91 protein-coding genes (1 of these 91 running past the window's edge) are annotated in these 115,343 nt (G+C 61.1%); 41 read left to right on the forward strand and 50 right to left on the reverse strand.

Annotated elements, in window-relative coordinates:
* The 10 genes from AO692_RS24450 to AO692_RS24495 all read right to left on the reverse strand — a co-directional run.
* Positions 1-815, reverse strand: an 815-nt coding sequence (locus tag AO692_RS24450) for a fumarylacetoacetate hydrolase family protein (protein WP_054312675.1), incomplete at its 3' end; no start/stop codon positions are given.
* Between the two features lie 25 nt (positions 816-840).
* Entirely contained in the window at positions 841-1,575 is a 735-nt protein-coding gene (locus AO692_RS24455) for an SDR family oxidoreductase (RefSeq protein ID WP_054312676.1), read from the reverse strand.
* 19 nt (positions 1,576-1,594) lie between these two features.
* Positions 1,595-2,050 (reverse strand): MaoC/PaaZ C-terminal domain-containing protein, encoded by a 456-nt coding sequence (locus AO692_RS24460; RefSeq protein ID WP_054312677.1) that lies wholly within the window; start codon positions 2,048-2,050, stop codon positions 1,595-1,597.
* Entirely contained in the window at positions 2,047-3,120 is a 1,074-nt protein-coding gene (locus AO692_RS24465; RefSeq protein WP_054312678.1) for a Gfo/Idh/MocA family oxidoreductase, read from the reverse strand. Before AO692_RS24465 ends, AO692_RS24460 begins: the two co-directional genes overlap by 4 nt.
* On the reverse strand, positions 3,113-3,442 hold the full coding sequence (locus AO692_RS24470) for an L-rhamnose mutarotase (RefSeq protein ID WP_054312679.1): 330 nt from the start codon (positions 3,440-3,442) through the stop codon (positions 3,113-3,115). Before AO692_RS24470 ends, AO692_RS24465 begins: the two co-directional genes overlap by 8 nt.
* Before the next feature lies 1 nt (position 3,443).
* A complete protein-coding gene (locus tag AO692_RS24475) occupies positions 3,444-4,565 on the reverse strand; it encodes a mandelate racemase/muconate lactonizing enzyme family protein (RefSeq protein WP_054312680.1) in 1,122 nt (373 codons plus the stop codon).
* Between the two features lie 2 nt (positions 4,566-4,567).
* The gene (gene ugpC / locus AO692_RS24480; RefSeq protein WP_054312681.1) at positions 4,568-5,665 is read right to left on the reverse strand and encodes a sn-glycerol-3-phosphate ABC transporter ATP-binding protein UgpC; all 1,098 of its coding nucleotides are present in this window, start codon (positions 5,663-5,665) and stop codon (positions 4,568-4,570) included.
* 4 nt (positions 5,666-5,669) lie between these two features.
* Entirely contained in the window at positions 5,670-6,536 is an 867-nt protein-coding gene (locus AO692_RS24485) for a carbohydrate ABC transporter permease (protein WP_054312682.1), read from the reverse strand.
* A 2-nt stretch (positions 6,537-6,538) separates the two neighbouring features.
* Complete coding sequence (locus AO692_RS24490; protein ID WP_054312683.1) at positions 6,539-7,435, reverse strand: sugar ABC transporter permease; 897 nt, start codon at positions 7,433-7,435, stop codon at positions 6,539-6,541.
* A gap of 125 nt (positions 7,436-7,560) precedes the next feature.
* Positions 7,561-8,880, reverse strand: a complete 1,320-nt coding sequence (locus AO692_RS24495; RefSeq protein ID WP_054312684.1) for a sugar ABC transporter substrate-binding protein — start codon at positions 8,878-8,880, stop codon at positions 7,561-7,563.
* A 178-nt stretch (positions 8,881-9,058) separates the two neighbouring features.
* Here AO692_RS24495 and AO692_RS24500 point away from each other — a divergent pair, with 178 nt between their 5' ends.
* Both AO692_RS24500 and AO692_RS24505 read left to right on the forward strand, forming a co-directional pair.
* Positions 9,059-9,844 carry an IclR family transcriptional regulator gene (locus AO692_RS24500; protein ID WP_054312685.1) on the forward strand — a complete coding sequence of 262 codons (786 nt, stop codon included), beginning with the start codon at positions 9,059-9,061 and terminating at the stop codon, positions 9,842-9,844.
* A 60-nt stretch (positions 9,845-9,904) separates the two neighbouring features.
* Positions 9,905-10,741 (forward strand): amidohydrolase, encoded by an 837-nt coding sequence (locus AO692_RS24505; RefSeq protein WP_054312686.1) that lies wholly within the window; start codon positions 9,905-9,907, stop codon positions 10,739-10,741.
* Positions 10,742-10,770: 29 nt separating this feature from the next.
* Here the strand turns inward: AO692_RS24505 and AO692_RS24510 are convergent, their stop codons facing one another.
* The 4 genes from AO692_RS24510 to AO692_RS24525 form a co-directional block, all read right to left on the reverse strand.
* Positions 10,771-11,907, reverse strand: a complete 1,137-nt coding sequence (locus tag AO692_RS24510) for an extracellular solute-binding protein (RefSeq protein ID WP_244483477.1) — start codon at positions 11,905-11,907, stop codon at positions 10,771-10,773.
* Positions 11,904-13,064 carry a CaiB/BaiF CoA-transferase family protein gene (locus AO692_RS24515; RefSeq protein ID WP_152979955.1) on the reverse strand — a complete coding sequence of 387 codons (1,161 nt, stop codon included), beginning with the start codon at positions 13,062-13,064 and terminating at the stop codon, positions 11,904-11,906. Before AO692_RS24515 ends, AO692_RS24510 begins: the two co-directional genes overlap by 4 nt.
* Positions 13,061-13,612, reverse strand: a complete 552-nt coding sequence (locus tag AO692_RS24520) for a MaoC family dehydratase (protein WP_054312688.1) — start codon at positions 13,610-13,612, stop codon at positions 13,061-13,063. The genes AO692_RS24515 and AO692_RS24520 overlap by 4 nt, the downstream gene beginning before the upstream one ends.
* Before the next feature lie 328 nt (positions 13,613-13,940).
* Positions 13,941-14,939 carry a helix-turn-helix domain-containing protein gene (locus tag AO692_RS24525; RefSeq protein WP_348271478.1) on the reverse strand — a complete coding sequence of 333 codons (999 nt, stop codon included), beginning with the start codon at positions 14,937-14,939 and terminating at the stop codon, positions 13,941-13,943.
* A 60-nt stretch (positions 14,940-14,999) separates the two neighbouring features.
* On the opposite strand from AO692_RS24525, the gene AO692_RS24530 reads away from it, so the two are divergent.
* The 4 genes from AO692_RS24530 to AO692_RS24545 all read left to right on the forward strand — a co-directional run bounded on the left by AO692_RS24530 (position 15,000) and on the right by AO692_RS24545 (position 25,214).
* Positions 15,000-16,151 (forward strand): DJ-1/PfpI family protein, encoded by a 1,152-nt coding sequence (locus AO692_RS24530; RefSeq protein ID WP_054312690.1) that lies wholly within the window; start codon positions 15,000-15,002, stop codon positions 16,149-16,151.
* Complete coding sequence (locus tag AO692_RS24535) at positions 16,120-17,511, forward strand: serine hydrolase domain-containing protein (RefSeq protein WP_161808125.1); 1,392 nt, start codon at positions 16,120-16,122, stop codon at positions 17,509-17,511. The genes AO692_RS24530 and AO692_RS24535 overlap by 32 nt, the downstream gene beginning before the upstream one ends.
* Before the next feature lie 31 nt (positions 17,512-17,542).
* Positions 17,543-18,463 (forward strand): AraC family transcriptional regulator, encoded by a 921-nt coding sequence (locus AO692_RS24540; protein WP_082407533.1) that lies wholly within the window; start codon positions 17,543-17,545, stop codon positions 18,461-18,463.
* A gap of 178 nt (positions 18,464-18,641) precedes the next feature.
* Positions 18,642-25,214: a LysM peptidoglycan-binding domain-containing protein gene (locus tag AO692_RS24545; protein WP_054312693.1), complete on the forward strand. Its 6,573-nt coding sequence runs from the start codon at positions 18,642-18,644 to the stop codon at positions 25,212-25,214.
* Positions 25,215-25,324: 110 nt separating this feature from the next.
* Here AO692_RS24545 and AO692_RS24550 read toward each other — a convergent pair whose 3' ends face one another.
* On the reverse strand, positions 25,325-25,984 hold the full coding sequence (locus AO692_RS24550; protein WP_152979957.1) for a hypothetical protein: 660 nt from the start codon (positions 25,982-25,984) through the stop codon (positions 25,325-25,327).
* A gap of 102 nt (positions 25,985-26,086) precedes the next feature.
* On the opposite strand from AO692_RS24550, the gene AO692_RS24555 reads away from it, so the two are divergent.
* The 17 genes from AO692_RS24555 to AO692_RS24635 all read left to right on the forward strand — a co-directional run bounded on the left by AO692_RS24555 (position 26,087) and on the right by AO692_RS24635 (position 47,057).
* Positions 26,087-26,560: a carboxymuconolactone decarboxylase family protein gene (locus AO692_RS24555; protein WP_054312695.1), complete on the forward strand. Its 474-nt coding sequence runs from the start codon at positions 26,087-26,089 to the stop codon at positions 26,558-26,560.
* A complete protein-coding gene (locus tag AO692_RS24560) occupies positions 26,557-27,411 on the forward strand; it encodes a sigma-70 family RNA polymerase sigma factor (RefSeq protein WP_280138664.1) in 855 nt (284 codons plus the stop codon). The genes AO692_RS24555 and AO692_RS24560 overlap by 4 nt, the downstream gene beginning before the upstream one ends.
* A 209-nt stretch (positions 27,412-27,620) precedes the next feature.
* Positions 27,621-28,010 (forward strand): VOC family protein, encoded by a 390-nt coding sequence (locus AO692_RS24565; RefSeq protein WP_054312697.1) that lies wholly within the window; start codon positions 27,621-27,623, stop codon positions 28,008-28,010.
* Between the two features lie 292 nt (positions 28,011-28,302).
* Positions 28,303-29,382 carry an AbrB family transcriptional regulator gene (locus tag AO692_RS24570; protein ID WP_054312698.1) on the forward strand — a complete coding sequence of 360 codons (1,080 nt, stop codon included), beginning with the start codon at positions 28,303-28,305 and terminating at the stop codon, positions 29,380-29,382.
* 690 nt (positions 29,383-30,072) lie between these two features.
* Positions 30,073-31,218, forward strand: coding sequence for an LLM class flavin-dependent oxidoreductase (locus AO692_RS24575; RefSeq protein ID WP_054312699.1), 1,146 nt, complete (start codon positions 30,073-30,075; stop codon positions 31,216-31,218).
* Between the two features lie 71 nt (positions 31,219-31,289).
* Positions 31,290-32,507, forward strand: a complete 1,218-nt coding sequence (locus AO692_RS24580) for a GNAT family N-acetyltransferase (protein ID WP_054312700.1) — start codon at positions 31,290-31,292, stop codon at positions 32,505-32,507.
* Positions 32,508-32,630: 123 nt separating this feature from the next.
* Entirely contained in the window at positions 32,631-34,388 is a 1,758-nt protein-coding gene (locus AO692_RS24585; protein ID WP_082407535.1) for an ABC transporter substrate-binding protein, read from the forward strand.
* Between the two features lie 27 nt (positions 34,389-34,415).
* Positions 34,416-36,062, forward strand: coding sequence for an ABC transporter ATP-binding protein (locus tag AO692_RS24590; RefSeq protein WP_054312701.1), 1,647 nt, complete (start codon positions 34,416-34,418; stop codon positions 36,060-36,062).
* Positions 36,055-37,020, forward strand: coding sequence for an ABC transporter permease (locus AO692_RS24595; protein WP_082407536.1), 966 nt, complete (start codon positions 36,055-36,057; stop codon positions 37,018-37,020). Before AO692_RS24590 ends, AO692_RS24595 begins: the two co-directional genes overlap by 8 nt.
* A 4-nt stretch (positions 37,021-37,024) precedes the next feature.
* Positions 37,025-38,017 (forward strand): ABC transporter permease, encoded by a 993-nt coding sequence (locus AO692_RS24600; RefSeq protein WP_054312703.1) that lies wholly within the window; start codon positions 37,025-37,027, stop codon positions 38,015-38,017.
* Positions 38,018-38,328: 311 nt separating this feature from the next.
* A complete protein-coding gene (locus tag AO692_RS24605; RefSeq protein WP_054312704.1) occupies positions 38,329-39,903 on the forward strand; it encodes an ABC transporter substrate-binding protein in 1,575 nt (524 codons plus the stop codon).
* 13 nt (positions 39,904-39,916) lie between these two features.
* Entirely contained in the window at positions 39,917-40,894 is a 978-nt protein-coding gene (locus AO692_RS24610) for an ABC transporter permease (RefSeq protein WP_054312705.1), read from the forward strand.
* A 4-nt stretch (positions 40,895-40,898) separates the two neighbouring features.
* The gene (locus tag AO692_RS24615) at positions 40,899-41,741 is read left to right on the forward strand and encodes an ABC transporter permease (RefSeq protein WP_054312706.1); all 843 of its coding nucleotides are present in this window, start codon (positions 40,899-40,901) and stop codon (positions 41,739-41,741) included.
* The gene (locus AO692_RS24620; protein WP_054312707.1) at positions 41,738-43,375 is read left to right on the forward strand and encodes an ABC transporter ATP-binding protein; all 1,638 of its coding nucleotides are present in this window, start codon (positions 41,738-41,740) and stop codon (positions 43,373-43,375) included. Before AO692_RS24615 ends, AO692_RS24620 begins: the two co-directional genes overlap by 4 nt.
* A 90-nt stretch (positions 43,376-43,465) precedes the next feature.
* Positions 43,466-44,716, forward strand: a complete 1,251-nt coding sequence (locus tag AO692_RS24625; RefSeq protein ID WP_054312777.1) for an acyl-CoA dehydrogenase family protein — start codon at positions 43,466-43,468, stop codon at positions 44,714-44,716.
* Between the two features lie 11 nt (positions 44,717-44,727).
* A complete protein-coding gene (locus AO692_RS24630) occupies positions 44,728-45,645 on the forward strand; it encodes an LLM class flavin-dependent oxidoreductase (RefSeq protein WP_054312708.1) in 918 nt (305 codons plus the stop codon).
* Between the two features lie 122 nt (positions 45,646-45,767).
* The gene (locus tag AO692_RS24635; protein ID WP_054312709.1) at positions 45,768-47,057 is read left to right on the forward strand and encodes an NtaA/DmoA family FMN-dependent monooxygenase; all 1,290 of its coding nucleotides are present in this window, start codon (positions 45,768-45,770) and stop codon (positions 47,055-47,057) included.
* 148 nt (positions 47,058-47,205) lie between these two features.
* Here AO692_RS24635 and AO692_RS24640 read toward each other — a convergent pair whose 3' ends face one another.
* On the reverse strand, positions 47,206-48,099 hold the full coding sequence (locus AO692_RS24640; protein WP_054312710.1) for a helix-turn-helix domain-containing protein: 894 nt from the start codon (positions 48,097-48,099) through the stop codon (positions 47,206-47,208).
* A gap of 109 nt (positions 48,100-48,208) precedes the next feature.
* Here AO692_RS24640 and AO692_RS24645 point away from each other — a divergent pair, with 109 nt between their 5' ends.
* From AO692_RS24645 to AO692_RS24700, 11 genes are all read left to right on the forward strand, one after another.
* Positions 48,209-49,525, forward strand: coding sequence for an alpha-glucosidase/alpha-galactosidase (locus AO692_RS24645; protein WP_054312711.1), 1,317 nt, complete (start codon positions 48,209-48,211; stop codon positions 49,523-49,525).
* Between the two features lie 173 nt (positions 49,526-49,698).
* Positions 49,699-50,493: a DeoR/GlpR family DNA-binding transcription regulator gene (locus AO692_RS24650; protein ID WP_054312712.1), complete on the forward strand. Its 795-nt coding sequence runs from the start codon at positions 49,699-49,701 to the stop codon at positions 50,491-50,493.
* A complete protein-coding gene (locus AO692_RS24655) occupies positions 50,490-51,452 on the forward strand; it encodes a BadF/BadG/BcrA/BcrD ATPase family protein (RefSeq protein ID WP_054312713.1) in 963 nt (320 codons plus the stop codon). Before AO692_RS24650 ends, AO692_RS24655 begins: the two co-directional genes overlap by 4 nt.
* A gap of 26 nt (positions 51,453-51,478) precedes the next feature.
* Positions 51,479-52,735: a sugar ABC transporter substrate-binding protein gene (locus AO692_RS24660; protein WP_054312714.1), complete on the forward strand. Its 1,257-nt coding sequence runs from the start codon at positions 51,479-51,481 to the stop codon at positions 52,733-52,735.
* Entirely contained in the window at positions 52,732-53,646 is a 915-nt protein-coding gene (locus AO692_RS24665) for a sugar ABC transporter permease (protein ID WP_054312715.1), read from the forward strand. Before AO692_RS24660 ends, AO692_RS24665 begins: the two co-directional genes overlap by 4 nt.
* On the forward strand, positions 53,646-54,503 hold the full coding sequence (locus tag AO692_RS24670) for a carbohydrate ABC transporter permease (RefSeq protein WP_054312716.1): 858 nt from the start codon (positions 53,646-53,648) through the stop codon (positions 54,501-54,503). The genes AO692_RS24665 and AO692_RS24670 overlap by 1 nt, the downstream gene beginning before the upstream one ends.
* Positions 54,504-54,515: 12 nt before the next feature.
* Positions 54,516-55,469: an SIS domain-containing protein gene (locus tag AO692_RS24675; protein ID WP_054312717.1), complete on the forward strand. Its 954-nt coding sequence runs from the start codon at positions 54,516-54,518 to the stop codon at positions 55,467-55,469.
* Complete coding sequence (locus AO692_RS24680) at positions 55,466-56,764, forward strand: D-tagatose-bisphosphate aldolase, class II, non-catalytic subunit (RefSeq protein ID WP_054312718.1); 1,299 nt, start codon at positions 55,466-55,468, stop codon at positions 56,762-56,764. Before AO692_RS24675 ends, AO692_RS24680 begins: the two co-directional genes overlap by 4 nt.
* A 79-nt stretch (positions 56,765-56,843) precedes the next feature.
* Positions 56,844-57,905, forward strand: coding sequence for a sn-glycerol-3-phosphate ABC transporter ATP-binding protein UgpC (gene ugpC / locus AO692_RS24685; protein ID WP_054312778.1), 1,062 nt, complete (start codon positions 56,844-56,846; stop codon positions 57,903-57,905).
* Between the two features lie 909 nt (positions 57,906-58,814).
* A complete protein-coding gene (locus tag AO692_RS24695) occupies positions 58,815-60,257 on the forward strand; it encodes an OmpA family protein (protein WP_244483478.1) in 1,443 nt (480 codons plus the stop codon).
* Positions 60,258-60,264: 7 nt separating this feature from the next.
* Positions 60,265-61,503, forward strand: coding sequence for a caspase domain-containing protein (locus AO692_RS24700; RefSeq protein ID WP_244483479.1), 1,239 nt, complete (start codon positions 60,265-60,267; stop codon positions 61,501-61,503).
* A gap of 8 nt (positions 61,504-61,511) precedes the next feature.
* Here AO692_RS24700 and AO692_RS24705 read toward each other — a convergent pair whose 3' ends face one another.
* The gene (locus tag AO692_RS24705) at positions 61,512-62,102 is read right to left on the reverse strand and encodes a hypothetical protein (RefSeq protein ID WP_244483480.1); all 591 of its coding nucleotides are present in this window, start codon (positions 62,100-62,102) and stop codon (positions 61,512-61,514) included.
* 177 nt (positions 62,103-62,279) lie between these two features.
* Here AO692_RS24705 and AO692_RS24710 point away from each other — a divergent pair, with 177 nt between their 5' ends.
* Positions 62,280-62,816: an OmpA family protein gene (locus AO692_RS24710; RefSeq protein ID WP_200911778.1), complete on the forward strand. Its 537-nt coding sequence runs from the start codon at positions 62,280-62,282 to the stop codon at positions 62,814-62,816.
* A gap of 78 nt (positions 62,817-62,894) precedes the next feature.
* On the opposite strand, the gene AO692_RS24715 is transcribed toward AO692_RS24710, so the two are convergent.
* The 8 genes from AO692_RS24715 to tagH (AO692_RS24750) all read right to left on the reverse strand — a co-directional run bounded on the left by AO692_RS24715 (position 62,895) and on the right by tagH (AO692_RS24750) (position 77,193).
* On the reverse strand, positions 62,895-64,508 hold the full coding sequence (locus AO692_RS24715; protein ID WP_054312721.1) for a caspase family protein: 1,614 nt from the start codon (positions 64,506-64,508) through the stop codon (positions 62,895-62,897).
* A gap of 231 nt (positions 64,509-64,739) precedes the next feature.
* Positions 64,740-67,154, reverse strand: a complete 2,415-nt coding sequence (locus tag AO692_RS24720) for a M23 family metallopeptidase (protein ID WP_054312722.1) — start codon at positions 67,152-67,154, stop codon at positions 64,740-64,742.
* Entirely contained in the window at positions 67,151-67,654 is a 504-nt protein-coding gene (locus tag AO692_RS24725) for a DUF1036 domain-containing protein (protein ID WP_244483481.1), read from the reverse strand. Before AO692_RS24725 ends, AO692_RS24720 begins: the two co-directional genes overlap by 4 nt.
* A gap of 6 nt (positions 67,655-67,660) precedes the next feature.
* Positions 67,661-69,886 (reverse strand): serine/threonine-protein kinase, encoded by a 2,226-nt coding sequence (locus AO692_RS24730; protein ID WP_054312723.1) that lies wholly within the window; start codon positions 69,884-69,886, stop codon positions 67,661-67,663.
* Positions 69,883-70,662, reverse strand: coding sequence for a protein phosphatase 2C domain-containing protein (locus AO692_RS24735; protein ID WP_054312783.1), 780 nt, complete (start codon positions 70,660-70,662; stop codon positions 69,883-69,885). Before AO692_RS24735 ends, AO692_RS24730 begins: the two co-directional genes overlap by 4 nt.
* A gap of 135 nt (positions 70,663-70,797) precedes the next feature.
* Positions 70,798-74,328 carry a type VI secretion system membrane subunit TssM gene (gene tssM, locus AO692_RS24740; protein WP_200911779.1) on the reverse strand — a complete coding sequence of 1,177 codons (3,531 nt, stop codon included), beginning with the start codon at positions 74,326-74,328 and terminating at the stop codon, positions 70,798-70,800.
* Positions 74,329-74,353: 25 nt separating this feature from the next.
* Positions 74,354-75,706, reverse strand: a complete 1,353-nt coding sequence (tssL, locus tag AO692_RS24745) for a type VI secretion system protein TssL, long form (protein ID WP_348271479.1) — start codon at positions 75,704-75,706, stop codon at positions 74,354-74,356.
* A gap of 422 nt (positions 75,707-76,128) precedes the next feature.
* Positions 76,129-77,193 (reverse strand): type VI secretion system-associated FHA domain protein TagH, encoded by a 1,065-nt coding sequence (gene tagH, locus AO692_RS24750; protein WP_054312725.1) that lies wholly within the window; start codon positions 77,191-77,193, stop codon positions 76,129-76,131.
* A gap of 249 nt (positions 77,194-77,442) precedes the next feature.
* Here tagH (AO692_RS24750) and tssI point away from each other — a divergent pair, with 249 nt between their 5' ends.
* Genes tssI through AO692_RS24765 form a run of 3 tightly spaced genes read left to right on the forward strand, consistent with a single transcriptional unit; the run spans position 77,443 to position 81,317 of the window.
* Entirely contained in the window at positions 77,443-79,770 is a 2,328-nt protein-coding gene (gene tssI, locus AO692_RS24755) for a type VI secretion system tip protein TssI/VgrG (RefSeq protein WP_054312726.1), read from the forward strand.
* Positions 79,771-79,779: 9 nt separating this feature from the next.
* Positions 79,780-80,208, forward strand: coding sequence for a DUF6484 domain-containing protein (locus AO692_RS24760; RefSeq protein WP_054312727.1), 429 nt, complete (start codon positions 79,780-79,782; stop codon positions 80,206-80,208).
* Entirely contained in the window at positions 80,208-81,317 is a 1,110-nt protein-coding gene (locus AO692_RS24765; RefSeq protein ID WP_054312728.1) for a HEAT repeat domain-containing protein, read from the forward strand. The genes AO692_RS24760 and AO692_RS24765 overlap by 1 nt, the downstream gene beginning before the upstream one ends.
* Here the strand turns inward: AO692_RS24765 and AO692_RS24770 are convergent.
* The 18 genes from AO692_RS24770 to tssA all read right to left on the reverse strand — a co-directional run bounded on the left by AO692_RS24770 (position 81,295) and on the right by tssA (position 102,062).
* A complete protein-coding gene (locus AO692_RS24770) occupies positions 81,295-82,257 on the reverse strand; it encodes a type VI immunity family protein (RefSeq protein WP_054312729.1) in 963 nt (320 codons plus the stop codon). The two genes, AO692_RS24765 and AO692_RS24770, sit on opposite strands and share 23 nt — an antisense overlap.
* A 21-nt stretch (positions 82,258-82,278) precedes the next feature.
* Complete coding sequence (locus AO692_RS24775) at positions 82,279-82,836, reverse strand: SMI1/KNR4 family protein (protein ID WP_210168306.1); 558 nt, start codon at positions 82,834-82,836, stop codon at positions 82,279-82,281.
* Positions 82,829-83,773, reverse strand: coding sequence for a DUF4150 domain-containing protein (locus AO692_RS33755; RefSeq protein WP_082407540.1), 945 nt, complete (start codon positions 83,771-83,773; stop codon positions 82,829-82,831). Before AO692_RS33755 ends, AO692_RS24775 begins: the two co-directional genes overlap by 8 nt.
* Entirely contained in the window at positions 83,773-84,831 is a 1,059-nt protein-coding gene (locus tag AO692_RS24785; RefSeq protein ID WP_054312731.1) for a beta-ketoacyl synthase N-terminal-like domain-containing protein, read from the reverse strand. Before AO692_RS24785 ends, AO692_RS33755 begins: the two co-directional genes overlap by 1 nt.
* Complete coding sequence (locus AO692_RS24790) at positions 84,828-85,997, reverse strand: DUF2169 domain-containing protein (RefSeq protein ID WP_244483482.1); 1,170 nt, start codon at positions 85,995-85,997, stop codon at positions 84,828-84,830. Before AO692_RS24790 ends, AO692_RS24785 begins: the two co-directional genes overlap by 4 nt.
* Positions 85,969-86,523 carry a type VI secretion system-associated protein TagF gene (gene tagF, locus AO692_RS24795; RefSeq protein WP_054312733.1) on the reverse strand — a complete coding sequence of 185 codons (555 nt, stop codon included), beginning with the start codon at positions 86,521-86,523 and terminating at the stop codon, positions 85,969-85,971. Before tagF ends, AO692_RS24790 begins: the two co-directional genes overlap by 29 nt.
* Positions 86,505-90,047 (reverse strand): type VI secretion system membrane subunit TssM, encoded by a 3,543-nt coding sequence (tssM, locus tag AO692_RS24800; RefSeq protein ID WP_054312734.1) that lies wholly within the window; start codon positions 90,045-90,047, stop codon positions 86,505-86,507. Before tssM (AO692_RS24800) ends, tagF begins: the two co-directional genes overlap by 19 nt.
* Positions 90,047-91,369 (reverse strand): type VI secretion system protein TssL, long form, encoded by a 1,323-nt coding sequence (gene tssL / locus AO692_RS24805; RefSeq protein WP_054312735.1) that lies wholly within the window; start codon positions 91,367-91,369, stop codon positions 90,047-90,049. Before tssL (AO692_RS24805) ends, tssM (AO692_RS24800) begins: the two co-directional genes overlap by 1 nt.
* Positions 91,370-91,373: 4 nt before the next feature.
* Positions 91,374-92,708, reverse strand: coding sequence for a type VI secretion system baseplate subunit TssK (tssK, locus tag AO692_RS24810; RefSeq protein ID WP_054312736.1), 1,335 nt, complete (start codon positions 92,706-92,708; stop codon positions 91,374-91,376).
* Between the two features lie 41 nt (positions 92,709-92,749).
* Positions 92,750-93,202: a type VI secretion system lipoprotein TssJ gene (tssJ, locus tag AO692_RS24815; protein ID WP_054312737.1), complete on the reverse strand. Its 453-nt coding sequence runs from the start codon at positions 93,200-93,202 to the stop codon at positions 92,750-92,752.
* 3 nt (positions 93,203-93,205) lie between these two features.
* The gene (gene tagH / locus AO692_RS24820; RefSeq protein ID WP_054312738.1) at positions 93,206-94,660 is read right to left on the reverse strand and encodes a type VI secretion system-associated FHA domain protein TagH; all 1,455 of its coding nucleotides are present in this window, start codon (positions 94,658-94,660) and stop codon (positions 93,206-93,208) included.
* On the reverse strand, positions 94,657-95,724 hold the full coding sequence (tssG, locus tag AO692_RS24825) for a type VI secretion system baseplate subunit TssG (protein WP_054312739.1): 1,068 nt from the start codon (positions 95,722-95,724) through the stop codon (positions 94,657-94,659). Before tssG ends, tagH (AO692_RS24820) begins: the two co-directional genes overlap by 4 nt.
* Complete coding sequence (tssF, locus tag AO692_RS24830) at positions 95,688-97,562, reverse strand: type VI secretion system baseplate subunit TssF (RefSeq protein ID WP_054312740.1); 1,875 nt, start codon at positions 97,560-97,562, stop codon at positions 95,688-95,690. The genes tssG and tssF overlap by 37 nt, the downstream gene beginning before the upstream one ends.
* A 1-nt stretch (position 97,563) precedes the next feature.
* A complete protein-coding gene (gene tssE, locus AO692_RS24835; RefSeq protein ID WP_054312741.1) occupies positions 97,564-98,316 on the reverse strand; it encodes a type VI secretion system baseplate subunit TssE in 753 nt (250 codons plus the stop codon).
* On the reverse strand, positions 98,303-98,752 hold the full coding sequence (locus AO692_RS24840) for an Hcp family type VI secretion system effector (protein ID WP_161808127.1): 450 nt from the start codon (positions 98,750-98,752) through the stop codon (positions 98,303-98,305). The genes tssE and AO692_RS24840 overlap by 14 nt, the downstream gene beginning before the upstream one ends.
* Before the next feature lie 83 nt (positions 98,753-98,835).
* Positions 98,836-100,341, reverse strand: a complete 1,506-nt coding sequence (gene tssC, locus AO692_RS24845; protein WP_054312743.1) for a type VI secretion system contractile sheath large subunit — start codon at positions 100,339-100,341, stop codon at positions 98,836-98,838.
* A gap of 3 nt (positions 100,342-100,344) precedes the next feature.
* Positions 100,345-100,884 carry a type VI secretion system contractile sheath small subunit gene (tssB, locus tag AO692_RS24850; protein ID WP_054312744.1) on the reverse strand — a complete coding sequence of 180 codons (540 nt, stop codon included), beginning with the start codon at positions 100,882-100,884 and terminating at the stop codon, positions 100,345-100,347.
* Between the two features lie 5 nt (positions 100,885-100,889).
* Positions 100,890-102,062, reverse strand: coding sequence for a type VI secretion system protein TssA (gene tssA / locus AO692_RS24855; RefSeq protein ID WP_054312745.1), 1,173 nt, complete (start codon positions 102,060-102,062; stop codon positions 100,890-100,892).
* 324 nt (positions 102,063-102,386) lie between these two features.
* On the opposite strand from tssA, the gene tssH reads away from it, so the two are divergent.
* Entirely contained in the window at positions 102,387-105,203 is a 2,817-nt protein-coding gene (gene tssH, locus AO692_RS24860) for a type VI secretion system ATPase TssH (protein ID WP_054312746.1), read from the forward strand.
* A gap of 453 nt (positions 105,204-105,656) precedes the next feature.
* Here tssH and AO692_RS24865 read toward each other — a convergent pair whose 3' ends face one another.
* The 7 genes from AO692_RS24865 to cofG form a co-directional block, all read right to left on the reverse strand.
* The gene (locus AO692_RS24865; protein ID WP_054312747.1) at positions 105,657-106,772 is read right to left on the reverse strand and encodes a porin; all 1,116 of its coding nucleotides are present in this window, start codon (positions 106,770-106,772) and stop codon (positions 105,657-105,659) included.
* A gap of 152 nt (positions 106,773-106,924) precedes the next feature.
* Positions 106,925-107,566, reverse strand: coding sequence for an NADPH-dependent F420 reductase (npdG, locus tag AO692_RS24870; protein ID WP_054312748.1), 642 nt, complete (start codon positions 107,564-107,566; stop codon positions 106,925-106,927).
* Between the two features lie 41 nt (positions 107,567-107,607).
* Positions 107,608-108,564, reverse strand: coding sequence for an LLM class flavin-dependent oxidoreductase (locus AO692_RS24875; protein WP_054312749.1), 957 nt, complete (start codon positions 108,562-108,564; stop codon positions 107,608-107,610).
* 73 nt (positions 108,565-108,637) lie between these two features.
* A complete protein-coding gene (gene cofE, locus AO692_RS32435; protein ID WP_082407543.1) occupies positions 108,638-110,005 on the reverse strand; it encodes a coenzyme F420-0:L-glutamate ligase in 1,368 nt (455 codons plus the stop codon).
* A complete protein-coding gene (gene cofD, locus AO692_RS24885; RefSeq protein ID WP_054312750.1) occupies positions 110,002-110,976 on the reverse strand; it encodes a 2-phospho-L-lactate transferase in 975 nt (324 codons plus the stop codon). Before cofD ends, cofE begins: the two co-directional genes overlap by 4 nt.
* Positions 110,977-112,242 (reverse strand): 5-amino-6-(D-ribitylamino)uracil--L-tyrosine 4-hydroxyphenyl transferase CofH, encoded by a 1,266-nt coding sequence (gene cofH, locus AO692_RS24890; RefSeq protein WP_082407547.1) that lies wholly within the window; start codon positions 112,240-112,242, stop codon positions 110,977-110,979. It lies immediately after the preceding gene.
* A 5-nt stretch (positions 112,243-112,247) separates the two neighbouring features.
* Positions 112,248-113,357: a 7,8-didemethyl-8-hydroxy-5-deazariboflavin synthase CofG gene (gene cofG, locus AO692_RS24895; RefSeq protein ID WP_054312751.1), complete on the reverse strand. Its 1,110-nt coding sequence runs from the start codon at positions 113,355-113,357 to the stop codon at positions 112,248-112,250.
* A gap of 252 nt (positions 113,358-113,609) precedes the next feature.
* Here cofG and AO692_RS24900 point away from each other — a divergent pair, with 252 nt between their 5' ends.
* Together AO692_RS24900 and AO692_RS24905 are read left to right on the forward strand one after the other, a co-directional pair.
* On the forward strand, positions 113,610-114,377 hold the full coding sequence (locus AO692_RS24900; RefSeq protein WP_054312752.1) for an alpha/beta fold hydrolase: 768 nt from the start codon (positions 113,610-113,612) through the stop codon (positions 114,375-114,377).
* Positions 114,378-114,572: 195 nt separating this feature from the next.
* Positions 114,573-115,343, forward strand: the 5' portion of a protein-coding gene (locus tag AO692_RS24905) for an enoyl-CoA hydratase-related protein (RefSeq protein ID WP_244483483.1). It continues 6 nt past the right edge of the window; only the first 771 of its 777 coding nucleotides appear in the window; its start codon is at positions 114,573-114,575; the stop codon falls past the right edge of the window.

The following is a 115,343-nucleotide window of genomic DNA, read 5'->3' on the forward strand; positions in this document are numbered from 1 at the left end:
CTGCCGAGCCCTTCGATGCCGAGTTCGACGACATCGCCTGATTTGAGATAGCGCGGCGGCTTCATGCCCATGCCGACGCCGGGCGGCGTGCCGGTGGAGATGATGTCGCCCGGCTGCAGGCTCATGAACTGCGACAGATACGAAACCAGGAAGGCGACGCCGTAGACCATCGTCCTGGTCGAACCGTTCTGCATCGTCTCGCCGTTCACGGTAAGCCACATCTTGAGATCCTGCGGATCCTTGACCTCGTCCTTGGTCACCAGCCACGGGCCGATGGGCCCGAAGGTGTCGCAGCTCTTGCCCTTGGTCCATTGGCCGGAGCGCTCGGTCTGGAACGCACGCTCCGAGACATCGTGGGCGACGCAGTAGCCGGCCACATAATCCAGCGCTTCGGCTTCCGAGACATATTTCGCGGTCTTGCCGATGACGACGCCGAGTTCGACCTCCCAGTCGGTCTTCTGCGAGCCGCGCGGGATCAGGACATCGTCATCCGGGCCGACGATGGCGGATGTCGCCTTCATGAAGACCACCGGTTCCGGCGGCACCTGCAGGCCGGATTCGGCGGCGTGATCGGCATAGTTGAGGCCGATGCAGATGAATTTGCCGGTACCGGCCACGCAGGCACCGAAGCGCGGCTTGCCGGAAACTGCCGGCAGCGACTTCGGATCGATCTTGGCAAGGGTCGCTAGCGACACCGGGTCCAGTGCCTTGCCGCCGATGTCGGCGACATGGCCGGAAAGATCGCGGATCACACCATCCGCATCGAGAAGTCCAGGTTTCTCCGTTCCTGGTTCGCCATAGCGCAGCAGTTTCACTTGAATCCTCCTTTCAGCCGGCTTTTCAAATCGACCAGCCGCCATCGATGTTGTAGGCCTGCCCCGTCGTGTAGGTCGCGGCCGCCAGATAGACAGCGAGGTCGGCGATCTCTTCCGGCGTGCCCAACCGGCCCATCGGCTGGCGGGCGATGAAGGCCGCGCGTGCCGCTTCGTAATCGCCTTGCGCACGCATCCGGCCTTCCAGAGAAGGGCTCTCGACCGTACCGGGACAAATGGCATTGCAGCGGATGCCCTGGGTCACATAATCGGCCGCGACAGCCTTGGTGAGCCCGATCACGGCGGCTTTGGAAAGTCCGTAGGCGAAGCGGTTTGGTACGCCCTTCTGGGAGCTTGCCAGCGACGACATGTTGATGATCGCACCGTCACCGCGTTCCAGCATTCCGGGCAGGACGGCGCGGATGGTGCGCACCATGGCACGCACGTTCAAGTCCAGTGCGAAATCGAGGTCCTTGTCCTGCATCTCCAGGATCGTGCCGCCATGCACGAAGCCGGCGCAATTAAACAGAATGTCGACCGTGCCGATTTCCGCCATGGCAGCTCTTACGGCTCCATCGTCAAGCACGTCGAGCCTGCGCGTGACGATGCCTTCCGTGCCCTCCAGCCCGGCCAGTGCTGCCGTGTCGATATCCGTGGCGATCACCTTGGCGCCGGCGGCTGCAAAGGCCAACGCGCTGGCGCGACCGATGCCTGCTGCCGCCGCCGTGACGAGCGCCGTCTTGCCTTCCAGTTTCTGCGTCATACCTTGTCTCCCGTTTCCCTCAAGCAGGCTTCATGCGCCGCTCGACGATATAGATGTGATCCGCTGCCAGCACGACTTCGCTGCGCTGGTTGACGACCTCTACGCGCTCGATCACGCGCCCGGCACCGGCCCTTTTCGGGTCATCCTCCTTGGCGGCGATCGTCGTGCGGGTATGAATGGTGTCACCGATGAAGACCGGCCGTATGAAACGCAGCCGGTCGTAGCCATAGGAGAAGGCGACCGGATTGATAACGCTGGCGGTCAATCCCACGCCGATCGAGAACACCAGCGTGCCGTGGGCGATGCGCTGGCCGAACGATGTTTCCTTCATGAACTCGGCGTCCATGTGATGTGGAAAGAAATCCCCGGTATGGCCGGCATGAACGACGAAATCGGTCTCGGTGATGGTGCGCCCGCTCGTCTTGCGCGACGTGCCGATCTCGTAGTCCTCGAAATAGATGGTCTGTTCCATCAGGGTTTCCTTGCCAGCGGCATTGCCGGGGCACTGTTCGACCGATAGGCCGCCTCGACCAGTGCCATGGTGGTCCAGGCGTCCTCGACGGAGCTGATCAGTTCAACGTCTTCGCCCGCGGCGAAGCGCTGGACGTTGGCCATGCGGCCGATGAAGGCATCGGGGAACCAGGCGCCGGCGAGCGGTACCGCAACCCAGCCGTCGCCACCCTTTGGATAGATTTCGAGGATGTCCGGCTCGCCGCGCGGATAGTCAAGGTTGACGCCAAGCTGCACGTAAGCCGCGCCCTCGGTGCCGCAGATGCGGAATTCGCAAGCCTGATGACGGCGACCGAACTTGTGGTCATGGTTGATCGACAGCGAGCAGCGCACTGTATCGCCGTAGTCCAGGATGGCGCTGGTGCGCGTCTGCGCGACCGTGTGGTTCGGATGGCCAAGCGTCTTGGCATGGACGCCTGCCGGGTCGCCGAGAAGCTGTCGGATCAAGTCGAGATAGTGGATCGAATGCAAGGCAATTTCGACGCGCGGTGATTTGAGCACGAACTCCCAAAGCCGCCAAGGCGTGTCGAGTGCCAACCAGGCGTCGAAATCCACAACCTCGCCGAGCCAGCCTTTGCGGACTGCATCGTTCAAGGCGAGTATCGTCGGCGCAAAACGAAGCTGGAAATTGACTGCCGCCTTCAACTTCTTCTGCCGGCAGATGGCGAGGATTTCCGTTGCTTCGGCGAGGTCGTTGCCCATCGGCTTTTGGATCAGCACCACGGCGCCGTCTGGCAAGGTCTTCAGCACCTCGCCATGGCGGGCGGGCGGCGTGGCAAGGTCGAAGATCACGTCGGGCATGGCGGCGGCTTCAGACGCCGATACAAAAGCTCTGACGCCCCATTCCGCCGCCAGCTTTTCCGCTTTGGTCCGGTCAGGGTCGTAGAGCCCGGCAATCGGAAAGCCGGCCTTCCGATATGCGGGAAAATGCGCGTCGCCGACGATGGAGCCCGCACCGAAAGTGACAATCGGGAGCGGCTTCGACGGCATCGGCGATGCCTGCGCGAGGCTGGTGGGATCGAAACGGCTAGTCATGATGGAACACTTCGTCCATCGATGCCCACCATTCGCCTTCGCCGCGCGTCTCGAAAGGCTGTTGGCAAGGCATGCACAGCGCCCACCATTGCTGCGTCTTCGGGTCTGCAGCCATCTTGGACATGTCGGCGGCGAAATCCGCGCCGTGATACTCGAAATAGGAAAACAGCAAGTTTTCCGGGCGCTTGAGGTAGATCGAATAGTTTCGGATGTTGCAGGCCGAGATCATGGCAAGAACGTCGGGCCAGACGGCCGCATGAAGGCGCACATATTCCTCGACCTTTTCTGGTTTGAGGCCCAACACCATACCCATGCGTTGCATCTCAAAGGCCCTTTTCGGTGACGGTAACGTTGAACTCGCCGATGCTTCTGGCTTTCAGGGCATCAAAATCCCAGTCGATGCCGATACCTGGCTCGCTCGGCGCCAGCGCGCGGCCGTTCTCAATGCGCATCTTCTTTCCGGTCAGGTCGTCCAATTGCGGAATGTACTCGACATATTTGCCGTTCGGCACCGCGCAGGTCAGGCTGACATGCAGTTCCATGAGGAAATGCGGACAGACGGGCATGTCGAAGGCTTCAGCCATATGCGCCACCTTGAGCCATGGCGTAATGCCGCCGATGCGGCCGACATCGACTTGCACGACGGAGCAGGCGCCCCTTTGCATGTATTCGCGAAAGTGGCGGATCGAATAGAGCGATTCACCCACGGCTACAGGCGTCGCTGTCGAGCGGTTGAGCCGGATATGACCATCGATGTCGTCGGCCGGCAATGGCTCTTCGATCCAGGCAAGGTCAAGGTCGCGCAGGCGTTCGGCGCGGCGGATCGCCTCGTCGACGGCAAAGCCCTGGTTGCAGTCGGTCATGATCTCGTAGTCGTCGCCGACTGCTTTGCGTACCGCCGACAGCCGGGAAAAATCTTCCGCCCCGTGCGGCTTGCCGATCTTCACCTTGGAACCAGCAAAACCCTTTGCCTTGGCCGCCAGCGCGTCCTCGACCAGTGCTTCGGCCTCGATATGCAACCAGCCGCCCTCGGTGGTGTATAGCGGACAGCTTTCTCTGGCGCCGCCGGCAAGCTTCCACAGGGGCAGGCCTTGTTTCTTTGCCCGGAGATCCCACAGCGCCGTATCGATGGCGGCCAGAGCGATCGCTGTGATCGCGCCGATGGTCGTGGCGTGGGAGGCGAATTCCAGTTCGTGCCAAATTGCTTCGATCCGGTCGGCGTCGCGGCCGATCAGGCGTGGCACCAGATGGTCGATCAGCAGCCGCATCACCGAAGAGCCGCCGGTACCTATGGTGTAGCTGTAGCCGATGCCGACCGCACCGTCGGCATCGGTGATGGTGACGATGGGTGTCTCTTGACTGACGAAGCTCTGGATGGCGTCGGTGCGCTTCACTTTCGGCACCAGATCGACCATGCCAAGTTCGACTTTTTCGATCTTCGCCATGATCAGACCCTCAGGGATTTGCCGGTTTCGGCGGAAAACAGGTGCGCCTGGGAAAGATCGAAGCTCATGGCGACGCGATCGCCGGCTTTCAGTGGCCTTGGGTTGAGCATGCGCGACACCCAGTCCTGGCTGTCGAACTCGGTAAACACCAGCGTTTCGTTGCCGAGCGGCTCGGTCACCGCCACCGGCAGTTCGATCACGTGCAGGTCGGCGGCGTCGCCCGACTGGAGACCATGGCCGACCGGATAGAGGTCGTCCGGACGCAGGCCGAACACCACCTTGTCGCCAGCATTGATTGCGGCCTTGAAGGTGCGGGGCAGCGGCAGGCTCTGGCCACCGGAAAAGACGAGCTTGCCGTCGGCCACCGTCGCCTCGTGAAGGTTCATCGGCGGCGAGCCGATGAAGCCGGCGACGAAGCGCGTCGCCGGTCGCCGGAACACTTCGTCGGGCGTACCGACCTGCTCGATATGACCATCGCGCATGATGACGATGCGGTCGGCCAGTGTCATCGCCTCGACCTGGTCGTGAGTGACGTAGATGACTGTGGAACGCACCTTGGCGTGCAGCCTCTTGATCTCGGTACGCATCTGCGTGCGCAGCTTGGCGTCAAGATTGGAAAGCGGCTCGTCGAACAGGAACACGTCCGGGTCGCGCACGATGGCCCGCCCCATGGCGACGCGCTGGCGCTGGCCGCCGGAAAGCTGTGAGGGACGACGCTCCAAGAGGGCGTCGAGTCCGAGGATTGTTGAAGCCTCGGCCACCCGGCGCGCCTTTTCGTCCTCGGCGACGCCAGCGATCTTGAGTGAAAAGCCAAGGTTTTCGCGCACCGTCATGTGCGGATAGAGCGCATAGGACTGGAACACCATGGAGATGTTGCGCGCGCGCGGCGCAAGGTCGTTGACGATGCGCCCCCCGATCTCGATCGTGCCGCCGGAAATCTCCTCCAGTCCTGCGATCATGCGCAACGTCGTGGACTTGCCGCAGCCGGATGGCCCGACCAGCGCGATGAATTCGCGGTCGGCGACGTCGAGATCGATGCCGTGAACGATCTCCATCGTGCCGTAGCGCTTGGTAAGTTTCTTCAGTGATACGGTCGCCATGAGATTAGCCTTTCACCGCGCCGGAGGTCAGGCCGCCGACAAGGTGTTTCTGGACGATGAAAGTGAGGACGAGAGCTGGAACGATCATCACAACCGCAAGCGCGCACATGCCACGCCAATCGATGGTGAATTCAGCCGTGTAATCGAGCAGCCCAACGGGCAAGGTCTTCGAGTTGATCGAGCGCGTCAATTGCGAGGCAAGCGCAAATTCGTTCCACGAGGTGAGGAAAGCGAAGATGCCGGCAGATGCGATACCGGGCCCAGCAAGGGGGAATTCCACCTGCCAGAAAGCCTGCCAGCGCGTGCAGCCGTCAATCTGCGCGGCTTCAGCCAGATCGCGCGGTACTTGCCGGAAGAAGCCGTCGATCAGCCAGATGGTGAACGGCACGTTGAGCGCGACATAAGCCAGGATCAGTCCAAAATGGGTATCGATGATATCGAGCCGCGCGTAGACGAAGAACAGCGGCAGCGACAATGCGATGCCAGGCACGGTGCGCGTCAGCATCAGGCCGAGGAACATCGCCGACTTGCCGCGAAAGCGGTAGCGGGCGAAAGCGTAGCCACCGGCCATGCCGATGGCGATGGCGATGGCCGTCGAGGTCACAGAGATGATCAGCGAGTTGCGGAAATATTCGAAGACCGGAATGCCGCCTTTGCCGACGCCGGAAAACATGGCGACATAGGCGTCGAATGAGATCTCCTGCGGAATCCAGACGGGCGGTTTGGCCAGAATCTCGACAGTTGGACGCAACGAGGACAAGACGATCCACAGGCCGGGCAGACAGATTATCAGCATGGCCAGGAACAGGCCGACGCCGTGGGCGGCAGCCCCCAGCCGGCGCTTCAGGCGGGCGGATGTGTTGGCGTCCATCATCACCACTCCGCACCGATCTGCGTGCGGGCCGCAGCGAGTTTACGGAAGAAATAGACGGTGAAGACGATCGACAGCAGGATGGAGAAATAGGCCATCGCGTTGGCCGGTCCCATGCGCGCGTCGCTGTAGGCGGTGCGCGCGATCAGCGTCCACAACAGTTCCGTGCGTCCGGCGGGGCCGCCGTCTGTCATGATCTTCACGATATCGTATGCTCGCGCGACATCGAGCGAGCGGATGGTCATGGCGATGAAGGCGAACGGCATGACGAAGGGCCAGGTTACATAGCGGAACGTTTGCCAAGGCGTGCAGCCATCGACGCGAGCCGCTTCCACCGGTTCCTTGGGCATGGCGAGCAGGCCTGCAAGGATGAGAATGGCGAAGATCGATGTCGACGACCAGATTTCGGCGATCGAAATGGCAGCGAAGGCGAGCTTGCCGTCGATCAGCCACGGGATCGCACGATCGGTCAGACCAAGCGACTGCAGCGCATTGTTCACCAGACCGATGTTGTCGTTGAACATGAACTTGAACTGAAAGCCGACCAGGATCGGCGAAAACATCATCGGGAACATCATGATGGTGCGTAGCAGGCGCTGACCGCGCGTTGCCTTTTCAACCAGCAGCGCAAGGCCGAGCCCGAGCAGCATTTCGAGGTTGAGCGCCACGGTCAAAAGCACAACCGTACGCAGGAAAGCAGCCCAGAAATTCCAGTCGGTCAGGATGCGCGCATAGTTGCGCAAGCCGATGAAGGTGAAGAAGGTTTCCGGTTTGGTCAGTCGGAACGGCGTGAAGCTCGAATAGAGCGACAGCGCCAAGGGCAGGATCACCACCGCCGCCAGCACGATGACCGCGGGCAGTAGCAGGAGCACGGGTGGTGAGATGCGCGTGGCTTTCATTCGTCTCATTCGATGTCAGGCATCATGTGGATTGCGAAGGTTCGCGTGTTCGCCCGCTCCGGTTGCCTTGCGCAAACCGGAGCAGGCAGTCACGCCAGACCCCGCAGGAGAGGGGCCTTCCTCACTCAGAGCTTGCCAGCGTCCTCGAGGATCTGCGTCGCTTTGGCAGCCGCCTCGTCCAGCGCCTGCTTTGAGGTTTTGTCGCCGAGGATGGCGGCCTGCAGCTGCGGATAGACGGCGTTGGAAATCTCGATCCATTCAGCCGTCTGTGGCACCGGGAAGGCGTTCTTGGCAGCTTCCTGGAAAGCCTGCAGCACCTCCGTCTTGTAGGCATCGCCCTTGGCCTGCTCGATGTCCCATTCCCACACGGCCGTGCGGGTCGGCAGCGGGCCGGCAGCGGCTTCCAGCTTCTGGCTGTCTTCGTTCGTCAACCACCAGACCAACGAGGCGGCGGCTTCCTTGTCGGCGCAGTTTTCGGTCACCGAGAAGCCGTGTGCGCCTGACCAGCCGGAACGTTTGCCCGAAGGGCCCTTGGGCTGCACCTTGACGCCGACATTGCCGGCGATCTTGGACGACTTCGGATCGTTGAAGAAGCTGGCCCATCCCGGCCAGTCGAGGTTGAGCGCCACGGTTCCGGAGGCAAAGCCCTGGCCGAGATCGTCCCACAGATAGTTGGTGGTGCCTGCCGGCACGGCCTTGGCTTTGTAGAGATTGACGAACCAATCCAACGCCTTGACACCGGCTTCCGAATTGAAGGCGGGCTTGCCGTCCTTGTCGAGATATTCGCCGCCATTGGCCACCAGCATCTCGTAGAAGCGGCCGTTGATCGCCTCTTCCTTGCCGGCGAACTGAGAGCCGTAGAAATCCGGTGGATTTGCGAAGAACGCGGCCTGCTGCGCCATTTCGTCGAACGTGTCCGGCGGAGCCAATTCCTCGCCGTACTTCTCCTTGTACGCCTTCTTCTTGGCTTCGTCCTGGTAAAGGCTTTTCTGGTAGTAGAGCGCCGAAACGTCGAATTGTGCACGCGGCAGCATGACCAGTTTGCCGTCCAGCGTCGCCGCCTGGATGTTGGCGGGAACGAAGGCGTCAACCTCCTCCTTCGGCAGCAGCGCATTCAGGTCGACATAAATGCCCGGGTACTGTGGCGCGAAAGAGGTGTGGTTGGAGCCTACGCACCAGGTGATCGAATTGGAGGCGATGTCGGACTTGATCTCCTTGTCGAGATCGAAGTGGTTCTTCTTGGAGATGACGTTGACCTTGGCGCCGGTCGCCTTTTCCCACTCGCCGATACGCTCGTACAGCTTCTCATACTGCTGGCCGCCGATGAGCTTGGCATCGATGGTGATGCCTGGAAACTTGCCCGGCAGATCGGCTGCGGTTGCCGCGCCCAGGCTTGCAGCCAAAGCCAGCGCGCCGGCAGCGACGCCGGAAAGCAATCTGTTCATGAATAACCTCCCTGGGGCGACGATCGGCCGCCCGTAACCTGAAGCTTCGGTCGCTTCATTTATATACAAACAAGCTATTCATACTTCGTCAACGCCAAATTCGATTTTCGGGCCAAACCTTCTTTCCAACAGGATCGGGTTTGCGTATATGAAGAATGAAATTCACCAGAGAGAGAAAATGGCGCAGGAAGAAGAAGATCGTTACCGTGCGCCGGCGCTCGACAAGGGCCTGGACATCCTCGAGCTGCTTGCCAGCGTCGATAGCGGGCTGACGCAGGCCGAGATCGCCAAGCGGTTGGAGCGCAGCCCCAACGAGTTCTACCGAATGCTCGACCGGCTGGTGAGGCGCGGCTATGTCACGCGCCTGGACGGCGACCGCTACTCGCTGACTTTGAAGCTGTTCGGGCTGGCCCAGTTGCACGCGCCGGTGCGCAGGCTCGTGTCCTATGCCACGTCGATCATGCGCGAGCTTGCCGAAATGTCATACCAGGCCAACCAGCTCGTGGTGTTCGACCGCGGCAACGCTGTGGTCATCGCCCAGCAGGAAGCGCCACGCTATTGGGGCATTTCAATCCGTGTCGGCTCCCATATCAGCCTTTTCGATACCGGCTCCGGCCATGTGCTGCTGGCCTTTCGTCCCCCTGAGGAACGGCAGATGATGATCGCGGAGCATCGTCGCAGCAACGAGAAGATCGAACTGTCACCGGACTTCTTCCAGCGCCTCGACCAGATCCGCGACCGTGGCTACGAGATGATGGCTTCGCTGCAAACGGCAGGCGTCTACAATCTGTCGGCGCCCGTCCTCGGTCCCGATGGTCACGGCATAGCGGCGATCACCATCCCCTATGTCACCTTGGTCAACATGTCGGCGGCGCCCGACATCACCAAAACGATCGAATTGTTGCGCGATGCCGCGGCCCGGCTGTCGCAACTGGCGGGTTCGGATGTGAAACCCACGGCTTAATTCTTATTTGAATGCTAATTTCTCCTGTGAGATGGTTCTGGATGTGAACAGGAGATCCCCATGATCGTCGACACCCACCTCCATCTCATCGACAGGACGGTGTTGCGCTATCCGTGGCTTGCCGGCGTATCGGCGCTCGATCGCGATTTTTCGCAAGGCGATTACATGGTCGAGGCGCGCCGCGCCGGCATCGAAGCGGCACTGTTCATGGAGGTCGATGTCGACGCGGCTGACATCGAGGCCGAATTGGCTTGTGTTGAAGGTTGGGCCAAGGCGCCGGAAAGCCTGCTGCGCGGCGCCATCGTTTCGTGCCGGCCGGAACAAACCGGATTTGCAGCATGGCTGGAGAAAGTGAAGGCAAATTCCTTTGCCAAGGGCTTTCGTCGCGTCCTGCATGTCGCACCTGACGATCTCTCGGAGCAGCCCCTGTTTCGCGAAAATATCAGGCGCATTGCAGGCAGCGGCCTGACCTTCGACCTGTGTGTGCTGCCGCACCAAATGAAGCAGGCCATTGCTTTGGTCGACGCCGCGCCGCACGTGCAGTTCGTGCTCGACCATTGCGGCGTGCCCGATATCAAGGGCGGTGGAGAACACCCCTGGAGAAGCAACATCGCAGAGATAGCGAAGCGGCCCAATGTTGCGGGAAAAATATCGGGTATCGTCGCCTATGCAGATCCTGGCACATGGACCGTCGGGACGCTCCGACCCTACGTCGAACACACCATCGAATGCTTCGGCTGGGACCGCGTCGTGTGGGGCAGTGACTGGCCCGTGTGCACTCTGGGTGGCGGGTTGCTCGGCTGGGTGGCAGCGACGCATGCATTGCTTGCCGGCGCCAGCGAAGACGAGCGTGTCAAACTCCTGTCCGGTAATGCGAAACGGCTCTGGCGGCTCTGAAGGGTCGTTTCCGATAATCAGCCAAGCCGTTATCTGCTGAAGCTTTCCCGGAACAGGCGGTTGAGGTCGGCCACCACATCCGCAGCGGGCCGGCGCTCCGCCAGGCCCTTATCGATATGTTCGGAAGCCGCCTGTTGGAAAACCATATAGCCGTCGTGGCGCGGACGAATCCATGCGGATTCCAGCGTCGCACGGGTGGCGCGATAGAAGTCGCCGGTCACCGTGTTGACGGTTTCATCTTCCCACGCGGCGACATGGCCGGGCTGGCCGCCTGCGGCGGCATAAGGTCCGCGCTGCACTGTGCCGCTCGCTACCCAATAGGCAAAGTCGATGGCGGCATCTCTTGCGCGGGAAAAGGCGGAGACGGCGATACCCGTGCCGCCCAGCGCGGAACCGATGGGACCATTGCCGTTCGCCGCAGGTATGTCTCCAAAGGTCAGCCGGTTGGGTCGGAAGCCTTCCATGGCATATGAGACATAGCCGTAGATCAACGGAGCGCAGGCAATGAGGGAACCGGCTTCCGCCATTTTTTCCGAAACCGCGATCGGGTCCATGGTCAGGCATTCGGGATCGACGAGTGCCGCGATTTCGGCGAGCATCCCGAACGCTGCCTCGCCCGCTTCGGCGTCGATCAGCGCGCCCGGTCCGTCGGTGGCGCACGCATGGCCGAGATTGGCGGCCAGCGTGAAGAAGGACATCAGCGAATGCGGAGGCCGCAGTGGCAACAGCACGCGGCCCGCGCGGGCCAGTTCCATCACCTGCGCCCACGTCGCAGGCGCCTCAGCGATCAGGTCTGACCGCCAGGCCTGTACCTGAGCAGCCGCGTCGATGGGAAAGGCCCATTGCCGACCCTGCCAATTGTAGCTTGGATAGGATTTGCCGACACTGCCCGCAGCCAGGGCGTCGCGTTCAGCCTTGCGACCAGGCACATCGAGCGGTGCCAGGCAGGCCTCATGGGTGATCTGACCGACATGAGGATGATCGATCACGATCAGGTCGTAGCCGCGCGCCAATTCTTCGACCGGAAAGGATTCGAAATCCTGGAGCGAGCGCTTGTCCCAGACGATCTTAACGCCGGTTCTTTCCTGCCAGAGCGCCGAACAGGCGGCCATCGGGTCATAACCACGCGAATGGTTCCATGTCATGCCCTTGAGGGTGATGCTCACAGGCCGAACTCCGCGCGGATCGCCTCGCTGTGCTCGCCCACGCGTGGCGCTGCGCGCGTGACCTTGGCCCGTACACCGTCCACCCTGACGGGCGAACGGGTGGTGTGGATGGAGACCTCATCCTCACGGGTTACCGTCTGCAACAAGTCGAGTGACTTGAAACCGTCACTCTCCAGGACTTCTTGCCAATTCAGCACCTTGGCGCACCAGATGTCGTTGGGTTCGAGGATTGCCAGCCATTCGTCGACCGATTTCTGGGCGATGCGCCGCGCGATGATCGCCTTGATCTCGTCGCGTGCGGTGAACCAGCTCGACGGCTGGTCGCGATAAGGTGCCAGTTCCTCGGTCCCGAGCAGGTCGGCCAGCTTCGGGATCGGCGTCATTGCTATGGCGAGATAACCATCCTTTGCCGGATAGACGCCGTAGGGAGCCGCCAGATAGGCATGGGCGCTGCGGAAGGACGACCGACGCGGCAATCGCCGACCGTCGTTGAGGTGCGTTGTCAGCACCTCGAACTGGAAATCAATCAATGCTTCCATCAGGCTGGTTTCGACATGGCCACCTCTGCCGGTGACCCCGCGTCGAACCAGCGTGGCCAGGATACCCTGCGCGCAGGCAGCACCCGCCAGCATATCGGCCACTGCCAGCCCGAACGGTACAGGTCCCTGATCCTCGTCGCCGTTCAGCCACATGACGCCCGACCGCGCCTGCGCAAGGAGATCCTGACCCGGCCGCTTGACCCAAGGGCCTTCCTCGCCATAGCCGCTGATCGAGGCATAGACCAATCGCGGATTGAGCTTGCGGACGTTCTCGTAGTCGAGCCCGAGCCGTTCGATCACGCCAGGACGAAAATTCTGGATGAGCACGTCAGCCTTGAGGAGCAGGTTGCGCAGGGCGGCGAGATCATCCTCGTTCTTCAAGTCAACGGCGAAGCTTTCCTTGGCTCGGTTGATAGCGTGGAAGATGGTGGAGTCGCCACCGATCTCCGTGTCGCTGAGATAGAGCCGGCGCGACAGGTCGCCACCGTCCGGCCGCTCGATCTTGATGATGCGAGCGCCGAGGTCGAGCAGGCGCAGCGAACAGTACGGGCCGGAAAGGAACTGGCTCAGATCGACAACGATAAGACCGGTAAGGGGCAGATCTGGAGCCATGGTCACTTCTCTGTCTTGCCCGCAAAATCGACTGGGTTGCGGTACTTCACCGTTTGCAGGTGCTCGCAATAGAGAACCAGTTCACCTTCGCCCTTGAACACTTCATAGCTGGCGCGGATCAGGCCCATTTCCTTGTAGCGGGGCTTTTTTTCGAGGTTGGTGCGGATCGAATAGATCGTGTCGCCGATGAACACCGGCTTGATGAAGCGCAGCTTGTCGTAGCCGTAGGAAAAGGCGTTGACGCAGTTGGTGGCAACCAGGCCAAGTCCAGCTGAAAAGACAAAGGCTCCCGCAACCAGGCGCCTGCCGAAGATGCCTTCGCGCTCGGCGAACATCTGGTCTTGCACATAGGGATGGATGTCCAGCACCAGGGTATTGAAGAGATGGCTGTCTCCCTCGGCCATGGTGCGCCGCAATGACCGGATCTTCTGGCCAGCCGGCCAATCCTCATAAAACCAGTTCTCGGCGTTCCATACCGGAAGTTCGGCATGCGCAGCCGGCATGTCGCTGGGGTTCGTGGTCGCGACGCCAACCGTTGGCGCAAAGCTGGTCATGTCTGGCCCATCTGCTGAGGAATGTGGACGCCTGCCTCATGACGAAATTGAGCTGCGTCTTCTTATATAAAAAGATTATTCACATATGATCCTGAAATGCAAACGGAAACTTGTCAGCGCTCCGAAACTGGGTTCGGTGAAGCGGAACGGGCAGGGCGCAGCAAATTTAGAAGGGGTGCTGTGATCGCATTTCCCGGTACGAGCCCCACTGGTCGATCAGGCGAAGGTCGGTCGGCATCGGGCACTGCGGATCGATCGGGAATGATCCAAGCGAGCCCGACTTAGCTTTGGTCTGCCGTCGCTGGGCAGCCAGCTTCGGAGCGATAAATCAGATCTCCCCGTGCATCTCGCGAAACAGCCGTGGCGAGACGCCAAAGCGGCGCTCGAAAGCTTTGGAGAAGCGCGTGGCTGGCGAGAGGCCGACTTGGGCCGCAACCGACTTCAGCGAAAGTCCGCGGCAAATCAACAGCCGGGCGGCATCGAGACGCGCGGTTTCGATGAAGCGGGCCGGCGTTTCGCCAGTGGCCGCAACGAATTTGCGGTGAAATGTTCTCTCGCTGAAGCCCGTACGATCTGCCAGCGCGGGAATGTCCAGCGGTGAATCGAGGTTTGCCAATATCCAGGCGATCAGCTCGGCAAACGGGCTGTCGGCGTTCACCTGCGCCCGAAGCAGTGGGCTGAACTGGGATTGGTAGCCGGGTCGCCGTGCATAGAGCACAAGTCGCTGGGCAACTTCACCGGCAATGTCTGCGGAAAGATCGTGCGCTACCATGGCGAGCGCCATGTCGATGCCGGTGGTTACGCCGGCAGAGGTCCACAACTGTCCATCGGTCACGTAAAGGGATTCGGGATCGACGGTGACGGATGGAAAGCCCGCTGCAAGCGGCGCGCAGGCATCCCAATGGGTGGCAACGCGACGCCCGTCGACCAGTCCCAGCTTTGCAAGGACGATGACGCCGGAACAGACCGAGCCAAAGCGTTGTGCCTTGCCCGCGATTTCTGGAACCCACGCCGACAGTGCAGGGTCTGCCAGAACTGGCAGCAGGTGCTCGCTTTCCGCGCCGGCGATAAGAAACGTGTCCACCGCGTCGTGCGCGCGTTCTTCAAAGGTCTGCGTATGGACGGCGATCCCGCTGCTGCTCGTCACTTGTCCGCCCGCCGCCGACACCAGGTCTATGGCATAGAACGGTGGCTTGTCCCTCAATCCCAGGGCACGATTGGCGCTGTTGAAAACCGAAACCGGCCCGGACGTGTCCAGAAGCTCGAAGCCTGGATAGACGAGGAAAGTGATGCGGTGCATTGGCGGAAAATACGATGTTTTTGTCATTTCGGCCAGAACACCGGTTCATTACCCTGACGTGGAAGTAACACCCGATGGGAGAGGCTGATGCCTATGCGCTATCTCCTCTATGCCGGACTAGCGCTGATCGTCTTGCCGTTGGCTGGCTTCGGTTTGTGGCTGGCTGCTTTGCCGGCCACGCCCGCCGCCTTCTCTCCCGTTCCGGTCCCGCAGGCAGAAGACGATGCCATTCTGCCGGCGCTGAAGCCACCGAAGCGGGCTCGGCCCCTTGTCGCTGTCGTTGGTATCAATGATGCCACGGAGACGACGGACTACCTGATGCCCACCGGGATCTTGCGGCGAGCGGATATTGCCGACGTGGTCACGCTCTCGATCAAACCCGGCCCCGTAAAACTCTATCCCGCGCTGACAGTAGAAGCCGATGCAACGATCGAAGCGTTTGATGCACGCCATCCCGAAGGAGCCGATTATGTGATCGTCCCAGCCATGAGCCGTGATGACGACCCAGCTGTTGCCACATGGCTGCGCCGGCAGGCGAAGGACGGTGCGGTTATCATTGCAATTTGTGCAGGCGCCAAAGTCGTTGCCGCAGCCGGCCTTCTCGACGGTCGGCGGGCGACCACCCATTGGTACTACGTCAGAAATTTACTCAGGCGCCACCCTACAGTCCGGTACGTCGCCGACCGGCGCATGGTGGTGGACCGAGGTGTTGGCACCACCACCGGCATCACGGCCTCCATGCCGATGATGCTGACATTGGTCGAGGCGATTGCCGGTCGGGACAAGGCGGAAGCAGTCGCCGGTGATCTGGGATTGGCTCGATGGGATGCGCGCCATGACAGCGGCGCCTTCAAGCTGGCCCGCCCTTTCGCCATGACGGTGCTGGCCAACAGCCTTTCCTTCTGGAACCGCGATCGGTTTGGCATCGCTCTCGAACCGGGGATGGATGAAGTGTCGCTCGCGCTCGTCGCCGATGCGTGGTCACGCACCTACCGCTCCCGGGTCGAACTTTTTGCAGCGTCTCCGGCCGCGGTAACGACCCGCAGTGGCGTGCGTTTCCTCCCCGACAGAGTTACCGCCGCCTGGTCCGGCGACCGCTTGTCCTTGGGACACACAAATGAGCGACCAGCCGAAATTCTGGATAACGCCTTGCAGAATATCGGAGCCCGATACGGGCAGGATACCGCCCGCGTCGTTGCGATGCAGCTTGAATATCCGCAACGCGGAGCTGGGCTGTGAGAGCACCGCGCCGCGGATTTGTTGTTGCGATGTCGGATCGCCCCGCCGCCATTCGTCATTTTCTCATCGAAGCTCATTCGGCATATCGAGGAGACCGCAGATGAAATTCAATCAACGGGGACCATTCGGATTGCCCGGGGCTTTGAGCGCGGCAACAGATACGCCAGGGTTGGCGAAGCCGACCCGTGACGACCTGCAAGATCATCTCGAGGATTCCTTGCACGCCGGGCATGCCCCCGGGCTGGTGGGGCTCGTAGCGCATGGCGACGATGTGCAGCACGTGGTTCTCGGTCGGATGGCGCAGGACGGCCCGGCGATGCAGCGCGACGCGATCTTCCGCATCGCCTCCATGTCCAAACCGGTCACCGCGGCAGCCACGATGATGCTCATTGCGGATGGAAAATTGAAACTCGAAGAACCCGTCGATCGACTTCTGCCCGAGCTGGCAAATCGAAAGGTGCTGCGGAGTGTCGACGGCCCCGTCGATGACACCGTTCCGGCAAACCGCGCGATCACCGTCGAGGACCTGCTGACGTTTCGTTGCGGATACGGGCTGCTTCTTGTTCCGCCAGGTACCTATCCAATCCAGAAGGACATTGCTGAACTCGGTATCGTCGGCTTCGGTCCGCCTGATCCGAACATGCCGTTCGATGGCGATGCCTGGCTGAAGCGCCTTGCGACCTTGCCACTTTTTGCGCAACCGGGCGAACGCTGGATATACACGGCCGGCTCGAACATTCTCGGCGTGCTGATCGCACGTGCCTCCGGTCGATCGTTCGGCGACTTCCTCGCTGAACGCATATTCGAACCGCTCGGGATGAAGGATACCGCATTCTATGTTCCGCCGACCAAGCTGGAGCGGCTGGTCACCGCCTACAGGCCGAAAGACGGTTCGCTCGAGGTATGGGATGACCCGGCAACCGGCGGTTGGAGCCGCCCTCCTGCGTTTGAGCAGGGGGACGGAGGCTTGGTTTCGACCGCGGACGATTATCTCGCCTTCGTTCGCATGCTGCTGGCTGGCGGTGCACACAAGGGGCGCCAGCTGCTGCCGTCCGATGCGGTTGCTGCGATGATGAGCAACCAACTGACACCAGCGCAGCGCTTGGATGGCGAGATCATCCTGCAGGAAGGTCAGGGCTGGGGCTACGGCATGTCGGTGGCTGTCGAGAAGACGCCGACCGGAGCATCCGTTGGCACGGTCGGTTGGAGTGGCGGATTCGGCACCAGATGGCAAAGCGATCCGGCCAAGAAGCTGACCACAATTCTCTTAACCCAACGCATGTTCGACGGGCCGAAGCCGGTGTCGATATTCGACCAGTTCGAACAGGATGCAAGGATGCTGGCCGAAACCCACCGATAGCAAGGACCTTGGAAAACCAGGTTGGTGAACGTTGTACAGAGCATTTGCAAAGTGGTGTGAAAGACAGCGCCTCGAAAGGAAAAAGGGGACAGCGGCGACCCTGTTCGGTGGCGAGCGCCGCCACCGCCTCACCCTCAGGCGCCTCAATGTCACCTATGCATGGTTGCCGCCATTCGAGGGGGCGTCCACAACGGTTCCCAACAGAATGGAAGTGGTGTTTTCACGTCACCCCAGCGCGATGATCGAGCAGGCTGGGAAGACGTTGGATGTCAATGTCACAGCCGGAGGGTTCTATGTTGTCGGACCCGAGCCGACTACCCTTTTGAGGGTCCCGGAATTCAGCGACACACTCGAAATGTATCCCGACATGGATCTGCTGAAGGCGGTTGCGGAAGAAAACGGGCAATCCGATTTTGTTCTTCGTCCGACGCTCGGCCAGGAGCCCAATCCCCACTTCGTGCCTGACGGGACAATGCTGGCGGTGGCGCATGTGTTGCGCCAGGCCTGCCTGGGACAGCTGACTTTGTCGCCCATCGAGGCGAGTACGCTGGAGCACCTGCTTGCCGCTCATGCGGTGGGCATCAACACGCCTTGGCGAGGTGACGGCAAGTTGTCGGAGACAGCCTTGAACCGCGTATTGGATTTGATCGAGGATGAAATCGACCAGCCCCTCACCTTGGATCGGCTGGCGGATGAAGCCCGCCTGAGTGCTTTCCACTTTGCTCGCTCATTCAAGAAATCCACCGGCATGGCGCCGTACAAATACGTCCTCGCCCGAAGGATCGAACACGCCAAACGGCAGTTGATGACCACGGAGCGTACCGTGAGCGAGATCGCCATGTCTCTTGGCTTTGAGAACATGCATCACTTCCGCCGCCAATTTCGGAGCCAACTGGGGATATTGCCCGGCCAGCTCCGCGAGGTGACGGGAGCACCTTTGCGCAAAACCTAACCGGCTTCACAAAAGCAAGAATCGAGCCTGCGTCCTCCTCGTTTTTTTGACAATCTTGAACCCGATCGAAGGTGCGTCCGCCTGTGTGGTGAACGTCCATCCTTGCTGGCGACCTATGCGCGGTGTTCGTGTCCGCTTTGCCAGGCCACCCAACGCAACGAAGCGGATAGGTGCTGAAATGGTTCAATTCGTCGATCTGGCCGGCAGGGTAAAATATCGCAATGGTGCATACCTGGGCCCCAAAACCGAGGTCGCTAAACTACAGGCTGCCGAGAAGGCTTGGAGAGACACTGCGGCGGCGGCAAACCGGCCGGTTGCTGCCGCGAATGAACGTTTGAAAAACTCGCCCCACGGCAAGGCGATCACCGATGGTGTCGCGCAAGGCAAGAGCCTGAGGCAGATCGCAATCGGGTTGGGAATTACGGAAACACAGCTCAAAACCGAAGTCGGATTGGCAGGGCTGAAGGTAGAGGTTGAAGCCGACAAAAATAGAGACACCAGTTCGACCAAGATCATCGATCCGATGTCAGACACTGTGATCGCCGGGAACACGAAGAACGGCGAAACGGGTGCTGTCACGACCATGGGGGTCGACGATCAGGGCAATGAAATCACCACCACGGTGCAACAGGACGGCACTGTCGCCGAAACCGTGACCGATGCTGAGGGACGGCAGATAACTACGACGACGGCACCGGTGAATGACGGCAAGCCGGTCGATTATGTGGTAGCACCGGGCGATAACCTCACTCACATCGCCAAGGCCCACGGCATCACCCTCGAAGAATTGGCCAAGAGTAATCCGGCACTTTTCACAGATCCACGCGATCCTGATCTCATCCATCCTGGCGAGACAATCGTCATCGAGGATGGGACACAAACGACCATCACGGTGACAACGAAGGAAGGGCAAACGGTTGAGATCAAGGGTGATGGCGGCAGCGACCTGACGAAGTCGATCTTCGAGGATGGCAAGAGCGTTGCCCAGGTGGCCAGCGAGCAGCAGCTCAGCGAAGAGACTGTACTGTCGATCCTGGAAGCCGATGGGATTCAGATCAACCAGACCGAGGCGTCCGGCGACAACGCCTACACGTCGACGATCGAGCTTGCTGATCCCAGGACAAACAAGCTGGTGGTCGAGATACAAGACATCCGCCACGGCACGTCGGATCGGCGGATGATCGACGAGAATTCGACGTTTGAGGTTCATATCCCCGATCCGCAGAGCGGTGACACGACGACGGTCGAGCTGTCCGGGGCGCTGGGCTATCTTTATAGCGAGGCCGAAAAGGCGGGCAAAACAACTGGTGAGGCCAAGAGCGAACCGCACAAGGACGAAATCGCGGCGCTGCAAGACCAGATCCGGGACGCGCAAAAGCGTGATCCGGACGCTGTGCCCTCGCTGAGGGAAAAACTGGCCGACGCCAAGACCGAGGCCGATCAAGCCGAAGCTGCTGCACAGAAGGCAGCGCAGACGGCCTCGACTCGGGCAAACATGTTTTGGGCCGGTTTCCAGCAAGAGGCGATCGGCAAGCTTATCGGTGACATCCACACATTGAAGGAAGCCGCCGTTTCGGGCACCGGCTCAAAGCTTGATCTTGATTTCCTGGCGCAGCTTGTCGACGGGGCCGCATCGAGCGGAGGTGAAGCGCTCTACAACGAGGCACTGGAAATTTCCCGCGCAGTCTATAGCGGGGCGCCGGATGCAATCGAGAAGCTCGATGCGTTTCTGGCAAAGGTCATGGATATGGCCGACTCGGCCAGTCTTCAGCTCACCGCCGCCAATGCGGGCCTCGAGGTGGCCGAGGCGGACGCGTCACTTCAAGCGAAGCAGACAGCGCTTGCAGATGCGCGGCAACAGCTTGAGCCGTTCTTCGAGGCCTTCAAGCAGCAGAACAGCGCGGATGCGGAATTCAACGCGCTGAGTGCGGAGGAACAATGGAACCGGTTCGAGCAAGGCTGGCGCAACATCGAGGTGGCGGCAGCCGAAGAGGACTATTCGCCTTACACCAGCGAAGAAGGCAAGGCCTGGCAAGCCTATGAGGCAGCCAGCGACGCGGAGCTGCGGGCGAGCCGGGATCTTCAACAGGCGGAAGTCCGGCTAACGGATGCCGACATGGGGATCGTTGAGGGACAGATCGGCAAGCTGGAAGGTGAAAAGGCCGCATGGAGCAAGGCCAACCCTGGGGAGTATGCCGGTGTGGCACCGGCGCAGGCCGAGCTTGATGCGGCCAACGACCTGCTTCTGCAGCTGCAAGTCCAAAAGGTCAATCTCGACTACGGGGTCGATCGGACCAATCACCTTCTTTCCCAGCCCGGTGACGTGCGCCACTTCAATCCGCAACGCAGGCAGGCCGAGGACGAGTTCGACGAAAAGAACGGTCTCGAGCTGGAACGCAAGCTGACCAATCTCGAGATCGCGGGTTCGGCGGCAAAAGTGGACGCTGCCAAGGACTGGCTGGAAGCGTGGGGCAAAGACAATCCGGAGTTGAAAGCCAGGCTTGACGCGCTGGGCGAGACAACATCGCAAAGCAGCGTAAGGGCGGCCGAATATCGTGCCGAACAGCGCGAGGAGCTTGCTGCTTCCGCGCCCCGGGGCGGCTCGTTGCTGGCTGCGCTCGACGACATCGCATTGGGGAATGATCTCAACGCTGCCAGCGGCCAGGAGATTGCCGATCTTCAGCAGCAACTCGACCAGATCAATGACGGCATCGACAATCATTCGTGGCTACGCGACCTTTGGGGCGAGGCGTTCGGCGATGACGCCTATGATGCGCGCGCCCAGGTGCAAGCCAGGCTTGACGATGCCAAGCGGCTGCAAGGCAGATTGGAGCGCGACGAGATCGATGCGACGGCCTTTGCCGCAGAATTCGACCAGTTTTTGATCACCACGAATCCGATGCGGATCAGGCTCGCTGAGGAGGTGGAAGAGGCCGACGAAACCTGGGCGACGATCGAAGCCGTTGGGCGTGATGCGTCCGCCATGTTTACCGCTGCCGTGGTCACCATAAGCACCGGCAACATTGTAGCCGGGGCTTCTGCGGGCGCGCTGGTTTACGAGGCATGGGATACGGCCAACGATGTCGACGGCCTTCGCAATGGCCGCGACATCAATGAAGACGGCCATTCCTCACTGCTGGGTCTCGGGATGCAATGGCTGCTGGGTGGTTCCTCGCCGCTGGGCGAGGAAACCGCTGCGTCTTTGCGCGCGCTCGGCGGCTATGACGAATCCCTGGCTGAGGTGAGGGTGAGTTGGGACACCGTCAAGACCACACTTCTCGATGAAGGGCTCGATCTCGGCGCTTCGGGCGTGACCGGTCTCAGTACGGGAGCGGGCATGGCGACGGCACGGGCTTTGACAGCAAAGGTCGGTATTGAGACCGCCACCACAGGCGCCACTAAATTCAACGCCAAGAATCTTGCCCAGATGGGAACAGTCAACGCCACGGCAGCGACGGCCAGCCAGGCCATTGATGGTGTTGGGCGCTTTGTCATTGAATTTTCACGCGTCGGGTTTGAAGGCAAGCTCGGCACTGCCGAAGGTGACGAGGCGTTGCGGCAGGCAGCAAAAGGAGCCCTGCTCGGCATAGCCTCGGCGCCGGCGACAGGTTTTGTTTCCGGTGTCATCCCGTTCCAGTCGCTTTCGTCTGTCCCCGTCGCTGCGGGCGGACGTTCAGTCGGGCGCTGGAGCGCCGAGATCTTCGCCCAAGGGGTCGTCGACTTCGGGGTCAATCTCGGCATCCTCAAAGCTTCGGCCCTCATCGATGGCCGTGACATGACTGAGGATGACGTGGTCGTCGCCTTGATCCAGACGGTACCCGGCGTGGCCATGAATCTTGCCGGCCATCCCGGTCGTTTTGTTCAGCAGAACCGTCCGATACCGGACAGCGCCAGCCAGCTTTCAACAGTCTCGTCAAACGCTTCGACCAGACTGGTCATGCCTGGCCAAATCAAGCCAGGCGACCCGGCCGAACTCATCCTCCCAGGCCAGACCGAGGCGAAAAACGTTCACGACCTTGTCCTTCCAACCGATTCAGATCGCCCGTCAGGAATTCGGCTGAAATACAATCAAGGCGATCGATACAAAAACGAGGACAAGCGACATAAGGCATGGCAGCCCAGCTCATCCGATCTGGCGGGAGTGCAGCGGTTCTTCGATCACACGAAGAGCGAAGTCGAGGGAGCCACGATTGAGGTTATCTCGCTGCAGGATCGTCGCGACAAAGCCCAAGGGACCGGAAACGATCACCTCGTTGCCGAGCTTACGGCCAAACTGGATGCGGCTGAGACTCGCCTGCAATATGTGTCGAAGATCCACAAATTTGCGGACGGCGAACTTGCCAATGCGGCGGGCATGGTGTTCGAGCGGCGCGTTCGTGAAGCGCTGACGTGGTTGTATCCCGACCTGCAGGGCGAAGCGCGATTTCTCAATGGAAGGCTCATCACGTATGAGCCTGATTCACCGCATGGAAATCCAGATGCCTATCTGGATGTTGTCCAAAATTCGAGAAGTCACTTCTACGGGGTGGAGGTGAAAAACGTCAGAGACCCGGATAACCGCAAGCTCAATTCCTACGCGAAGCAAATCAGACTTCAACAGCAGCATTTTCCGACGGATCGCGACCAACTGGGGCACTTCGTGGTGTTTCCCGGTGACGCCAAGCCGACCGAGTTAGAGAGGTATAGGGATGTCGCTCTGAAGCTGAATGAAAAAACGGATGGGGTTGTCAGAGTTGAGGATGTGTTCTTCATGACGGATCTCGGAGATCACGTCGTCATGGAGTCGTTCTCGTCCATCGAGGGGCAGCGGAGGGGCGATCGAGTGCTTCCTTATTCCCGTACCGAGAGGGTGCTAACCTCGCCTGTTGACCAACGTCCAGTCAAGGCGACCGCCGCAGACGGTGTATCGGACGACCATGGCGATCTCACACGTCGGGATGGCATGACTGCTTCGGGAGATAGATCAGCTTTCAAGCGTTCATCGGAAGCCGACCAGTCGATCCCACCGGACGGCAATCTGCCCGAAAGCAACCAAAGCAGGCCGCAAAGCCTGAGCGCGGCGTTTCATCCGGAAGGGGCCGGTCAATCCAGCGATCCGAACGCGCCGACGATACCGCCGGCGCTTCGTTCCGCCGAAGACAAATCCAGCAAGAAGACCGGACCTGTAGACATCGCTTCGGAAGGTGGGTTGCAAACAAGCCTGATCATGGTTCCCGAGCATCTGACGACAAGACCCAGCCCGCAGGTGCCGAACCCCGGTACGATCTCGTGGCCGAAAGCGCAGAAGGTCGAACCGCACACCCACGAAGACCTGGAAACCTTGACACTTCCAGAGATCGAGTCGCTTGCCGAGCCACAGATCAGCACCATTCCAGGAGATCAGCTTGCGTTGGTCAGCCCCGGGCAATTCCGTAAATTCACGCCCGTGCAGTTCACCTGGATGTCCAAACAATGGGACGCGCTTAGCGTCCCGCAACTGGTGGCGTTCCAGAAAACGCATGCCGGGAACATGACGGCTGATCAGAAGGCAACGGTGGATCTGGTTCTGAAATCCGCACAGGCCCGGGAACTGCAGAACGCGGCGGAAATCTTCAATCCGATGGGCGCTTCATCCTACACGCTGTGGAGTTCGCTCCCGCCGGACTGGATGGCGAAGGCCGCGGTCGTCGGTTTCGCCTGGCGAGGATTGGCGTTCACCGCGCAAGCGCTTTTTCCCAAGACAACGGCATCTCACACCAAGCTGGGCAGGTTCCTGAATGGGGCCAACGGCATCTCGTTCATCGTCACTTCTCCAGGCTCTGCCGCGCCTTTTCTGGACACTGGTGCCAATCCTGCCGTCAACGGCACCTTTACGCTCGGCAACTCCATCTTCGGCACCAAGTCCACCTATGACGCCATGGGCGCGCGATCCGGCCTTGGCTTTGCCAGCGACTATATTGGAAACATAGCCTATTTGGGTGGTTCTGCTTTCTACACGACGCAGGTGCTGAGCTCCCCATCGGCGGTCACTGCGGGAACAATATTTACCCTCGGCAGTGCCGAATTTCTCGCTTCTGCGGTCCGCAAGAACAATACATATCGTCGTGACATACCAAGAACCGACGAGGACATCGCAGCGGCAGCGAAAGCCGATAAGAGATGGGCACTCATGGATAAGATCGCGCTCGGAGCGTTCGGCATCGGCATGGGGCTGTTCGCCTACAACAGTCTGAATCCAGACCCCGAAGAGGAGGCGTCAAGAAATGAAGAAAGCTCCGCTCCGCCTGACTTCTCGCCCGAGCCCGAAACGAAACCTGAGCCCGAAGAACATGCCGGCGAATATTCGCAGCTGGTCGTTACAGCGGACGAAGGGCTGAACCTCAGAGCCTTGCCGGAACAGGACGCTGAAATCGTCGCGATCCTGCAGCCGGATACATTCGTCCAGCAGACGGGCGAACCCATGGCGGATGGTCGGCGCTTCTGGGTACCCGTCGAGGGGTACGCAACCGATGGCAGCCGCCGCCAGGGTTGGGTTGCCGATGACTACACCATGTTGCACCCTGAAGGTGGCAGGACATCGCAAGGGCGAGTCAATCCCGAACTTGAGCAGAACGGCTTTGAGTGGGTCGAGGTCAAGCCAGGTCAGACCCTTGGCGGCATAGCCCGCGGTTCCCGGCGCGACACGGCTGCAACCGTCATGCTGAATCTCGATCACATCGTCGATCCGTCGCTGCTTTTCGAAGGGGACAGGATCTATCTTCCTATCGGATAGGCGGATGTTTGCGAGGGCGCTTACGCCGCAACGGCCGCAAAAATAAAGCTCTGTCTTCCGGGGCCAACGTCTGTCTGCAGCCCGTTTTCAGTCGCGATGCGAGCTGCAGATCATCGATCAGGCAATTTGATCCAGAGTTTCTTCGCGAAACCGCGACCGTCGAGTTCCCATGCACTGTCGGTGACTTCCGCTTTGCCGTCGCGGCACCGATAGGAATAGACGGCATCATGCCCTGTTGCAGCGAGGGGAACAAAGTCGGCGTCGGGGTTCTCCCGGCAAAAGCCGTCGGCTCCGGGATTGTTCCGCGTGGAATTCATCTTCGCGCAGGGCAGGTTGGCTCCGACAAAGCAGACCATGACCTTTCCATTCATGCAGCGGTACTGGGCTTGCGTCTGAAAACTGGAATCGTCGGGCGTGTCCTTGGCCTCGGGAAACAGTTTCCTGAAGGCTTCGACAGTTCCGCGATAAAGATCGTGCCTGTAGTCTCGGACCGTGTCGTCGTTTCCGGCCTTGCGGCAGTATTGGTGTAGATTGTCGGGTTGCGCCGCCAACGTATCCGCAGTCGCAAAAGGTTGGATGAGAACCCACGCTAACACAGCGATGCACAGGCGGTCGAATTTCGTGAAACGGAATAAAGTCATTGCAACCTCAAGACCGTAAATTACTACCATTGTCCGCAAAAATGCAATTTCATCAGCTATGAGCTGCGCTTTCGCAGCCAGCGCTTTGAAGCATCGAGCGGCAAATCTGCCATGGTTGAGAGAACTCATGAGCTCACTCCTGTCCATCGGCGGCTGGAAAAAACTGCGCGCGAGTCACATTCGAGGATTCTCGATCGTCATGAAGTCGGAAACGACAGAAGGAGATCGATCATGGCCGCCAGGCTCAACCCCGTCGCTGCAGCTCCAGCGCTGATGAAGCTTTGGTACGACGCTGCCGTCGCCATATCCGATAGCCTCGATCCTGCACTCGCCGAACTGGTCAAGACGCGCGCTTCCCAGATCAACGGCTGCGCCGTCTGCACCAACATGCATTCGATCCCTTCTCGCGGGTATGGCGAGACCGAGCAGCGCATTTTCCTGTTGCCGGCTTGGCGTGACGCACCTTGCTATACTGATCGCGAACGCGCCGCACTCGGTTGGACCGAGGCTCTCACGCGTCTCTGCGAAGGCCATGAGCACGAACGTGCCTACGAGGCACTGAAGGCTGTGTTCACCGAGGAGGAGCAGGTCAGCCTTACCTTGATAATCAATGTCATCAATGGGTGGAATCGCATCGCTGTCGGCTTTGGTGGCTGGGCCGAGCCGGCAGTGGGCAAGCCCTCCGCCATGGTGGTGGTCGCTTGACGACGGGGGCGTCATTCGAGGACGCTGCGGCGGATTTCGAGCCATTGCGTCCTATGCTCGTCCGGGTCGCATACCGCATGCTTGGCTCGGTGGCCGACGCCGAAGACATGGTGCAGGACGCCTTCATCCGCTGGATGCGCGCCGACCGCGCGGAGGTGCGGGAGCCGGCGGCATTCTTGCGCAGGACCGTCACGCGTCTCTGTCTCGACAAGCTCAAGACCGTGCGACGCCAGCGCGAGACCTATGTCGGCCCTTGGCTTCCGGACCCTGTCCTCGACGAGGAAGAAGACGTCACGTTGCCGTTGATGCTTGCACTGGAACGGCTATCCCCTCTCGAGCGCGCAGCCTTCTTGCTTCACGATGTGTTCGGTCAGGGATTTGAAGAAATTGCAGAGACAATTCAGCGCGATCCCGCGACGTGCCGTCAATTGGCCAAGCGAGCTCGCGCTCACGTCCGTGAGGCGAGGCCACGCTTCCAGGTGGAAAAACAGCGCGGTAGCGAGCTCGCCGAGGCATTTTTTACCGCCTCGCGCAACGGTGATTTGAAGGTGCTTGGTGCGATGCTGGCGGCCGATGTCAGCTATTATGCCGATGGCGGCGGCAAGCGCCCGGCTTCCATCGAGCCGATCCTGGGCTTCGATGCCGTCATGAGGGTCCATGAATTTCTGGCGGGTCTCTTCCTGGGCAATCGTTCGAAACTCATTCGCGCCGGCTTCGTCAACGGATTGCCCGGCTTCCTCTCGATCGAGGCTGATGGCGAGCTTTCGACGACCGCGCTCGAAATCGAGGATGGGAAAATCGTGGCAATCTACGTCGTGGGAAATCCCGACAAATTACAGCATCTTCACTAGCGCCGCTGGCTATCGGAAGCAGCTCGATCCTCCGCTGCGGAGGCGTCGCCCATATCAACACCGGAAAGCTGGTATGGGGTGCTTCTGACGTATTTTCACCGAAGCCAGGCCCAGCAACCAGACATTATTTCGCTGGATGTCACATTCGCGGATTCCCGATCGTCAACACAGCGTCTCCCTTCACAATCAACCAGGATGAGGAACGCAAGATGTTCAACAGAGTGATGTTCGCAACCGTGTTCGTGTCGGACCAGGAAAAAGCGCTGGAATTCTACACCGGCCTGGGGTTCCAGAAACGAGCCGATAACACATGGTCGGAGGGGCGCTTCCTGACCATCGGTATCGAGGGTCAGGACTTCGATATCCTGCTTTGGCCGGGCAAGGCGGGTAGGGGAGAAGCGGCCCCTGGTGCCCCGGCGATTTCGGTGCCTGGTCTTCTGTTTGTCGAATCGAAAGATCTTCAGCGGGATTTCGCTGAACTCAAGGCACGCGGTGTCGAATTGGTCGAGACCGAGCCCGAAGAATATCCGTTCGGGTTAAGAGCAACTGCCATCGATCCGGACGGCAATCGCGTTTCCCTGAGACAGCAAAAGCGATAGCAACTGATTTACGGAGCGAAACCGTAATGCGACCAAGCGGCCTGAAGATCATAGCAGGACCTTCAGGCCGGGGGTCGATGGGCTGAATATTGAGTGATCACAAGCGTGATCCGAGGCAAACATGGGTAGTGCCTCCGAGAAATGTCTGCCGCGTTCGGCCTTTTTTGTCCGATAGCCAATAGAGTGCGGACGGCTCCACTGGTTTCGTCCGCGACTCGATCGCAGCATGTGCGTCGCGAACAAGCGCGGGAGATTACTGCTCGGTAGCCGGTAAGGGTATTATAAGCCTTGCATGACCATTAATCCTGAGTCGCCCTCCCGCTTTGCTGTCCTTGCCAAGCCATCGCAATGGATGGTGCTGATCCCGTTGACGCTGGTGTTGATTGTTCTGCTTGAGCTGATCCATCTGCCGGCGGCGCTGCTGATTGGTTCTTTGGTCGCGGGGATCGTGGCAGGCGTCAATGGAGCAACCGTGCGAGTGCCTCGCATGGCATTTGCGGGGGCGCAGGCGATTATCGGTTGTTTGATCGCGGGGTCGATCTCTCTTGGCATCTTTTCGACGCTGGCCGAAGGATGGTTGCTTGTGCTGGGTGTCGTGGTGGCCACGCTGGCAGCGTCCAGCCTGTTGGGCTGGTTGATCAGCCGTCTCGACATTCTGCCAGGGACGACCGGCGTCTGGGGCTCAGCGCCGGGAGCGTCTACTGCAATGGTGCTGATGGCGGGCGCATTCGGGGCGGACCAGCGACTGGTCGCCTTCATGCAATATCTGCGCGTTGTGATCGTCACTATTGCGGCAGCTGCCGTGGCGCGGCTGTGGGTGGACAAATCGGGCGTGGCTGAACCGGCAATCCCCTGGTTTCCGCCGCTCGACTGGCTGGCCTTCGGCATAACCTTGGTCGTCGCCGCTGTCGGCGGTTTCTCGGGCCGGATCGGGCGTTTGCCGTCGCCGTATTTCCTCGGCGCTTTCATTCTTGGCAGCATTGTCCATCTTGCGCTTGGGTTGACGATGCAGATACCGGAATGGCTGCTGGCGGTGAGCTACGTCGCCATCGGTTGGACCATCGGGCTGAATTTCACAATCCACACTGTGCGGCACGCTGCCAGGGCTCTACCGCCGATCATCGCCGCTATTCTCGTGCTGATGGGTTTTTGCGGTCTGATGGCCTGGCTGATAGTCATGATGTTCGATGTCGATCCGCTCACCGCCTATCTGGCGACCAGCCCGGGCGGCATGGATTCGGTAGCAATCATTGCCGCGGCATCGGATCGGGTGGATCTTTCCTTCGTGATGGCGCTGCAGGCCGCGCGGTTCCTCGTGGTTCTGTTGGCCGGCCCCAGCGTGTCCCGGCTGGTTGCTCGAACGCTGCGCTGAAGGACGGGGCGCAAGGCGGCCCACAATCTTCGACCAGCTCTGCTCTTGTAAGCCTTGCTCCACTCGGCGAGGAGCCTCTTCGGGTTTCCGGCGCGGACCCATTCTGCTGCATGAAGTGACGGAGAGCGTCTTTCAATTTGATATCGTGCGGCCACAGCGACGATTGCTTCGCAACATGCCTGTTGCGCGAGCAGACGACTTGCGAACATTCCCAATTCGGTCTGTCGTGACAGAGGACCAGGCATTGAGGGCAGCACGGATAGCAGCTTTGCGCCTCATATCGGGCAATCGGGCGCAGGCGCTACGATCCTGAAGCTGCCGCTCAATGCCTCAACGATTTCACATCGAATAGCGAGTGTGGCCGCAACTGATTGTTACGAACAGCACGACATTTAGCAAAATGACCCACGCAGCAACTCCGAATGTATACTAATTCGATAGATGAATTCGAAACAGCATCATTCCCCTATAGCCCATGTCGCGATCCCTCATCGTTCTCAACGACTTTCCTATGTTAGCCACTCCGCAAGCGGCCTGGGGACTTGGGCCTCATCCTGCGGATCAGTCCTGTGAGTGTGGATCGCTTAGCGTGTGGGAGAGAATGCGGGGCCAGCGTCGGCTGCGCCATGACCATCCCGGCGCGGTGGTGCGCGACCACTCCATCTGTGACGCCGTTGCGGAGGCTGTGGCATGAGCGGCATCCACCTCCATTGGTATTTGCCGACCAACGGCGACAGTCGGGAGATCGTCGGCTCGGGCGACGATTCCCATCTCGCCCGCGGCCCGTCGCGCTCGACCTTCCGGGAAGCAACGCTCGACTATCTGACATTGATCGCCAAGACGGCGGAAACGCTCGGCTTCGAGGCCGTGCTGACGCCGACAGGCACCTGGTGCGAAGACGCCTGGATCACGACGGCGGCGCTGTCGCAGGCGACGACGCGGCTGAAGTTTCTCGTCGCCTTCCGTCCGGGCTTCATTTCGCCGACGTTGGTCGCCCATCAGGCCGCGACCTTCCAGAGAATCTCCGGCGGGAGGCTGCTGCTCAACGTCGTCACCGGTGGCGATCCGCTGGAGCAGAAGCGTTTTGGCGATTACCTTGGCCATGACCAGCGCTATGAGCGCACCGGCGAATTCCTGGAGGTCGTGCGCGGGGTCGCCCAGCCGGGGAAATCCGTGAGGCGCTTCGACTTCGCGGGCCGGCACTATCGCATCGAGGGCGCGCAGATCGATTTCGGCAAATGGCCGCTGCCGCCCATCTTCTTCGGCGGCGCCAGCCCTGCCGCGCAGGATGTCGCCGCCCGTCATGTCGACACCTACCTTGTCTGGGGTGAAAGCCCCAGCGCGGAGGCCGCGCGCATCGCCCATGTGCAGGAGCTCGCTGCACGCCATGGCCGCAAACTCACCTTCGGCATCCGTCTGCACGTCATCAGCCGGGATACGGAGAACGAGGCCTGGCGGGAGGCCGAGCGGCTCCTGGAAAAGCTGACGCCGGAGCGTGTCGCGCAGGCGCAGACAATCCTCGCACGCACGGAATCCTTCGGCCAGCAGCGGATGAACGCGCTGCACGCGGGTGGCGATGCCGGGCTGCCGACCTCGCCGCGTGTGCGCGATCTCGAAATATCGCCCCATCTGTGGGCCGGCTACGGCCTGGTGCGCGGCGGCGCCGGCACGGCGATCGTCGGCAGCCACGAGCAGGTGGCGGCGCTGATCGAGGAATACCATAGCGTTGGCTTCGACCATTTCATCCTGTCGGGGCAGCCGCATGTCGAGGAGGCCTACCATTTCGCCGAGGGCGCTTTCGCGATCCTCAAGTCGAAGGGGCTGCTCGCAACCTGACGAGGTTCGGCGCCGGCCGGACCGCCACAGTGGAACATGAACGGAATGCCGGACATCAGGCGAAAAGCATCATGAGCGTCGATATACGCCTGCTGACCGGGAAGGCAGACCTTGCGCAGGCCGCGCGGACCTTCCGCACAGCCATGGTCGGATTGCCGCCGATCGGCCCGATCGACGACGCGCTGTTGGAGAGGCTGTACGAGCCGGAGCGGACCTACGGCGCCTTTGCCGACGGAGCGCTCGTCGGTACGACCGACTCCTATTCGGGGCGACTTGCCGTGCCGGGCGGCGCCTGGCTGCCGCAGGCTGCCGTCACCCATGTCGGCGTGCTGCCGACCCACACGCGGCAGGGCGTGGCGACGGCCCTGTTCAGGACTCAGCTCCGCGCTGCGCGCGAGCAGGGCGAGGCCGTGGCGACGCTGCGCGCCTCGGACGCGCGGATCTATGGCCATTTCGGCTATGCGATCGCCAACACATCCGTGAGCTTCGAAGTCGACACGCAGCGGGCTCGGCTTCGTTCCGGCGTGGCGGCCTCGGGCTCGACACGCCTCGTCGATGCCGACGAAGCCTGGCCCGTCCTGAAGCGGATCTATGCACGTCAGCCCCCGTCGCGTCCGGGGATCATCGCGCGCTCTGACTACTGGTGGGATTTCCAGGCGTTGCGGCAGGCAAAGGGCGCTGCGCCAGCCTATGTCGCCGTGCACGGGCGGGAAGGGGCCGAGACGGGCTTCGTGCGTTATCATCCGGTGGGGCTCGACACCTGGTTCACCAGTTCCGAGCGCACCATCGTGGTCGACGACGTCGTGGCATACGATCCGGCCACATATGTGGCTCTGGTCGCGCATCTGCTGTCGGTCGACCTGCCGCACCGCATCCTCTTCTGGAGCCGGCCGGCGGACGACCCGCTGCCGTGGCTGTTCGAGGATTTCCGCAGCGTACGCGTCACTGCCGTCCGCGACGAAACCTGGCTTAGGCTGCTGGACGTGGAGAAGGCTCTATCCTCGCGCAGCTTTGCGGGACCGGACAGCATCGTTCTGGAAGTCGTGGATCCCGTTCTGCCGGACAATGCGACCCGGCTCCGCATCTCGTCGCACGGCGCCGAGCGCACGAACCGCTCTGCGTCGGTGTCGACCGACATTGCGGCACTGTCTGCAGCCTATCTCGGCGGCGTGAAATGGTGGCAGCTCGCACAGGCAGGCCGGCTGGGCTCGGCCGACAGGGTCTCTGTGGAAGCGCTCGACGCTCTGTTTGCGGTTCCGTTCCTGCCGCATTCCGGAACCATGTTTTGATATGTATTGAAAAAACAAAAATGAATTTAAAATAGAATACATAAAATAGATTATTGTATCTACTAGAACTTACACTTCATTAATTAAATTAAATATTGGGTTTACCGAGTATCGGAGAGCGAGATGGCGAATATATTGGCGTTCGGGACGTGGAAGAGATTTGCGGCGGGGGTCTCGCTGCTTTTCATGGCGGGCGGCACCGTCCAGGCAGAAGAGCTGAAATTCGGCGGAACGCTGCGCATCGCTTCCATCCAATCCGATCTGGACGCCTTCGACCCGCTCACCGGATACAGCATCGATTCCTGGCAGATACTGCGCGCGACGACGCGGCAGCTCGTCACCTATCCTGGCTCGCCGGCAGGTCTCAAGGAAGACACCACCCTGGTGCCCGACCTCGCGTCGTCCTGGGACATCAGCGACGACGGCAAGACCTACACATTCCACCTGAAGGACGACATCTTCTTCTCCGGAAGCACCGAGCGGAAGATCGTTGCCGGCGACTTCGTCTACGGTGTGAAGCGCTTCTGCGATCCCAACAAGCAGGTCGCCGCCATCAACTACTTCAACCTCGCGATCTCCGGCTTCGCCGATTATTGCAAGGAGTTCGCCAAGGTCCCGACCGGCGACCTGGCCGCGACCAAGGCCTTCACCGACAGCCATGAGATTCCCGGGATCCACGCGCCCGACGACCGCACGCTGGTGATCAAGTCCGACACCAAGAACTATGATTTCCTCAACATCCTTTCGATGAATTTCGTGTCGCCGGTGGCGTCCGAGATCGCCTCGAAATATTTTCCGGACTCACTCGACTCCCGCAAGAACCTGCCGTCCAGCGGCCCCTACTATGTCGACACCTATGACCAGGGGCAGAAGCTTGTCCTGAAGAAGGCCAGGAACTTCAAGGCCGAGTCCGACCAGGCCCGCAAGGCCTATGTCGACGAGATCGTCATCGATTTCACGGCCAACAGCGAGGACAGCGTCGTCCAGAAGATCATCGCCGGCGAGGCCGACCTGTCGCTCTATCTCGACATTCCACCGGTCGCGACGATCCAGCGCTTCCTGTCGCAGAACAGCCCCTATATCCACGCGACCAACAGTGGCTCGGCCAATTTCATCACCTTCAACCAGCGACCGGAGGTCAAGAGCGAAGGCGCTGAGGCGCTGCGCAAGCCGAAGGTCCGGCAGGCGCTGACCTATGCCGTCAATCGCGAGCATCTGGTGCAGACGCAGGCCGGTTCGATCGGCGCGGTGCCGCTCACCCAGATCATCACCTCGACCATCCTCGGTTACGAAGCCTTCGATCCGTACCCGACCGAAGGCTTCCGCGGCGATCCGGCCAAAGCAAAGGAGCTGCTGGCGGAAGCTGGCTATCCGAACGGCATCGCCTTCGACGCCATCTATCGCGCCAATGCCCAGTACGAGGCGATCGCGGTGACCTTGAAAGAGGATCTGGAGGCTGCCGGCATCACGCTGAACCTGACGCCGATCCCGCTGACCCAGTGGTATGCGAACATCCAGGATCCGAAGTCGCGCTGGGACATCTCGCTCAGCGGCAGCTTCTCGCCCGACTGGCAGGGGCCCAGCACGCGCATGCTGCTCGGCGGCTGGCTGAACTCCGACGCTGCGCCTTGCGGCACGGGTAACGTCAACGCCATCTGCTACAGCAACCTCGAGCTCAACAAGCTCGCCAAGGAGGCCTATCCGTCCGACGAGCCGGGTCCGATCTGGACGAAGGCCGACAAGGTGGTGTCGACCGACCTGCCATGGATCCCGCTGTTCGAGAAGCGCAAGATCGCGATCACCTCGGACCGTCTCGCCAACTGGGTGTGGTCGTCGCTCGCGGTCCAGGCCGACATCACCAACATCGCGCTCAAGCAATAGTCCGATCGAGCCGGCAAGGAGGCGCCCGTGTCCATCTTCTCCGTTGCCGACCTGCGCGTCGCGTTCGGATCGAGGGAGATCGTCCACGGCGTCTCCTTCGCCGCCGAGCCGGGCAAGACCCTCGCGATCGTGGGGGAATCCGGATCCGGCAAGACGGCCTCGCTGCTCGGAGCAACAGGCCTGCTACCGCCTTCAGCGAGGGTTCGCGGCAGCGTGCTGCACAAGGGCAGGGAGCTGCTCGGCTTGCCGGCCCGCGACCTGCGGCTCAGGCGAGGCGCGGAGATCGGCTTCATCTTCCAGGATCCACTGAGCAATCTGCATCCGCTGAAGACGGTCGGCGACCAGATCGGCGAGGCTATCACCGCCCACCGCCGGGTGAGCCGGCGAGAACTCCGCGAGCGCGTGCTGGCGCTTCTGGCCGATGTCGGCATCCACAACCCCTTGGCTCGCATGGACGACTATCCGCGCCAGTTCTCGGGTGGCATGCGGCAGCGCGCGATGATCGCCGCGGCGATCGCGCTCAACCCCGGCGTGATCATCGCCGACGAGCCGACGACGGCGCTCGACGTCACCGTGCAGGCCCAGATTCTCGATCTGCTGAAACGGATCCAGCAAGAACACGGTACGGCGATGATCTTCGTCAGCCACGACCTTGCCGTCGTCTCGGACGTTGCCGACAACGTCGCGGTGATGCGCGGCGGCCATGTGGTGGAGCAGGCGCCGGCCGATCTGATCTACCAGGCACCGCGACAATCCTACACGAAGGAACTGCTCGGCTCGGCGCGGCTCGGCGCCCTGATCCCGCGCGCCTGGGTGTCCCGGCCGGCTCCGCAGGCCGGGCCGCCCCTGCTCTCCATAGACGGCGTATGGCGCTCTTTCGCCGGCCGCTCGCGTGCCGACGGCTCCCTGGTCAAGCCGGTGCTGAATGACATCTCGTTCGACATACGTGAAAACCAGATCGTCGGCCTTGTCGGCGAATCCGGTTCGGGCAAGTCGACGATCGGCCGGCTGGTCGCTGGTCTCGATCAGCCGGACGAGGGCAGCATCTCGCTGCGCGATCGCGCTTATTCGCGTCCAGGACCCGGTGGCGTCGCCATTGACCGGCAGTTGCGGTCGCAGATCCAGATGGTCTTCCAGGACCCTTACGCAAGCCTCAATCCGCGCCGCCGCATCCGCTCCATCCTGGCCGAACCCTACATCATCGGCACCGGGCTCGACGCGGTGGCGATACGCCGTCGTGTCGAGGAACTGGTGCGCGACGTCGAACTGCCTGGAGACGTGCTCGACCGTTTTCCGGCGCAGCTTTCCGGCGGCCAGCGCCAGCGCATCGCCATCGCCCGCGCCATTGCGCTCGAGCCGTCTTTGATCGTCGCCGACGAACCCGTCTCGGCGTTGGACATCACCACGCAGGCGAGGATCATCGCGCTGTTGCAGGCGCTGCGCCGGCGACGGGCATTGTCGCTGCTGTTCATCTCGCATGATCTCGGTGTCGTCTCGGAACTGTGCGACCGCGTCGTCGTGCTGGAGAAGGGCGTCGTCGTTGAGGCCGGCGAGACCGCCCGCGTCTTCGCAGCGCCGCGGCATCCCTATACGCGCAGGCTGATCGATGCGATTCCGGGAAAAGCGTTGCGGCGCAGCGTGGAGACGCCGGAACGGATCGCGGCGCATGGCTGAAATCCGTGCCATCGCGGCACTCGGCGACGATGTGTTGCAAGGCCGCAACGAGGTCGTCAGGTCGTACGCTTCGCTCGTCGTCGACGCATTGCTGTGCGATCGGTCCTTCCGCGTCGGGGTGTTGATCATCGTCTTCGTGCTCGCCGGCGCGCTGCTGGCGCCCTTGGCCGCATGGCTGCTGGGGCACGGGCCGACGGAGCAGTTCCGCAACACGGCACTGACGGAGATGGGGCTGCCCACAGGTCCGACGCTGGAATTTCCGCTCGGCGCCGACGGCAACGGTCGCGATGTGCTGGTGAGAACGCTCTATGGTGCGCGCGTCTCGCTGGCCATCGCCATCCCGGCGACGACGCTCGCCATGATCATCGGTACCGCGATCGGCCTGATCAGCGGCTTTCTCGCCGGCCGCGTCGACCGCATCGTGTCGCAGGTGATCGACGTCGCTCTCTCCTTTCCCTTCATCGTCACGGCGCTCAGCCTGCTGTCGCTGAACCGCGGCAGCGACGGCAAGGTTCTGGTGGCCCCCTCGGTGGTCGTGGTGCTGATCATCACGCTGTTCTCGTGGACCTATTTCGCGCGGCTGACGCGCGGGCTGGTGCTCGTGCTGCGGCGCAGCCCGCTGGTCGAGGCCGCGCAGACCATCGGTGCGTCCAAGGCGCGCATCATCGTGCGGGAGATCCTGCCGAACATCGCGCCGGTGATCCTGGTCTACTGGGCGGTACAACTGCCGACCAACATTGTCGCGGAAGCAACGCTCTCCTTCCTCGGCGTCGGCGTGCAGGCGCCGCAGCCAAGCTGGGGCAACATGATCGCCGAAGCGCAGCGTTCCTCGCTCTATCAGCTGCAACCCTGGTTCCTTCTCGGGCCGGGCATTGCGCTGTTCCTCACGGTGGCCGGCTTCAACACGCTGAGCGCAGGCCTGCGCAACGTGCTCGATCCGCATCGGCACAGCGGGTGACGCCATGATCCGGCATGTCGGCGGACTGGTCTTCCGCGCCCTCTCGACGCTGCTCATCGTGCTGGTGATCGCCTTCTTCATCACACGCATCGCCTACCGCAATCCGGCGGCGATGCTGGCGCCGCGCAACGCCAGCCAGCAGGCGATCGACGCGATCGCCCATGCGCTGCGGCTTAACGAGCCGTGGTACCTGCAGCTCTGGTATTATCTCTATCGAGGTCCCGACATCCAGGGGGCGCCGATGGGGCTCGCCCACTGGCCGCCCGGGCTGGGGTACTCGTTCCGCAAGCAGACGGCGGTCACGGACCTCATCCTGTCCAAGGTCTCGGTCACCCTGTCGCTGGCGCTTGGGGCGGTGGTGATCTGGATGGCGCTTTCGATCATCCTCGGCGTCATCGCCGCGCGCCGGCAGGGTTCCTGGATCGACAGCCTTATCTCCGGCGTTGCCTATGTCGGCCTGTCGGTGCCGACCTTCCTGTCCGGCATCCTGATTTCCTATTTCCTGTTCTTCCAGCTTTCGAACTACGGAATCTTCTGGTTTCCGAGCAGCGGCTACGTTCCGTTGACACAGAATCCGCTGGAGTGGGCGCGCCATCTGGCGCTGCCCTGGCTGACGCTGGCGCTCGCTGAAATCGGCATCTTCCAGAGGGTGGTGCGGGCCAGCATGCTGGAGGTGCTGAGCGAGGACTATATCCGCACCGCGCGCGCCAAAGGCCTGCCGGAATGGCGCATCTATTACGACCACGCGCTCAAGGCGGCGCTCAACCCGGTGATCACGCTGGGCGGACTGGAGCTTGCCGTCATCATGGGTGGCGCGATCGTCACCGAAACGATTTTCGGGCTGGATGGGGTCGGCCGCCTGGCCATCAACTCGGCGCTCGAAGGCGATTTTCCGGTCGTCATCGGGACGACGATCTTCGCGGCGGCATGCTTCGTCCTGTGCACCTTCGCCGTCGACATCATCGCCCGATGGCGCGACCCCTCGAGCGTTTCATGAGTCCGTAGGCCAAGGGCCGGCCCCGGCCGTCCGACGTGGAGGCTCCCGCAATCCGTTCCCACTCCCGTCGGGATGTTTGGCAAAATAGTTCGCGGGATGGGATGCTGCCGCAGTGTCTTCGCTTATCGAAGTCCATTTTGTCTATAATCTTAGTATAGTTATTTCGTGCCGCCGTTTGTGGGCTGGCAGGTGCCGCCACCGGCGTTCCATCGGCCATTCCCGGACAGGGTCCTGCGAAGTGACATATCGCGGGATGCCGCTTGCGGCGCTCGTCGACGCAACCAAGGCTGCTCGGCAAAGGTAGACCAGACATGTCCCGATTCCTGCGCTCTCTCGCGCTGTCCGTCGTCCTTTCACTTTCCGCCTGGAGCAGCGCTTTGGCGCAGGAGGCGGGCGGCACGCTCAACCTCATCGTCCAGCCCGAACCGCCGACGCTGAATGTCGGCGTCAACCGCCTCGGGCCGACCACCTATGTCGGCAACAAGATCTATGAGGGCTTGCTGACCTATTCCGCGGACCTGAAGCCCGTGCCCAGGCTGGCGGAGAGCTGGACGGTTTCCGACGACGGCCTTGTCTACACGTTCAACCTGCGGCGCAACGTCAAATGGCATGACGGGCAGGCGTTTACAGCGAAGGACGTGGTCTTCAGCTTCGAGAAATTCCTGCCGGCGCTCCAGGCGCGTTCGCGGCTCAATCTTGCCGAAGTGAAGGAGATCGCCGCGCCGGATGATCACACCGTGGTGTTCACCCTCAAGGCACCGTTTCCGGCCTTCATCTTCGTCCACAACACCGCCGTGCTGCCGGCCCATCTCTATGAAGGCGTGACCGATTTCCGCAACGCAGAAGCCAATACGAAATTCGTCGGCACCGGGCCGTTCAAGTTCGCGGAGTGGAACAAAGGCTCCTTCATCCACCTGGTGAAGAACCCGGATTATTGGGGCGACGGCAAGCCTTATCTCGACGACATCTTCTTCCACGTCATTCCCGATGCCAACAGCCGCGCGATCGCCTTCGAGACCGGCCAGGTGGACGTCCTGCGCGCCGGCGACGTGGAGAATTTCGACATCAGGCGGCTCGCCGAACTCGACGGCGTCGAACTGACGGAGGCAGGCTGGGAAGTGCTGCAGCCCGTGGGCTATATCCATCTCAACAACCGCCACAAGCCGCTCGACGACGTGCGCGTGCGCCAGGCCATCGCCCATGCGATCGACCGGCAGTTCATCATCGACACGATCTTCGCCGGCTTCGGCCACGAAACCAACGGCCCGCTGTCGCGCCTCTCGCGGTTCAAGGACACGGCGGCCGAGACGAAATACGAATACGATCCGGCCAAGGCGAACGCGCTGCTCGACGAGGCCGGATTGAAGCCGGACGCGAACGGAGTGCGCTTCGCGGTGAAGCTCGTGCCCCTGCCTTATGGCGAACTCTGGCAGCGGCAGGCGGAGTACACACGGGAGGCACTCGCTGCGGTCGGCATCAAGGTGGAGCTCGTGGCCGCCGACGTGCCGGGCTGGTTCAAGCGGCTCACCAGCTTCGACTACGATCTCGGACAGAACTTCGTCTACACGACCGCTGACCCGGCCGTCGGCATCAGTTACGCCTACACCACGGTAGAGGGCGACAATGCCGGCACCACCGGCGGCAATGTGAACGGTTATTCCAATCCGGAGGTCGACAGGCTGCTGGTCGAGGCCGGGCATGAGAACGATGCCGAGAAGCGCAAGGCCCTCTATTCGCAAGCCCAGAAGATCATCTCTGCCGAGGTGCCGCTGATCTGGACGCACGACATCGTCTTCCCGACGCTCTACCGCGGGAAGGTCCGCAATCTCATCACCACCGGCTTCGGCACCGACGAGAACTTCGCCGATGTCTGGCTGGCGAAATAAGGGCGGGCAGGGGATGGATCGCATTGGCTTTCTGACGGGACGGGCCGCGAGGGCAATCGTCATCCTGCTCGGTGTGATCGTGCTGAACTTCGTGCTGCTTCGGCTCGCTCCCGGCGACCCGGCATCGGTGCTGGCCGGCGATCAGGGGGCTGCCGATGCGGCCTTCGTGGAGGAACTGCGCCATGACCTTGGCCTGGATCGTTCCATTCCCGAGCAATTGTGGGTCTACGCCAGGTCGCTGGCGCAGCTCGACTTCGGCCAATCCTATCGCGAGCAGCGACCCGTCGTCGATATCGTCGCCGAACGCCTGCCGGCGACGTTGCTTCTGACGCTGACGGCCTTCGGCTTCGCCCTTGCCGCGGGTATCGCGCTGGGATCGACGGCCGCGCGGCATGCGGGCAGCCTGCTGGACACGATCCTCACCGGCATCTCCGTCATGTTTTTCGCCATGCCGCTGTTCTGGATCGGCCTGATGGCGATCCTGTTCTTCTCCGTCTGGCTCGACTGGCTGCCATCCTACGGCATGGCGACCGTCGGCGCCGGCCATTCCGGGTTGTCCCATGTCGCCGACATCGCCTTGCATCTCCTGTTGCCGGCACTGACGCTCGGCCTGTTCTACATGGCGATCTACATGCGCGTGACCCGCGCCTCCGTGCTGGACGTGCTCGACCGCGATTTCGTGAGCACCGCCAGGGCCAAGGGCCTGAAGCCTGGGCTGATCTGGCGCCGGCACGTCCTGCGGAACGCGCTGCTGCCCATCATCACCTTCGCCTCGCTGCAGGCCGGCCATCTGATCGGCGGCTCGATCCTGATCGAGACCGTGTTCGCCTGGCCCGGCATCGGACGTCTCGCCTTCGACGCCTTGATGCAGCGCGACTACAATCTGCTGCTGGCGATCTTCTTCATCACCTCGGCGATCGTCGTGGCGATCAATCTCGTCGCCGATATCCTCTACGTCGCCGCCGACCCGCGCATAAAGCTCGGGGCCTGATCCGATGGCGGGGCCGAGAGAAATTCTGTCGAGGAACCCGGGCGCAGCCGTTGGCACGGCGCTTCTGGCCGCGATCCTGTTCCTGGCGGTGTTCGCCGACCTTCTCTATCCCGGCGATCCCTGGCGGATGGCAACGCGGCCGAACCTGCCGCCGTTCAGCCCCGGCTATCTGCTGGGCACCGACATGCTGGGCCGCGACCTTGCCGCGGGTATCGCGCATGGTGCGCGCGTGACCCTGTTGATCGCAGTGGCGGTGACCGGGCTCGCAGTGGCCTTCGGTGTCGCGGTGGGGGCGGTGGCAGGCTATTTCGGTGGGCGGGTAGACGACGTCGCGATGCGTTTCACCGAGTTCTTTCAGACCATTCCAAGTTTCCTCCTCACGGTGGTGATCGTCGCCATCGTCGCGCCGTCGCTGACCTCGATCATCCTCGCCATCGCCCTGGTCAGCTGGCCGCAGATCGCGCGGCTGGTCCGGGCCGAGGTGCTCAGCCTGGCCAGCAAGGATTTCGTGAGCGCGGCGCGCGTTGGCGGACTGTCGACGCCGCGCATCATCTGGAGCCATGTCCTTCCCAATGTGCTGTCGCCGGTCATCGTCGCGGCGTCGCTGATGACGGCCACCGTCATCCTGATCGAATCCGGCATCAGTTTCCTCGGGCTCGGGAACCGAGCCTTTGTTTCGTGGGGGTATCTGCTCGGCACCGGCCGGACGGCATTCAGGGTCAACTGGTGGCTGTCGACCATTCCCGGCGTTGCGATCTTCCTCACTGTGCTGTCGCTCAACCTGGTTGGCGACGGCCTCAACGATTGGCTCAACCCGCGCAGCAGCGGCCGGAGCAAGCGCGGATGACGGCACTGGTCGAGATCGAGAACCTCTCCGTCGCCCTGCCGGACGATGCCGACAGGCATCTCGCGGTCGAGCGGGTGTCGCTGCGGATCGACCGCGGCGAGGTCCTTTGCCTGGTCGGCGAATCCGGCTCGGGCAAGTCAGTCCTCGCTGCAGCCATCGCCGGCCTGCTGCCCCCGAAGCAGCTTCGGATCACCGGCGGCAACATTCGCTTCGACGGTGTCGACGTGACACGGCTTTCCGAGGCCGGGTTCCGGCGGTTGCGCGGCAAACGCATCGGCTTCATCTTCCAGGAGCCGATGAGCGCGCTCAATCCCGTGCTGGCTGTCGGGCGGCAGATCGAGGAGGCGCTCGCCGCGCACGACAATGGCGATCGCACGGAGCGTGCCGCCCGCGTGCTGGAGCTGGTGCGCGCGACGCGCCTTCCGGACCCGGAGAACATCGTCCACCGCTACCCGCATCAGCTTTCGGGCGGGCAGCGGCAGCGTGTGATGATCGCGATGGCGATCGCCAACGAACCCGATCTTTTGATCGCGGACGAACCGACCACGGCGCTGGACGTCACGACCCAGGCCGAGATCCTCCGGCTCATCCTCGACATCAGGCAGAGGCTCGGACTCGCGGTGCTCTTCATCACCCATGATTTCGGGGTGGTGGCCGACATCGCTGACCGGGTGTCGGTCATGAAGGAAGGCCGCATGGTCGAAACAGGCACCGCCACCGCCGTGCTGGAGCAGCCACGCGATCCGTACACGCGGCGCCTCATCGAGGCTGTTCCGGAGCTGCATGCCGGCGTGGCCATGAAGAGCGTCGCGGGTGATCCGCTCCTCGCGGTCGAGGGCCTCGTCAAGACCTACCACGAGCGACGCGCGCCCTGGCGCCAGGCGGGCCCGCAGACGCGGGCGCTCGATGGCATCGGCCTGGCGATCGGGAGAGGGGAAACGGTTGCACTGGTGGGCGAATCCGGTTCGGGCAAGACGACGCTCGGCCAATGCATCGTCGGGCTGGCCGATTGGGACGCCGGCAAGCTTCGCTTCGACGGAAGGGAGCTCGCCGGGACGGCGCGGGAGCGGGCGCTGAGGCCACGCATCCAGATGGTGTTCCAGGACCCTTTCGCCTCGCTCAACCCACGCCACCGCGTGCGGCGTATCCTGACCGAGGCCGCGATCGTCAACGGCTTGCCGCGCGAGGCCGCGGAAGAGCGCATGCTCGGGCTCTTGTCGCGCGTCGGGCTCGATGCGGCGGCGGCCGACCGGTTTCCGCACGCCTTCTCGGGCGGCCAGCGCCAGCGCATCGGCCTGGCGCGCGCCTTGATGCTGCAGCCGGAATTGCTCGTTGCGGACGAGCCCGTTTCGGCCCTCGACGTCTCGATCCAGGCGCAGATCCTTGATCTGCTCGCCGAGATCAGGCGCGACCTCGGCCTGTCCATGCTGTTCATCACCCACGATCTTCGCGTTGCCTCCGCGGTCGCCGACAGGATCGTGGTCATGCAGGAAGGCCGGATCGTCGAGGACGGAACATCGGGGCAGGTGCTCTCGCGCCCGCGCTCCGCCTACGCCCGTGCGCTACTGGCGGCGGTGCCCGGTCTTGGCTGGGACCATCGGCGGCGGGCAGCGGATCGGACAGCCGCCGAATAGTCAGGAATTCGACGCGGCAGGCCGCCCCGCCTTCACCGCCACCGATCAACTCGATTTTTTGAAGCACGTACGAACAAGGAGTGAATGAACATGACCGCAGTGGGTGAACCAATCTCGCTGACCTACCTGCGTCCTGCCACAGCGAGGGAAGACGAGCTGGTGGCACGCTTCCAGCCGATCTTCGACCGGATTGCCGAGGGCAATGTCGAGCGCGAGCGCAATCGCATCTTTCCTTTCGAGCAGGTGCAATGGCTCAAGGATGCCGATTTCGCGCTCGTGCGTGTGCCAGAGGAGTTCGGCGGGTGGGGCGCCTCGCTGGAGCAGACCTACTATCTCCTGGCTCTGTTGGCGGAAGCCGACGCGAATATCGCCCACGTATGGCGCAATCATCTCGCCTTTATCGAAGATCGCCTCAATGCGCAGCCGTCGCCGGCCAACGACCGCTGGTTCCAGCGTTTTCGTGACCGCGAGTTCGTCGGAGGCGGGTGGACCGAAGCAAACAACGGTACCTACGCCACCATCAAGACGACCGTGACCCGCGAGGACGACCAATACAAGGTCACCGGCGCGAAGTTCTACGCCACCGGCAGCCTCTATGCCGACTGGCTCGACGTGATCGGCAAAGATGAGGACGGCTCGCTCATCACCACTCTGGTGACGCGCCACCAGCCGGGCGTCGTGCTCAACGACGATTGGCCAGGTTTTGGCCAGCGCACCACGGCGAGCGGCAGCGCCACCTACCGTGATGCGGTGGCGCGCGAGGGAGACGTCTTCCCGGCGAGTGAGCGTGTGGTCTACCAGGGGCACTTCTACCAGACGGCAATCCTGGCAGTGCTTGCCGGCATCACGCGCGCTGTCCTGCGCGATGGCATCGCGGCGCTCAAGTCGCGCGGGCGCAACTATCCGCAAGGCCTGAACCCCGTCCCGGCGCTCGATCCGCAACTGCTGCAGGTAATCGGTGAGGTATCGGTGCGGGTCTTTTCGACGGAAGCGGCACTGCGCCGCGCCGCAAACGCGCTCGACCTTATTGCCGCCGCCCACGCGGCGGGCGACATCGCATTGCGCGACAAGCTTGTCGTCGCCGGGGAAGTGGCGGTCGCGCAGGCCCAACTCGCGATCATAGACGGCGTCCTTCACGCGGCGACCCATGTCTTCGACGCTCTGGGTGCGTCGGCCACTTCCGAAGAAACCGCGCTCGATCGCCATTGGCGCAATGCGCGGACGCTCGCCTCGCATAACCCGGTTGCCTACAAGGCACGCATCCTGGGGGACTATCTGGTCAACGACAATTCGCCCGCGTCGAGCATCGCCCGGCTCGGGCGAGGTGGCCAGGGCAACTAGGAGACGCCACGATGACAGCTCCTTATCTTGCCCTCGGCCTTGCCGGACCGCACCTTGTGGAACTCAGCGCAAGCCGCGCGCTGCTGTCGCGATGGGACGCATTGCCGGTCGCGTTCAGCGTGCTGGGCATCGACCGGGTCGACGGCAGCACGCCGGCACCGGTCACGCTTGCGAGCAGTGCCGTCGGCGCGACCCTGGCGGGGGCCACCAAACACGGGCGCTTTTTCATTGCCGCGGCACCGCAGCGTGACCACCCATACAACATTGCGCGCCGCGTCGCCTCGCTTGCCCACCTGTCGCATGGCCGCAGCGGGCTGCTGATCGGGATACGCGATGGTTATGCGCCCGAAGGCCCGAGGCAAGCCCCGGCCTGGGGTGGAGCGGGACTTGGAGGCGGTGCGCCGCTCAACGCCCAGACGGCCTACGATGCGGCTCGCGCGGTGCGTGCGCTTGAGCAAAGCTGGCCGCACTCCTCGATCATCGGCAACCGGGAAACCGGTATTCTGGTGGAGTCGAATCGCATCGTGCATGTCGATCTCGATGACAGTTTCGCAATCGCGGGACCGTTGAACGCGCCCGAGCCGGCGACGGGGGCGTCGGTGATCGCGTGGTATGCCGCGACGGCAGCGGATAACCCGCCGGGCAGCGATCCGATCGAACTGATCATCGGGGATGCGGGCTCCGTACCCGTGGTGGCGCTGGGCAAGGAGCCGCCGGCGCGTGGGGTTGCGGGCGTCGTCCTGCGTGCCGGCCTCGAGCATTCGATGGACGATCTGCTCGACACCGCCGAGCGGTGGCTTGCCGAAGGCTTCGCTCTCGTCGCGCCCGGTGGATCCCTGCGCGACGCGCTCGGCCTGTCCGCACCAGCGCCGCTGCCCGCCACGGCGCGCGCCGCCTTTCCGGTGCCGCGGCCGCACGTCGCTCTCTAGAGCATTTCCAGCAAAAGTGCGCAGCGATCTTACGTCCGGAATTGCGCAAAAACAAAGAGTTAAAGCATTTTCGCGTTTCCGGGAAAACGGAAACGCTCCAGGCAACAACGGAGACATCATCGATGACGTCCAAGCGATCCGGTCACGTCCTTCTCGGCATCAACGTGCTGGTCCTGGGCTATCTCCCGGCGGCATGGAAGACACCGCTGCTGAAGAAGGATTCCTTCATCGACGCAGATTATTGGGCGAACCTTGGCAGGACCGCCGAACGCGGTACCCTCGATGCCCTGTTCCTGGCTGACGGCCCGCTGCTGGGCGACCCGGCGTATGACGCCAATCCGATCCGCCTCGAGCCGACGGTGAACTGGGGCCAGGTGGCGGCGGCGACCTCGCGCGTGGGGCTGGTCGCCACCGCTTCGTCGACCTTCAACGACCCCTTTGAACTTGCCGAGCGCCTGCTCTCGTGGGACCATCAGACGGGTGGCCGCGCGGCATGGAATGTCGTTACCACCCGCGGCGTCCCCGCGGCGCGCAACTTCGGTATGCCCGACATCCCCTTTCGCGACGACCGCTACGAACGCGCGAGCGAATTTGTCGATGTGGTACGGGCGCTGTGGGATTCGGCAGCCACGAACAGCGACGTGCACCACCATGGCGAGTTCTTCCATGTCGAGGGCCGTCTGCGCGTACCGCCGTCGAAGCAAGGTCGCCCGATCATCTTCCAGGCGGGGGGCTCATCGCAGGGTCGCGCACTCGCGGGGCGGGTGGCTGAAGGCGTCTTCGCGGCCGAACTCACCAAAAATCAAGCCATCGAGCACTATCGCCTGGTCAAGGGTTTCGCACGCGACTATGGCCGCTCGCCTGACGACATCAAGATATTGCCGGGCCTGCTGCTCAGCCTGGGCAGCACAGAGGAAGAGGCACGCCGCCGCAGCGATGAGCTGCATGACGCAGGCCCAGCGTCCTACTCGATCGGCTGGCTGTCGCAGGCAATCGGCTACGACGCCTCGAAACTCGAACTCGACGAACCGTTTCCCGAGGATGTTCTCGGCCCTCTCAACGACACTCAGACCTTTTCAGGCAGCGTAGGCTTTCGAGAATCGATCATTGCGCAGATCCGCAAGACCAACCCCACCGTTCGCGAATATCTCAAGCAGACACGCTACACCGGGTCAGGCCATGCCGGCTTCGTCGGTACTCCCGAACAGCTTGCCGATCACATCGAGGATTGGTTCCACGCCGGGGCCATCGACGGCTTCAATCTGCAACCCGATCGACTGATCGATGGGCTTGCGGTGATCGTCGACGAAGTCGTGCCTATCCTGCGCAAGCGCGGCCTGTACCGTCACGAATACGAGACGGAAACGCTGCGCGAGCACTTCCGAGCAGCCTCTCCGACGCCTGCCTTCTGACGGTTCGACAGATGCATTGCGTTGAACTGCGTGAGCGACGGGGCTTTGCCCGCTGTCCCCCTATGCAACGACCGCTCCGGATTCTGGTGCGCACACGCCGGCACTACGGTCCATCCGCTCAAACGACGAGGCTTGGGCGCTGTGGTCGCTATTCCTTCGATCCAAGCACATCTTCCTTCTTGCTTGGTCGCAAATTGAATGATCTGCGGAAGGCCCGCGGCGTATTTCCAGTGCGCTTTCTGAACACCTCGTAAAAACGACTGCTCGATCCAAATCCGCAACCATATGCGATCGATAGGATCGGCTCTTCCGTGTCGGCCAGCAATTGTATTGCGCGCGCGATACGATAGCGGATGAGATATTCATTGACGGAAATGCCCAGCACCTGGCGAAAGGCCTTGTTCGCAGTGGTCGGATGCATTGCCGCGAGATTGACCAATTGGGGTACGGTCAGGGGCTCGGCGTAGTGTCTGTTGATCAGTTCGGTGAGAACTTCGACATGACGAATTGCAGGCCCGGATGAGAGCGACTTCAATCGATGCGGCGAGAGTTCCTTCTCGCCGCTGGTATCGAGAATAAGACGGCGAATTCTAAGCCTGACTTCTTCCATGACGAGCTCGCGCCGTGCGGGATCGCTCTGATCCCATTCTTGCACCCACCGCTCCGAAATTCTGGCGTCAGTCAGGCTCTCACACGGCTCAGACAGGAACGCGCCCTGCATCACTCGGCGTCTGGCCCCTCGGTCGACTGGCAAGCTCAGGAAATCAGCCAACGGGAGGTAAATACAGATCAGGACAGCGTTGGCGCTAACATCTATCGTTTGATGCGGTATGGCCGCCCAGAAGAGTACGAGCCGGTTGGCTTCTACATGTTCCTGCCTTCCATTGAACAGATAGGTCATGCGTCCATTGAGCAGCAGGTTCAGTTCTAGATGGTTGTGCCAGTGAGCGGCAGCCATCGCAGAGGCAACATGACTTTCGATCAGGAAGTCGTCCTGAGATACAATAGTCGCCTCTTGCTGATCGGTCGGTTTCTGGGACATTGCCGGCCAAGGAATCTCGAATCTCGGATTAATTGTCAAAAATGCAGGAGGAAACTCTCACATGAAAGAGTGACTATCATCGCGTCACTTGTCAGCGGAAAGTTCGTTCATGCCCAAAATTTGTCTCGTCGGTGCAGGCAGCACGGTCTTTGCCCAGAACATTCTGGGCGACGTCCTGTCCGGCAAGAGCAGAGGCGACTACACCATAAGTCTCTTTGACATTGATCCCGAGCGCTTGAAGACTTCGGAGATCGTCACTCGCCGCATCTGCGAGGCGCTCCATCTCGATCGGGTCCGGGTTGAGGCGACGCTTGATCGACGACTGGCCCTGCAGGGGGCGGATTTCGTCATTCTTATGATGCAGGTTGGCGGTTACAAACCGGCCACCGTCACCGATTTCGAAGTCCCAAGGGATCACGGGCTCCGGCAGACCATAGCCGACACTCTTGGAATCGGCGGTATCTTTCGCGGGCTGCGCACCATTCCAGTTCTTCAGGCAATCTGCCGCGACATGGAAGAGGTGTGCCCAAACGCGTTGCTTATGCAATACGTAAACCCAATGGCGATCAATTGCTGGGCGATCAAGGAGATTGCCCCGGCCATTCGGACTGTGGGACTTTGCCACAGCGTGCAGCATACAGCGGCCCATCTCGCGGATTGTCTTGGAGAGAAGGTTGCCGACATCAACTATCTTTCGGCCGGGATCAACCATGTCGCATTCTTTCTCAAATATGAGAAGCTGCATGCCGACGGTCGCCGCGAAGACCTCTATCCGAGGCTGCGTGCCCTTGAGGTGGAAGGACGCGTTCCATCCGACGATCGTGTTCGTTTCGACGTGCTGAAGCGGCTCGGCCACTTCGTCACGGAATCGAGCGAACATTTTTCTGAATATACGTCCTGGTACATTAAGGAAGGGCGCCAGGATCTGGTCGAGCGGCTCAACATTCCGTTGGACGAATACATCCGTCGCTGCGAGGTTCAGATCGCCGAATGGCATGCATTGCGTCGGGACCTGGAGGGTGGCAAACCGATAGAAGTCTGTCGTAGCAACGAATATGCCGCTGGAATCATCCATGCCGCTGTGACGGGCCAATCCGCGCTGATTTATGGAAACGTTCCAAACAATGGATTGATCCAAAACCTGCCGGATGAATGCATCGTTGAAGTGCCCTGCCATGTCGATCATAACGGCATACAGCCCACACGGATCGGACGAATACCCTCCCAGCTCGCAGCGGTGATGAGGTTGAGCGTGTCCGTGCAGGAGTTGACGGTTGAAGCGGCGCTCACGAAGAAGCGCGACCGCATCTATCAGGCAGCTCTGCTTGATCCTCATACGTCGGCGGAATTATCGCCGGATCAGGTCTGGAAGCTGGTCGACGACATGATCGAACGTCACGGCGACCTGCTGCCCGCATATCACTGACCCCTGTCTGAACAGAACAGCAAACCCTGTGGCGCGGCCCTTCTCACGAAGGGCCGCGTCTTCGCGTTTGCATGGTTGGTGCGATCAAAATCCATCAAAATTCTGATTGACACTGATTTTTTATAGCAGATATTTGATCGAAATAGAGGCGATGGGGAAAGGGAGGGGCTTCATTGAGCCAGCCAGGAGGAGTGAAGGTCGATCGTCTCGACGCCATTCGCAGCCATTTGTATGCGAACGGATTTTCGACCATTCAGGCGCTTGCTGATGCCATCGGCGCCTCGCTGGCAACCGTCCGCAGGGATTTGCAGGTCTTGGAAAGAGAGGGCGTCATCGACCGCACCCACGGCGGTGCCCGGATCGCGGATGGCTCGTCCGTAGAGCTTGCCTTTCAGGAACGGGCAAAGCGACATCTATCCGCCAAGCGCGCGATTGCGACGTCGGCCTACAGTCTGCTCACGCCGCGTACTTCGATCTTTCTCGATGCGGGAACCACCGTGCTGCAGCTTGCGCGCCTGATCCGCCTCAACCCCATCCCGCTTCGCATCTTTACCAACGGGCTGACGGTCGCCCAGGAATTCCTAGACGTTCCCAATTTGGAAGTCGCGTTGCTTGGCGGACAACTGCGCAGCGAAAATGCGTCGCTCGTCGGACCGCAAGCTGAAGCGATGCTGGAATCAATTTGGTTCGATCAGCTCTTCCTCGGGGTAAGTGCCATCAGCCCGGATGGGGCGATCTACAGCGTGGACAGCGCAGAGGCGAGCCTCAACAAATGCATGCTCACCCGCTCCGCGCACCGCTTCGTACTCGCTGACTCTTCGAAGTTCGGCACCATGGCGACGTACAAGGTCGCTCCATTGAGCGCGGCGAAAGTGATCACCGATACCGGCCTGTCCACGCATTGGCGAAGCGAGCTTGCCAACCTTGGCGTTGAGACAACGATCGCGGATCTGGGAACGCAAGAGTGAACAGCGACCTGATCCTTGGCGTGGATGGCGGCGGTAGCAAGGTACTGGTCGCACTCGCGGACAGAACCGGCACAGTTCTGCGGATGTCGCGCAGCGGCGGCGTCAATCCGATGGACAATCCGAACTGGCGGCGCGAACTGGATTTTTCCCTGCATCCGTTCGAGGGGGAACAGCGACTTGCCGCCGTCGCCGCCGCTTTGCCCGCCTATGGCGAGGTGGCCAATCTGTCAGAACAGCAGGCCGAGGCTATCAGGACCAGATTCCCGAAGGCGCGGCAGCATCTCCTCAACGATGTCGAGGCAGCCCATCTGGGCGCATTTGTCGGCCAGCCCGGCATTCTCATCCTCTCCGGAACCGGTTCGATGGCTTGGGCACGCAACGCCGCCGGCGTTTCGGCGCGTGTTGGAGGATGGGGTGACGTCATCGGGGATGAAGGTAGCAGTTACTGGATCGGGCGGGCGGCCCTGAGCCTTGTCAGTCAAAGCCTCGACCGGCGCGCAACCCAGACCGCGCTGGCCAAGGCCGTGTTTGAGTTCCTGCACCTAGACAGTTCCGATCCGGTCAACGCGCTTGGCGGATGGGTGAGCAGACTGGCCAATCCTCGTGCCGATATCGCGGCCCTTTCTGTTTTGGTTGATCGTGTCGCAGGCGCTGGAGATCCCGGTGCGAAACAACTGATTGATCGGGCTGCCGTCGAACTCGCAAAGCATGTCCAAGCCATAGCGCCGCATTGTGACCGGATGGCTGACTGGACCTATGCGGGCGGGACCTTTGCAAGCCGCTCTCTGCTTGCCGCAGTTGAACGGCGCATCGGAAGCCCGCCCGTCAGACCGAAGCTTCCTCCCATCGGCGGTGCTCTCCGTGCGGCCGCCCAACTCCTCGACTGGCCAGTGGATGATGGCTGGATCGCGCAAATCGCCGCCACGGCAAAGACTGCGGCGATGCATTCAGGTGAGTAACCTCAACAAGAAGGAAAGAAGGGAACATGCGTAAAATTACTTTGCCATTCGTCGCGCTGGCGACGCTCATTGTCGCCGGCCCCGTTCTCGCTCAGGAGGCGAAACCGCTCGCCGGACAATCGATCACCGTGCTGATGCCTTCCCCGCAAGGGGCCACTGTCGCAGCAGATTTCGAGGCCGAGACCGGGATTCATGTCGATCTGCAAACACTGTCCTGGGACGACATCCGCCCCAAACTCGTCACTGCGCTGGTTGCCGGCACCGCACCGGCCGACGTCACGGAATTTGATTGGTCCTGGACCGGTCAGTTCAGCGCTGCCGATTGGTACATGCCACTCAATGACGTCATCGATGCCGATACGGTCAACGATATCGCCGTCGCGAAGATCTTCAGCGTCGATGGCAAGCTGCTCGGAGTTCCCTACACCAACGACTTTCGGGTGATGTTGGTAAACAAGAAGCATTTCGAAGATGCCGGCGTTGCGGAGATGCCCAAGACGCTCGACGACCTGGTCGCCGCGGCGAAAAAGATCAAGGCGAAAGGGGTGTCCCAATATCCGATTGGACTGCCGCTTTCGGCAACCGAGGGCGCCTCGACAAGCTGGTACCTTTTGACCAAGGCCTTTGGTGGGGAGCTCTTCGACAAGGATTTCAATCCGCTTTTCACGGCCCCGGACTCGGCCGGTCACAAAGCACTGAGCTTCGAGTTGATGCTTTTGAAGGAAGGCTTGGTCGATCCAGCTTCTACCGGTCTGAAGGACAGCCAGATCAATGATGCGATGTTCTCGCAGGGGCTGACGAGCATCATGGTTTCCGGCGAGCCGGGGCGTCTCACACAGATGAACGACCCCAAGCAGTCGAAGATCGCTGGTCAGGCCGAGGCAATCCTGGTCCCCACAGAAAGCGGCAAGACGCGGAGCTTCGGTCTGCCGGAAGCTCTTGCGATTCCCAAAGTCTCGCAAAACAAGGAAGCCGCCGTTGCTTTCGTCAAATGGTTCACCAGCAGGGATTTCCAGAAAAAGAATGCGGTCAATGGCATTCTTCCGACCCGAACATCGGCGTTGGCGGAGTTGAACCAGGCCGGGAAGCTGCAAAGCGGCAATACGATCGTCGAGCAATCAAAGACCGTCGACGCACTCTTTCCGCAAGGAACGCCGACCTGGTATCCTCAATTTTCAAGCGCTGTAAACACTGCGATCAATAGCGCCGCGAAAGGCCAGATCACTGTCGATCAGGCCATGCTGAACATTGCAGAGGCTGCAAAGCAGGCCGCGGCGCAATGACGATCGCAATTGCTGCGGCGGGAAACAAGCGTGGTGTCGGCGTTAACGCCGACACCACGCTTGGAATACTGCTTGTCTCTCCGATCCTGATAACGATGGCCGCCCTGGTCTTCTTCCCGATCGGAAGGACGCTCTGGGATAGCCTTCACAGGGTCAATCCCATGCAGCCTGGGACGCCCTTTGTTGGTCTCGAGAACTACACTCGGATGTTCTCCGACGGACAATTGGGAACGACATGGATCAACACGCTTCTTTACGTCATTCTCGCCGTCGTAGCCGAAACGGTCTTCGGGGTGCTCGCTGCAGCGCTCATCAACCAGGTCAAGGTCGGCCGGCGATGGTTGCTCGCCGCGGTCGTGCTGCCCTGGGCACTTCCCGGCGTCGTCAATGCAGTGATCTGGCTCTGGATCTACCAGCCCGGCGCGGGGCTGCTGAATGGCATTTTGTCGGCGATGGGACTGCCGTTCGAAAACCACGTCTGGTTTAACGACCGCACCAGCGCGATCATTGCCGTTACGGTGGTTCACGTTTGGCGCATGATGCCTTTGACCGTCGTCATTGTGCTTGCTGCGATGCAGAGCATTCCTGCCCATCTTTACGAGGCGGCGCGGATCGACGGCGCGACGAACAGGCAAATGTTCACCCTGGTCACCCTGCCGCTGGTGCGCAGCGCGATAGCCGTCGCCATGACCAATGCGACCGTCAATGCATTCAACCTTTTCGATGAGGCGTGGGTGTTGGCGGGCTCGAGCCTGGAGACGCGCCCTGTTCTCGTACAGATCTACCTCGAGACGTTCCAGAATCTTCGGTTCTCGTACGGCATGGCTCTTTCCGTTGTGATCACATTCGTGTCGCTGCTGGTCTCGCTTGTCTATGTCCTACGCGTCTATCGCAACACACGGTTGGACTGATGAAACAAAGCCTTGGCCATCGTCTTTTCATTTGGACCGGTGTTGCAGTCCTGCTGATTTGGTCTCTCGGACCGATCTATTGGACACTTGCAAGTTCGGTTACGCCGGCGGAGGATTTTTCGGCCCGCCCCATCCATTTCCTACCGCAACGCTTCACGCTCGATCATTTCTCACGCCTGCTTGGAATCGACTTGGCACGGATCGGTGGCGTGGAGGTTTGGGCGCAGTTTCGCTCCGCACTTCTGAACAGCATCGTCACGTCGATTGCCGCCACAGTTCTTTGTGTCGCGATCTCCGCCCTGGGCGCCTATGCGTTCACACGGCTGACTTTTCCCGGACGGCGATTTCTGTTCGGCGCCGTTGTCGCGACACTAGCCATCCCCGCTTACGCGGTCTTGATACCACTCTATCAGATCATGATCAGCCTTCGCCTCGTCGATACCTATCTTGGCGTGGCATTGATCTATGTATCGGCATATCTGCCGCTGTCGCTCTGGTTGCTGCGCAGCGTCTTTGAGGCCCTGCCGCTTTCCCTGGAGGAAGCAGCGCAACTCGACGGCGCTGGCCGCCTGTACATTTTCTTCAAAATCGTGCTGCCATTGGCCGGGCCTGGTTTGACGGCCGCTGCAATCCTGACATTTCTCGGCGCCTGGGGGCAGTATCTGGTCCCGCTGATATTCTCGCCAAATGTGACGAAACCGCTGACGGTTCTGATCCCCGAATTCGTCACCAAGAACTTCATCGACTACGGGCTGATCACGGCAAGTGGCTCGATTGCGATCATCATCCCTGCACTCGTTGTCATTTTCCTCAACCGGTACCTGGTCAGCGGACTGCTGGCGGGCTCGGTCAAGTAAATCGGAGTTACTATGAATACGACAGAAAAAGTCATCTTTGAACAGTTTCCCTTTTGGGAAAAGGCGATGGGCAGGATCCCAGCTGCTTCCGATTCAAAGCTGAAGGTTTTCGTCGGCTGCGGTACGTCTTATAATCTGGCGCTTTCGCTTGCTACCTATTCCAATTCGGCTGGCCAGCCTGCAATCGCAGTTCCCGGCGGGGAATGGCTCAATCATCCAAAGCTATCCTGGCCGGATTGGAAATCGACTCATGTGGTGGCACTTTCCCGTAGCGGTGAAACCACTGAGACCGTGGCCGCGGCCAAAGCGAGCCGCATCGCCGGAGCTCATGTCAGCGCAATCACCGTTGAGGCAACAAGTTCGCTTGCCAAGAATTGTGACACGCTGATCGAAGCGGAAACCCATGACGAAGAAGGCATCGTCATGACAGTTTCGGCAAGTCTGATGCTGCTTTTGGGCATGCAGATGATCGGGGCTCAAATCCCGCCATCGATCGTCTCATCTGCGCGCCGCTTGGCCGATCAACTCGACGCAGGCCTGCCCGGAATCCTCGCGGGACATTCGCATTTCGTTTTCCTCGGCAGCGGTTCGCTGTACGGCATCGCCCTGGAAGGCGCATTGAAGCTGATGGAAATGAGCCAGATCGTCACGCAGGGCTTCCATCCGCTGGAGTATCGGCATGGACCGATCAGCCTCGTCGACGAAAAGACCGTCGTTGTCATGCTCTACGGTGCCGATCAGAAGGCCGCGCAAGCGCTGCTGGTCGACGAGGTGCGGGAAAAGGGAGCGACCGTCATCGGCTTCGGCGGTCCCGGCGACCTGGAACTGAATGTCGGTTGCGATCCCGCCTTTGCAGGCCTTTGCGCACTTCCCGCCTTGCAGATTCTTGGCGAGCGCGCGGCGCAATCCAAAGGAGTCGACACCATGGCCCCCCGTCACCTGACCAAAGTCGTGATGCTGGGATGAACGTGTCCGTCAAACACAATCGCAGTTCCGCGCTGAGGCAACTCCTTCGCAACCGCATGCCGAAATTGCCTCGCGGGATCGCATCGGTTTGCTCCGCGCATCCGCTTGTCATCGAGGCGGCGCTGAAGCATGCAGCCTCCGAGGGCTCGGCGGCCCTGATCGAGGCAACCTGTAACCAGGTCAATCAGGAGGGTGGTTATACCGGGATGACGCCGCGCGATTTTCGACGTTTCGTCGAAGACATAGCATCCGCGGTCGGCTTTCCCGTTGAGCGCCTTATCCTCGGGGGCGATCATCTCGGGCCGAATCCCTGGAAGAAGCTTCCTGCGCATGATGCGATGGTCCGCGCCGAAGCAATGATGGCGGCATATGTCGAGGCTGGATTTGAAAAGATCCATCTCGACACGTCTATGGGCTGTGCCGGCGAACCGGTCGCCTTAACCGACGAACTGACCGCAGAGCGCGCTGCCCGATTGGCGAGGGTGGCGGAAGATGCCGCGCTTCGATCCGGCCATCGGGCGCCTGTCTACATCATAGGTACCGAGGTTCCACCGCCTGGTGGTGCCTCGCATGCTCTTGATGACCTGGAAATCACCCGGCCAGAGGCGTCGTTAAACACGCTTGAAGTGCACCATGCTGCATTTGCGAAAGCCGGTATAGAAGCAGCGATCGAGCGCGTGATCGGCATCGTTGTTCAGCCTGGCGTCGAGTTCAGCAATGCCGATGTTGCCGTTTACAGACCAGATCGGACGCATGCGCTGGTCAGTGCGCTGGACCACATGCCGGGTCTGATCTTTGAGGCACATTCCACGGATTATCAGCCTGCTCATGCCCTTGCAGCGCTCGTGGACGGCGGGTTCGCGATCCTAAAGGTCGGCCCTGGTCTGACTTTTGCGTTGCGCGAGGCACTTTATGGCCTCGATGCCATCGCGAAGGTTCTCGCGGCCGAGGCGTCGTCGGTTTCGCTCTACGCGATCATGGAAAAAACAATGCTTGAAAAGCCAGAGTCGTGGGGCTCGTACTATGGCGGATCAGCTGAGGAACAGCGGCTGCAGCGGCATTTCAGCTATAGCGATCGAATCCGCTACTACTGGCCGGACAAGCGCGCAGTGTCAGCCGTCGAGAGCCTGTTTACACGTCTGGATGGCGATATTCCGGAAACGCTGATCAGTCAGTATCTCGGCCGGATCTATCCGGCGGTGATCGACAAGAAGGTTCCGCCTCGCGCGCGGGATCTCTGCATTGCGGCGATCGAGATGGCTCTAGGGCCCTATTCTGCCGCGACGATTGCATAGGTCTGTTCCACGGCTTCGTGCGATCGACGTGGTCGATCACTGCGCAGGAAGTCAAACCAAACACTAACTGGGGATTATGATGGCGTCAGTAAGCGTGACTAATGTCCGCAAGAGCTATGGTCATGTCGAAGTTCTGCATGGTGTGGGTATAGAGATTGAGGACGGAGAGTTCGTCATCCTCGTCGGACCTTCCGGCTGTGGGAAATCGACCTTGTTGCGCATGATCGCCGGATTGGAGGACATCAGCGGCGGGGATATCGCGATCGGCGGAAAGGTAGTCAACGAGGTCGCTCCGAAACACCGCGACATAGCCATGGTATTTCAGTCCTATGCTCTCTATCCGCATATGACCGTTGAAGCGAATATGGGATTCTCGCTGCGACTGGCCAAGGCGCCGAAGAACGAGATCCAACAGCGCGTGCGCGACGCTGCACGGATTCTTGGCTTGGAAAATCTGCTCGATCGCTATCCCCGCAACTTGTCTGGCGGTCAGAGGCAGCGTGTGGCGATGGGCAGGGCGATTGTGCGTCAGCCGCAGGTCTTCCTCTTCGATGAACCCCTGTCCAATCTGGACGCCAAGCTGCGTGTCCAGATGCGGTCTGAAATCAAGCAACTGCATCAACGCCTTCGTACCACGACGGTCTATGTCACGCATGACCAAGTCGAGGCGATGACAATGGCCGACAGGATCGTGGTCATGCGAGACGGCTATGTCGAACAGATCGGCTCGCCGCTGGATCTTTATGACCGACCGGACAATCTTTTTGTCGCCAGCTTCATCGGTTCGCCCGGTATGAATCTCATTCGCGGACATATCAGCACTGACGGCCCGGTCGAGTTCATCGCTGCGGATGGTGGCCGCATGCCTCTCCCAGGAAAGGTTGACCTCGAACGGGGGGCAGAGGTGGTTTACGGGCTACGACCCGAACACGTTACGATCGGTGAAGGCGGTGTCGATGCCGAAGTCATCCTCATCGAGCCGACCGGCGCCGAAACGCAGATCGTCTGCCGTATCGGCGCTGAGAATGTTGTTGTGGCGTTGCGGGATCGAATAGCAGTCTCCGCTGGCGATACGTTGTCCCTGATACCCGACCTGGGCAAATTGCATCTTTTCGACGGAATAACGGGCAGACGGCTTTGATTGAAAACGACGTCCGATAGGTGGCGCGAATCAAGTCCACGGCGTGGGTGCGGGGGGCGAGGTTGTCGTTCGCTGAAAGCTGACCCGCAGGCGCGTTCTGGCATCTCGAGAGTGTGCCCCAAAGCTCGGCGGGGATCGAGGCCGGCAGTTCGTCGCACTATTGAGTTCGCGCGTTCATCGCACGGTCATGATGTGCGGCTGCTACCGGCCAGGAAACCCACTGACGCACGGCTATGCCTGCGGATGCCGGAGGCGCAGCTACGGAGCCGTAGGAACAGATGCTCAAAAAACGACCGCCGGGAAGATGCCTCTCTGCCTGGAAGGTTTGTTGCGCGATAACAGAGAGCCTGCCGAGAAAATCCGAAACCTGATAGCGCAAGTAACGGTGATCCCGCAAAGTGACGGCTTCAAGCTCGAATTGCGGGGGAGATTGGCGCTTCTGGTGCAAGCCCCAAAAGTCCACCCCAACATGCGTGTCGCCGTGTCGGGGGGGCGATGGTGGCGGGAGACCGCTACCATCGTCACCCCCGACCGGCAGAGCCAGTGTTTGCGCTCGAATTGGAGCGCACCCCGATGAAATAACTATTCTGAATAAACTACACTGGGCGAAGAGGGGGCCTTAGACCTCTCGCCTATACGGTCCTATCGGGTTGGCTGCAGAGCGTTGATTTCTGCGGAGGTAATCCAGCAACCGGGTACCGACCGAAAGCGGCCAGATGGCTTTGGCAGGTCGCCGCCTCCCAGGGCATCCGCAAAGTCTCGGGACAGGCGGGGCACTATCCTCCCGAGTGTCGAGCGCCGCTGAAAAACGGATCTAATGAGAAGAACATGGTGGGTCGCCGCCGCGGGCAAATTTTACGTCCCGTTCTCTAGATGTGCAAAGCATATCGTACGGATATGCAGTCGCGATTGAGCAGAAAGACAATACTATTTTACCAGGAGCTAACCTTTTGTGGATTTTTCGGGCGGCAAACATTGTGGTTATGCATCGCCATCCCGTCGGAACGTGAAATCTTTAACAGACTGCGGCGCCGCAAGCTGCGTTCCTGCGATAAGCCGAATGAGCGCAGTGGAGGATTTGCCATGCTGCAATATCGCATGCTTAACGCCACCCTGATCCCTGCAATGTCAGAGACGTTGCGGGGCCTTACCATATGCGTGGCGGGATACCGGAGTGTGCCGGATTTGCTCGCCAAGCAAACACAAGTGATCTATAATTTTGATTGCAAGAGCTGGTTCTCCTGGCAGGGGCGTTCCATGTTTGAAGTCGTTGCGTTCTGGCGCGAAGCGAGGCCCACGTCCCAATCGCTTGGCATGATCGCCCTCGTGCTTCTTGGCTTGCTGATATTCGGATCGCAGACGGCGAGCGCTGAGCCAAACTGGACGCTCGATCCGTCGGCTTCCGTGCTTACCTACCAGTCGGTCAAGAAGAACACGATCGTCGAAACCAACAAGATCAGGAACATCTCTGGAACGCTGAGTTCGGCTGGTGACGCCAAGATCAGCTTCGACCTCAATTCGGTCGATACCGGCGTCGATCTTCGCAATGTCCGCATGCGCTTCTTATTCTTCGAGACATTCACATACCCGACGGCGGAAGTGACGGCGAAGGTCAATCCTGCCGCATTCGCTGATCTTGCAACCAGGCGCAGGGTGAAGACTGCCTTGCCGTTCCGCCTCAGTCTGCATGGCGTTGAAAGGGAATTGGAGGCGAGCGTCATTGTCACCATGATCAATGACACTCAGGTCTCCGTCGCGTCAGAAGCGCCGGTTGCCGTCCGTGTCGAAGATTTTGGTTTGCTGCCGAACATTGAAAAGCTGCAAGAGGCGGCCAATGTGACCAATATCGTGCCTACCGCGTCGGTTTCTTTCGATTTCGTCTTTGCCGTGGATGGCAGCAAGCCGGCCATGATCCAGACTGTCTCGGCGGCCGCGGTTGGTCCGATCTCCACAGATGCCTCCAAAGCCAATTTCAGCGATCAGGAATGTCAGAACAGATTTACCGTGCTTTCGCGCACCGGCGCGATCTATTTTCGCCCTGCGAGCGCTAGGCTCGATGCCAAAAGCCGCCCACTGCTGACAGAGGTCGAAGGTGTCGTCGGCAAATGCCCGACCCTTAAGGTGGAAGTGTCCGGCTACACGGATTCCGATGGTTCGTCGGAAGCAAACAAACTGCTGTCGGAGCGGCGGGCGCAAGCGGTCATGGACGCGTTGGTGGTCGATGGCGTGCCGCGCGATCAGATCAGTGCTGCGGGCTACGGCGAGGAACGGCCTGTTGCCGCCAATGATACGCCCAAGAACAAGGCGCTCAACCGGCGGATCGAGTTCTCCACCAGCAAGCTCGCCAACTGAGGTTGTCGTGGGCTCCGGTGTGATCACCCTTTACCGTACCATGTTTGGTGTCGCTGGATTGATGGTGATCGCCCTGCTTCTGAGCATGACCATCGCCAATGCCGAGCGTCGCGTCGCGCTGGTGCTCGGCAATTCGCAGTATCAGCATGCGGCAGCGCTTCCAAACCCGGTACGCGATGCCAAGGCCATGGCTGAGCGGTTGCAGACCCTCGGCTTCGAGGTCGTTTCCGGCTTCGATCTCACAAAGCAGCAGACTCAGTCCACAGTCGCCCAGTTTGCCAAGCAGGTGCGTGGGGCCGATATCGCGCTTTTCTTTTACGCCGGCCACGGTTTACAGGTGTCAGGCAAGAATTATCTGCTTCCGATCGACGCCGCGCTTGAGGATGAAACTTCACTGGACTTCGAGGCTGTGGCGGTCGATTTTGTCCTGCGCCAGATGTCGCGCGAAACCAGCATAAGGCTGGTATTCCTAGATGCCTGCCGGGACAATCCGCTTGCGCAGGTTCTGACAAAGACCGCCGGTGTCAAAGGTGCAAGCAGCGGCCTTGCCGAGATTCCGATCGAGAATGGAGGCGCCGGCACGCTGGTCACCTTCGCGGCCAGTCCAAACCAACTGACCTATGATGGATCCGGCGATCACTCGCCATTCACCAAGGCGTTGCTGCAACATATCGGAGAAACCAACATCTCCATCACCGAAGCCGTCAACAGGGTAACCAGCGACGTCTTCAAAGCGACCAACGGCAAGCAGCGACCCTGGATCAATGTTTCGTTGACCACTGAGGTCGTGCTGCACAAAGTCGACCTCAACGCGCCGCTGATTGTCGGGGAGGCCAGCACGCCGCAAGAGGAAGCCAATTCCGGGACGCGTAATACGGGCGTGTCGACCGGCCAGAATAGCGATCAGCTTGCTCTCGATGTCCTGCGTCAGAAAATCCCGAAACTGGCAACAGACGAACCGATCTTCTTCGAGCGCCCGATCAAATTCGGTGACCCGGCAATCGACGGCAAGAGCATTGCGCAGTTGATCAAGAGCGAACCGCTCTTCAGCCCGGTCGAGGGGCTCGACAAGTCGGTGTGGCAGGGCAAGCATTGCGACAACTGCCATCAATGGAACGAAGCGCGGCTTTGCGAGCAGGCGAAGAACTTCGTCACGAACGACGTCTCTGTCCTGCGCCTCCAGCACCCGCTTGGGACGCGCTTCAAAGTGGCGTTGGCCCGATGGGCGCAAAGCGGCTGCCAATAATGTTGGAACTAGGCTGAAGGTACTCGGCTCGACCAATCGGAAAACCGGGAGGCATCGGCCGATTGCGCTTCCATCTCCACGATGTGAATGCCCATTTCGACCAAGGCCGAAAGCACGGCAAAACGATCTACCAATGAGACGCTCGCCAGCCCCGTCAGAATTCCGGCGTTGATGGCATGGGCGGCGGGAAATCCGGTCGACGCCATATTGAAGGCTGGGTCTCGCCATGCCGCTGCAAGAGCAATCCAGGCAGCCGGGGTCACCGGCGAAACATCGACAACGTCACTCAAGGCCGCCCGGTACCGCGGGTTGTCGGGCTCTGCAACCCAGTCGTGAACAATCGCCAGCAATTGGACATCCCCATCGGTAAGGAGTTCCGCGAGGTTGCGCAGACACTCATGGCCCCACCAAACTGCTGCCCGCTCGGGCAAGAGATAGGCACAAAACGTAATCGCTTCTTCGGGAATGCGTCCCACGAGCAAGGCGCGGCAAAACTCGAGCGGGGGGCGTTCGGCAGCGGGCGACTTCATGTCCCTGGCGATGGCGGGGCAAGCGAGGAAAAGATCCCGTGCAGATCTGTATCCAAGTTCATTGGCCATGGCTAACACACCCCTCAAGCAGGAGCAGCATAACACTCAAGCCTGCAGCTAAGCGCTGGTCAAGTTTCAGCTATAGCAGACTGTGGTCATCGGCTGCGTGAGCTTGCTCACAGACAATTGCTCTCGGATTTGGTATGTTTTGCGCCAGCGAAATCCGCTCAGGCAGGAGAGACGGTTATGCGGTGGGGCAGCTTAGCCTCGGTATTAGCGGCCTTGCTTTTTTCGACGCATGTTTCCGCTGATCCGCTTCGAAAATCGGAAGACATCATCAAGTTTTTCACCGGGCAAGGCAGCCTTGGTGTCTCACGTGGAATCTGCGTTGGGACCGAGGAGGAATGCAAGGGTAAGGGTCAAAAGACCGGTATGACGCCGCCAAAGGCCGGCCTTGATATGATGATCAATTTTGCCCTGGATTCGGCTCAGCTCGACCAGACTGCGCGCAGTGAACTCGACGAGTTCGCTAAGGCGCTGGGCGACGGCCGACTGAGCACGTTCAGCTTCGTCGTCGAAGGGCATACCGATGCGACCGGCACGGATCGCTATAACCAGGATCTTTCGCAGCGGAGGGCCCAGTCGGTGGCAGCTTTCCTGACAGCGAATGGCGTTGAGCCGGCGCGTCTGCAAGCGATCGGCTTGGGCAAGTCACATCCGCGTGTCGCCAATCCCTACGATCCGGTCAATCGCCGCGTGGAAATGCGGATCAGGACCGAGTAGAACGGCCTGCGCCCCGCTGACCGATCACGGCGAAGGTGGTGCTTTACAGCAAAGCGGGGAGCTGCTGATCGTCAAAGATCAGTCTTTCAGCGCGCCACCCACAATTACACCGGTACCGAAGATCAGAGCTTTGGATAGGAAATCACTGTTGTCTCTTGGAGGCGGTGCGTCGCGGACCTCGATATCGCTGTTGCGTCTCCTTTGGGCAACTTGCTGCTTCTTGCGCGGCTTTTGCTGTGCAACTGGTTTGAGTGTGCGAGTCTTCTGCACGACCTGCCTCTTGGGTGGTGCCGCACGGGCCTGATCGGCTGTGTTCCTGGCGCGTATCCTATCCAATATCGGGTCGGTCTGGATTGCCAGGAATGTCAGTTGCTCGCGCGTCAGATAGGTGGTCCGCGGCAGACCGTTCTTTCCCTGCCAGACGCCGATTGCCTGGCGAGTCTTCGGGCCGAAGTTACCGTCGGCGAGGCCGAGCTCGTTGCCCAACGCTTCCATGCGCAATTGCAGATCAATGCGGCCGTTGCGGTCCAGCCCGATCGCGCTCTCAGTCTCCTCAGTGCCGAGTGTCTGCTTCATCTCGTCGGTGATACCGATGGTGGTGCGCACGGCTGAACCCGGATTGCTGTTTGCTCCGTTGGCGTCCAGCGAAGCCATCTGCTTGTCGCCGGCCTTCGGGTCCTTCAATTGATCGATGTTGAGCTTCGCGACCGTCGCGAAGCGGCCATTCGGAAACTGTTCGAGATAAGCTTCGTAGAACGGGACGGCATTCTTCTTCGATGCCTCATCCCAAAGGCGCTGCTCGATTTCCCAGGATAGCGGCGCGCCGACGGCTGGAGTGGCGGCCGTCGTCTTGGCTGGGGCTATCACGGGCTCGGTTGTTTGTGCGGCCGCCTGCGCGATAGGCTTGCCCAGGAATACCTCGCGTCCCAGCGAAGCATTGTGCCACGGCCGCTGCCGGCCTTGTGTCGTTTCCGTAACTTCACCGCGGACGCGTGTCAGTGCGCTCTGAATTTCGACGCCGGGTTGGGTCAGGTGTTTGGCGAGCGCCAGCGAATAGGGACTGTCGACACCGTTGCCATCGAAAGCGATGGCACCGGGATCCGTGGCATAAGCGATCAGCACGCCGCCGGTGCCGACACCGTCGGCCTTTGCATCGACCGGAGCAAGGCCAGCGCCCAGCGAGCGGCTTTTCGGCAATGCTGCGGCCAGCGTACGTGCCAACGGGTTGTCGCGGCAGGCGTCAAGGATGATGATGCCAACCGCGGGATCGGACGGCAACGCCGCCATGAATTCGTCAATCTGAACGGTACGGGTCTTGAGATAGGCGGGAGACGTCAGCTCTGCATCGACGGGGATGAGATAATTCTTGCCGTCGACCTGCATACCATGACCGGCGTAGAAAATAACGGCAAGGTCCGCGTTGTAGGATTCCTCGGTGAATTTGCCGATCAGGCTGTGCATGCCGGCATTGTCCTGGTCGACACCTTCGATGACCTCGAAGCCGGCATTGCGCAGTGTGGACGCAATGAGGCGGGCATCGTTCGCCGGATTGGGCAATGCAACGGCATTGACATATTTGCTGTTGCCGATGACCAGCGCGACACGCTTGGCATCGGGTGCGGCAGCCTGGACGCCAAAGGTGGCCAGGGCGACGAGAATGAATACAGTCAACAGGACGGCGAACGCTTTCATGGATCAGCCCTCCACCCGTAGGGGCGCGTAATTGATGTCTGTGCATGCTCAATTGCGTGAGCGACAAAGTCGCTTCTGCCAAAAATGGCTCTGGGCGTATGTGATCCCGGTCACACTCTCGGCTCGCGGGCGCCTAATAAAACCTCTGCAAAGAGGTCTTCAGTATACCATTCAGCGACCCGAAAACCAATCGACTTGGCGAGCGTGTTGATCTCGCAACGCGGGATTTGGCTAACCTCGTTCAAGCGGGTTTTGGATCGAGCCAAGCAACGCTGTTATTGCCTGCTTGTATTTTTCAAACTCCGGCGATGTTTGACGAATTTGCGTTGTCGTCGGCTGGCTCCTACCGGCTGCCACACGTGTTACCTTCTGTCCCATCTTGCGCTCAGCCCAGTCGATGACGTAGCCGGCTGTCTTGCCGGTGAGAAACGGATTGGCCTGGATTACAGCCGATCCGAGTACCGCGCTCAACTGGGACGCCCCCGGCGCCGCCAATACTTGATGCGCCCCTTCCATGCCAAGAAAGTGACAGAGGTAGAGCCGTCCAGCGGTGATCTGGTGCCCGCGCCCGCGCAGATAGGCCTCGCCTTCGCGTGCCAGGTTGCGCACCATCTCACGCGAGAGCGTGGCATCGTAGCGAAGCGCGAGCAGGTCAGCGGTCGACAGCGTTCTGGCCAGATCAGGGCGATAGGTGTTCATCATCCGGATCCAGGTCCTTGTGATGAACTGGCCAGCGCCGGTTGCAGACGAATTCGGGTTCTTGGCGCGTGCGCTGCCGCCGCTCTCTACATGGACGATCCGGTCGGTCAGCGTCTCCACAGCAACATCGGATGAACTGCCGAAATTGCTGGTGGCAACCGTGGTAACCGTCCCAAGAGAATTGATCGCCTCGCCGTTCTGATAAAGCTCGAAGTGAAGATGCGGGCCCGTCGAAAGCCCGGTGGTTCCTACATAGCCGATGACGTCGCCGGCCTTCACCTTTGTGCCGATGCCGCTTGCGATAGCGAATTTCTGCATGTGGGCATAACGCGTCTCGCGCCCGTTGGCATGGGCGATCTTCACCAGATTGCCATAGCCGCCACCGTCGCCCTGGAAGGTGATTTCGCCGTCGAATGCCGCGACGATCGGTGTGCCGACCGGAGCGGCCCAGTCGGTCCCCTTATGGATTCGAACCGTACCGAGGATCGGATGCTTGCGTGGGCCGAAGGTCGAGGTCATCACGCCGCTCACGGGCGTGACCATGCCGTTGACCACGGTCAGGGAATGAACTTCGTCGTTGCCCGTGACGCATGCATATTGGCCGTCGCTCTGTTGGAATACGAAACAGTCCAGGTTCTTCTCGGCACCTGAGACACCGACATAAAGAACCCTTCCGGAATGCTCGTCCTGGCCGCGCGGCGTCTGCGAGTAGATCAGCATCAGGCGCTGGTCCTCGCTGGCAAAGGCATCCAGATCCTGCCCGCGCGACAGATACATGATCGCCTCGCCGATAACGCTTGTCGGAACCTTGTTGCGCGCGGCCGTCGAGTAGATCGCGTCGAGCAGACGATATTGCCGCTTGGGGCCGCCTTGATCGGAGGGGCCGGAATAGTTGAAGAGGTCGTCGCTGACCCACGGGTCGACGCCCGATACGAAAGCGCCCGCCGTGCTGCGTGTCAACGTGCCGACATAGACATTCCTGGCGTAGACAGAAACCTGCATGAGCGACATTGTCGTCTTTTCACGGTTCGGCCGGAATCCGCGTAGCGCGACGACAAAGCCGGGCTCAAGTCCGTCGCGGTTGAAGAGAGTCTTCAGCGCCTCGCCTGCCAGTTTCGCGTCATCCGCGGAGAAATGCGCGTCGAGCGCCACGCTATCGAGGCTGCGGGCGTTGAATATCCTAACGAACGTGTCCTCGGTTGCCTCGAAGCGCTGATATTCGCTGGTGACTGTCGCAACCGTGGTGGTGTTGGCGATAGCGGTTTTCTTGAACGCCGGCAGGGCTGCCTCGCCCTGGTCGATGGTCTCCCCCCAGCCGGCTTCAGGATCGTCCACATCGCCCCCGGGGCCTTGAGCCGAAGCTGCGCCATCGTCTGCTGCAGGTTGGAGGTCGTTTTCCAGGTCGCCTTGCTGATCGGCAGGCCCGGGTGGCGCCGGCGGATCCGGGTGTTGATCGGTGGCAGCCGGTGCCGAAGTCCTTGGAGCCGCTTGTCGCTGCGCCTGGAAGAATGCGAAGTCCTCCTGTGTCGACGGGATCGTGGTCATGAATCTTTCGCCGACGCTCAGCATCACGTCGGAAAGAATCTCGATCTGCGGAGATACTCCGTAACTGTCGAGCTCGGCCGGGCGCGGGATCTCGCGGCCTTTCGTTGCCGTGTCGGCATCTGGTGCGAGCGTGATCCACATCGGATCACCGGCGAGGTCGATGATCGCTGGCACATAAACCCGCGCATCGGGTGGCATGTCTTCCATGCCTTCGACGGGATGCAACTCCTCATCTTCGTCACCGAACGACCAATAGTCCTTGGTGAGATAAAAGCCGGTGGCGATTGAGACGAGGGCGAGCGCCGCAAGGCCGCCGAAGATGCTCCGCCAAAGTCTGCGCCGGCGCTCGTTCAGGCGTGCCTGCTTCTTCCGCCTGAAGCTCGTGTCGATCCTGTGCGTCACGGGCTGTTTCCGGTCAGGAAATACGTCCAGCGCGCCTGCTCGAGCGTATCGACTTCGACAAAATGTGCTGGGATATGGCCGCGCTGCCAGCACTCTTCGATGCCGCGTATCGAGAAGCGGTGGCGGTCGATGCACATTTCGACCGATCCGTTGAGGATCGCGTGGCCGAAGACATCCGTCGCATAGAGATAGATGTAACGGTTGACCAATTCCTCGCGGATGACGTTTACGCACTGATTGGCGCCGATGGTCCACCAGCCATCGGTCTGGTCGGCGTTGTCGACCTTCTGTCCCACAGCGAGATTGACGACGTCCAGCGTCTGGTTGCACACCGTGAATTCTGCGCGGGCGCGGTTGATCGACAGGACCGACAGCAGCATTGCGCCGACCAGCGTGGCGACCGCAATGCGGCCGGAGACCTCAGGCCATATTCGAAACCAGCCACGCCGCTTGCGTGATGGTGGCTGGGACAAACGAGGGCAGCGGCGGTCCATCGGCATCCATATCTATCCGCCAAGTCGAAAATATTTGGCGGTCGCGGAAAATTGCGAACCGTCAGCTTCGATCTCCCTGAGAATCCTGGGCAACAACTCCGAGGCCGGCGTCGGTCTCGCAAACATTGCAGCCTGGATGTCCCGCGGCCCGGTGATCACGAGTATGATCTGCGGCACCGCCTTGCCGGCCGCTTTGTCAGTGGTGCCAAGACCGATCGGGATACTGAACGCGGCCTTGTCGGTTTGTGCGACCATGCGGTCGTCGAGGTTGAACGCAATCCCCTTGTGGTCGATCAGCATCACGTTCGAGACAAGCCCGCCACCCGTAACCAGCGTGCCGCTTATCGCCGAGCCATCCGGCACCGATATGCTGTCGAGGGTGAGTTGCGGCCGTTCGGCGCTATTGCGATCGAAATACCGCAGGAAGCCGGTCAACTCGCATTGTGGCTGGGTGATGAGCCGAACGCCAATCTCCGGCTCAAGATGGAACCTCGACCGGAAATCACCGAGCATCCGCTCGAACGGCTGCACAGCCGTTCCGAAGCCTTCAATGGCTGGCGCACCATTGGTCGCCGATGTCAGCGACGCGTAGAAACAGTCTCCGCCGCTGAAGTCGCGCACCCAAGAAGCGGGCTGTACGACTACGTCGCTCCCCTTGGTCGACGGCCTCTCTGGCTTGGGCAGATTGACCGCGACGTCGTCGTTTCCCTGTGGCTTGTTGGCCGGCGGGGGTGGAGGGGGCGTTTCCCGCTGCACCGGTTCCTGGCTTTCGGCGGAGGCCGGCTCATTCGCCTTCGGCGATTTGGGGAGTTTGTCGTCGACGTTCGATATGTTGGGCTCGGTTGCCTTCGGCTTGGTATCCGGAGTCGGCTTGTTGTCGGTTTCTGCCTGGCTCGTCTCGGGCGCATTGGCCGCGGGTGACCCGGTGGCTGGCTGATCCGAATTCCCCGTCGGAGGTTGCGCAGGCTGTGTTTCGACTGGCTGCGAGCCTTGTGTCCGGTTGTTGCTGGCGATCTTCTCTGGCCGAGACGCAGGGGGCGCTTCAGCGGTTGGGTTCGGACCGGATGGGTCTGCCTTTTCCGGCAGGGGCGACAGGACACCGCTGAAATAAAGACCTGCAGTGGCTAAGAGGATCAGTGCCACTGCGCCGCCGGCAATCAATGGCCTCCGTGAAGGGGGTAGTGGTGGGGCCGAGGTCGGCGGGCTGGACGAAGCCGTTGCTGGTGCGGGTTGCGACAGATGCGCTGGCCGCACGTGCTGAACGAAGTGCTGTTCGCCAGGAGGCGGAGGCTGCTGAGTGTCGGGCGGCGTCGTCCCCCCGGAGCGCTGCAACCCCGAGCGTTCGCGCGCAGTGAATGATGGCGGCGTTGTCGCGTCGAGGTCGTCGTCCCGTGTCATCCTGGCGATTTCTGCCATGCTGGCCGGCCGGTCGCGTGGATCCGGTTGCAGCATCGCTTCCAGGAGGTCGCGGAAATCGGGGTCGATATCCGACAAGTCGGGCACGGTCCGGCGCTTTTCGATGACCTCGAATTGCGAGCCGCTCATATCCAGCGACTTCCCACGCAGCGCTGCGGCCAGCACCAGCCCAAGGCTGTAGATATCGGATTGCTCGCTGACTTCGCCGCCATAGAGCCCAAGCTGCTCCGGCGAAACATAATTGTATTTTCCGGCGAACTTCCCGCCGATCAGTGTCTCTCCTCCGACGGTAGCGGAACGCGCTATGCCGAAATCGATGATCTTGGCGCGCTCGACCCGACCGCCTGGCAAGATGATGTTGTCGGGTGACAGGTCACGATGAATGGCGCCAGCCTGATGCACTGCGCTCAGCCCCGACGCGAGGCGATGGCAAAGCCGGCGAACGTCTGGCAAAGGCATGGCGCCGAGCCGGATGATGTCGAACAACGACGGGCCATCCACGAACTCCATCGCGAGATAAGGCCGGCCAATCCCTGGATCGATGGTGAAGACGTGGTAGCGGACGACGGCGTCATGCGACAGATGATTGAGGATCGACGCTTCCTTGCGGAACAGGGACAGTATGGTCTGATCGCGGGCGAATTCGGGCAGCACGATCTTGATCGCGACGTGATCGCCGGTCTGGATGTTGTGGCCGCGATAGACCTCGCCCATGCCACCGGATGCGATCCTCTCGTCGAGCTCATAGATGGTGCTGAGTTGCGTACCCACACCCGCATAGGCGACGTTCGCCGATAGCCGTGTCTTGTCGTCGTCGCTCATCTTGCGAGCCCCTCCGCTCCGGAGCGATCCGAATTCAACTTCCCGTTGCGCTCGTCGCCCATCTTCACAAGCACAATGGTCACATTGTCGGTTCCGCCACGTGCCAGCACCGTCTCCAGCAGGCTCCGGCAGGCCACCTGCAGTTCCGCAGATTTGACTGCCGCCTCGATCTCGGCGTCGCTGACATGCGCGGTCAGCCCGTCGGTGTTCAGAACAAAAACATCGCCTGGCATCAACACGCCCTGCTGGAAATCGATCTTGAGCTGATCGCTGACGCCGACCGCATGCGTGATCACGTTGCGGCGAGGCCATGTGAGGGCTTCTTCCGCGCTGATCACGCCACGGTCGAGCAGCTCCTGAACCTCCGAATGATCCTTCGAGACCTGGGTGATCAAACCGTTGCGAACCAGATAGATGCGGCTGTCGCCGGCCCACAGGCAGGCGAAGCGGCCGTCCATAGCGAGCAGGGCTGCAAAGGTGGAGCCTATCGTGATGCCGCGAGAGCGCGAGATGTTGCGGATCTCGGTATTGGCGCGGTTGAGCCGGTCCTCGAAGCGAGCACGAAGATCTGGCGCCGAGCTCGGAATGCCGATCGTTGCCAGATGGTCGACGATGCTGGCGGAGGCGAGTTCTCCAGCCTCATGCCCGCCCATGCCGTCGGCTACCACCCAAAGGCCGGTCTGCGGTTCGACGAGGTAATTGTCCTCGTTGTGATCGCGCACACAGCCCTTGTGACTCACCCCGAAGCTCTCGACGGGAAGGGCGACAGTGCTCAAATTGCCACCAAACGCTTCGCGAGCGTCCTCTGTGACGAACGATGGGCCGCGTACACATGCCATTTTGCCACAAGCGCGTACTTTAGAGTATCGAAATGACGGCTGGAGCTGGTGCTGTTCGGTGGTTGAACCATCTCAGAAAGCCTTGGGACAGCTGAAACCGGACAACGCCGGCAGCAGGAAGGGATTGGCTCCAGAGCCCGCCTGGATCGTGTATGCAACATCGCGTCCCCCGATGACGAAGCGAGCTTCGGTGTTGCCGCCATTGCTGGTGATGGTGGCTTTGTCGAGCAGCCGTTTCAGCGCCCACGGGCCGTCGAATTTCAGCGCGGACTCGCGGCCGGGCATGTCCGGCAACAGGCTGAGGCTGGCAGAGGCGGAGGCGGTGCCATTCGGCCAGGTCACCGTGCTTGGAACGTTCCCGGCCTGACTGCTTTGTACGGTCTGACCGTCAATAGTCAGGACTGCGCTGTCGGCGTCGCCGTTGAGCGAGAAGGGCGTGAAGGTGATGTTGACTGACGGCGCCGAGCCACCGGAAGGAAAGAAGGCGTTGCGGATCTCCGCAGCGGACTGGAACGCCTTCAAGGTCGATTTGGCGAGGCCTCGGCTGGATCGTACGTCCTGCTTCCAGGTCCACTCCTGGCCCGTCATGTCGATCAGTGGCGCAAGGTTCTGCGCGAAGAAGCGATCCATCACTCCGCCAGGCGCGAACAGCATGGCGAAATCCACCATCGGGATGTCTTCCGTGCCGTCGCCGGCGAAGGGATAGTGACCATTGACCGCCTCCTCACAGGCGCGCGTGACGGATTGATCGAGGTTCTGGTTGAGGTTGACTACCGAGGTCTCGGCGACATCGCCCTCAAACTCGTCCGCCGCTGTGGTCACCATGCGCGCGAGCGGCTTGGGAAGGCGCGAGACATTGGCGCGTAGCGTCGAGATCTGCAGCCGAAGGTTCGCGTTGACGCGTTCGGTTTGCGAGGGAACATCGGCCGAGAGCTTCAAGCTCTGGAAAATATCGCGGAAATTCTGGGTCAGTGCATCGAGAGGTCGGCGCCCGGCAGTACCGCTGACCAGCGTCTGGAAAGACCGGAACTGTGCCTCTACGCTTGCGCCGGCATTTTGTGCAAGGGCCGAGCTTGTGCCGGCACGGCTTTGCGACTTGCCCCTGGCGATCTGCAAGCCGATGCGGGCCAAACCCTTGGCCATACCGGCCAGATCGTCCTGCGCAATGCCGGTCTCGCCCTCGGAGATGGTGTCGTCGTTCGTCAGCGCGGTTTCCTCGGCTATTGCGGTAAACAGCTGGTCAAGTGGGGAGTCCGGCGCTGCGACGGCTGAGAGCGCGATGTATTGCGGTTTGTCCTTCAGCATCGGCTTGAACTTCAGCTGATCGAGCGCGCCTTTCCAACTGGTGGCGAACTCCTTGCCGTAGCGGTCAACGAGTTCAGAGCCGAGCTTGGGCAGGTCCTGGTCGATGCCGCCCTGTTCGCCGCCGCCACCCAGTACCCACTGCTCGTCGACAAGCATCTGCGCGATGCGTGAAAGCTGTGGCAGGAAGAAGCGATTGAACCCGACGTGGGTGTAAAGACCTGGAACATGAAGGTCGGCCAGGTCGCCGCCATCCATGCGTTCGAACAAAAGCTGGGCCTGAGGGCCTGCACCGGCCGCGATGGAGAAATCCCTCAACCTTGCACCGTAGACCGCCGACTTGATTAGCGCCGACGCGCGATCAGCCAGGCTCATTCGACCGAGCGAGCGCTGTGCAGCCTCGATCAGTGGCTGGTTGAGTTCGAAGAGCGGATCATAGGCGTCATCGAGCACAAGCATGGCACGCAGATGCTTTTCGATCTGAGCGCGGCCTTCGCGGTTGTTTTCTCCTGGATAACGATTTTCTTCCCAGTCCTGCTTCATCCATGAGACGATCAACTCGTCATCGACTTTCGGCGCCTTGCCGCCCAGCATCAGGTAGATCTTCAGCGGCTGGTAGAGCGTAGCCGGATCGGACATTCTAGTCTGGATCGTCCGCTCTGCCTGAACCAGGAGGCGGGAGCGGAAGGTCCGCTCAAGCGCCTGCCGATAGGCGGTCCTTGAAGCCGATGAAAGTCTCTCCCGCGGGCTGAGTCCGAAGGTTTCCTCGATTGGCTTGCCTTGGTTGCCGCTTTCGAAACCGGTCGGCAGGTTGCGCAACTGGTCAAGCGGCCCGATGACGTTTTCCAGGTCGACATCGGTCACGGTCGTGCTCTTGAGCAGGGAGTCCGCGCTGTCACGATATTGTGCCATCGCCTGTCTGGTTGAAGCGATCAACGACCTGTTGGCGAAGAAGCTGAGGCCCATCACGCCGAGAGCTGCCACAGCCGCCAGCGCGATCGCCGCAAGACCACCAAATCTGGCCAGCCTGGCGCGCCGTTCGGCGACCCTGTTGAAGGAGACCCAGCCGGATTCCGGGAAGATCACCTTGGTCAGCAGATCGTGCAGGAAGAAGCTTTTTCCAGTCCCGGAAAGGTGTGGCTGTGACGTGCTGCCGAAACCGCGTCCGATCGCGCCCAGCACCTGATCGAACGGTGTTCCCTCCTGAGTGCCGGACGAGAAATAGAGCCCACGCAGGCTGACATTCGCCTGCGGTCTGGAGGCATCGAACAGGCCGCCGATGAAATGCGTGATCCGGCTTCTGAGTGCACCGAACTGAGCCGGAAAGCCGAAGATGGCAATCCGCGCAACCGGATCGGTCTCCTCCTGCAGTCGATCGACGACCTCTTCCCCCAGGCGCTTGACCAATGCGTCGAATTCGGCGGGTGCCTCGCCGGCCATGTTCCTGGTGCGCTCAGTGGTCTGGAATGTAGCGCCCCACACCTTACGCCTGCGCATCTCGTCGGAATCGCCGAAATAATCCATGAAACCGGAGACCAGGTCCGCCTTGGTGAAAAGCAGATAGACCGGAAACTGGATCTTCAGCGTTTCGTAGAGCTCGTGCAGGCGGCCCCTTATTTCAGTGACATGCGTGTCGAGTTGCCGGTCGTCGAGGCCGATGATGTCGGCGAGGCTGATGGCGAGGATGACGCCGTTGATCGGTTGCCTGGTGCGGTATTTCTTCAGCAATTCGAGGAAGGCAAGCCAGTTCGCTTTGTCGCGTGCAGGATCCGACTCGAATGTCGTGTAGCGACCGGCCGTGTCTATCAGGACCGCCTCGTCGGTGAACCACCAGTCGCAGGATCGCGTACCACCAACACCCGCTACAGGCTGGGCATGGCCGGAACCGGCCAGCGGAAATTTCAGCCCGGAATTGACCAGTGCCGTCGTCTTGCCCGCGCCGGGCGGACCGATGACGATGTACCAAGGGATATCATAGAGGAAATTGCGCTTGCCGGTTGTCCGCTTCAACGTTGCAACGGCTTCACTCATGCGCGCTTCGAGCGCCTGCGCGTCGTCGTTCTGTTCGTCGCTGCGCACGATGGCTGTCTCAAGCGCTCGTTGCGCCTTGCGCCTTCGCCAGAAACGGATGCCGTAAAACAGCGCGAGCACAGCGATGGCCACTCCGATGAGCGTCGCTCGAAGCCAGACGGAACCGAGTGGGCGGCTGTCGGCGAAGCCGACCAGCGGTCCGGCAAACCATATGGCGGCCGAGAAGCCGGTGAGCGCGAGAACGCTGAATATCCGCAGCATCCAGCGCATCAGTTCCATTCTCCGGCGCGCCCGCTCACAACGTCTCCTCCTTCTGGATCATCACTTCGACACGGCGGTTCTTGGCGCGGCCGTCCGGCATCGCATTGTCGGCAATCGGTTCATCTTCGCCCTTGCCGTCGGCACTCAGCCTCGAAGGGTCTTTCACCAGTTTGGCCAGCGTCGACTGGACCGCTCTCGCGCGGGCAACCGAAAGGTCGAAATTCGATTTGAATGTGCTCGATTTCTTCGGCTTCACAGTGTCGGTGTGACCGACGATCTTGATGGGCCCGGGCTCAGCATTGAGCGTCGTGGCAATATCCGCGGCAACAGGTTGGAACTGTGCCTTCAGTTCCGCCTGGCCTGACGCGAACAACAGCTGATTGCTGATCTCCACGACGATGAAGTCGCCCTTCGTGCGGACACTTACCCCGCCAGCGGCGATCTCCTTGGCAAGCGCTGCGCGGATACGGTCGATCTGGGTGGTGGCGGTGGGTTGCGGCCGGTTGGCGCGTGTCGCTTCGACGGCCTTCGCCACGCTGGCGCGCTCGATCGTGACCGGCGCCGAAGGGTTGAGCGCCAGCAATTCCTTGGCAGCCGCGTCGCCTTCATCGGTGATCAGTATCCGCAGCCCAAAAAATACCGCTGTCACCAGTGCAATCGCTGCCGCTGCAATCGCCCAGAGCGGAAGCATGGCTCCTTGCTTCGGCTGTGTTGCAGCCATGCCCTGCCACCGGGGAGAAATGTCGTCGGCTCCACGTGCTTTGAAATAGCGAAGCGTGTCGTAGACATCGCATCGAACGCGTTCGAGGGTTTCCCGTTCTTTCGCCAGCCCCCGATATTGGCCCTCGAAGCCCAGCGAAAGGCAGGCGTGCATCAATTCGAGCAGATCGTAATGCGCTTCAGGTTTGGCGAGGATTTTATTCAGCGCTTCGTAGAAGCCGGTCCCCTGGGGTTGAGTGTGGAAGAACTGCGCCGTCAGGCTGTGTTGGCTCCAGCCACTTTCTCTTGGCCATGGCAGGTTGCCGACGAGATCGTCTGTGGTTTCGCAAAGGGCAAATTTCGCGATCCGCGCATCATCCTCCTCGACGCCGGCTTTCGTCATAGTACGATCAAATGTCTCGATCGCGCTTGCGATGTACTCTGCCAACGATGAGGCTTTTCGGTCCAGCGGCATCAGCCGCAGTTGACCGAGCAACATCAATAAGGGAGCCGCAGCGGCGACGATCTGGTTTGCGCTTCCGTACTTGATGCGGTCTGCTGCGGAGAGAAGGATGTCCTGCTGCAGTGTCGAAGGCGCTGCAGCTAGACCTGGATCAGAGCCTTGAAAGACTACGGTTCCAGAGGACCATCCGGTCGGCATCCGTTTGTCGATGCGTGTATCGAACACCGTCGGTTCTCGGGCGGCTAGTGGAGCGTGCCCCACTCCTTGCGGCTCTCTATTTTCGGTAGCTGCAACGGACGGTTGCTTTTGCCGTGGCGCACGGATGATTGTCCGGTCCGCAGGGGCCGAGGGATCATCCGTCGAGCTCATCGGAGCGCCGTGATCAAAGTGCGGCTGACTTCTAAAGGGCCTGCTTTACACCTTCCAGGCCGGAACTTGGGACGGATCGAAAAGCGCTTTTTGCTGAAACATGACATCGCTGCACGCCCCAAGCCATGCCGCGTTGCCCGGCAGGCAAGCTCCCAACCATCATTCTAATCGCACAGGAGGCCGATTGAAATCGGAAAGCAGGATGATCGAAGGGACAGTGCGTTCTATGAAACCCGTCACAGACAGCCCAATTATGCCGCCGACATGGCTGTGCTTGGCTATTTCTGCTTGCCGGCCTTGGCGTAAGCTTCGGCGAAATAGGCGAGAAAGACGTCCAGGACGCCGTTTTCGTGCTTTTCCTCCATGGTGCGCCAGGTGGCGACCAATGCGTCCCAAGCCTGGCTCTTCTTTGACGAGAAAGATGCCGGTGGCAGTTTTCTGGCGATCGTCTCTGGCGACAGATCATCGAGCAGCCTGAAAAGCGCGGCTTGCATCGCGGCGTAAGTCGCAATTTCGTGGGTCTTCAGGTCCTGGAACGCGTCTTCGACACTGTGCTTGGCATCGAGATAGCCGGCCCTGCGCTTGGCAAACATGATCTCCAATATGTCATCGGTGCCCGGCACGAATTTCAGCGGATTGTTGTCCTCAGCGCCGATCATCGTACGATGGGGGGTCTTGGCGAGTACCTTGGCGGCGGCGCGCGCCTTGAGCAGCAGCGACAATTGCTCGACGGAGGTTCTCAGTATCGCGCCGATCTCTGCTGCGACTTCGTGCGGATCGCGCGATTGCAGCAGGTCAGGAGCGATGCCAGCTGCAGTCGCGATATCTCGCAGGATCTCCATCGTACCCGGCGGCTGTTGAACCGGCGCGGCCGCGCCGGACTGCAGCAATGAGGACGTCGATATCGGTGCTGCTGGAGCGGGGTGTCGCTCCAGGGACCTAAGTGATGGCATGTCGGGTTCTATCGGGCGGCCCGTCGGCGACAGTTCGCGTTGCGTCGTTCCGGTTGCTTGACCGATGATGACGCGCCCTTCATCGGTCGAAACCGCAATGACATAGCGGCCGATAAGCAGCCTGTCGCCGTTGGTCAGTCTATGAGGGGTGGTCATGCGCTGTCTGGAGCCATTGACGAAGGTTCCGTTGCGCGAGACGTCGTAGAGCCAGAATGCACCTGCCTGGAAATCGACTTCACAATGACGGCCCGAGATGAACTTGTCGGGATCCGATAACGTCCAGTCACAATTCTCCCGGCCGATATCGAAGCCGCAATCACGGGCAGCATAGCTTGTAGCGACCCCCGCTGGCAGCCCATCGAGATTGCTGATCTGGAGCGAGATGAACATCCGGAACCGCCCCGCGAGCCTGATATCTTGGCTATTCTAGCAGCTTGCAGGGGCAGTGGGCGAGGAGCGTTTCACACAGGAGGGCACCAGCCGCTGTTTTGCGACGCAGTTATTTAGCCCTCATCAAACATATGCTACGCTCGAAAGGGTTTCGTGCGGTGTTTTTGAAATTCCCGAACGTGACGCATTTCACAGAACGGGGGCTTCAATTCATCACACTGGCGGTCGCGTCCAGGAGGGGCACGTCCCATGCCAAACGAACGCGCCACGGTTGTGCAGACGCCGGTAGGCGCCGACCTGTTGACCTTCACCCATCTCATCGGCCGCGATGAGATCAGCCGCTGTTTTGCGTATACTGTCGGCTTCGTCTCCAAGAGCCGCGACGTCGATCCGCTGAAGATGCTGGGCGGCATCGTTTCGATCGAGGGAGAATCCGACCCAAAGCGCTGGTTCAGCGGTCTCGTGTCGGAGTTCAGGCTTACCCGCCTCGAAGACAGGCTGGCCTTCTACGAAGCGGTGGTCAGGCCATGGCTCTGGTTTCTCGGCAACACCACCGATTGCCGTATCTTCCAGAACATGACCGCGGTGGAGATCGTCGAAAAGATATTCTCGAAATACGGCACGGCGAAATTCGAAAAACGGCTGCAAGGTTCCTATCCATCGCGCGAATACTGTGTGCAGTACGATGAGAGCGACCTGGACTTCGTGCAACGGCTGCTTGAGCACGAGGGCATTTTCTATTTCTTCGAGCATGACGAGGGTAAACACACGCTCGTGCTCTGCGATGCGATGAGCAAGCTGAAGCCTGCGCCGGGCTACGACAAGGTGCTCTACAATTTCGAGGGACGGGGTTCGCGACGCGATGTCGAATACATCACTGAATGGATCCCAGGTAGCATGGTGCGACCCGGCGCCTATACGCATACCGACTATGATTTCGAGAAGCCTGGCGCCGATTTGATGGCGAAGTCCGCGCAGCCGTTCAGCCACAAGGAAGCTTCTGGCGAAAACTACCGCCAGCCCGGCGCGCATCTCGACGTTGGACGCGGCGATGCCATTGCTGGAATCCGCCGCGAGGAACTTCAGGCGGTGCACCTGCGCACCACAGCGGCTGGGACCGTGCGCGGTCTTTTTTCCGGCTGTAAGTTCAATCTGGAGAGCTTTCCGCGCGAGGACCAGAACCAGGAATATCTGGTAATCAGCGCTGAATATCGGCTGTTCGATCCGGGCTACCGGACCCAGAACGAGGCGCACAGTGAGAACTTCACTGTTATGCTGGGCGTGGCTCCCACCAAAGTGCCGTACCGGCCGCCGCGTCTTACACCGCGGCCGATCATGCGCGGACCGCAGACGGCAACGGTGGTCGGCCCTTCGGGAGAAGAAATCTTCACCGACAAATATGCGCGGGTGAAGGTGCAGTTCCACTGGGATCGGCTCGGCAAGAAGGACCAGAATTCTTCCTGTTTCGTGCGGGTGTCGCAGAGCTGGGCCGGCAGCGGCTGGGGCTTCATCCAGATCCCGCGGATCGGACAGGAGGTCATCGTCGATTTCATCGAGGGCGACCCGGACCTGCCGATCATCACCGGCCGGGTCTACAATGCCTCGCAGATGCCGCCCTACGGGCTGCCAGGCAATGCGACGCAATCGGGCTGGAAATCCGACTCCTCGAAAGGCGGCGGCGGTTACAACGAACTGATGTTCGAGGACAAGGCAGGCTCCGAGCTGGTCAATTTCCAGGCCCAGAAGGACCACCACCTGCTGATCAAGCATGATCGCAACAAGACGGTGCAGCACGACCAGTCCGACCGCATCGACCACGACGCCAAGCATTCCGTCGGCCACAACCTCGATGAGGACGTCGGCAACAACAAGACGGTCAAGATCGGCGTCGATCAGACCACCAACATCGGCAGCAATGATACCGAGACGGTGGGAGCAAACCGCTCATTGACGGTCCAGGCCAACGAGACGATCCATGTCGTGGCCAATTCGACGGAAAACATCGACGCCAACCATTCGCAGACGGTGGGGTTGGTTCAGACTGTGACGGTGGGTGCCGCCCGCGTGGATACGGTGGGCGCTGCTGAAGCAAGGACCGTGGGCGCGGCGCAGACGAACACGATCGGGGCGACACGATCGGTGAGCGTGGGCGCGGGGCAGAGCCACGATATTGGCGCTGCGGACAGCTGGAACATCGCGGCAGCGCAAACCGTCAATATTGGTGCAGATCAGAGTGTCACAATCGGTGCTGGCCAAACTTTCTCGGTAGGCGCCGCCCGCAGTGCAAGCATCGCGGCAGATGACTCGACCACGGTAGGTGGGGGGCATTCACTCTCTGTGACGGGCGCGAGCTCAATCCAGATCGGGGAAGATAGTTCAATCAATGTCGGAAAAAAGCTCATCATCACGGCTGGCGACGAGATCCTCATCAAATGTGGGTCAGCCAAGTTCATGATGAAGAAGGACGGCACGATTGCCCTAGAGGGCAAGGATATCTCTGTGAAAGCATCGGGCAAGATCGGCATCAAGGCATCGAGCGACATCACAATGAAGGGCTCGAAGATCAGCGAGAATTGAGGTGCAGCGATGAAACGCCTTCGCGAGCGTATTGACGGTGTGATGATCGGCATCTTTCTCGGCTTCGACGACTCGGGATCGCCGCTGGTGGTGTTCCCCGGCAATCCGGAAGAGACAGCATTGCCCGCGCGCAGTTTGACCGCTCTGACGTCTGATATGGTCGGCTCCGAGGTAGCCTTGCTCTTTCAGGAGGGCAATTCCGTCATGCCGCTTATCGTTGGCCGGGTTATCGAGCCGGCGCGTAAGGCCATAGGGCCGCGTGTCGTACGCGACGGTGAGCGCGTGTGTATCATCGGCGGCGAGCGCATTGAACTGCGTTGCGGTAAGGCGACCATCATCATGGAAAAGGATGGCCGCATCACCATTCGCGGCACCTATGTCACTAGCCAGGCGAGCGCTACCAATCGCATCCGCGGCGGCTCCATTGATCTCAACTGATGTTGGCGACAATGGGAAAGCCGAAATTAGAAGAGGCGCCGAAGCGGCAAATTGTACCGGATGTCGTCAGGCAGCATGTCGAGCAGGCCGCGTTTTTCTGGGCTCAGCGCGACACGCTGATGGCAACCGATCCGCCGAACCTGAAGGCGGTTGCTGGCATCGACCGACGACTCGAAGCCAACCTGGATGGCCTGCGCATCGCCGGGCCGGCAGCGTGGCCCTTCATAGTCGCGGCTTATGAAGATTTTCCCGAAAAGGGGGAACTGTTCCTCTTTGGGTGGCTCGCGATCGAACTCAACGACAGCCGGCGTGTGGCTGAGGTTGTCGAGCACGGTCGTCGAAGTGCGGATGACGCGCGCGGGTTGGTTGGTGCGCTTGTGTGGCATGAGGCGACGGTAATCGCTCCGCTGGTGCGCGATTGGATCGGTGCGGCTGACGCGTTCAAGCGATATCTTGGCGTATCGGCCTGTCTTGAGCACGACGTCGATCCGAAGCAAATACTGCAGCGACTTGTGCGTGATCCGGATGCGAGTACTCGCGCGGTTTCCTTACGCCTTGCCGGCAAGTTGAGGCGGGCCGATCTCATTCAGGAACTTGTGGTGGCGTTGGGCGACGCTGAAGAGGCGTCGAGATTTTGGGCCGCATGGTCCCTGACCGAACTCGGTTCAGGAGACTTGGCCAGTTCTGAATTGCGTAAGATTGCCGTCAGTGGATCTTCTAACGCAGAGACAGCGCTACGCGCTGTGATCAAGGCCGGGCCGGACAAAGATGTTCGTGCCTGGATGAGCAGCCTTCTTAAATCACCCGACACAGCGCCATTGGCCTTGCGTGGCGCCGGCATGTTGGGTGACCGAACTATTCTGCATTGGCTGATTCACCAGATGCGGGCACCTGCTTTCGCCGCCGCTGCGGGCGCATCGTTTCTGGAGCTTTTCCCTGAAGCCAAGGAGTTCGACGAGCTTTTCTCCGTCGAACCGGATTTGCTGGGGGAAAAGATTGCCGAGTATTTCGAACAGGATCCTCCGTATTTGCCGGTGGCGGACAGAGTGAAACAATGGGCAATCGGACAGCGTCTGCTCTTCGAACCTATCGCCAGTCCGAAGGATTGATGAATCTCCTAATCCAGCCCATCGTGTCCGCGTTTTCAAAAAAGAGCCTCCCCGAAAATCTAGGATGTTCCCGAAGAAAGAGAGGCTCGAGGCGCCGGCTTGCTTGGAAATATAAGTCATTCATCGTTTTCGGTCGGTTCATGTCCTCAATGTCTGGTTCCAAGCCCAGTCGCATAAGGTAGCCCCGTCGCCCACGCTCGATGTTGACCAAGGGAAGGGAAGCGCAGCCTCTCACCAATTCCGTCCATGCGGGATCCACCGCCGACAGGCCCTTACCAAAGAGCGTCAGCCAGCTTACCGTTTTGATGCCGGTGTTACTGACTGGAACCGTCAAGTTCATATTCTCGATGTCTAGACCCCAATAACGCTTCGCCTGCGCGTATATGTGGTCAAAAGCTGCAATCCGTTGCCAGGGATCATAGGCAAATGTCAGGCCGCCATGGCCCGAGATAAATTCGACGTTGTCGATGATATCGCGGGCTATGCCAACGAGCACCTCGACATCCGTGTCGAGTGGAAAGAGTACACGCAACGCCGAATGTAAGCCGCTGTTGCGCAGATGAATTCGATGGCACGAGAAACTCCAGCTGCCTCGCGGATCGTCAATCGAAACGTGGTCCCAGTAGCGAAGCTCGAACGCTCTGCCCTCGCGAATGCGCCTGTAGACCGGTTGCAGATAGGGATCGGGAATTCCACGGGCTGCGGCGATGCGTCCACTAAGTGTCAGTTCAGGCGCGGAGGCGAGCAACCAGTAGGGAAACTCCGCAAGCCCGATTCTCTGAATAGACCCGGGTGGCGATGTCCGCCGATAGAGATCAATGAGGAAATCGAGCTCTGCTTGCGTGGGTCCTTTGAGGTAGACGGTCAGGTCGAGCATGATCCTGCACGCGACCTTGCCCTCCAGGACGAATGGCCGAAGCAGTGGCGGTGGCAGCTTCATGAACCTGCACCCAATCTGACCCTAGTCTTCGTCGTTATCTGCGTCGTTTGAAACGCCGTTCAATTCCTCGTCAATCATGTATTCCAGGGTCTCAAGCTTGAAACCCAAATAATCGGCGAAGTCCTTGTAGACGTCGCTTTCGTACATGTCCTCATACTCGACGAAGTCAATTTTTCCATTCTTCTTGACGCGGGAGGGGTCAAGCACCAGGAAGTGACTCAAGTCTTCACCAAACATGACCGGGAGCGCGCCGTTCTCAAAGGGATTGTCTTCTTCGGCTGGCCACAGGTCGCCCCAAAACTCGATCTTTTCTTTCACCCATTTGCTATTGTGGTCGTGCGTAGCCAACAGCTTTCCACCAGCGTCGAAATCGCTCCAGCCATTGTGGAGCGTGAGGAATTCCCGATAGGATTCCGGCAATGGTATGCCCAGCCGCTTCTCCAGGCTGCTGATCTCGTCATCTGTCGCCGGCTTGCCAAGCTCGTGTGGCAGTTCTTCGTCATATTTGAGCGAGTCATACTTCCGTTGGGCTTCGACGATCTTCTCGATCAATTCCCTTATGTTCGGTTTGTTAGGCACTGGCTGGCTCCTTCCATCCGCAACAATTCGGAAAGACCCCGGTATGGGGTTTGTTTCCACCCTGCCGCCAGAAATCCGTCTTGGCGCGATACTTTTTCATGCTCGACCCCATCCATGAATTTGCGCGGCTAGACATCCATTTGAGATTTTTGGCGTCAGTTGGATGCCCATTTAGCTGCAGCTCGTTGCTATGGTCGGGGCTAAATCCGGAGTACTTTTTCTTCTCTGCTTTCTCCTTTGCGCAGTCTTTGTAGAATTCGATCTCAGCAGGTTTTTTGGCCACCGCCGCGTCTTTGAGGCGTTTGCATTCAGTGTTCCCTTCCGTGCGCCTTTTGGCATAGCCCGCGGAGCGGTTCCCATCCCATGTCACACGTTTGATCTCGCCTGCCTTAGCGGCCTCGTTAATCGCGGCGCACTTGGCGCAAATCTCCTGCTTCTCGCAGTCGTCGAACTTGACGTGCTTCTTTCCCTTCTTTTTCGCCGGCCCATTGGCGCAGTCGATTTTAAGCGGGTTGGTATTGGCTGGCCCAAGAGGATCAACATCGCCGGCGAGATTCACTGTATTTTTGTCGTTGTGAAACTTCTTGTCCGTGTGCCGGCAGGCATTCTTTCCGTCCATCTTCACGTCAAATGAGTAAAGTATCCAGTCGGTCGCTTTCTTGAAGACGTTGGATTTGACGCCGCCTACGGTGCCGGGCTCGTCGCCCGAACTCATGCCGTATTGTGAGCCCTTCACGGCGATCATCTTCCCGCCTTTTGCGAAGACGGTCGTCGTCCCATCCTTCAATGTGCTCTGGGTGGCGATGTTGGGATAAGGCAAAGGGATCGGACCACCAGGGCTCGGCGTCTTGCAGACATCGGGGATCGTCGCGATTGAAAGACCGATCGTGCCTTTGTAGGTCAATCCGAGGCCATTGACCGTGATGTGACTGGGCATCAGGCCGGTCTCCTCGGTCCACCTAGCAGAACGGCCGCGCGAGATCCGTTTTCGGAACTCGCCCAGATCAGTGACAGTGGGGCGTTCTGATAGTTTCGGGCTTCCGCCTCGGTCACCAGGCACACAAACAGCGGGCCAGATGCGGCACCAACATCGCCCCAACAGTCGGCTGGTGTTTCGAAATCCGCAGCATCTTTGAAGCGGCCCGGATTGCGGATGACGGCGAAGCCGTATTCATTGCCGCGGTAGCGTTCTCCATTCATGTCGCAGATGATCCGACCAACCGGGTTTATCGGAGCATCCTCGAACAGGAAACGAAAGGCTGCGCCCAGTCCCTCGCCAAGGACGACCGTTTCGGTCTTGATCCTGTTTTCTTCGCTCGCGGTGGAGGTGCCGACGATCTCAAGAAGAGGCTGCAGACCATAGCTGCGCGCGGTGTTCAGCTTTGTCAGCAGGCAGAAGCCAGCCGCCTCGCCAGGGCAGAAACCATAGATATTGCCTTCGGAGTGAAGCTGCTCATTTTCGTCCAGCCACTCGAGAGTTTCCGGCTCGAGATAGGTGTCCACACCTCCTGCGAGGCAAAAAGTGGCTTTCCCATCTCGCAATGTTTTGCAGGCGTGATGGATTGCCAGCAGTCCCCCGGCATGGCCACCTGCAACTGAGCCGCCACCTTCGAAGAGGACATGCTGGGACAGTTGCTTGCGGAGTTTGGCGTTTACCTGGACGGCAAACCCTTCGGGTTGGCCTGGCCGGCTTTCTCCGGTGGAGAGAATGAGGGAAACGGCCGCCGACCGCACTGCTGCCTGTAGCGGTCGCAAAGCGTCGAGTGCTGGCGAGACCGCAATCTCTACCGCTCTTTCTGGTCCGGTAAGGTCCTCGTCCACGCCGATGTCGCGAGTCACTTTCATTCGCTCGCCGAACCGGTCGACCATGTAGGGATGGTCCTGGATACCTGAGATACCTGCCCGGACAGCCGCCGCGCTGGAGGCGGCGTCGAAACCGAGCGGCGTCCGCGCTCCAACACCGACGACGACGATCGTATCTTCTTTGGCGATCATTCGTTTTCTTCCGGCTGCCATATGCCAGTCGCCGCGACGGTCGCCGAAATGCCCGTGCGGGGTCTGATACGCAGATTTGTATTTTTCAGACGCTCCTCGTCGAATGGCACCGGCAATGCCGACATCCAAGTAATCGAAAATTGCCGCAGACCAGGTCTGATGCGCAGGGTATGGATGGTGGCTTCGCCGTTCTCGCGATCCGGGCGGTTATAAAACTCGGTGGTGAGGTCGAATTTTATGCGGGGCAAGAGAAATTGCCAGAAACCGTCCTCGGTGAAGTTACCGAGCCGAACGTCCTCATAGCCGAGCAGCGGCGCCTTGGTTTGTTGATCCTCTGGAGCGCACTGGTAGTACATTCGGCTGAAATCGCGTGGCAGAAGCGGGTCTCGCGTTTTCTTCCATTCGTCACCATATGTGCCGGCATATCCAATCCGCGGCTGCCAGTGTCGTGCAACAGGACCAAAGCCGGCAGGCGTGCCACCCCTGTGATCGCGATAGGGCGCGTCGGGATACTCAAAATTGGGTCCCGTTTTGCCAATCAATCGCTGCGGATCGACGGCAAATCCTGTGCCGATTGGATTGCGCTGATCCCAGTTTGGCGTTGATGCGTCCATATCCGTGCCACCATAGGTTCGGCGCCAACTAACCGGCATCTTTGTGAATGGCTCCGTTTGGCCCAATCGCACCGACACCGGTCCAGGCATGAACACGCGGTCACCCACCACCCTTAGGGTCTTGTCCACGTCGCCGACTTTAATTCGCGCAGCGCTTTCTCTGTTCGGACGCCCGCCAGCCGCATAGACATGTCCGTCAACCAGGACGTCAGTATGTTTCTTTTCGATATTGAGGTCTGTTTCATCCAGAAGTTCGTTGGGATCAGCGCCGTGCACCGGCGCAAGCGTCACCGGCGTCTGGTCTTTCAGCAATTGCTGCTTGCCGTCGGGATCGACCTCGAAGGACGCCTTGATCGCTATCAGCCAGACCTCATGCCCCCGCTCATCTCGCGTCCAGCTTTCCTGAGCAGCAAACGGAGTATGGTTAGTTAGTATCCACATCGAAACAGAAGCACCCTTATGTGGAATTACGATACCAAGTGTATTTTCCTGCTTTCTCCCGAAGAGAAGAAACCGAATTCGATCAATTACTTGTATCGGCTGGTCTTCCAATTGCTGCGAAGATCCGCCCCACGGTTTTTCCCGGTGCCTGTGGGTCGACGTCGAAAATATCCGTGCGCGCGGTCCACATGACGAGATCGTCGATGACCTCGACGTCCGGCTCGACAGATGGCGCGGGCAGGGCGGTCAGCGCGGCATCCAGCTGGTCTGGGGTGAGTTCACCCCGTTGCGCGGCGAAAGCAGCGTCCTCGATGTCTTCGAACCAGGCATCGGCGTAGACAAACTCGAGCGGTGCCTCGGCGAGCCGCGCGATGATGCTCAGCGGGAACTGTCGGCCAATCCGATCGGCGCTAGGCAACATTATGCCGGTCGAGACACCGAAGGAGGCCGGGCCGGCTAGGAAACGCAGCGCCGTACTGTGGGGCCAGGTGTCCGAGGCCATCAACGGAACGATATGCTGCGCCAGCCAGCGGTCCCAGACGCGCACGAAATCACCTGGCAGCCGGCGGGTCACGAAATCGCCGGTGGCGGGCATCTTGCCATAGAAGCCGGGCGCGTTCAGATCTGGGGCGGACATGTGAATTTCTTGAACATCTCGAGCGTGTAGGGGTTCTCGACGCTGGCCGCCTTGAGTTCGAAATCAGCAAACATGCCTTTCGTGCCCAACCGCAGGCTGTAGACGTCGGTAAGCTTGGTTCCGGTGAATTTGCCGCCGCGCAGCATCCTCAGCCACGCCCAACTGCCGGTCTCGTTGAGCAAGACCTCGGGCGAACCGTCGACCGGCTGGAAGGCAAGCGAGATCACGCCCGTTCCGTCCTTGCCGGGCCACGTCATTGGCTGCGGCCTGGTCGCGTTGTTGTAGTAGACGAGGTTCTGGCCATCGAGGTTGAGCGTCACCCGCGCCAGATTGGGCGACAGATCCTTCGGCTCCAGCGTGAAATTCATCACCGGGCCGGTGCCGCCGGGAAACAGGTCATCGCGGATGTGTCGCGCCTGCTCGAATGCGGCCAGCGCCACCGGATCGAGGCCGAAATCGGCGCGCCATTTCCATGGCTTGCTGGCGGTGTCGACATAGTTGATCAGGTGGTCGTTGATGAAGGCATCGATCATGCCCGTCGGGCCGAAAAGGCGCTGGAAATCACGTACGTTGACGTCCACCGCGCTCTCGGGGCTGAAGGGGTAGCGGTTGTTGAGTGCTGCCTGGCAGAAGGGCAGGATGTCGGCACGCCAGATGGCGTTGAGTTCGCTGGTGACAGCTCTCTGCGACAGGTTGCTGGTGTCGCCGGCAATTCCGCCGAGCCAGTCGTTGATCGGCGAGGGCAGGATCTGTGCCTGTCGAGCCACCGCTCCGGTCAATTCGGCGAGGCCACCCTGCTTCTTGATGGCATCCTGCGGGTCGGGATTGGCGGTCACCGTCTGCAGCACGTTGGATAGCGCCGTCAGCGCCACGACCGCGGCGTCGAGCGCTGGCGGTTGGCCGTCGACTTCGGTGATCGTGCCCTTCAGCGGTTTGAAATGATCGGCCACCAGGCTTCCGGTCATGTCGACCTGGTTGGCGGAGCCTGCGCGTGGCAGGAGTTTGGCCCCTGTCTTCACGACCTTGCCGAGCTTGCCAAGTTTGCTCAACAGTTTCGAACCGGTCTTTGCTGCGCCGTCGTTCTTGCCGTCGGCCGGCGCTTCGTCGGAGCGGGTGAGGTCGGTCTCTTGGACGACCGCCGTAAGCAGACGCTTCAGCGCGGAATCGGCGCTCGACAGATCCTTGAGGTTTTCGCTGGCGATATTGAGGTCGCTCAATTGTGCCAGCCGCATGTCGCGCAAGAAGCTGTCCCACTGCGAGATGTAATCGTCGTAGTAGAGTTTCAGGATGTCCTCTGACAGCGCCGAGACGGAGGTCTCCGAGTTTTCCGAGCAGCCGCCGGCGAAGACCGCGCGGTCGAGCGCTGCCTGCGCCGCTACATCCTCGACCCGGTCGAGGATGGCATCGTGGAAGCCGGCATAGGTATACGGTCCTGGAACGCCGACACGCAGCGTTTTGTCGGAGCGGCGCGCGAACACTTTTGCTCCGTTGGGGCCTGCGAAGTTGGCCGGCACCCATTCCTTGACGGCCGCCACTTCAGGGTCGGCCAGCAATTGCCTGTAAGCGCGCTCCGGCAGCGATATCGTGCAAACCGCTTTCAGCGCCTCGGCGACCAGTTCTTTGTCGGGGGCAATGTAGCTGTCATCAACCGTCATGCGGCGGATTGCGGCGAGCTGATGTTCCTCGGCGTCGGCGGTGGGGAAGGGGGGTGCTGGGGCAAATTCCGGCAAGCTGTTCACCCACCAGCTTTGCACGAAGTCGGGGTCCATCTGCGACAGGCCTGTCATCATGCGATAGGTCTTGAGTGCGCCGAGCGTGAAATCCGGATCACGGATCTGCCGCCACATCGTGGCTTCCAGCAGCGCCACCATACGCGGCTCCAGCACGTTGCGCAGCGTGTGGTCGTAGGTGTCCGTCTGCGCGCGCACGAGTTCGGCCGAGGCGGTCGGGCCGACCAGATTGCGGATTGCATCGGGCGGCATGGTGCGGGCCGTCGCGACCGCATCCATCGCTGCCAGTGCTTCATCCATCGTCGGCTGTTCAACTGATGCCGGCGTGGCAGCAACTTCCGTGAGCGGCGCCTGCAGCGCTTCGAACTGACCTGCCTGGGCTGTGATGGCGTTGCGGTTGTCGAGATAGGACCAGGTGAACAAGCCGCCGGCGAGCAAGGCGGCGAGAGCGCAAGCGGCTGCCGCCCCGCGCCAGATCCATGTGCGGCGGAGCTGCGCGAGCGGGTCGAATGTGCCCAGACCAGCTTCCTTGAAGATGACTTCGGTCAAGAGGTTCCGCAGGAAGAAGCTGCGTCTGTCGGCACGCGGCGCCAGCATTGCGCGGTGTGGCGGCAGCCCGAAAGAGGAGGAAAGTGCCGCTGTCAGCCGGTCGATGGGCGCGCCTTCCTGGGTCGCTGACGTCAGATAGAGACCGCGTAACCAGGCTGCTTCTTCGTAACGGCTCTCGCCGAACATTGCCTCGATCAGCACCTGGATCGGTTCGGAAAGACTCGCAAGCTGGGCTGGGAAACGGAAGATCTCGGCGCGCAAGCCGAGTTTGTCCTCGTCTTCCAGGCGTGGCACCAGCCGCCGCTCCAGTTCCGTGGCAAGCGCGGCGAGCTCGTTTTCGATGGTCTTGGCATCGATGCGCGCATCGAGTGGAAAGGTGGTTCCCCATACCTGCTCCCGGGCTGTCGTCGACAGGCTGCCGAAGAACGCCTCGAACCCCTTGATCAGGTCGGCCTTGGTCAGCATCAGGTAGACAGGCAGGCGCATTTCGAGCCGATCGTTCAGCTCAGCCAGCCGGCGCCGGATCTTGCGACCATGCGCCTTGACGGCTTCGTCGCCTTCAGACAGCGTATCGATCGATAGTGCGACGATCACGCCGTTGAGCGCTCGCCGGCCGCGATGTTTCTTGAGCAGATCGAGGAAGCCCAGCCATTCGGTCGCATCGACGTCCGGCTGGCTTTCCTGCTGGACGTAGCGGCCGGCGGTGTCGATCAGGACAGCATTCTCCGAAAAGAACCAGTCGCAGTTGCGTGTGCCACCGACGCCTTGCAGGTCATCGGTAAGGTCGATCGGAAAATTGAGGCCGGATTGCCGCAGAGCCGTCGTCTTGCCGGTGGCCGGTGGGCCGACGATGACATACCATGGCATCTCGCGCAGGAACTTGCGGCCACCAAGCTTGCGACGCTTCAGTTCCGCCATGACCTCGCCGAATTTGGCGCCGACGGCAGCGACATTCTCTTCGCCAGGGGTAAGCTGTTTTGCCTCCACGGGCGCTGCAATCTCGGCGACGAACATGCGGTTGGCGCGGATCGCGCGGCGTTGGGCGATGATCAGCCAGATCAGCCACAGGATGATCAACCCCGCGATGATGGCGATGCGCACATTGTCGGAATCGAATGGCGCGTAGGGACCTACCTGGATGATCGGACCGAACACCCAGATGAGCAGCGAAAGCAGGCCGATGCCGATCAGCGTCCAAAGGACGCGTGAGGTCAGGACGGCCCAGAGGAAGCGCAGAATGAACATCAGAGCCTCTTCTCGACCAGGACTTCGACACGCCGGTTGAGTGCGCGGCCTTCGCGCGTCGAGTTATCGGCCACCGGATCGGTCTCGGCGCGGCCTTCGGAATGGATGCGCTCCTGCGGCACGCCTGCCTGTACCAGGAGGTCGGCTATGGTCCTGGCGCGTGCTTCCGAGAGCCGTTGGTTGGACGAGAGCGGGTTGGATTTTTGCAGCCGCACATTGTCGGTGTGGCCGACGACGGTGATGCTTCCGATCAACTCCTGGTTGGCAAGGATCACCTTGGCGATTGACGCAACCAGCGGTGCGTAACCCCGTGTCAGTGTCGGCCGCGACGACTGGAACAGCTCGGGACTGGAAGACTGGACGACCAGCTTGGCCAGCGACACGCTCTCCGTCCCGCTCAGCGCCGCTTTGAGATTGTCTGGAGCCTCAGCCTTGAATTCCGGCAGCAGGGCGAAATCGACCGGCTCTGGTGGTTCGGGCGTGCCGGCTTTCGGTGCAGCGCGCATGACGTCTCCGCGGACGGGCGGCGGCAACGCGCGAACCAGTGCGGAGAGTTCCACCGCCTGGCTGCTCAGAGCCATGGAAAAGCCGATATAGGTGGCGGCGGCAATGACTATCGCCGCAAGCGCCATCACCCAGATCGGAATGATGAAGCGTTGCGGCTCATCGGAAGCGAGCACGCCCTTCCAGTTCGGCGACAGCGCCGCGTCTTCGGCGTCGGGATTGCGCAGGAAGCGCGCCGCCGCTACGCGAACCGCATTGAGCGAGCGGTCGCCGGCACGGCCGGGCACGCGATATTTTCCGCGGAACCCGAGCGCCAGGCAATAATATTGCAGCTCCAACATTTCGGGGTCGCGGGTAGGGTGCCGCTCGAGTTCATCGAGGCGCGAGAAGAACTGGGTGCCGGCATCGACGTCGCCGCGCAGCATGACCACGAGGGGCTGTCGCGGCCATGCGCTGGCACCGCCCCATGGCGTATTGAGTGCAAGGTCATCGAGCAGGGCGGCCACTGCCCAGGCAGCCTGGTCGGCGCGCTCCAGCGAAGAGCCTGTCGCCACCGTCGCGTCGCGCGCCCGCACCAGCTCGTCGAGCAGGCGCGTGCGCATCACTTCAGGATTCTCCGGTGCCAGCGCACTTTCGAGCTCCGGCGCGAATTCAAGCAGCGGCGCGAAGGTGTTGATCAATATATTGGGATGGGCGCGTGCCCGCTTCACCGGCACTCCGGGCGCAAGGGGCGCCATCGGCCTGGGCGCTGCACCCGTCAGCCTGATACGGGTGCGTTCGCGATCCTCCGACAGTCCGAAAGGATCATCCCGGCTCATGACCTCACCTATTCACCGAATAGCAGTCGACTTGCGGTTCGCTCGGCAGGACGCCGGAAACCCCGATGACGAAGCCAGGGGCATCGAGCAGCGAGGCCCAATGCTCGCTCTTCTGATCCAGCTCCAGGCAGAGCCGATCGCCGTCATAGGGAATTTCGCGCGGCTGCGAATGAAGCGGTTTCAACGGAATGCCGGGCAGGCGCGACTTCCACAGCCCCTCGAACTGGTCGGCGGAGCCGACAGTCGCCTGGTTGACGAAGATCTTGCGCAGCGCGTCCTCAGAAAGCTCTGAGCCGACGCGAATGACGATGCGGCTGGCCACCAGAAGTTTTGGATTGTCGATGCGCACCTTCCAGACATTGGTCGCGTGCCGCATGACCGACAGCGCGCGCGATTTCGGCTCGATGAAGCGCAGACTGAGGATCAGCGAGCGCAGGGCATCTGCCAGCGCCATATAGGCGGGGCCGGGCGCCATGTGGTCATAGGTCGGCAATTCGCTGAGCCGGCGCGAGCTCGAACCATAGGTCGCCATCTCGCCGGCGAGGCCGGCAAGCTCAAGATAAAGCTCGGCCGGGTGGAAGACATCCTGCGCCAGCATATGTGCGAGCCGCGGACGAGCCGCATTGGCAAGGTGGAGCATCAAGAGGTCCTCGACACTCCGGCCCGGGCCACCCATGACCATCTTGCCATGCGCCTCCGCGATCTGGCTGAGGCCGGTGACCACCTCCTGCAGCAATTGCCGATACCAGGCGACGGCGCCGGTGATCAGCGTCGGCGGCAGGAAGGCCTCGTCGAGCGAGATGCCGCCGTCGGCGCGGATTCCCTTGATGTCTGCGATCGGCAATGCCGTATAGCCGCCCACCGATTTGCCCGGCGCCATCAGTAGCGCCTGCGGTCGGGCAATCTCGATCTCTTCCGGATCGGCACCGCCCTGCACGGCATCGCGGACCGAAACGATCCGGCCATGATAGCGCGCGCCCGTCGATGCCGCATGCGCCGGGTCGAAACCGACCCCACCGGGTGGCTCGAGCGGCAGGGCGACCAGCACTGGCCCGGCGCCGGTGTCGGCCGTTACAGGCAAGGGTTTGGGCGCATCCATCGTCTCCGGGATGGCAAATGGCGTACCGTCGGGAAAGATGCCGCGCGCCGACACGATGGAGACCTGGCCGGTATCGAGCAGCGACTGGTCGAGCGTCAGCTGCTGGAAGCCGAACGTCTGGAGTTGGCCGGCCCGCAATGCGCCGCGCACCATCCCCTCAAAGAACCGGTCCTGCTGCTGGAAGTGCTGGGTCCTGAGAAACAGGCCCTCGGACCATAGCACCCTGTTTGCATCGCTCATGCCGCTACTCTCCGCGCGGAACCATCGTTTGCCTGGACGGCCTAGGCAGAAATGCCGCCGCTGCCGAGCTTGGCGTTGACGGTGAATGTCGACCCCGGCGACACGGACTTGGTCGTGCGCCAGTTCCGTCCGCCTGGTTCACGGATCAGAGCGACGAAACCCAGCGCCGTGGCGTCCGGCTCGACCGTGATCGTCTTCGTTGCAACCTTGCCTGGACCCACCGAGATCGTATCGGAACCAATGAGGTCGGCCCCGAGTGCCGTGCCGGCGTCGCCCTGCAGCGCGAAATAATCGGCCGAGTTGAACTTGCCGGTGCTGCGCAGCCGCATCACCAATACGGTCACCGGCCGGTCGCCGCCGCCAGGCCCCGGATTCATTCCGGCGCCGCCGCTCACGTTGACCGAGATGGCCGATGGCTTCGGCGGGCCGCTCTGGCATGCCGCAAGCAGCCCCGTCGCGCCGAGAGCAACCATGAATTCGCGTCGATCGATCATGTCCTACTCCTCTTCATATGCATCCCTGAAGTCTGCGCCGATCTCACCCAGGAAGGTCGATTCCGCGCTCTGGGCGATATCGCGATGGCGTTTCTGGTAGAGCTCCCACAGCTTGGCGTTACGTCCACCGGACAGCAGGTTGCTGATCGCGGAATTGGCTTTCAGCTCTTCCTCGATAATTGCCGGATCGAAGCGGTCGATCATGCGTCGCAGTGCTGCCTGCACGCCGCGCCAGGCACGCACGTGATGCTGAGCCAGGTCCTTGACCGCGTCGCCGATCGCTGCTTCGCCGGAGAGAAAACCAGGGCTGCGTTCCGAAAGGATGGTGACGATGACGTCCTCGACCGTCGGCAGGAATTTAAGCGGGTTGACCTCGGAGGCGCCAACCATCGTCTGGGCGACGCGCGCGCTCCCCTTTTCCTCGGCACGTTTGCGCAGAAGCTGCATCAGACCGTCCAGCATCAGCCGGTATTCGCGCCCGAACTTTTCCATTTCGGCGATCGTGTCACGGCCGGGGAAATCGGCTTCCTCGACACCCATGCCACGTAGGAATGCGGCGCGAAGCGCCATGTCGCCGGGCGTAGGCGGTGTGACATGAGGCGGCTTGAGCACGGCAGCGCGGCGCGGCGTGGCGGGAGGTTCTGCCGCCTGCATCGGTATACCCCATGAATGGGGCGCCAGCTGCTCTTCGGCCAGCTGTTCGCTGCGACCGGCTTGTTCGGTGCTATCGGTGGCGGCGGGCGTCGCGGCTGGCCCGAAGCTGAAATCATCATCGAAGCCAGCCGATTTTGGCGTGGGGCCGCTCGCATCGTCGCGCAACGGCATCTCGCCGGAATCGAACGGATCCGACTGGCCTGGCGTCGCGGGGGCATTCAATGCTGGCGTCGCCACCGGGTCGAGGCTGAAGGGATCGTCGAAGGCAGGCGAGCTGCGTTGGACCGAAGCGCGTTCGTATGCATCCGGCACCGGTTGCTCGAACGGATCCGGCAATTCCGCGGGACGCGGCCTGCGCGGTTCTTCCTCGACCTTGGCCGAGAAGAAGTCGTCTCCGCTGATGCCTGCCGGAGCTCGCGACTGCGGTGGCGACCATGCGGGCGCCTGTTGGCTCGTCAACGGCTGCCCCACCGATGTCTGGCCTGCTTTTGGCTGGACCTCGACATGCAGAACGTAGTCGCCCATTCTCAGCCGCATGCCGCTATGCAGGCGTGCGGACCTGCCGGTCCCCAATGGGCTGTCGGAATCGTCGATGAACAACCCGCTGCTCGACGTGTCGGTGACGAAATAGCCATCGCTGCCGCCGCTGATCTTGCAGTGAGCCCGCGAGACGAACATGTCCGGATCGTCGATCTGCCAGCCGGCATCGGCGCTACGGCCGATCACCAGTTCACCCTCATCCAGCCGGGTCTGCCTCACCACCTGGGAGCGGGGACCCTGTTCGAGCGTCAGCAGCAGGCTCATGCCGCTACCTCCGCCATTTCCGGCCGCCAGCCAACGATCGTGCGCAGCCTTAGATCGTCGGCATCCCCCTTTTCAGCCGGACGGGTGAGCCAGGCGGTTCGACCAAGCTGGACTGTGCCGACGCACGGCGGCGGCACGGCTTCGCGCGCGAGCACGATGCGCAAATCGACGTCAAGCGTCTCGCCGGTCATGTCGCGCACGGCCTTCTTGAACAGAGCCAGCCTCCGTTCGCCCGGCAGGAATGCCCTGAAGTCCTCGAGACCGAGCGGGCCGACGCACAGTTCGATCCGGCTCTGGCGGCTGAAGACACGAGGCCCGATCGTCGCTCCGCGCCCGAGTGCCGCATAGGCGTTGCCGAGACGTGTCTGCAGGATCGTCGGCACGTTGATCCATGCGGCGACGAATTCCCTGATCTGAACCGGCACTTTGAAGGCCGTGGCGAGGAAAGTTGTCAGCCGTTCCGTGCCGTCGACCTGATTGGCGAGCGATCCGGCCTGACGCAGGCGCACCGTGTCGAGTTCGGGGTCCTGGGTCCCGGGGAGACCGATGCCCGCCATCACCTCCAGCATGGCGCGGATACGTCCACCAACGGAACGTTCTACCTGCACCGCCGGATTCGCGTCGGCCCAGGCGCGGTAGTAAAGCGCCATCATGCGGTGTTGCAGGATGTTGACGAAGTCGACGAAGGTCGTGTCGCTGGTTTGCTCGGCATCGGCGCCGCTGAACCAGCGCTGCGACAGCCGATCAAGCACCCAGCGCGTCAAGTGCAGCGGCATCGGTCCTTCCGGCCCAAGCAGGCCAAGATTGGCGACGGTCACCCGTGCCGCTGCCTTGTCGTTGGCCTCTTGAAACGCGATCACGTCTCTGGCCGAGAAGCTTAGGCGTACATGCTGACCGAGCCTGGCCGGCTCGCGGTCCGCCTGGCCGGAATGGCCGAACAGTCCCCGCCGTTGTTCAAGGCGCCGCAGCAGCTCGAAAAAGTCGAAGCTTTCCGACAGCGGCTCCATTTCGGGAAAAGCGGGCTTCGCTAGATCAGGTGGCGATTGCCGGGCGTCATCGGCCATGGCACATCCTCCTGTTTTTGCAGCAGCCGAGTGCGCGTCCGCACGAAGCCATTTATGCCGGCATGGCGGGCGAACAGCCGCGAAAGCAAAGCTGAAAGCAGTAGCGTGCTTTGACCCGCGAGCACGGATTGGTCGACATGCAGGGTTATCTCGGTGCCACGCCCGAAACACATGGGGCCATCGATCTGGAGCCGCTCGATGACCGGGCGCGAGTCGATGCGCACGATCGAATGCACGTTGCGGGCAAGGCTGGGATCGCCGCGATCGGCATAAAGATCGAGCAGCGCATGCAGGGGATCGACACCGCGGCCTTCCTTGGCGAGGCTCAGGAAGTTGAGTGACAATTGCGCAACCAGCCGCCAGGCGAGATTATCGGCGCGGGATTCGCCTTCGGCACTCGCCGGCAGCGACGCCGGGATGGCCGGCTGCGGCGGGCGCAGCGCACCGAGCAACCTTACAGCCTCGACCGGGTCTGCCGTTTCCAGCGTCAATTTTGGCGTATCGTCCAGTATCGGCAGGTCGCGGTTGGTGCACAACGCCGTGACGTCGAGGCGTTTCAAAGGCCTGTTGGCGGAACTGCCGGCCGGACGCGAGACGGCAAGGAATACGTCGTCACCCGTGTAGGAAGTGCGGGTAAGGCCGTCTCGCCGCTCGTCCTCCGTTGCCCGGCGCGGGCGCCGCTCTGTCGAATATACCCAGCCGGTGCCGCGGTTCTGTCCCAGGCCGAACAGCTCCGGAATTTCGGCCTCGCTGCCTTCCGCTTCGGCATCTTCCACCCGGATGACCCGAAAAATCTCGAAATCTCGCGCTCGGGTGCGGTCGGCATGCAGCACCTGACGCGTCCTGCGCGGGTCGATCTCGATGACGTTGCATTCGCGTTCGAAGAGATTGATGACCGGTGTCACAAAAAGTTCGAGGTCGGCGACCGTCACGTCTGCGAGTTCCGGCACCTGGCGCCGGAACTGGAAGATGATCTCTATTCCCGCCTCGCACTTGCGCACTGCGGGCTGCAGGCCGATGACCCGCACATAGTGGAAACGCTCGGGGATCATGAAATATTCGCGCAGCAGCCGATAGCCCTCGAAGGTCGGGCGGGTGCGCGGCATCAGCGCTTCATCATCGCGTATGCCGATCATCTCGGGTTCGGGCAAAACCGATAGCGGATTGGTCTTGCCTTCCGCCCGCGCGCCCACCGCCGAGCAGGCGCCGAAGATTGCGTCGAAGAGCAGCGGCGCCTTGGCGCGCCCGGCGAAATAGAGATCGAGATGGTCGAGCGACAATTCGCTGAGCTTTCCCTTCCCGGTTCGGGCGATGGTGATGCGGAATGCGGCCTCGCCGTGCGCGCCGCCGATTGGCGTGATGCCGGCGGCCGCGAGTGCGCTGCGATCCTGGAAATAGCTGACTGAGGCGATTGCTATCGGCCACAAGTTGACTTCTTGCGCCGTGGTAAAGGTGCAGCGCGTTGAAAGCCCTGGATGCAGGCCGGAGACCAGCCGCGTGCCGCGTGGGACGGCGTAGCCGGTGATCATCGATTGCACTTGCTGGCCGGGCTTGAGCATGGCCATCGCCGTTGCCGGCGCCGGCGTCACCAGATCCGGATAAAGCACATCGAGTACGGCGCGCGAGAAACGCGAGCGCTCGGCATCCACCTTCAGCCGCGTGCGTGCTGCAAGGAATGCCACACCGTCGAGTAGCCGTTCCACATAGGGGTCGGGGCAGGGGACGGTGTCGAGGGACAGATTGCGGGCGACTGCCGGATGCATGTCGGCGAACTCCGCAGCCAGCGCCCGGATATGGGTCAGTTCCTCTTCGTAATATTCCACGAAGACCCGATCCATCTCAGGTCTCCCGGAATTCGGTTCGCGCCAGGCCGTTGTCGAGATTGATCGTGGTGCGCAACCGCATCCGTTCCGGCGTCGGTGTCATGATCAGCACGGCGTCGATCTCGATCTTCAGTCCGAGGCTTTTGTCGCCAAGGGTGACGCTGACGGTTGTCGCGCTCTCCTTGAGGCGCGGTTCGAAGGTGGCGAGAACCATGCGGATTTCGCGCGCCAGCACATCGCGGTCGAAGTCCCGCGAGGAACGGCCGGAGAAGGACGGCACGCCATAGTTGACCACGCTGCGTCGCACCTCTGGAAAGTCGGCTAGCGACGGCAGTTCGTCCAATGACTGTTCCTGCTCGGCGTCGGAAAGCATCGGTGCGGACTCGAAACGCTCGGTATTGAACAGGGCTTCGATGTCGCGCCGGACGGCTTCTCTGAGCACGCGTACGGACACCACGACGCCGCGGCTTTCGATCTCCGCGCGATGTTCTGCTTGGAAGACCAGCCGGTGCAGGCGCCGCTTCTGTTCGGACGTCAATCCCGCATCGACATCGATGGCGCGCGCTCTCCCGGCAAGAAGACCTTCGACGCGCTCGGCGCCCAGTTCTTCTTCCAGCAGACGACGCAGCCCGTCGATTTCCGACGTCAGGCCGGGCAAGTCGTTGATGAGGCGGTCCCAGAGGGAGGGTTGTACCGCCTCGCGCCTTGCCCGGGAACTGCCGGCTGGCTGTGCCTTTACGCCGTGCCGCCTGGCCTCACTTGCCGACATAGACGTCCATTTCGATCTCGTCGTCCTTGTCGTAGACGAACTTGATCTTCTTGTAGGCGAAGCTGACTTCTTCCTCGATCAAGTCCGCCTCGTCGTCAGCTTGCCGCATGTCGTATTCCATGACCGAGGCATCTGTGAGCGTCACGACCAGATAGTCGCTGGTCTCGCCGTCGATGGTCCGGCGTGCCGAAAACACCACTTCGTCAAGTGCCTTGTTTTCGAACAGCGCCTTCTTCAGGTAGGGGGATGCCTTGTCGTAATGCTTGGTGAACTTGATCATGCCGAGCGCAACACGGCCGCGGCGCGAGAGTGAATTGGGATCGTAGGGCGCGATCATCTTATAATCGACGCCATGCACTTCGATTTCGTCTTCGTGGCCGTCGCGCTGGCTCGGGCCCTTGATGTCCGGAACTTTCAAAAAGCCGTCTATCTTCATCGAAGGCGCATCGGTTCTTGTTGTAGTCGGCATTGTCTTTCTCCACCGCTTTGAAACGAAACAAAGATGACTTCGCTGTTATTTCAGCCCTTCACTGAGGGTAGCTCCGACACCAGCCGGAGCGAGGCGTTGATGCCTTCCAACTGGTAGTGTGGACGCAGATAGAAACGGGCGTTGTAGTAGCCGGGCCGACCTTCGACGCTGTCGACCTGGACCTCGGCGGCGGCAAGCGGGCGCTTGGCGCGCGCTTTGTCGTCCGCGAAGGCTGGATTGGCCAGCACGTACCGGTTGATCCATTCGGTCAACCAGATCTGCATGTCGGAGCGTTCCTTGAACGAGCCGATCTTGTCGCGTGCGATTGCCTTCAGGTAATGCGCGAAGCGCGACACGGGGAAGAGGTACGGCAGGTTGGCGGAGAGCCTCTCGTTGGCCTGTGCGTCGGGATCGACAAGGCGACCGGCACGGGTCTCGTCGTCCTGCAGCGAATGGGCCCCGATGAAGGCAGCGAGATCCGTGTTCTTGCGATGCAGGATCGGCATCAGGCCGAGTTTGGCCAGTTCCGCCTCGCGCCGGTCGTCGATTGCGACTTCCGTCGGGCATTTCATCGCGATCGATCCGTCATCGGTCGGGAAGGCGTGCACGGGCAGGTTTAATACCGTGCCGCCATTCTCGACACCGCGGATCTGAGTGCCCCAACCGTAGAGCTTGTGGCTGCGGTTGATGTTCACGCCCATCGGGAAGGCGGCGTTCATCCAGACATATTTGTTGTGGTCGCCTTGCACCTCTTCCTCGAAGGTGAAGCCCTTCACCGGAACGGTCTCGGTGCCGTAAGGCAGCCGTGCCAGCACACGCGGCATGGTGAGGCCAATGTAGCGGGCGTCTTCGCTCTCGCGCAGCGACTGCCACGAAGCATAGGCCGGGTTCGACACGATCATCTGCAGGTCCTGCGGGTTCGGCAGTTCCTGCCAGCTGTCCATCCGGAACAGGCGCGGCGAGGCGGCGGCGATGAAAGGCGTGTGTGCCGAGGCACAGACGCCCGAAATGTTGCGCAGCAGGCCGACGTCGCGCGGATGGTTCGAGAACTCGTAGGCACCGATGATGCAGCCGACCGGTTCGCCGCCCAGCATCGAATACTCGTCCGTGTAGACTTTCTTGAAGATCGGGCTCTGGTCCCACATCTGGCCTTCATAATCTTCGAGCGTGTCGGCCAGCTGTTCCTTGGAGATGTTCATCACCCGGATCTTCAGCTTGGTATCCGTCTCGGTGTTGTTGACGAGATACCAGAGGCCGCGCCATGTGCCTTCCATCTCCCGCACTTCCGGTGCGTGCAGGATCTCGTTGACCTGCGTCGTCAGCATCTTGTCGATACCTGCTATCAGCGACTTGATCGACTTGATCGCGTTGGACGAGATCGTGGTCGTCTCGGAGCGCGATTGGGCGGCGAGCGCCAGGTTGCGCACAAGCTGCTGCAGCTTTTCGCTGTCGTCCTTCTTGACCTTGAAGTCCTTTTCCAGGAGCCCGCTGAATTCGCCGAGGTCTATCGCTTCCGCCTCGGCGGTAGCGGCTGCGGTTTTTTGCTGTTCAGCCATGACTTACTCCCCCGCCTTGTCGTCGTCGGACATCGCCTGGCTGGCGATCCTGCTCAGCAGCGGCTCGTTGTTCAGAAGTTGCGCAATGCGCTTTTCGGCGTCGACGCGGCCGTCCATGAAGCCGAGCAATTCCTCGAGCTGACGACGCATCTTGAGGATCTCAGCCAGTTGCGGCACCTGCTCGGCCACTTTGTCAGGAGCGAAATCGCCCATCTTCGAGAAGGTGAGATCGATCGCCAGTTCTTCATCCCGTTCGGCACCCTCGGCTTGTGGCAATGTGTTCTTCACACGCGCCTTCACGCGAGGTCCCATGGCCTCCATGAACTTGGGGAAGCGGTTGGCGTCGGTTTCGACGAAGTTGCGGTCCAGCACCGACTTTGATGCTTCCTTGGTCTGTGAGGCGCCAGAAAGGTCGGCCATCACAGCCATGACGAACGGCAGTTCGATCGTCGTCGGGCTGCCGTAGGTCTCGACGTCGTAGGCGATTTGCACGCGCGGGGCGCGGTTTCTTTCGATGACCTTAGCTTTGCTCTCTGCTGGCATGCTCTTTACCTTTCATCCTTCTGCGCCGGCTTCTTGGGATCGGGGACGCCGGCAAGCAGCCGGAATTCCTTCAGCCCGGACGGGGCGAGATCTTCCATCAGTTCCACGAAATCCATGTGCACCATCCGACGCACGCGGCGGGCAAGATGCGGTATCGGGCTCGACGGCTCCGTGCGGTCATAGAAGGCGACAACCAGGTCGAGGCATTTGACAACATCGTCGCGCGAGGCGATCCGATCGGGCAGCCCGGCACCCGGTCCTGCAAGGCTTGTCACATTTGCCATCGTTTCGGCTCCATGACCGTTTCGGGCGGGTGCCGCCGGTTCCTCCGGCTGCGGGGTCCGTTCTGCGGCTCCAATTGCCGTCGCGCCGGCGGCCGAATTCCGTTCCAGCGTTGTCAGCAAACGCTGCAGGAACCGCCTCAATTCCGGGATGACCGGGCCATTGCCCTCGATGTGCTTGTTGAGGGCGACGTCGACCTCGTCGAGGGCAATCATCGCCGCGCGGGCATCGGAGAGCAGCGATGTCATCGCATCGCCGGCCTGGTCGATCTGTGCCGCGCAGCCGCTACGCACGCGGTTCAAAAGCTGGCTGTGGGCGCTCGCCAATGTCGCCTTCTCGGTCGCGTTCAGTCCGGAAGCCGCTTCCTGCAGCATGACGCGCTCATCGAGTGCACTCTTCTCCAGATCGCGTCCGCTGATCGGTCCGACCTGCCGCGGTGAGAAGAAGATCATCTCCCTTAGGTTTGCCAGCAGGCCTTCCTGGCCGTTCTGGAGTTCGAGCAGCGCATTCATTCGGCGCAAGGCAGCCTCGCGCGCAGGCGCGTTTGCCCGCAACGTCGGATGCATCGTGTCCCAATACTGGTCGAAGGTCTTGGAGATCAGGGTCAGGCCCTGTGTCAGTCCTGTCAGCCCTTCCTCGTTGGCGAGAGCACGTGCGACAATGACCAAAAGGCGCAAATCCCGGCCACGGGAGCGGAGCTCTTCCGCCTTCTCGATGACGGCGGCCCAATCCACCGGCGTGGACTGCGAGGTAGGCTTGCCGGTTCCGTCATGAACAACTTTGAGCTGCGGTTCGGTAAGGCGCTCCAGCTCGTGAAAGGCCTGGTCGTTGCGCAAATCCTCTCCCGACGGATTCTCACCGTTCAGAGGATTCAGCCAGAGTGCGATATCAATCACACCTACCCCCAGCCAGCGGCCCTGAGACCCCTATGTGACGCAACGTTATCACACGGCCTCACTTTACCACAATTACGCCGCATTTCAAAAAGCCAACGGAAGCCGAACGCGACCGTTTCTTCGACAAACCCATGGCGCAATTGCCGGACCCGGTATGTGAAATGCTTCGCATAGCGCGGGCCGAAATCCGGTGTTTGTTATGGAGCCCTTTGTAGCCGCGAGGTGCCGCCCGGGCGGGTTCAAAACGCCAAAAGCGTCACATGTTTTGTCAAGCCGTCGCCGATATGGCAGGGTATGTTCGGCAGACTTCGGGAGCAGGTTCAGATGGAACAGCGCCGGTCTTCGCAGAGCTTCAAACGCAAGGAGCTCGTTGCCAAGTTAAACTCTCTCTGCCAGCGAGCGTTCAAGGCCGCCGCAGATGCCACCAAGCTGCGTGGCAATCCTTATGTCGAGCTTGTCCACTTCATCGAGCAACTGGTGCTGTCCGAGCGTTCGGATGTCCAGATGATTGTCGCCGACGCCGGGGTGGATGCCAGCCGGCTGACCGCCGACATGACTCGTGCCATTGACAAGCTGCCCTATGGCGCGACCTCCATCGAGGAATTCTCCGACCATATCTTTCACGCCATCCAGGAGGGCTGGAATCTGGCGACGCTGGAGTTCGGTGTGGAAGAGGTGCGCAGCGCCCACATCCTGCTTGCCTGCCTGAAGACCCCGGTACTGGAAGGCTTGCTGTCGAAGATCAGCGCCGAGTTCGACAAGGTAGATGCCGACGGGGTCATTTCCCGATTTGCGGAGATCACCGAAGGCTCGCTTGAGGCGACTTCAATAACCGCCGCTGTCGCTGCCGAGACACCAATGAAACGCGGTATAGGCGGGGAGTCGGCACTTGCCAAATACGCGACCGATCTTACCCGGCGCGCCCGTGACAGCAAGATCGATCCGGTCGTGGGCCGCGATCCTGAAATCCGACAGATCGTCGACATCCTGATGCGTCGCCGGCAAAACAATCCGATCTTGACCGGCGAGGCTGGCGTGGGCAAAACAGCCGTGGTTGAGGGGTTTGCTCTGCGCATCGCCCAGGGCGATGTGCCGCCAACACTACAAAACGTCAGTGTGTGCATGCTTGATATCGGACTGATGCAAGCGGGTGCCAGCGTCAAGGGTGAGTTCGAGAAACGACTGAAAGCGGTGATCGACGAGGTTCAGGCCTCGGAGGCGCCTATCATCCTGTTCATCGACGAGGCGCATACGCTGATCGGCGCTGGCGGCGCGGCGGGAACCGGCGATGCGGCCAATCTTCTGAAGCCGGCGCTGGCGCGGGGGGAGCTTCGTACCATCGCTGCCACGACTTGGGCCGAATATAAGCAACACATCGAAAAGGATCCGGCGCTCACGCGCCGCTTCCAGGTCGTCAAAATCGATGAACCCTCGGAAGCGGTAGCCGTCCTCATGTTGCGCGGCGTTGCCGAAGTGTTGGAGCGTCACCACAAGGTGCAAATATTGGACGAGGCGATCGAAGCTGCGGTCTTGCTCTCGCATCGCTATATCCCGGCCAGGCAACTGCCGGACAAGGCGGTCAGCCTTCTCGACACCGCTTGCGCCCGCGTCGCTGTCTCACAGCATGCGACACCTGCCGAGGTTGAGGACATCCTGCGCCGACGCCAGGCCCTCGAGGTTGAGCGAGGCATCATCGGCCGCGAGGCGGCAATCGGCATCGATGTTGCAGATCGGTTGGCCAAGGCCGAGGCTGGGCTGGCGGAGACCGAGACCACCCTTGCTGCTGCCCAGGCACGCTGGGATCGGGAAAAGCTTCTGGTGGGTGAGATTCTCGACCTGCGCGCCAAACTGCGCGGCGAAGGCCAGCCGTTGGATGCTGCTGAGCACGAAGAAATCGCAGTGAAGCTGGAGAGTGCAGAAGCCAGGGCGGCTGACGAAAAAGCCGTCAAAGGCAAGGAAACCAAGGCTGAGAAATCCAAAAAAACCAAGACCGCGGATGCCGGTGCCGAAACGGACGACGGCGTGACAGGGATTGGTGGTTCGCAGCCGGAAACGGCAGCCGACCTCTCGCGACTGCGCGGACTGATGGCGGAGCTCGCCACCGCGCAGGGGGAGACACCTCTGATCTTGCCGTCGGTCGACCGCAATGCCGTGGCAGCAGTGGTCCAGGACTGGACTGGCATCCCGACAGGACGGATGCTGTCCAGTCAGACCGAGAAGGCTCTCAAGCTGGCGTCCACTTTGTCTGGTCGTGTGGTCGGCCAGGATCACGCGATGGAAATGATTGCCCGCCGCGTGCAGACAAGCCGTGCCGGTCTCGGCGCGCCAGAGAAACCCGTAGGGGTATTCCTGCTTTGCGGTCCTTCCGGTGTCGGCAAGACCGAAACCGCTCTGGCATTGGCCGAAACGCTCTATGGCGGCGAGCAGAACCTCATCTCGATCAATATGTCGGAATTCCAGGAAGCGCATACCGTCTCGACCTTGAAGGGGGCTCCTCCCGGCTATGTCGGTTACGGCAAGGGCGGCCTCCTGACCGAGGCTGTGCGCAGAAAGCCCTATTCGGTGATCTTGCTCGACGAGGTCGAGAAAGCGCATCCGGATGTGCACGAAATATTCTTCCAGGTCTTCGACAAGGGCATGATGGACGACAGCGAGGGCCGACGCATCGACTTCAAGAACACGCTGATCTTGCTCACGTCGAATGTCGGGTCCGAGGTCATCATGGAGCGTACAAGGAATGGGATTGTGGAGACGAGCATCGACGATCTCGATACGGCGTTGCGGGCGCCGCTCTTGAAGGTGTTTCCGGCAGCATTCCTTGGCCGTGTCGTGACGATCCCTTACTATCCGCTTTCGGACTCCATGATCGAGGCAATCACCAGGCACCAATTCAGCAAGATTGCACGGCGCCTCAGCGCGACCAACGATGCCGAGCTGGTGATTGGCGATGGCGTCATGGATCTGGTGAAGGCGCGTTGCATCGAAATCGAATCCGGAGGCCGCATGATTGACGCCATCCTCACCAACACACTGCTTCCGGAATTGAGCCGCGGCGTGCTCAATCGTGCCCTGGTGGGGGAGAAGTTGACGAGGATCACTGTGGGGGCCTCGTCAGAGGGGTTCACTTACAAGTTTGAATAGCTCGATCGATGAGCCGGACTTCGAAATCTGGACTGTGCGATCTGGACAAGCGGCCTTCGCACTGATCGCTCGTTGTCATCCGCTCGGCACTAAGCGGATTCCTGGCAGTTTGTTACACAGATCAAGGACACTAAGCGCTGCCGGCTAAGTTCCCCTACGAATTTGGCACGGAATCGCAGCTCAGTTCGCCGATGGCCGTTTGCCATGGGCCCTGCGATTTGATTGCCTCGGCCACTTCCGTCGCGTCGTTTGTGCAGCCTTATGCAAGCGCGGTGCCTTGCTGCGCTGCATGTTCTTGTCGCCTGATGTTGTGGCTGGAGTTGCTGCCCTCGGTAGTCGTTGAGAAGAAGCCCTCCGATATGGCAGGGGAACTTGTTTATACCCGCCGTTCATGAGTACGCAAAAAAGAACCCGACAGCCTGGCTGCCGGGTTTGACGAGGTCAGTCAGTCGGTCAGAAATTGCGCTGGAAACGAACCATTCCGGAGAACCCGTCATCGTCCGTGGCCGGCTGGCCATCGTCGAGGCTGAAATAGGCGATTTCCGGCGTAATCACCAAACCGGGCACCGGTTCATAGTTGACGTTGGTGACGACAGCGTAATGATTGTCGGCCTGTCCTCGCGCGGCCCCCGAGCCCTTGCTGACCCCAGAGTCGCTGTATGACGCCTGCAGGTTGAATTTCAGCCTGTTGTTGATGCGATATGAGCCGCCGCCCCAGATGGCCCAATCGCCCTTCCAGGGCTTGTAGTAGTTAAAGCTATCCTCGTCGCCGGTGCCGTAGCCGGCCATCACGAACAGCGAAAGCTGTTCGTTGATCGTACCGTCGAGTCGGGCCTTGATGGCTCCTTCCTCGTAGTTGGAATCGTAGCCCGCAACGACCACGACACCGCCCCATTTGGCGGTATATTTCAGGCCGCCGACGATGTGCGGGACATAAGAGTCGATCGTGTAGTCGTTGCCGTAGGAGCTGCCACCCTGCTCGAGCGAGACGACCGCGGAAAGACCGTTGTCGCTCTTGTAGGTATAGCTGATCAGGTTGGTTTCGACCGGAGTGAAAGGCACGAAGTCGTCGCCGATGACCGGACCTGCAAAATTGGCAAAGGTGTCGAAGACCGATTCATCCTTACCGATGCGCAGGCCGCCGAGCTGGATCCAGCCATAATAGAGAGAGACGAAATTCGGCTCGCCGTGATAGCCGTCCCGGTACGAGAAATTGGTTTGCGTGAACGTCGACAGTGTACCGAGCTCCGTCTCGCTGCCGGTCCAGGTGCGAAGCGCGAAACGTGCCTGAGCATGATAGGTGTCATCCGTTCCGCCTAAAGCCCCCGGAACATCATTGTGCCCGCCATAGGGACCATCGCCGGCGCGAATTTCATAGCGGAGGTAACCGCCTACGCGCAGGCAGGTCTCGGTGCCCGGAATGTAGAAGTAGCCAACGCCATAAATGTCGCAAATCCGAACGTATTCGGCAGCTTCTGGCTCAACTATTACTGGGATGTCGGCAGAATAGGCGGCAAGCGAGATCGTGCTCAGCGCCGACGCGCCAAGCAAAAGACACAGATTTTTCAATTTCCCCTCCAGATAAGATCCATAACGGATCTTAGGTTGCTAGCGTTATGCGCTTAGCTGCATTTTCGAGGGTATTTTTTCGTCATAAAATGTTCAAACCACTTATTAGAATGGGCCTTTGAAATTTCCTCACGACTTCGGTTTCGGACGCCTCAAAGGCCGGTAATGGCGATACCCGCGCCCGATATTTTGTAGTTGCGGTTGATCCAGATGAGGACGGAAGTCAGCGCTTCCGCCGCGGCGGAATTGGCCAGCACACCGCCGCCGATACCCCGATTGGCCACGACAGCGGCAAGTTCGATCACCGTATCGCGGGCTTCCTTGTCATCGCTGAACACCAACACGTCGCAGTCGGCGCGCCCCCCGGCATGGAGCTTGCTGGCGCCGACATTGTGGAAGGCGGAGACGACCCTGACACCGTCACCGAGCAGCCGCTGCGCGATCTGCGCTGCCGAGCCCGCTTCGGGCAATTGCACCACGCTCACCTTCGGAGGCACCAAGGGGACGGCGGCGTCGACCAGGATCTTGCCTTGCAATACGGGTTTGATCTCTTCCAGCGTCGCTTCGTGGCTGGCAAAGGGTACCGCCAGCACCACGACATCTGCCGCCGCTGCAGCACCGACATTGTCATTGCCTTTCGCAAGGTCGCCAAGCTCGGCTGCAAACGTCTCGGCTTTCTCCCGCGAGCGGGAGCCGACGACGACTTCATAACCTGCCGCAGTCCAGCCTTTGGCAAGGCCCGAACCGAGGTCGCCGGTTCCGCCGATGATCCCGATGATCGGTCTGTCTTGCATGCTGGTATTCCCGTTCCCTGGATTGCGCGCGGACGCTGGAGCTACGCTCGCTTCACGAGCTCGACGGCCTTGGCCAGCTGCTTGAGCTGGTTGGGGTGATCGTACATCGGATGCAGCACGATCTCGTCGACACCCTTGGCGATGAGCTTTTGCAATCCCTCGGCACATTCCTCCGGTGGGCCGAACACCGCGACGCGGTCTGCCATGCCTTCGACGCTGTAGACGGGATTGTCCTTGAACCCGACGGACAGGATCTGCTGCACGCGGTCGCGCGCCTCTTCGCGGGTTGGCTCGACCGCTGCATAGACGTTGACGGAGATCGAGAAACTGGAGGGCGCGCGACCGCTGATCGCTAGCTCGTCCCGAAGGATCGCCAGTTCCTGGTCGCGCTCTTCGGCCGGGATCATCGCCGCCCCTGTCCAGCCATCGGCGATTGCCACCGCCCGGCGCAGCGCCGGTTCGCTGCGTGCGCCGATGATGACCGGCGGGCCGGGTTGCTGGACCGGCTTGGGTTGCATGCGAATGCCGGAGAACGAATAGATCTCGCCGTTGAAATCGGCCTCGCCTTCGGCCCAAAGCGCGCGCATGACGGCAATGCCTTCCACGAGGCGCACCGTCGGTTTGTCGGTGGGAATGCCGAGTGCTGCAAGTCGCGGCCGATGATAGGCGTTGCCGACCCCCATGCCGACGATGAGGCGGCCTTGCGAAAGCTGGTCGATGGTGGCGAGGTCCCGCGCCAGCACCGCCGGGTTGCGATAACCAGAAAACAGCACGGAAATTCCGAGCCGCATGTGCTTGGAAATGCCCGCCGCATAAGACAGTTGGTGTAGCGGATCGAGCGAGAAATTCTTGTCGTTCAGCGTGTCCTGCGTCCAGATCCCGTTGAAGCCCTGGTCTTCGGCAAGCCGGATGAAGTCTGCGAAGGTCTTGGGATCACCCCTCAGGCCAGCGGAAAAGGATGTTGGCCGGCTGGGGCCGCCTGAGTGCGTCGTCGTCAAAATCCGTCCTCCGTCGTTCTGCGGGCCGGTCGAGAGCCGGCGGTTCAGCGAAATTGTTGCGATCGAGATGCCATCACAGGAACAGCTCCTGGGTTGCGGGGCGCAGCACATCGCGCGCACTGCTCGCCTCGGTTGCTGCCCATTCCAGGCCGCGCAAAACGATGACCGGCAACCCGGCGTCCTTTTGCATGAGAAGACCGGCAGCGGCAGCGGCTTCGTCGGCGAAGGCTGGAAGCGTTGCCTTCAGGCCCCGGCCATAGGCATCGGTTCGTCCGGCCCAGTCGACGATGGCCGGTACGCCGGCAATGCCGATCGCGACATTGACCAATCCGTTGCGCCACGGGCGGCCGAACGTGTCGCTGACGATGACGCCGATCGGGCCACCGTATTTCGCTTCGAGACCCTCGCGTATCCTGCGGGCGCTGGCGTCCGCATCCTCCGGCAGCAGAAGCAACATGCCTTCGCGGCCATCGCCCAGATTGGATTCGTCGATGCCTGCATTCGCGCAGATCCAGCCATGGCGGTGGCGCGTGATCAGCAGCCCATCCGGCGGCTGGCGGCGGGCGCGGATCACATCGCTGGATTCCGAAAGGATGGCCTCGACCTTGTGCGGGTCCTTGCCGATCTCGGCGGCAAGGGTGATCGCTTGCTGCGACGGCTGGAATTGCCTGGCCGCAACGAGGCGGCCTTCGCTCTTCGACACGATCTTCTGTGCGACCACCACGATGTCGCCTGCCGCGAGCGCGCGGTTTGTCCGGACAAGCGCCTCCGTAATCAGCGTGACCAGATCATCGCCTGGCGCGACCTCGGCTATGGTCGTGACCGCAAAACACTCGGCCTCGGCCGCGCGGCGGGACATTTCGAAATGGTCACGCAGATCCTGCGGCGTATCGATGTCCTTCGACAGATAGGCAAGCTGCAGCCTTTCGCAGGACAGCCCGCTTTTGTGCGCTGCCGCCTCATGGGCATGGGCGGAGTTCGGGCCATAGGAAAATGGGATCGCGTCTGGCGGCGTCAACAGCAGTGCATTGGTGCCGCCGTCAGCCGAGACCCCGATGACGACTGAACAGCGGTCGCGCACGGCCAGAAGCCGGTCGACTTCTTCATCGACAAGGGTCGCGATGTCGGCGTGAACGACGAGGAGCGATGTCGCTCCAATCCCGATCGCCCATTCGGCCGCGTGTCCGGCGGCAGCGTTGATGTCGCCGCCTCCCGTCTCTTCGATGACCGATGCGCCGTATCTACGGCTGATCGCCGCCGTTTCCTGCGAAGCCGTCACGACGCCGACCGGGCCGCCGGAATGTGTCCGTCTGAAGAACTGCAGCGTGTTTTCGAACAACAGCAGGGCAAGCTTTTCGCGCGCATCATTGGCCAACACAGGGCTGAGGCGCGTTTTCGCTGCCGCCGGATCCTTCATGAGAATGGCGATAGCAACGGTCATGACGCGGCCTGTTTGCGGTGTTCTTGCAGTACGGCCGTCCAGGCCAGGATTTCGGCTGCAAGGCGCTCCGCGTCCTGCGGGTCGCGCATCAATATGTCGGTGGGCAACACAGAGAGACCACGCCCCTGAAGCTCATCCGCTTCCGGCAGATCCTGCGTGTCGATTGCAAATCCGTCGAGCAGGCCGCTGTAGCGCATGGCAACGCCGCTTGAACTCGTCCTCATGCCGAGCCCCGCCATCAATCGGGAGAGGGGACCTTTGACGGCCTTGCCGCCGATGAGTGGCGACACCCCGATTTTCGGCGCTCGCGAGTCGGCGATGATGGCGCGGAAACCGTCGATGGCGAGAATGGGTTCTATGGAAAGCAGCGGGTTGCTGGGAGCAAAGACAATCAGCTCCGCCGCCTCGATTGCTGCCAGTGCCTCGGGGCCGGCTTTGGCCTTCTCAGCTCCGTCGTAGCGAAGCTCCAGCACTTCCGGCTCGCAGCGCCGGCCGACGAACCAGGGCTGGAAATCCATCCAGCCGTCCGCCGTCCTGAGTTTGGTCCGGACCGGATCGTCGCTGGCCGGCACGATACGCGCGCGGGCACCGAGACGCATCGCAGCTTCCTGCGTGACCTTGGTCAGGCTGTTTCCGGCTGCCAGTTGCCAGCTTCGCCAGATGTGCAGTCCGAAATCGGCGTCGCCCAGTTTCATCCAGGTAGGGGCAGCCAGTGTGCCGAGCACGTCCAGCGCGCGCACGGTATCGTCCGCCACACCCCAGCCTTGCTTGCGGTCGATGTGGTCGGAAAGCGTGTAAATCAGCGTGTCGATGTCGGGACAAACGCGCAGGCCATAGAAATCGTCATCGTCTCCGACATTGGCGATCACCGTCAGCGCTCCGGCCGGCAGGGCTCTCGCAAGGCCTTCGGCCATGCGCGCGCCGCCGACACCTCCGGCAATAAGCACCACGTTGCTGGCGAATGGCGGCATCTATCGCGCCGCCATGGCAGTGGCGCGTTCACCGAGGAACGCAACCGGGTTGGCTCCACGCGACCGCTCGACCAGCGGGGCGATATCAGCAGGATCATGGTCGGAGAAATCCTCGACCGTGTCGTAGAATGTGTTGCGCTGCATCGGCACACGCCCAGCCGCGCGGATGATCCGCACCATCTCGGATGGCGTGATCTCCTGGCCGTGGCTGGCGCCCGCCGCGCGCGAGATGCTCTCGTTCATCAGCGTACCGCCAAGGTCGTTCGCGCCGCAGCCGAGCATGGCGTGCGCCATCTGAGGCCCGAGCTTCACCCAGGAAACCTGGATGTTGTCGATATGGCCGGCCAGCATCAGCCTGGAGACGGCGTGCATCTTCAGGTTCTCCGTGGCCGTTGGACCGGGGCGCGCGGCCGGATGGTCGCGATAGAGCCGTGTCTGCTCGTGGATAAAACCCAGAGGCACGAATTCGGTGAAGCCGCCTGTGTCCTTCTGGATGGCGCGGATGCGCGCGATGTGGGCCGCCCAATGGGCTGGGCCGTCTATGTGGCCATACATGATAGTGGCCGTTGTCCTGATGCCGGCGCCATGAGCCGCCCTGATGATGGTTTCCCATTCATCCGCCGACAGCTTGTTGCGGGTCAGCTGCAGGCGGATCTCCGTATCGAGGATCTCGGCTGCTGTGCCCGGCATGGAGCCGAGCCCGGCCTGCTTGAGCTCGCTCAGGTGGGCGGCGAGCGGAATGCGGCTCTTCCTGACACCGTACCAGATTTCGAATGGCGAGAAGGCATGCACATGGATATTGGGAACACGGCGCTTCACCGCTTCCAGTATCTGCACGTAGTAGTCGGCAGGCAGGTCCGGATGCAGGCCGCCCTGGATGCAGACCTCGGTACCGCCTCGACGCCAGGCTTCTTCTGCTCGCCTTGCCACTTCGTCCAGGGATAGCCACTCCGCGCCGGCCGCATCCTTGCGGATGCCGAAGTTGCAGAACTGGCAGGCCATGTAGCAGACGTTGGTGAAGTTGATGTTGCGCACCACCACGAAGGTGACCCTGTCGCCGACGCGCTGCCGCCGGACCGCATCGGCCGTATGCAGCACTGCGGCAAGGTCGGCCCCTTCAGCTTCGAAGAGCGTTTTGCCCTCGGCTTGCGTCAGTTCCCGCCCTGCCAGGGCAGCATCGAGGATGCGGGCGGTCGGCAAGGTCGCGGTCGCCAGGCTGGCTTCCAGCGTCGGCTTGCGGTCTGTGTGGATTGGGAAGTCCGTCATATCGGTCAAGTCACGATCTGGCTGCGTGCGAAGCCGTCGGCACCGGCATGACCGGACAAAGCGGCAGCGAGCGGCGCGTTTTCGCTCAGGAAGGCCGGATAGACTGTAAGCCGCTCGACCAGTCGGTAGCCTTGCGCACTGGTGCGCCGTGCTAGTTCGGAAAGTTCCGGCCACGCCCGTTCGGGATTGATGTGGTCGATGGTGAGCGGCGAGATGCCGCCCCAGTCGTTGATGCCCGAGGCGATGTAGTCCTCGAAGCGGTCGTCGAGATTGGGTGGCGCCTGGAGGCTGATGGACGGGTCGAGCACCAGCCTGGCAACGGCAAGCGTGCGCAGCATGTCCTCGTGCGACGGCTCCAGCCAACGGGCCATCGCCGTATCGGCCTTGGCGCGGAAGTTCTGCACGATCACTTCCTGCACATTGCCGTGGCGCTGGTGAATGCGGTCTATGGCAATGAGGCTTTCAACCCGTTCCTCGAATGTCTCGCCGATGCCGATGAGTATGCCGGTGGTGAACGGAACGCCGAGCCGCCCGGCAGCCTCGATGGTCCTCAGCCGCAGCACCGGTGACTTGTCCGGGCAGGCGTGATGCGCCATGCCGGGTTTCATCAGCCGCTTGCTCACCGTTTCGAGCATCATGCCCATGGAACCGGAAACCTCGCGCAATTGGGCGATTTCCGCTTCTGTCAGCGTGCCCGCATTGACGTGCGGGATGAGCGAGGTGTGTGCGAGCACCAGCCGGCAGGCTTCGATGACATAGTCGATCGTCGTCGCATGGCCGAGCCGCCGCAATGCTTCGCGCGCTTCCGGATAACGCCGCTCGGGGCGTTCGCCGAGTGAAAACAGCGCTTCCTTGCAGCCAAGCCGCTCGCCATTGCGCGCGATCTCCACGACCTCGTCCGGAGTGAGGTAGCCGGAGCCTTCCTGCCCCGGATGTTTGACAAAGGCACAATAGCCGCAGGTATTGCGGCACATCGTGGTGAGCGGAATGAAGACCTTGCGCGAATAGCTGATGGTGCTGCCCCAGCCATGGTCCCGAAGCGCAGCGGCCTCTGTTTGCAATTGCGCTGTTTCCCTGCTGGCGAAGCGGGCTGTTCCGTCGATACTGTGAGCCATCCGGCAACCAACCTCTCTGGGCGGCAACAGACCGGGAGGAACTGACGCAGCCTAGGCAATCCGGGTCTCAGACTGGTCAGCCAGGGGTGTTTGCGTCAAACGACTTAACCGAATGGATGGTTGAGTTGTGCTCAACTGCGATGCAGGGACATGAGGCGGCAGGTTGACCGGACCTCACACGTTCCTTCGCTTTAGTCGGTTGAAACCGCGCTCCTCGACCGCACAAATGCGCGGACGAAAAAGGAGGGGCGCGTGACTGGACGATGGATCGAGGCAAACGGCCTGCAGCTGCGATACGACTTCACCAAGGGGCGTCGGGCGCCGATCGTTCTGATCCACGAAATGGGCGGTACCCTCGAGAGCTGGGACGATGTCATGCTGCCATTGTCGGAATTCGCTTCGGTGCTGCGTTACGACCAGCGCGGTGTCGGGCTTTCCGAAAAAGTGCCGGGGCCACTGACGGTCGATCAGCTGGCCGGCGACCTCGCCGGCCTACTTGATGCCTTGTCGATCAAGGAGCCGGTTGCTGTGGTGGGAAATGCCGTAGGCGCTTCGGTGGCTGCCGCGTTCTCCGCGCTCTATCCCGATCGGGTCGCCGCCCTCGTCATGCTTGCGCCGGCAACAGGATTGAGCGCGGAGAGGCGCGAGGTCGCCTTGCGACGCATCGAGGCCATTGAACGTTACGGCGTGCGCGCTGCATTCGCCGATGGCGGTTCCGATGTGCCGCCACGCTTCGCCACACTGCGTCTGGCCTCCGACCCGATCGGCCTTTGCGCCATGTGGCGCATGCTTGCCGGTCTCGATATGACCAGGCTGTTGCCCCGGATTGCCTGTCCCGCGCTGGTGGCGCACGCAACGCGCGACACGTCTCGCACCGAGCAGGACATCGCCCGGGTCGTCGGGATGATACCGGGGGCACGCATGATCTCCATCAACACCACGCATTACATGGCCATGGAGACACCCAGGCTGGTTTGCCGCACAGTAACTTCATTCTTCGAGGAGTGCGGTTTTCAGTAACCGGCGAATGATGCGGATCACCGGTCGCGCCGCCCGATCGAAACTCAAAGATAGGAATGTTACCTATCCCTCGAGCGCTCGATATGTATGAGCAAAAGTCAAACGGCGGCGCCGTTTAGTCGTTTGACGGCCAGGGTGTCGCTGCCTACCGTCCGGCCACGATGGATGACATCGGCAGCGTTGCAGGAACACAGAGTGGCGACAGTTCGGTTTTCGGTTGAGGGGAATGTTGCAACGGTGACGCTGGATCGTCCCGAAGCGATGAATGCGATCGATCCCGAGACTGAGATCGAGCTCAGGGATGTCCTGGCACGCATCGACGCCGATGCTGGAATCCGTGCGGTGGTTCTGACCGGCTCAGGCGAGAAGGCATTCTGCTCTGGCGCCGACCTCAAGAAGACCATGGCCATTTCGGAAACCTACGCCGCCAAGGCCTTCGGCGCCGGCGACGAGAGTTTCGTTTCCAGTTTCTCGACCGACAAGCCGGTCATCTGCGCCATCAACGGTTACGCGCTTGGCGGCGGCCTCGAACTGGCGCTGGCCTGCGACATTCGCATCGCTGCAGCCCATGCCCGTTTCGGGCTGCCGGAAGTCAAGGTCGGCACCATCCCCGGTGCCGGCGGTACGCAGCGCTTGCCACGGACCATCGGCTCGAGCGACGCCATGCTGATGCTGCTGACCGGCGACATGATCGATGCGGTCGAGGCACTGCGTCTCGGCCTGATCAGCCGTGTCGTGCCGTCAGACGAGCTTTTGAAGGAAGCGCAGGCTCTTGCCGGACGGATCGCGGCCAATGCGCCGCTTTCCGTGCGCGCGATCAAGCGGCTTGTCACCGATGGCCGTGCATTGCCGCTCAACGAGGCGATCCGGTTAGAGCGCCTGGTCTGGGGATTGCTGCGCGATACTGAAGACAGGTTGGAGGGGCGGCGGGCATTTCAGGAAAAACGCCCACCGAATTATGTTGGC

It is taken from the genome of Mesorhizobium sp. 1M-11, assembly GCF_001303895.1.
GTDB lineage: Bacteria > Pseudomonadota > Alphaproteobacteria > Rhizobiales > Rhizobiaceae > Mesorhizobium.

Coding starts and splice junctions, on each gene's coding strand:
- AO692_RS24600 (WP_054312703.1), top strand. CDS start 37,025: ATGATCCGGCATGTCGGCGGACTGGTCTTCCGCGCCCTCTCGACGCTG.
- cofH (WP_082407547.1), bottom strand. CDS start 112,242: ATGACGGACTTCCCAATCCACACAGACCGCAAGCCGACGCTGGAAGCC.
- AO692_RS24595 (WP_082407536.1), top strand. CDS start 36,055: ATGGCTGAAATCCGTGCCATCGCGGCACTCGGCGACGATGTGTTGCAA.
- AO692_RS24550 (WP_152979957.1), bottom strand. CDS start 25,984: ATGAGTTCTCTCAACCATGGCAGATTTGCCGCTCGATGCTTCAAAGCG.
- ugpC (WP_054312778.1), top strand. CDS start 56,844: ATGGCGTCAGTAAGCGTGACTAATGTCCGCAAGAGCTATGGTCATGTC.
- AO692_RS24495 (WP_054312684.1), bottom strand. CDS start 8,880: ATGAACAGATTGCTTTCCGGCGTCGCTGCCGGCGCGCTGGCTTTGGCT.
- AO692_RS24455 (WP_054312676.1), bottom strand. CDS start 1,575: ATGACGCAGAAACTGGAAGGCAAGACGGCGCTCGTCACGGCGGCGGCA.
- AO692_RS24705 (WP_244483480.1), bottom strand. CDS start 62,102: ATGGCCAATGAACTTGGATACAGATCTGCACGGGATCTTTTCCTCGCT.
- cofG (WP_054312751.1), bottom strand. CDS start 113,357: ATGGCTCACAGTATCGACGGAACAGCCCGCTTCGCCAGCAGGGAAACA.
- AO692_RS24670 (WP_054312716.1), top strand. CDS start 53,646: ATGAAACAAAGCCTTGGCCATCGTCTTTTCATTTGGACCGGTGTTGCA.
- AO692_RS24605 (WP_054312704.1), top strand. CDS start 38,329: ATGTCCCGATTCCTGCGCTCTCTCGCGCTGTCCGTCGTCCTTTCACTT.
- AO692_RS24575 (WP_054312699.1), top strand. CDS start 30,073: ATGAGCGGCATCCACCTCCATTGGTATTTGCCGACCAACGGCGACAGT.
- AO692_RS24785 (WP_054312731.1), bottom strand. CDS start 84,831: ATGATCGCCAAAGAAGATACGATCGTCGTCGTCGGTGTTGGAGCGCGG.
- AO692_RS24555 (WP_054312695.1), top strand. CDS start 26,087: ATGGCCGCCAGGCTCAACCCCGTCGCTGCAGCTCCAGCGCTGATGAAG.
- tssM (WP_054312734.1), bottom strand. CDS start 90,047: ATGTTCATTCTGCGCTTCCTCTGGGCCGTCCTGACCTCACGCGTCCTT.
- AO692_RS24680 (WP_054312718.1), top strand. CDS start 55,466: ATGAACGTGTCCGTCAAACACAATCGCAGTTCCGCGCTGAGGCAACTC.
- AO692_RS24620 (WP_054312707.1), top strand. CDS start 41,738: ATGACGGCACTGGTCGAGATCGAGAACCTCTCCGTCGCCCTGCCGGAC.
- AO692_RS24545 (WP_054312693.1), top strand. CDS start 18,642: ATGGTTCAATTCGTCGATCTGGCCGGCAGGGTAAAATATCGCAATGGT.
- AO692_RS24630 (WP_054312708.1), top strand. CDS start 44,728: ATGACAGCTCCTTATCTTGCCCTCGGCCTTGCCGGACCGCACCTTGTG.
- tagH (WP_054312738.1), bottom strand. CDS start 94,660: ATGAGCCTGCTGCTGACGCTCGAACAGGGTCCCCGCTCCCAGGTGGTG.
- tssH (WP_054312746.1), top strand. CDS start 102,387: ATGGAACAGCGCCGGTCTTCGCAGAGCTTCAAACGCAAGGAGCTCGTT.
- AO692_RS24725 (WP_244483481.1), bottom strand. CDS start 67,654: ATGCCGATGGACCGCCGCTGCCCTCGTTTGTCCCAGCCACCATCACGC.
- AO692_RS24500 (WP_054312685.1), top strand. CDS start 9,059: ATGGCGCAGGAAGAAGAAGATCGTTACCGTGCGCCGGCGCTCGACAAG.
- AO692_RS24465 (WP_054312678.1), bottom strand. CDS start 3,120: ATGACTAGCCGTTTCGATCCCACCAGCCTCGCGCAGGCATCGCCGATG.
- AO692_RS24635 (WP_054312709.1), top strand. CDS start 45,768: ATGACGTCCAAGCGATCCGGTCACGTCCTTCTCGGCATCAACGTGCTG.
- AO692_RS24840 (WP_161808127.1), bottom strand. CDS start 98,752: ATGAAGATAGACGGCTTTTTGAAAGTTCCGGACATCAAGGGCCCGAGC.
- AO692_RS24530 (WP_054312690.1), top strand. CDS start 15,000: ATGCCTATGCGCTATCTCCTCTATGCCGGACTAGCGCTGATCGTCTTG.
- AO692_RS24710 (WP_200911778.1), top strand. CDS start 62,280: ATGCGGTGGGGCAGCTTAGCCTCGGTATTAGCGGCCTTGCTTTTTTCG.
- tssF (WP_054312740.1), bottom strand. CDS start 97,562: ATGGATCGGGTCTTCGTGGAATATTACGAAGAGGAACTGACCCATATC.
- AO692_RS24665 (WP_054312715.1), top strand. CDS start 52,732: ATGACGATCGCAATTGCTGCGGCGGGAAACAAGCGTGGTGTCGGCGTT.
- tssM (WP_200911779.1), bottom strand. CDS start 74,328: ATGCGCTGGATGCTGCGGATATTCAGCGTTCTCGCGCTCACCGGCTTC.
- AO692_RS24485 (WP_054312682.1), bottom strand. CDS start 6,536: ATGGACGCCAACACATCCGCCCGCCTGAAGCGCCGGCTGGGGGCTGCC.
- AO692_RS24490 (WP_054312683.1), bottom strand. CDS start 7,435: ATGAAAGCCACGCGCATCTCACCACCCGTGCTCCTGCTACTGCCCGCG.
- AO692_RS24585 (WP_082407535.1), top strand. CDS start 32,631: ATGGCGAATATATTGGCGTTCGGGACGTGGAAGAGATTTGCGGCGGGG.
- AO692_RS24615 (WP_054312706.1), top strand. CDS start 40,899: ATGGCGGGGCCGAGAGAAATTCTGTCGAGGAACCCGGGCGCAGCCGTT.
- tssL (WP_054312735.1), bottom strand. CDS start 91,369: ATGAGCCGGGATGATCCTTTCGGACTGTCGGAGGATCGCGAACGCACC.
- AO692_RS24760 (WP_054312727.1), top strand. CDS start 79,780: ATGAAACGCCTTCGCGAGCGTATTGACGGTGTGATGATCGGCATCTTT.
- AO692_RS24505 (WP_054312686.1), top strand. CDS start 9,905: ATGATCGTCGACACCCACCTCCATCTCATCGACAGGACGGTGTTGCGC.
- cofD (WP_054312750.1), bottom strand. CDS start 110,976: ATGCCGCCATTCGCCAGCAACGTGGTGCTTATTGCCGGAGGTGTCGGC.
- AO692_RS33755 (WP_082407540.1), bottom strand. CDS start 83,773: ATGCCCAGTCACATCACGGTCAATGGCCTCGGATTGACCTACAAAGGC.
- AO692_RS24580 (WP_054312700.1), top strand. CDS start 31,290: ATGAGCGTCGATATACGCCTGCTGACCGGGAAGGCAGACCTTGCGCAG.
- AO692_RS24610 (WP_054312705.1), top strand. CDS start 39,917: ATGGATCGCATTGGCTTTCTGACGGGACGGGCCGCGAGGGCAATCGTC.
- AO692_RS24765 (WP_054312728.1), top strand. CDS start 80,208: ATGTTGGCGACAATGGGAAAGCCGAAATTAGAAGAGGCGCCGAAGCGG.
- tssE (WP_054312741.1), bottom strand. CDS start 98,316: ATGTCGGCAAGTGAGGCCAGGCGGCACGGCGTAAAGGCACAGCCAGCC.
- AO692_RS24640 (WP_054312710.1), bottom strand. CDS start 48,099: ATGTCCCAGAAACCGACCGATCAGCAAGAGGCGACTATTGTATCTCAG.
- AO692_RS24470 (WP_054312679.1), bottom strand. CDS start 3,442: ATGCAACGCATGGGTATGGTGTTGGGCCTCAAACCAGAAAAGGTCGAG.
- tssI (WP_054312726.1), top strand. CDS start 77,443: ATGCCAAACGAACGCGCCACGGTTGTGCAGACGCCGGTAGGCGCCGAC.
- AO692_RS24625 (WP_054312777.1), top strand. CDS start 43,466: ATGACCGCAGTGGGTGAACCAATCTCGCTGACCTACCTGCGTCCTGCC.
- AO692_RS24520 (WP_054312688.1), bottom strand. CDS start 13,612: ATGACCAGCTTTGCGCCAACGGTTGGCGTCGCGACCACGAACCCCAGC.
- cofE (WP_082407543.1), bottom strand. CDS start 110,005: ATGACCGTTGCTATCGCCATTCTCATGAAGGATCCGGCGGCAGCGAAA.
- tagH (WP_054312725.1), bottom strand. CDS start 77,193: ATGTTCATCTCGCTCCAGATCAGCAATCTCGATGGGCTGCCAGCGGGG.
- AO692_RS24570 (WP_054312698.1), top strand. CDS start 28,303: ATGACCATTAATCCTGAGTCGCCCTCCCGCTTTGCTGTCCTTGCCAAG.
- tssK (WP_054312736.1), bottom strand. CDS start 92,708: ATGAGCGATGCAAACAGGGTGCTATGGTCCGAGGGCCTGTTTCTCAGG.
- AO692_RS24730 (WP_054312723.1), bottom strand. CDS start 69,886: ATGAGCGACGACGACAAGACACGGCTATCGGCGAACGTCGCCTATGCG.
- tssC (WP_054312743.1), bottom strand. CDS start 100,341: ATGGCTGAACAGCAAAAAACCGCAGCCGCTACCGCCGAGGCGGAAGCG.
- AO692_RS24475 (WP_054312680.1), bottom strand. CDS start 4,565: ATGGCGAAGATCGAAAAAGTCGAACTTGGCATGGTCGATCTGGTGCCG.
- AO692_RS24770 (WP_054312729.1), bottom strand. CDS start 82,257: ATGAAGCTGCCACCGCCACTGCTTCGGCCATTCGTCCTGGAGGGCAAG.
- AO692_RS24645 (WP_054312711.1), top strand. CDS start 48,209: ATGCCCAAAATTTGTCTCGTCGGTGCAGGCAGCACGGTCTTTGCCCAG.
- AO692_RS24525 (WP_348271478.1), bottom strand. CDS start 14,939: ATGACAAAAACATCGTATTTTCCGCCAATGCACCGCATCACTTTCCTC.
- tagF (WP_054312733.1), bottom strand. CDS start 86,523: ATGTCCGCCCCAGATCTGAACGCGCCCGGCTTCTATGGCAAGATGCCC.
- npdG (WP_054312748.1), bottom strand. CDS start 107,566: ATGCAAGACAGACCGATCATCGGGATCATCGGCGGAACCGGCGACCTC.
- tssG (WP_054312739.1), bottom strand. CDS start 95,724: ATGGCCGATGACGCCCGGCAATCGCCACCTGATCTAGCGAAGCCCGCT.
- AO692_RS24660 (WP_054312714.1), top strand. CDS start 51,479: ATGCGTAAAATTACTTTGCCATTCGTCGCGCTGGCGACGCTCATTGTC.
- AO692_RS24675 (WP_054312717.1), top strand. CDS start 54,516: ATGAATACGACAGAAAAAGTCATCTTTGAACAGTTTCCCTTTTGGGAA.
- AO692_RS24715 (WP_054312721.1), bottom strand. CDS start 64,508: ATGAAAGCGTTCGCCGTCCTGTTGACTGTATTCATTCTCGTCGCCCTG.
- ugpC (WP_054312681.1), bottom strand. CDS start 5,665: ATGGCGACCGTATCACTGAAGAAACTTACCAAGCGCTACGGCACGATG.
- tssB (WP_054312744.1), bottom strand. CDS start 100,884: ATGCCAGCAGAGAGCAAAGCTAAGGTCATCGAAAGAAACCGCGCCCCG.
- tssJ (WP_054312737.1), bottom strand. CDS start 93,202: ATGATCGATCGACGCGAATTCATGGTTGCTCTCGGCGCGACGGGGCTG.
- AO692_RS24565 (WP_054312697.1), top strand. CDS start 27,621: ATGTTCAACAGAGTGATGTTCGCAACCGTGTTCGTGTCGGACCAGGAA.